Annotated in this window: 82 protein-coding genes and 1 pseudogene (1 of these 83 running past the window's edge); 45 read left to right on the top strand and 38 right to left on the bottom strand. The window is 72.1% G+C overall.

The window, feature by feature from the left end; all coding sequences use genetic code 11:
* Positions 1–31: 31 nt before the first annotated feature.
* From ACZ60B_RS02460 to ACZ60B_RS02450, 3 genes are all read left to right on the top strand, one after another.
* The gene (locus ACZ60B_RS02460) at positions 32–1,765 is read left to right on the top strand and encodes a chitinase (RefSeq protein ID WP_469383566.1); all 1,734 of its coding nucleotides are present in this window, start codon (positions 32–34) and stop codon (positions 1,763–1,765) included.
* A 218-nt stretch (positions 1,766–1,983) separates the two neighbouring features.
* A complete protein-coding gene (locus ACZ60B_RS02455) occupies positions 1,984–2,493 on the top strand; it encodes a SigE family RNA polymerase sigma factor (RefSeq protein ID WP_469383522.1) in 510 nt (169 codons plus the stop codon).
* Positions 2,494–2,595: 102 nt separating this feature from the next.
* Positions 2,596–3,879 (top strand): hypothetical protein, encoded by a 1,284-nt coding sequence (locus tag ACZ60B_RS02450; RefSeq protein WP_469383521.1) that lies wholly within the window; start codon positions 2,596–2,598, stop codon positions 3,877–3,879.
* A gap of 32 nt (positions 3,880–3,911) precedes the next feature.
* Here ACZ60B_RS02450 and ACZ60B_RS02445 read toward each other — a convergent pair whose 3' ends face one another.
* A complete protein-coding gene (locus ACZ60B_RS02445; RefSeq protein WP_469383519.1) occupies positions 3,912–4,820 on the bottom strand; it encodes an anti-sigma factor RsbA family regulatory protein in 909 nt (302 codons plus the stop codon).
* 308 nt (positions 4,821–5,128) lie between these two features.
* Between ACZ60B_RS02445 and ACZ60B_RS02440 the strand changes: the two genes are divergently transcribed.
* Positions 5,129–6,484 (top strand): M14 family metallopeptidase, encoded by a 1,356-nt coding sequence (locus tag ACZ60B_RS02440; protein ID WP_469383518.1) that lies wholly within the window; start codon positions 5,129–5,131, stop codon positions 6,482–6,484.
* Between the two features lie 77 nt (positions 6,485–6,561).
* Here the strand turns inward: ACZ60B_RS02440 and ACZ60B_RS02435 are convergent, their stop codons facing one another.
* The 5 genes from ACZ60B_RS02435 to ACZ60B_RS02415 all read right to left on the bottom strand — a co-directional run bounded on the left by ACZ60B_RS02435 (position 6,562) and on the right by ACZ60B_RS02415 (position 11,350).
* The gene (locus ACZ60B_RS02435; RefSeq protein ID WP_469383517.1) at positions 6,562–7,269 is read right to left on the bottom strand and encodes a hypothetical protein; all 708 of its coding nucleotides are present in this window, start codon (positions 7,267–7,269) and stop codon (positions 6,562–6,564) included.
* A 53-nt stretch (positions 7,270–7,322) separates the two neighbouring features.
* Complete coding sequence (locus tag ACZ60B_RS02430; protein ID WP_469383515.1) at positions 7,323–8,801, bottom strand: GntP family permease; 1,479 nt, start codon at positions 8,799–8,801, stop codon at positions 7,323–7,325.
* A gap of 123 nt (positions 8,802–8,924) precedes the next feature.
* A complete protein-coding gene (locus ACZ60B_RS02425; protein WP_469383513.1) occupies positions 8,925–9,335 on the bottom strand; it encodes a RidA family protein in 411 nt (136 codons plus the stop codon).
* Between the two features lie 42 nt (positions 9,336–9,377).
* Positions 9,378–10,142, bottom strand: a complete 765-nt coding sequence (locus tag ACZ60B_RS02420; RefSeq protein ID WP_469383512.1) for an IclR family transcriptional regulator — start codon at positions 10,140–10,142, stop codon at positions 9,378–9,380.
* On the bottom strand, positions 10,139–11,350 hold the full coding sequence (locus ACZ60B_RS02415; protein ID WP_469383510.1) for a sugar kinase: 1,212 nt from the start codon (positions 11,348–11,350) through the stop codon (positions 10,139–10,141). Before ACZ60B_RS02415 ends, ACZ60B_RS02420 begins: the two co-directional genes overlap by 4 nt.
* Positions 11,351–11,483: 133 nt before the next feature.
* On the opposite strand from ACZ60B_RS02415, the gene ACZ60B_RS02410 reads away from it, so the two are divergent.
* Together ACZ60B_RS02410 and ACZ60B_RS02405 are read left to right on the top strand one after the other, a co-directional pair.
* Positions 11,484–12,749, top strand: a complete 1,266-nt coding sequence (locus ACZ60B_RS02410) for an amino acid deaminase (RefSeq protein WP_469383508.1) — start codon at positions 11,484–11,486, stop codon at positions 12,747–12,749.
* A 37-nt stretch (positions 12,750–12,786) separates the two neighbouring features.
* Positions 12,787–14,397 carry an N-acyl-D-amino-acid deacylase family protein gene (locus ACZ60B_RS02405; RefSeq protein WP_469383506.1) on the top strand — a complete coding sequence of 537 codons (1,611 nt, stop codon included), beginning with the start codon at positions 12,787–12,789 and terminating at the stop codon, positions 14,395–14,397.
* Positions 14,398–14,413: 16 nt separating this feature from the next.
* Here the strand turns inward: ACZ60B_RS02405 and ACZ60B_RS02400 are convergent, their stop codons facing one another.
* On the bottom strand, positions 14,414–15,295 hold the full coding sequence (locus ACZ60B_RS02400; protein ID WP_469383504.1) for a S1 family peptidase: 882 nt from the start codon (positions 15,293–15,295) through the stop codon (positions 14,414–14,416).
* 266 nt (positions 15,296–15,561) lie between these two features.
* Positions 15,562–16,497, bottom strand: coding sequence for a hypothetical protein (locus ACZ60B_RS02395; RefSeq protein WP_469383502.1), 936 nt, complete (start codon positions 16,495–16,497; stop codon positions 15,562–15,564).
* A gap of 126 nt (positions 16,498–16,623) precedes the next feature.
* Between ACZ60B_RS02395 and ACZ60B_RS02390 the strand changes: the two genes are divergently transcribed.
* The 6 genes from ACZ60B_RS02390 to ACZ60B_RS02365 all read left to right on the top strand — a co-directional run bounded on the left by ACZ60B_RS02390 (position 16,624) and on the right by ACZ60B_RS02365 (position 22,937).
* Positions 16,624–17,835 (top strand): pyridoxal phosphate-dependent aminotransferase, encoded by a 1,212-nt coding sequence (locus ACZ60B_RS02390; RefSeq protein ID WP_469383500.1) that lies wholly within the window; start codon positions 16,624–16,626, stop codon positions 17,833–17,835.
* Positions 17,836–17,939: 104 nt separating this feature from the next.
* Positions 17,940–18,362, top strand: a complete 423-nt coding sequence (locus tag ACZ60B_RS02385; protein WP_469383498.1) for an SCO4983 family protein — start codon at positions 17,940–17,942, stop codon at positions 18,360–18,362.
* Between the two features lie 181 nt (positions 18,363–18,543).
* Positions 18,544–19,620 carry a substrate-binding domain-containing protein gene (locus ACZ60B_RS02380; RefSeq protein WP_469383497.1) on the top strand — a complete coding sequence of 359 codons (1,077 nt, stop codon included), beginning with the start codon at positions 18,544–18,546 and terminating at the stop codon, positions 19,618–19,620.
* A gap of 14 nt (positions 19,621–19,634) precedes the next feature.
* On the top strand, positions 19,635–20,810 hold the full coding sequence (locus ACZ60B_RS02375) for a toxic anion resistance protein (RefSeq protein ID WP_469383495.1): 1,176 nt from the start codon (positions 19,635–19,637) through the stop codon (positions 20,808–20,810).
* Positions 20,807–22,345 carry a vWA domain-containing protein gene (locus ACZ60B_RS02370; protein WP_469383494.1) on the top strand — a complete coding sequence of 513 codons (1,539 nt, stop codon included), beginning with the start codon at positions 20,807–20,809 and terminating at the stop codon, positions 22,343–22,345. Before ACZ60B_RS02375 ends, ACZ60B_RS02370 begins: the two co-directional genes overlap by 4 nt.
* Positions 22,332–22,937, top strand: coding sequence for a hypothetical protein (locus tag ACZ60B_RS02365; protein ID WP_469383492.1), 606 nt, complete (start codon positions 22,332–22,334; stop codon positions 22,935–22,937). Before ACZ60B_RS02370 ends, ACZ60B_RS02365 begins: the two co-directional genes overlap by 14 nt.
* A gap of 239 nt (positions 22,938–23,176) precedes the next feature.
* On the opposite strand, the gene ACZ60B_RS02360 is transcribed toward ACZ60B_RS02365, so the two are convergent.
* Positions 23,177–24,997: a phosphoenolpyruvate carboxykinase (GTP) gene (locus ACZ60B_RS02360; protein ID WP_469383490.1), complete on the bottom strand. Its 1,821-nt coding sequence runs from the start codon at positions 24,995–24,997 to the stop codon at positions 23,177–23,179.
* A gap of 311 nt (positions 24,998–25,308) precedes the next feature.
* Between ACZ60B_RS02360 and trhA the strand changes: the two genes are divergently transcribed.
* From trhA to ACZ60B_RS02340, 4 genes are all read left to right on the top strand, one after another.
* On the top strand, positions 25,309–26,022 hold the full coding sequence (gene trhA, locus ACZ60B_RS02355) for a PAQR family membrane homeostasis protein TrhA (protein WP_469383489.1): 714 nt from the start codon (positions 25,309–25,311) through the stop codon (positions 26,020–26,022).
* A 116-nt stretch (positions 26,023–26,138) separates the two neighbouring features.
* Positions 26,139–27,716: an MFS transporter gene (locus ACZ60B_RS02350; RefSeq protein ID WP_469383487.1), complete on the top strand. Its 1,578-nt coding sequence runs from the start codon at positions 26,139–26,141 to the stop codon at positions 27,714–27,716.
* A 5-nt stretch (positions 27,717–27,721) separates the two neighbouring features.
* Entirely contained in the window at positions 27,722–28,351 is a 630-nt protein-coding gene (locus tag ACZ60B_RS02345) for a TetR/AcrR family transcriptional regulator (RefSeq protein WP_469383486.1), read from the top strand.
* A 34-nt stretch (positions 28,352–28,385) separates the two neighbouring features.
* Entirely contained in the window at positions 28,386–29,117 is a 732-nt protein-coding gene (locus tag ACZ60B_RS02340) for a Mut7-C RNAse domain-containing protein (protein WP_469383485.1), read from the top strand.
* Positions 29,118–29,136: 19 nt separating this feature from the next.
* On the opposite strand, the gene ACZ60B_RS02335 is transcribed toward ACZ60B_RS02340, so the two are convergent.
* The 5 genes from ACZ60B_RS02335 to ACZ60B_RS02315 form a co-directional block, all read right to left on the bottom strand.
* Positions 29,137–31,581, bottom strand: a complete 2,445-nt coding sequence (locus tag ACZ60B_RS02335; RefSeq protein WP_469383483.1) for a galactose oxidase-like domain-containing protein — start codon at positions 31,579–31,581, stop codon at positions 29,137–29,139.
* Positions 31,578–32,783, bottom strand: a complete 1,206-nt coding sequence (locus tag ACZ60B_RS02330; protein WP_469383481.1) for a glycosyltransferase — start codon at positions 32,781–32,783, stop codon at positions 31,578–31,580. Before ACZ60B_RS02330 ends, ACZ60B_RS02335 begins: the two co-directional genes overlap by 4 nt.
* Complete coding sequence (locus ACZ60B_RS02325) at positions 32,780–34,429, bottom strand: ArnT family glycosyltransferase (RefSeq protein WP_469383479.1); 1,650 nt, start codon at positions 34,427–34,429, stop codon at positions 32,780–32,782. The genes ACZ60B_RS02330 and ACZ60B_RS02325 overlap by 4 nt, the downstream gene beginning before the upstream one ends.
* Complete coding sequence (locus ACZ60B_RS02320; RefSeq protein WP_469383477.1) at positions 34,426–35,694, bottom strand: glycosyltransferase; 1,269 nt, start codon at positions 35,692–35,694, stop codon at positions 34,426–34,428. The genes ACZ60B_RS02325 and ACZ60B_RS02320 overlap by 4 nt, the downstream gene beginning before the upstream one ends.
* Positions 35,695–35,896: 202 nt before the next feature.
* Positions 35,897–37,930 carry a thioredoxin domain-containing protein gene (locus ACZ60B_RS02315; RefSeq protein ID WP_469383475.1) on the bottom strand — a complete coding sequence of 678 codons (2,034 nt, stop codon included), beginning with the start codon at positions 37,928–37,930 and terminating at the stop codon, positions 35,897–35,899.
* A gap of 162 nt (positions 37,931–38,092) precedes the next feature.
* Here ACZ60B_RS02315 and ACZ60B_RS02310 point away from each other — a divergent pair, with 162 nt between their 5' ends.
* Positions 38,093–41,305 carry a tetratricopeptide repeat protein gene (locus tag ACZ60B_RS02310; RefSeq protein WP_469383474.1) on the top strand — a complete coding sequence of 1,071 codons (3,213 nt, stop codon included), beginning with the start codon at positions 38,093–38,095 and terminating at the stop codon, positions 41,303–41,305.
* 85 nt (positions 41,306–41,390) lie between these two features.
* On the opposite strand, the gene ACZ60B_RS02305 is transcribed toward ACZ60B_RS02310, so the two are convergent.
* Both ACZ60B_RS02305 and mca read right to left on the bottom strand, forming a co-directional pair.
* Positions 41,391–41,654: a hypothetical protein gene (locus ACZ60B_RS02305; RefSeq protein WP_469383472.1), complete on the bottom strand. Its 264-nt coding sequence runs from the start codon at positions 41,652–41,654 to the stop codon at positions 41,391–41,393.
* Positions 41,647–42,528: a mycothiol conjugate amidase Mca gene (gene mca, locus ACZ60B_RS02300; protein WP_469383471.1), complete on the bottom strand. Its 882-nt coding sequence runs from the start codon at positions 42,526–42,528 to the stop codon at positions 41,647–41,649. The genes ACZ60B_RS02305 and mca overlap by 8 nt, the downstream gene beginning before the upstream one ends.
* 214 nt (positions 42,529–42,742) lie before the next feature.
* Between mca and ACZ60B_RS02295 the strand changes: the two genes are divergently transcribed.
* The gene (locus tag ACZ60B_RS02295; RefSeq protein ID WP_469383469.1) at positions 42,743–43,141 is read left to right on the top strand and encodes a DUF4307 domain-containing protein; all 399 of its coding nucleotides are present in this window, start codon (positions 42,743–42,745) and stop codon (positions 43,139–43,141) included.
* Positions 43,142–43,389: 248 nt separating this feature from the next.
* A complete protein-coding gene (greA, locus tag ACZ60B_RS02290) occupies positions 43,390–43,890 on the top strand; it encodes a transcription elongation factor GreA (RefSeq protein WP_469383467.1) in 501 nt (166 codons plus the stop codon).
* Between the two features lie 148 nt (positions 43,891–44,038).
* On the opposite strand, the gene ilvA is transcribed toward greA, so the two are convergent.
* Complete coding sequence (ilvA, locus tag ACZ60B_RS02285; RefSeq protein ID WP_469383465.1) at positions 44,039–45,268, bottom strand: threonine ammonia-lyase; 1,230 nt, start codon at positions 45,266–45,268, stop codon at positions 44,039–44,041.
* Between the two features lie 163 nt (positions 45,269–45,431).
* Here ilvA and ACZ60B_RS02280 point away from each other — a divergent pair, with 163 nt between their 5' ends.
* The 3 genes from ACZ60B_RS02280 (at position 45,432) to ACZ60B_RS02270 (ending at position 46,916) form a co-directional block, all read left to right on the top strand.
* Positions 45,432–45,938, top strand: coding sequence for a MarR family winged helix-turn-helix transcriptional regulator (locus ACZ60B_RS02280; protein WP_469383564.1), 507 nt, complete (start codon positions 45,432–45,434; stop codon positions 45,936–45,938).
* Between the two features lie 176 nt (positions 45,939–46,114).
* Positions 46,115–46,627 carry a sigma factor-like helix-turn-helix DNA-binding protein gene (locus tag ACZ60B_RS02275; protein ID WP_469383463.1) on the top strand — a complete coding sequence of 171 codons (513 nt, stop codon included), beginning with the start codon at positions 46,115–46,117 and terminating at the stop codon, positions 46,625–46,627.
* A gap of 40 nt (positions 46,628–46,667) precedes the next feature.
* Positions 46,668–46,916, top strand: a complete 249-nt coding sequence (locus tag ACZ60B_RS02270; protein WP_469383462.1) for a hypothetical protein — start codon at positions 46,668–46,670, stop codon at positions 46,914–46,916.
* Positions 46,917–46,920: 4 nt separating this feature from the next.
* On the opposite strand, the gene ACZ60B_RS02265 is transcribed toward ACZ60B_RS02270, so the two are convergent.
* Positions 46,921–48,081 carry a cystathionine gamma-synthase gene (locus ACZ60B_RS02265; RefSeq protein ID WP_469383460.1) on the bottom strand — a complete coding sequence of 387 codons (1,161 nt, stop codon included), beginning with the start codon at positions 48,079–48,081 and terminating at the stop codon, positions 46,921–46,923.
* A gap of 124 nt (positions 48,082–48,205) precedes the next feature.
* On the opposite strand from ACZ60B_RS02265, the gene ACZ60B_RS02260 reads away from it, so the two are divergent.
* Positions 48,206–49,324 carry a hypothetical protein gene (locus tag ACZ60B_RS02260; protein ID WP_469383458.1) on the top strand — a complete coding sequence of 373 codons (1,119 nt, stop codon included), beginning with the start codon at positions 48,206–48,208 and terminating at the stop codon, positions 49,322–49,324.
* A gap of 167 nt (positions 49,325–49,491) precedes the next feature.
* Positions 49,492–50,964, top strand: coding sequence for an FAD-binding protein (locus tag ACZ60B_RS02255; protein ID WP_469383456.1), 1,473 nt, complete (start codon positions 49,492–49,494; stop codon positions 50,962–50,964).
* A gap of 98 nt (positions 50,965–51,062) precedes the next feature.
* Here the strand turns inward: ACZ60B_RS02255 and ACZ60B_RS02250 are convergent, their stop codons facing one another.
* On the bottom strand, positions 51,063–52,103 hold the full coding sequence (locus ACZ60B_RS02250) for an NAD(P)-dependent alcohol dehydrogenase (RefSeq protein ID WP_469383455.1): 1,041 nt from the start codon (positions 52,101–52,103) through the stop codon (positions 51,063–51,065).
* A gap of 178 nt (positions 52,104–52,281) precedes the next feature.
* Here ACZ60B_RS02250 and ACZ60B_RS02245 point away from each other — a divergent pair, with 178 nt between their 5' ends.
* Positions 52,282–53,193: a helix-turn-helix domain-containing protein gene (locus tag ACZ60B_RS02245; protein WP_469383454.1), complete on the top strand. Its 912-nt coding sequence runs from the start codon at positions 52,282–52,284 to the stop codon at positions 53,191–53,193.
* Positions 53,194–53,394: 201 nt separating this feature from the next.
* Here the strand turns inward: ACZ60B_RS02245 and ACZ60B_RS02240 are convergent, their stop codons facing one another.
* The 4 genes from ACZ60B_RS02240 to ACZ60B_RS02225 form a co-directional block, all read right to left on the bottom strand.
* On the bottom strand, positions 53,395–54,078 hold the full coding sequence (locus ACZ60B_RS02240) for an ABC transporter ATP-binding protein (RefSeq protein ID WP_469383453.1): 684 nt from the start codon (positions 54,076–54,078) through the stop codon (positions 53,395–53,397).
* Positions 54,079–54,167: 89 nt separating this feature from the next.
* Positions 54,168–55,637, bottom strand: coding sequence for an ABC transporter permease (locus tag ACZ60B_RS02235; RefSeq protein ID WP_469383451.1), 1,470 nt, complete (start codon positions 55,635–55,637; stop codon positions 54,168–54,170).
* Between the two features lie 194 nt (positions 55,638–55,831).
* Positions 55,832–57,094 (bottom strand): L,D-transpeptidase, encoded by a 1,263-nt coding sequence (locus ACZ60B_RS02230; protein ID WP_469383449.1) that lies wholly within the window; start codon positions 57,092–57,094, stop codon positions 55,832–55,834.
* A 221-nt stretch (positions 57,095–57,315) separates the two neighbouring features.
* Entirely contained in the window at positions 57,316–57,669 is a 354-nt protein-coding gene (locus tag ACZ60B_RS02225; protein WP_469383447.1) for a hypothetical protein, read from the bottom strand.
* A 109-nt stretch (positions 57,670–57,778) separates the two neighbouring features.
* On the opposite strand from ACZ60B_RS02225, the gene ACZ60B_RS02220 reads away from it, so the two are divergent.
* Positions 57,779–58,141 carry a hypothetical protein gene (locus ACZ60B_RS02220; protein WP_469383446.1) on the top strand — a complete coding sequence of 121 codons (363 nt, stop codon included), beginning with the start codon at positions 57,779–57,781 and terminating at the stop codon, positions 58,139–58,141.
* Positions 58,142–58,182: 41 nt separating this feature from the next.
* Complete coding sequence (locus ACZ60B_RS02215) at positions 58,183–58,977, top strand: hypothetical protein (RefSeq protein ID WP_469383445.1); 795 nt, start codon at positions 58,183–58,185, stop codon at positions 58,975–58,977.
* A 78-nt stretch (positions 58,978–59,055) separates the two neighbouring features.
* On the opposite strand, the gene hutH is transcribed toward ACZ60B_RS02215, so the two are convergent.
* The 3 genes from hutH to ACZ60B_RS02200 form a co-directional block, all read right to left on the bottom strand.
* Complete coding sequence (hutH, locus tag ACZ60B_RS02210; protein WP_469383563.1) at positions 59,056–60,594, bottom strand: histidine ammonia-lyase; 1,539 nt, start codon at positions 60,592–60,594, stop codon at positions 59,056–59,058.
* Positions 60,595–60,688: 94 nt separating this feature from the next.
* Positions 60,689–61,831, bottom strand: coding sequence for a GGDEF domain-containing protein (locus ACZ60B_RS02205; RefSeq protein WP_469383443.1), 1,143 nt, complete (start codon positions 61,829–61,831; stop codon positions 60,689–60,691).
* Between the two features lie 137 nt (positions 61,832–61,968).
* Positions 61,969–62,769, bottom strand: a complete 801-nt coding sequence (locus ACZ60B_RS02200) for an enoyl-CoA hydratase/isomerase family protein (RefSeq protein WP_469383441.1) — start codon at positions 62,767–62,769, stop codon at positions 61,969–61,971.
* A 945-nt stretch (positions 62,770–63,714) separates the two neighbouring features.
* Between ACZ60B_RS02200 and ACZ60B_RS02195 the strand changes: the two genes are divergently transcribed.
* Positions 63,715–64,440, top strand: a complete 726-nt coding sequence (locus ACZ60B_RS02195) for a hypothetical protein (RefSeq protein WP_469383439.1) — start codon at positions 63,715–63,717, stop codon at positions 64,438–64,440.
* 78 nt (positions 64,441–64,518) lie between these two features.
* Here ACZ60B_RS02195 and ACZ60B_RS02190 read toward each other — a convergent pair whose 3' ends face one another.
* Together ACZ60B_RS02190 and ACZ60B_RS02185 are read right to left on the bottom strand one after the other, a co-directional pair.
* Entirely contained in the window at positions 64,519–65,682 is a 1,164-nt protein-coding gene (locus tag ACZ60B_RS02190) for an adenylate/guanylate cyclase domain-containing protein (protein WP_469383438.1), read from the bottom strand.
* 274 nt (positions 65,683–65,956) lie between these two features.
* On the bottom strand, positions 65,957–66,823 hold the full coding sequence (locus ACZ60B_RS02185) for a biotin--[acetyl-CoA-carboxylase] ligase (RefSeq protein ID WP_469383437.1): 867 nt from the start codon (positions 66,821–66,823) through the stop codon (positions 65,957–65,959).
* Between the two features lie 110 nt (positions 66,824–66,933).
* Between ACZ60B_RS02185 and ACZ60B_RS02180 the strand changes: the two genes are divergently transcribed.
* From ACZ60B_RS02180 to ACZ60B_RS02165, 4 genes are all read left to right on the top strand, one after another.
* Positions 66,934–68,526 carry an acyl-CoA carboxylase subunit beta gene (locus ACZ60B_RS02180; RefSeq protein ID WP_469383435.1) on the top strand — a complete coding sequence of 531 codons (1,593 nt, stop codon included), beginning with the start codon at positions 66,934–66,936 and terminating at the stop codon, positions 68,524–68,526.
* 15 nt (positions 68,527–68,541) lie between these two features.
* A complete protein-coding gene (locus ACZ60B_RS02175) occupies positions 68,542–68,751 on the top strand; it encodes an acyl-CoA carboxylase epsilon subunit (protein ID WP_162468084.1) in 210 nt (69 codons plus the stop codon).
* A 213-nt stretch (positions 68,752–68,964) separates the two neighbouring features.
* Positions 68,965–69,093: a morphogenic membrane protein MmpB gene (mmpB, locus tag ACZ60B_RS02170; protein ID WP_469383433.1), complete on the top strand. Its 129-nt coding sequence runs from the start codon at positions 68,965–68,967 to the stop codon at positions 69,091–69,093.
* 31 nt (positions 69,094–69,124) lie between these two features.
* Entirely contained in the window at positions 69,125–69,745 is a 621-nt protein-coding gene (locus tag ACZ60B_RS02165; protein ID WP_469383430.1) for a Maf family protein, read from the top strand.
* Here the strand turns inward: ACZ60B_RS02165 and ACZ60B_RS02160 are convergent, their stop codons facing one another.
* On the bottom strand, positions 69,746–70,447 hold the full coding sequence (locus tag ACZ60B_RS02160; protein WP_469383429.1) for a hypothetical protein: 702 nt from the start codon (positions 70,445–70,447) through the stop codon (positions 69,746–69,748). It abuts the gene before it with no gap.
* A gap of 375 nt (positions 70,448–70,822) precedes the next feature.
* Between ACZ60B_RS02160 and ACZ60B_RS02155 the strand changes: the two genes are divergently transcribed.
* Positions 70,823–72,595: an acetyl/propionyl/methylcrotonyl-CoA carboxylase subunit alpha gene (locus tag ACZ60B_RS02155; protein WP_469383427.1), complete on the top strand. Its 1,773-nt coding sequence runs from the start codon at positions 70,823–70,825 to the stop codon at positions 72,593–72,595.
* Positions 72,596–72,743: 148 nt separating this feature from the next.
* On the opposite strand, the gene ACZ60B_RS02150 is transcribed toward ACZ60B_RS02155, so the two are convergent.
* Both ACZ60B_RS02150 and ACZ60B_RS02145 read right to left on the bottom strand, forming a co-directional pair.
* The gene (locus ACZ60B_RS02150; protein ID WP_469383425.1) at positions 72,744–73,706 is read right to left on the bottom strand and encodes a DeoR/GlpR family DNA-binding transcription regulator; all 963 of its coding nucleotides are present in this window, start codon (positions 73,704–73,706) and stop codon (positions 72,744–72,746) included.
* Positions 73,707–73,872: 166 nt separating this feature from the next.
* Positions 73,873–75,321, bottom strand: coding sequence for an NAD(P)H-quinone dehydrogenase (locus ACZ60B_RS02145; RefSeq protein ID WP_469383423.1), 1,449 nt, complete (start codon positions 75,319–75,321; stop codon positions 73,873–73,875).
* A 106-nt stretch (positions 75,322–75,427) separates the two neighbouring features.
* Between ACZ60B_RS02145 and ACZ60B_RS02140 the strand changes: the two genes are divergently transcribed.
* The 3 genes from ACZ60B_RS02140 to ACZ60B_RS02130 all read left to right on the top strand — a co-directional run bounded on the left by ACZ60B_RS02140 (position 75,428) and on the right by ACZ60B_RS02130 (position 78,679).
* Complete coding sequence (locus ACZ60B_RS02140) at positions 75,428–75,865, top strand: gamma-glutamylcyclotransferase family protein (protein WP_469383421.1); 438 nt, start codon at positions 75,428–75,430, stop codon at positions 75,863–75,865.
* A gap of 129 nt (positions 75,866–75,994) precedes the next feature.
* Entirely contained in the window at positions 75,995–76,819 is an 825-nt protein-coding gene (locus tag ACZ60B_RS02135; RefSeq protein WP_450666229.1) for a purine-nucleoside phosphorylase, read from the top strand.
* 228 nt (positions 76,820–77,047) lie between these two features.
* Positions 77,048–78,679: a phospho-sugar mutase gene (locus ACZ60B_RS02130; RefSeq protein WP_469383414.1), complete on the top strand. Its 1,632-nt coding sequence runs from the start codon at positions 77,048–77,050 to the stop codon at positions 78,677–78,679.
* A gap of 137 nt (positions 78,680–78,816) precedes the next feature.
* Here the strand turns inward: ACZ60B_RS02130 and ACZ60B_RS02125 are convergent.
* From ACZ60B_RS02125 to ACZ60B_RS02115, 3 genes and pseudogenes are all read right to left on the bottom strand, one after another.
* Positions 78,817–79,563, bottom strand: a pseudogene (locus ACZ60B_RS02125) (IS200/IS605 family accessory protein TnpB-related protein); the annotation flags it as partial.
* 728 nt (positions 79,564–80,291) lie between these two features.
* Complete coding sequence (locus ACZ60B_RS02120) at positions 80,292–81,974, bottom strand: hypothetical protein (RefSeq protein ID WP_469383393.1); 1,683 nt, start codon at positions 81,972–81,974, stop codon at positions 80,292–80,294.
* A 179-nt stretch (positions 81,975–82,153) separates the two neighbouring features.
* Complete coding sequence (locus ACZ60B_RS02115; protein WP_469383392.1) at positions 82,154–82,858, bottom strand: PH domain-containing protein; 705 nt, start codon at positions 82,856–82,858, stop codon at positions 82,154–82,156.
* Between the two features lie 164 nt (positions 82,859–83,022).
* Here ACZ60B_RS02115 and deoC point away from each other — a divergent pair, with 164 nt between their 5' ends.
* Genes deoC through ACZ60B_RS02100 form a run of 3 tightly spaced genes read left to right on the top strand, consistent with a single transcriptional unit; the run spans position 83,023 to position 86,354 of the window.
* Entirely contained in the window at positions 83,023–83,976 is a 954-nt protein-coding gene (deoC, locus tag ACZ60B_RS02110; protein WP_469383561.1) for a deoxyribose-phosphate aldolase, read from the top strand.
* A gap of 5 nt (positions 83,977–83,981) precedes the next feature.
* Positions 83,982–85,439 (top strand): aldehyde dehydrogenase family protein, encoded by a 1,458-nt coding sequence (locus tag ACZ60B_RS02105; RefSeq protein WP_469383390.1) that lies wholly within the window; start codon positions 83,982–83,984, stop codon positions 85,437–85,439.
* Positions 85,440–86,354, top strand: a complete 915-nt coding sequence (locus ACZ60B_RS02100; protein ID WP_469383389.1) for an aldehyde dehydrogenase family protein — start codon at positions 85,440–85,442, stop codon at positions 86,352–86,354. It begins immediately after the preceding gene.
* Between the two features lie 93 nt (positions 86,355–86,447).
* Here ACZ60B_RS02100 and ACZ60B_RS02095 read toward each other — a convergent pair whose 3' ends face one another.
* On the bottom strand, positions 86,448–86,852 hold the full coding sequence (locus ACZ60B_RS02095) for a hypothetical protein (RefSeq protein WP_469383387.1): 405 nt from the start codon (positions 86,850–86,852) through the stop codon (positions 86,448–86,450).
* 128 nt (positions 86,853–86,980) lie between these two features.
* Here ACZ60B_RS02095 and ACZ60B_RS02090 point away from each other — a divergent pair, with 128 nt between their 5' ends.
* Positions 86,981–87,616 carry a uridine kinase family protein gene (locus ACZ60B_RS02090; protein WP_469383386.1) on the top strand — a complete coding sequence of 212 codons (636 nt, stop codon included), beginning with the start codon at positions 86,981–86,983 and terminating at the stop codon, positions 87,614–87,616.
* A gap of 221 nt (positions 87,617–87,837) precedes the next feature.
* On the opposite strand, the gene ACZ60B_RS02085 is transcribed toward ACZ60B_RS02090, so the two are convergent.
* Complete coding sequence (locus ACZ60B_RS02085; RefSeq protein ID WP_469383384.1) at positions 87,838–88,593, bottom strand: SigE family RNA polymerase sigma factor; 756 nt, start codon at positions 88,591–88,593, stop codon at positions 87,838–87,840.
* 271 nt (positions 88,594–88,864) lie between these two features.
* Here ACZ60B_RS02085 and afsQ1 point away from each other — a divergent pair, with 271 nt between their 5' ends.
* The 5 genes from afsQ1 (at position 88,865) to ACZ60B_RS02060 (ending at position 92,769) form a co-directional block, all read left to right on the top strand.
* The gene (gene afsQ1, locus ACZ60B_RS02080) at positions 88,865–89,542 is read left to right on the top strand and encodes a two-component system response regulator AfsQ1 (protein ID WP_450666237.1); all 678 of its coding nucleotides are present in this window, start codon (positions 88,865–88,867) and stop codon (positions 89,540–89,542) included.
* A complete protein-coding gene (locus ACZ60B_RS02075; protein ID WP_469383383.1) occupies positions 89,542–91,194 on the top strand; it encodes an ATP-binding protein in 1,653 nt (550 codons plus the stop codon). Before afsQ1 ends, ACZ60B_RS02075 begins: the two co-directional genes overlap by 1 nt.
* Positions 91,191–91,820, top strand: coding sequence for a hypothetical protein (locus ACZ60B_RS02070; protein ID WP_469383381.1), 630 nt, complete (start codon positions 91,191–91,193; stop codon positions 91,818–91,820). Before ACZ60B_RS02075 ends, ACZ60B_RS02070 begins: the two co-directional genes overlap by 4 nt.
* Positions 91,821–91,924: 104 nt before the next feature.
* Complete coding sequence (locus ACZ60B_RS02065) at positions 91,925–92,506, top strand: VanZ family protein (protein WP_469383379.1); 582 nt, start codon at positions 91,925–91,927, stop codon at positions 92,504–92,506.
* A 62-nt stretch (positions 92,507–92,568) separates the two neighbouring features.
* A complete protein-coding gene (locus ACZ60B_RS02060; RefSeq protein ID WP_152895507.1) occupies positions 92,569–92,769 on the top strand; it encodes a PspC domain-containing protein in 201 nt (66 codons plus the stop codon).
* Between the two features lie 105 nt (positions 92,770–92,874).
* On the opposite strand, the gene ACZ60B_RS02055 is transcribed toward ACZ60B_RS02060, so the two are convergent.
* Entirely contained in the window at positions 92,875–93,228 is a 354-nt protein-coding gene (locus ACZ60B_RS02055) for an ATP-binding protein (protein ID WP_469383378.1), read from the bottom strand.
* 142 nt (positions 93,229–93,370) lie between these two features.
* Positions 93,371–93,626, bottom strand: the 3' end of a protein-coding gene (locus tag ACZ60B_RS02050) for an adenosine deaminase (RefSeq protein ID WP_469383377.1). 908 nt of this gene lie beyond the right edge of the window; the window shows 256 of its 1,164 coding nt (coding positions 909–1,164); its start codon lies off the right edge, out of view — the gene reads right to left on this strand; it ends in the stop codon at positions 93,371–93,373.

The following is a 93,626-nucleotide window of genomic DNA, read 5'->3' as shown; positions in this document are numbered from 1 at the left end:
CCCCCCATCTCTTCCCCCACCGGAGGCCCCCGTGGACCGCGCACCAGCCCTCCCCAGACCCGCCCGCCCCGGACGCACCCGCGCCGCACGCGCCCGCTCCGGCTTCTGGGCGGCCACCGCCGCGACCGCCCTGTCCCTGACCTTCGCCGGCGCCGGCCTGGCGTCCGCCGCGGACGTCAACAACGTCAAGAACGCCGGCTTCGAGTCGGGCCTGACCAACTGGACCTGTTCCGCGGGCAGCGGTACGACCGTCTCCTCGCCGGTGCACGGCGGTGCGGCCGCGCTGAAGGCGACACCGGCCGGGCAGGACTACGCCCAGTGCTCCCAGTCCGTCGCCGTGAAGCCCAACTCGACGTACACGCTGAGCGCATGGGTGCAGGGGTCCTACACCTACCTCGGGGTGACCGGTACGGGGACGACGGACGTCTCGACCTGGACGCCCAACACCACCTGGACACAGCTGTCGACCACCTTCACCACCGGTGCCTCGACGACGTCGGTGTCGGTCTGGTCGCACGGCTGGTACGGACAGCCCGCCTACCTCGCCGACGACTTCTCGGTGTTCGGCCCCGACGGCGGCGGAGGCGGCGACCCGGCCCCCACGGTCCCCGCCGCACCGGGCGGCCTCGCGGTGTCCGGTACGACCTCGTCGTCCGTCTCGCTGGCCTGGAACACGGTCTCCGGCGCGACCGGCTACAACGTGTACCGGGGCGGCTCCAAGGTCCAGTCGGTGAGCGGGACCTCCGCGACCGTCTCGGGGCTCAGCGCCTCCACGGCGTACTCGTTCCAGGTCAGCGCGACCAACTCGGCCGGTGAGTCGGCGAAGTCGTCGGCCGTGACCGGGACGACGACCGCGTCCGGCGGGGGCGGCGGGGGCACCGTGCCCGCGCACGCCGTGACGGGCTACTGGCAGAACTTCAACAACGGCGCGACCGTGCAGAAACTCTCCGCCGTGCAGTCGCAGTACGACATCATCGCCGTCGCCTTCGCCGACGCCACGAGCACGCCGGGCGCGGTGAGCTTCACGCTCGACTCGGCCGGGCTCGGCGGCTACACCGTCGACCAGTTCAAGGCGGACATCAAGGCCAAGCAGGCGGCCGGCAAGAAGGTCATCGTCTCGATCGGCGGCCAGAACGGCACGATCTCGGTGAGCGACCCGGCCTCCGCGACGAACTTCGCCAACTCGGTGTACTCGCTGATGCAGACGTACGGCTTCGACGGCGTCGACATCGACCTGGAGAACGGCCTCAACGCGACCTACATGACCCAGGCGCTGCGGTCGCTGTCGGCGAAGGCGGGCTCGTCGCTGGTCATCACGATGGCCCCGCAGACCATCGACATGCAGTCGACGTCGAACTCGTACTTCCAGACCGCCCTGAACATCAAGGACATCCTGACCGTCGTCAACATGCAGTACTACAACAGCGGTTCGATGCTGGGCTGCGACGGCAAGGTCTACTCGCAGGGCTCGGTCGACTTCCTGACGGCGCTCGCCTGCATCCAGCTCCAGGGCGGCCTCGACGCGTCCCAGGTCGGCCTCGGCCTCCCCGCCTCCACCAGCGGCGCGGGCAGCGGCTACGTCTCCCCGACGATCGTGAACAACGCCCTCGACTGCCTGACCAGGCTCACCAACTGCGGTTCGTTCAAGCCCTCCAAGGCCTACCCCGCCCTGCGCGGCGCGATGACCTGGTCGACGAACTGGGACGCTTCGGCGGGCAACGCCTGGTCGAACGCGGTGGGCCCGCACGTGCACGCCCTGCCGTGACCGACGTGCACCCGTAACACCCGACCCGAGCCGGAGCGGGCCGCGCGCACCACGCGCACGGCCCGCCCCGGCTCTTTCACGTCCACGACCCCGCCCGGCTCGCTGTGAGCCAGATCTCAGTTGTCGATGCGCCGGTCCTGAAACATTTCCCGTACCCCGCCGCATCAATGGAGTGAGGGCAGCACGGCGCAGTCGGGAACCACGACCGGGGGGCACACATGAGGCAGGTCCGCGCGCAGGAGTACGCGGAGTTCGCGGCGGCACGCGCGGGGCACCTGTACCGGTCCGCCTGCCTGCTCACCGCCGGTGACACCCATCTCGCCGAGGACCTGGTGCAGGAGACCCTCGGCCGCCTCTACACCCGCTGGGGCCGGGTCTCCCGGGCCGACAACCCCGCCGCCTACGCGCAGACCGTCCTCACCCGTACGTTCCTCGCCCACCAGCGGCGCCGCAGCAGCAGCGAGCGGGCCACGGACCTCCTGCCCGACAGAGCGGACGGCACCCTCACCGACCCGTCGCTGCGGCTCACCCTGATGTCGGCGCTCGGCACCCTGCCCGCCAAGGACCGGGCCGTGATCGTCTTGCGCTACTGGGAGGACCGCTCCATCCAGGAGACCGCCGACGCGATGAACGCCAGCTCGGCGGCCGTGCGCACCCGCTGTGTGCGGGCCCTGGGCCGGCTGCGGGAACTGCTCGGCGAGGACGTCGGCGCCTACGCCCGCCCCTGATCCCTCCCGCCCCTGACCCCTCCCTCTCTCCCCCACCTTCCCCGACTGCTCCGACCGTCACCTCTCACCTCACCCCAGACCTCGCGGAAACGGTGGTTCGTCATGCCCATGGACTCCTACGACGACCTGTCCGGCACGCCTGCCGGCGACCCCTTCGAGGACCGGCTCTCCGCCGCCCTCCAGGAGACCGGCAGCACCTTCGACACCGACCGGGCCGCGCTCGCGGCCGGTGGCGCGGCCCGCGGACGGCGGCGGCAACTGCTGCGCAGGACCGCCGTCGTGGGCAGCGTGGCCGGGATCGCGCTGGTGGGCGTGGGCGGCGCGCTGCTCGTGCCGTGGGGCGATGCGACCGCCGCCCAGCCGTCGTCGGTGGCCGCCAAGCCGCGTCCGGCCGACTCCGAGACCAAGTCCGCGTCCACGTCCACGTCCACGGCCCTCTCCCGCGACGATATGATCCGTACGCTCGAGAAGCTGCTCCCCAAGGGCAAGTTCAGCGGGCAGGACGGGCGCGGCACGGACACCGAGTTGCCGCCGTACGCGCAGCTCGTCTTCGACGACGGCAAGGGCGCCACGGCCGTCTCCGTCGGGGTGGACCGGGTGCGTCCGGGCGGCAAGCAGGCGCGGGACACGACCCAGTGCCCGGACAAGGTCTTCACCCCGTTCGACGCCTGCACGACGACGCACCTCGCGGACGACTCCGTCCTCATGGTCCTCCAGGGGTACGAGTACCCCGACAAGCGCGAGGACACGAAGATGTGGACCGCGGAACTGATCACCCCGTCGGGGCAGCACGTCTCCGTGCGGGAGTGGAACGCGGCGGCCGAGAAGGGCTCCCCCGTCACCCGCCCGGAACCCGCGCTCTCCGTGGCCCGGCTGACGGAGCTGGCCGCCGCGAAGGAGTGGCGCGAGATCGCCGACACCCAGCCCGTTCCGGAGGAGCCGGCCGGTCCCGCCACTCCCGCGGGTGACGGCAAGGCGATCGTCCGGACCCTCACCGGTCTGCTGCCCAAGGGGATGAAGGTGGTGACGAAGAGCGGGGAGGACACCGAGTTCGCCTACCTCGTCCTCGACGACGGCAAGGGCCGCAGCTACGTCCAGATCAATGTGCAGCCCGGCGCGTCGGACCTCGCCGGCGAGCTGTTCGGGGGCGCGGAGACCCGCTCCGACGGCACGCTCGTCACCTCCCACCAGGGGCCCGGCGAGAAGGGCGGCTCGGGGGTCGTGATGTGGACCGTGGACACCCTGCGGACCGACGGCCTGCGCGTGGTGATCAGCGGCTTCAACTCCGCCAGCCAGCGGACCGCCGCCACCCGGGCCACCCCCGCCCTGACGATGAAGCAGCTCCGGGACATCGCCCTCAGCCCGAAGTGGCGCAAGCTGGGCTGACCCGGACGGTCCCGCGACGGCTCCGGCGACCCTCAGGCGTACTGGAGCCGTACGGTCGCGCCCGTGCCGTCGTCGCGGACGTCGACGTAGGCGCACACCTGCCGGGCGAACCACAGCCCCTGGCCGGGTTCGAGTCCGGTGGCGGGCGGCGGTACGAAGCCGGCCAGCGGGTCGTCGACCCGGCGGGCCAGGCTCAGTTCGGCGACGCAGACCGGCGCCTCGCCCCACAGCAGGGCGCCGGTGACCGGACCCAGGGCGGCGGCCTCGGTGACGGCCTCGGCGAACAGTTCCGCGTCCACCAGCGGCAGTCCGCGGCCGCTGGCCCAGGCGCGTACGGCGTTCTTGGCCACGCCTCCGTGCAGCCGCCGCGCGTCCGGCGAGGGCGGCGGCAGCGGTACGGCGTCCAGTTCGGCGGCCAGCCGTACGGGGTCCACGTAGACCTCGGTGTCGGGGTGGGCGCGCCGGGCCGCGGCGACGACGGCGGATCCGGCGGTGCGGGTGTCGTAGGCGCACAGGACGGTCGTGGCCATCGGCGCGAAGACGAGGTTGGTCAGCGCCTCGTAGCGGATCCACTCGGCGCTCTCGCGGACCGAGCGCCCGGCCCGGCCGCCCCACACCGGCTCCATCAGCAGGTGGACGCGACCGCCGGGCCCGGCGTGGGAGGCGAGGTAACCGGCGCTCTGCGCGACGGCGTTGGCGGCGGAGCCGGTGTACCAGTCGGTGTGCTCGATGAAGCCGACCTCGCGCGCGTCGCCGCCGAGACAGTCGCGCAGCACCTCCAGGTTGTCCGGGGCGGCGATCACCACGGGCGGCGGTTCGTCCGGGGCGCCGAGGCCCTCGGCGAGGAAGGGACGGGCGGCGGCGACGAAGCCGTCGTCCGAGCCGAAGACCGCCATACGGTGGTCGAACGGCCCCGGGGCGGCGGGTCGGGTACGGCTCATGGGTCCCCCGTGCTGGACTCCCCTTGCGCGGACGCCCCACTCTCGCCGCGCACCACACATCTATGCACGTGCCGATCACACCCTCGGGTGCACTTTGCCGGGGACCGCGTCACAGGACCCGGTCCCGCGTACACTGCGCGGCTTCTTCCCGGCTGGTTCACGCCCTCGATCCCCGGCCTGCTCTTGACCCGGCCATGACATGAGCCGACGATGGCGGCACACCCGCACCAGCACGTCGCACTGACCACCCCCTGGCTCCACCCCCACTTCCGGCGACCCCGGAATCCCTGGAGAAACAAGGAGATCTCATGCGACTTCGCCCACGCGGCCCAGGCGCCCGGAGCGGCAGGCACGGCGCCGCGCTCGCCGCGCTGATGGCCCTCGCGCTCGCCGCGCCGGTGGCGGCCACGACCACCTCCGCCACCGCCGACAGCGCCCGCGCCGCGGCCCCCTCGTCCGACGACGTCCACCAGTACGAGGTGCACGTCGGGCACAGCACCCCGGCCATGCGCACCGCCATCGCCGCGGCCGGCGTGAGCATCGACGAGGCCGACGCGGAGAGCGTCGTCGTCTCCGGCCGCGCGGACCAGATCGGCAAACTGAGGCGGCAGGGTTACGACGTCTCCCCGCTGGGCTCGGCCCCCGACCGTTCCTCGGCCGGCGGCCTGCGGCTCTACGACTTCCCCTCCGCCGACTCGAAGTACCACAACTACGCCGAGATGACGGCGGAGATCGACCAGCGGCTGGCCGCCTACCCGTCCATCATGAGCAAGCGCGTGATCGGGAAGTCGTACGGAGGCCGCGACATCGTCGCCATCAAGGTCAGCGACAACGTGGCCACCGACGAGTCCGAGCCGGAGGTGCTCCTCACCTTCCACCAGCACGCCCGCGAACACCTCACGGTGGAGATGGCGCTGTACCTGCTGCGCGAACTCGGCGCGGGCTACGGCTCCGACTCCCGCGTCACCGACATGGTGAACAACCGCGAGATCTGGATCGTGCCGGACCTCAACCCGGACGGCGGCGAGTACGACATCGCGTCCGGCTCCTACCGCTCCTGGCGCAAGAACCGTCAGCCCAACTCCGGCTCCTCGTCCGTCGGTACGGACCTCAACCGCAACTGGAACTACAAGTGGGGCTGCTGCGGCGGCTCTTCGGGGTCGGCCTCCTCGGAGACCTACCGCGGCGCGTCGGCCGAGTCCGCGCCCGAGGTGAAGGTCGTCGCCGACTTCGTACGCGGCCGGATCGTCGGCGGGAAGCAGCAGATCACCGCCGGGATCGACTTCCACACGTACAGCGAGCTGGTGCTGTGGCCGTTCGGGTACACGTACAACGACACGGCCACCGGGATGACCGCGGACGACGCCGCCGCGTTCAAGGCCGTCGGACAGAAGATGGCGGCCAGCAACGGCTACACGGCCGAGCAGTCCAGCGATCTGTACATCACCGACGGCACGATCGACGACTATCTCTGGGGCACCCAGAAGATCTTCGACTTCACCTTCGAGATGTACCCGACGTCGAGCTCCGCGGGCGGCTTCTACCCGCCCGACGAGGTGATCGAGCGGGAGACGTCGCGCAACCGGGACGCGGTGCTCCAACTGCTGGAGAACGCGGACTGTATGTACCGGTCGATCGGGAAGCAGGCGCAGTACTGCGCCTGAGCGCTCCGCGGGAGGTCCGGTACGTCACCGGACCGGACCTCACCGGGATCCGCTCAGGACTTCAGGCCTTCAGGACTTCATGACTTCGACGCGGCGGACTCGTCCTTCTCGACGTCGTCGTCGGCCTTGCCCTCGACGGACTTGGACTCGGGCTCGGACGGCTCGTCGGCGTCGGCGGCCGCCTCGACCGCCTCGACCGCGTCGGGTTCGCCGTCCTCGAAGTAGGCGTCGAGGACCGCGTCCAACTGCGCCTCCCACTCCTTGAAACGCGCCCTGGCCGTCGCCTCGATCTCGATCGGGAACCAGCGGCGGTCGGGCGTGTGGACCGTGACGGTGAACCGCTTGCCGAAGCGCGCGGTCTCGGTCTCCACCGCCCCGATCTCGTCCCAACGGAACTCGCACGCCTGGTCGTCGAGGCTCAGACGGATGCCCTGGGCGTCGGCGACGATCCGCGCGCGCCGGTCGGCCGCCTCGAAGACGGGCCCGTCGACGGCCTGTTCCTCCTCGGCGGTCCCGGTCGCGTCCGAAGAGGCCTCCGCCTCGGCGTCCGTGACGTCCGCGGCCTCCTCCGGCGCGCTCTCCTCCGGCGCGCTCTCCTCGGGCGCGGTGTCCTCCGGCTCGTCCACCGGCTCGGCGTCCCGCGGACCGGTGTCCTTCGACCCGGCGACGCCCGGCTGGGTGGACAGGGGTGACGTGAGCCCGGGGATGAAGGCCGGGTCGAAACCGGCGCCCTTCAACGGCTCGCCCTCCAGGGGCTGGCTGCTCGAACCTATGCGCTGCTCCACGCGGGCAGTATGGTCGACGATCCTGTGCCGGACACAGTCAGCCCCCAACTTCGTTATACGAAGATGCTCAAGACCGCTGCCACGGCGAACCCCGCCACCGACAGGACCGTCTCCAGCACGGTCCAGGTCCGCAGGGTGTCCCGCTCGCTGATGCCGAAGTACTTGGCCACCATCCAGAAGCCGCCGTCGTTGACGTGCGAGGCGAAGATGGAGCCCGCCGAGACGGCCATGATGACCAGGGCGACGAAGGCCTGGGAGTGGTGTCCCTCGGCGAGCAGCGGGGCCACGATGCCCGCGGTGGTGACGATCGCGACCGTCGCCGATCCCTGCGCCACCCGCAGCACCACCGAGATCAGGTACGACAGGAAGATCACCGGCAGTCCGACGTCGTTGAAGGTGTCGGACAGCGCCTGGGCCACCCCGCTCGCCTTCAGCACGGCGCCGAACACCCCTCCCGCGCCGACGACCAGCAGGATGTTGCCGACCGGCTTGAGGGACGCGGTGGAGACGGTCTCCAGGGACTTGCGGGACCAGCCGCGCCGGATGCCGAGCAGGTAGTAGGCGAGGAGCAGGGCGATGGTGAGGGCCACGAACGGGTGGCCGAAGAACGTGATGACCGAACGGACGGTGGAAGGGTCGAGGGCGATCGAGGAGAAGGTGGCAGCGAGGATCAGGATCAGCGGCGTACCGATGATGCCGAGGACCGTGCCCAGCGGCACCGGTTCCTCCCGCGGCTCCACGCCCGAGGCACGCTGTTCCGCCGCGACCGCGCGCTTCGCCTCCGCCGCCGCCTCGGCCATGTCCTGCGGTACGGCGACGAAGATCCGCCTGCCGATCCAGGCCGAGTAGGCCCAGGCGGCGAGCACTGCGGGGATGCCGCAGACGATGCCCATGAGGATGACCCAGCCGAGCTGGACGTGCAGCAGACCGGCGGCGGCCACCGGGCCGGGGTGCGGCGGAAGGAACGCGTGGGTCATCGACAGGCCGGCCAGCAGCGGCAGGCAGTAGAGCAGGATCGACTTGCCGGACCTCTTGGCGGCCGCGTACACCAGCGGCGCGAGGACGAAGATGCCGACGTCGAAGAAGACCGGGATGCCGAAGATCAGGCCGGTGAGCCCCATGGCGAGCGGTGCCCGCCGTTCGCCGAACACCCCGAGCAGCCGGGACGCCAGCACCTCGGCCCCGCCGCTGACCTCGAGGATCGCGCCGAGCATGGTACCGAGGCCGATGATGATGGCGACATGGCCGAGGATGCCGCCCATGCCGGTCTCGATGGTGGAGACGGCGTCCGAGCGCTGGACGGTGCCGAACAGCTCGGTGACGGACAGTCCGGACAGCAGGCCGACGGTTATGGAGACGGCGAGGAGGGCGACGAAGGGCTGCAGCCGTACCTTGATGATCAGGAAGAGCAGCAGCGCGATACCGATGGCGGCGACGGTCAGCAGTCCGGCGGTGCCGTCCAAGAGCAGGAGCAGACCGCCGGTGTGCGGCGGGGTCGCGGCAGGGGCGGGCGCGGCGAGCGAAGGTGACATCCGGGGGGTCCTCTGGGTGGGTGCATACGGTTTTCGGGCAGGGCGGAGCGCGGCGCGGCGCCCGGAAGGATGTGCGCGGGCGCCGCGCCGTGTGGTGCGTGTACGGGTGGAATCGGGTGACCGTCAGTCCAGGACGGCGAGGGCGTCGATCTCGACGAGCAGTCCGGCCGGCAGACCGACGTAGACCGTCGTACGGGCCGCGGGCGGCTGGGTGAGGCCCTGCTCCTCGAAGTAGGCGTTGTAGATCCGGTTCATCTCGGCGAAGTGGTCGACGTCCGTCAGATAGACCCGGATCATCATCGCGTCCTCCCAGCTCGCGCCGCCCTCCTCGAGGACCGCCTGGACGTTGGCGAGGGTCTGGAGGGTCTGTTCGCGCAGGGTGGGACCGGCCGGGGTGGGCGGCTTGCCCTCCTCGGCGGGGAGGAAGCCGACCTGGCCGGCGACCTGGAGGATGTTGCCCTTCCTGACGCCGTGCGAGAACCGCGCGGGCGGGGTGCTGTGGGTCTTCGGGGTGAGGGCGGTCTTGTCCGTCATCGGCGGTCCTTCGTCACGGGGCGGGCGGTCGTACGGGTGGGCTCATACGGGTGGGCGCGTCACGGGTGTTCGGCCGGAGTACTCGCCGCTGATCTCGTCGGCCGTGCGGCGTACCAGCGGGAGCAGGGTGAGCAGTTCGTCGGCGGTGACGACGACGTTGGGCGCGGAGACCGACATCGCGGCGACCACGCGGCCGTCGGCGCCGCGGACGGGGGCCGCGACGCAGTTGATGGACTCCTCGTGACCGCCGAGGTCGGTGGCCCAGCCCCGTTCGCGCGCCTGCTCCAGCTCCCGCAGGAACGTGGTGGCGTTGGGTGTCGAACGGGCCGTGTACAGGGGGTAGTCGAGCTTCTCCGCGAGGGCGCGGCGCTCGGCCTCGGGCAGGTCGGCCAGCAGCAGTTTCGCCACCGCGGCGACGGTCAGCGCCACCGGCTTGCCGATCCGGGAGTACATGCGCACGGGATAGCGGCTCTCCACCTTGTCGATGTAGAGGACCTCGTCGTCCTCGTACACGGCGAGGTGGACGGTGTGCCCGCAGTTCTCGTTCAGCCGGACCAGGTGGGGGTGGGCGATCTCGCGGATGTCGAGGTTCTCCATCGCCTCCTGGGCGAGCGCGAAGAGGCGGGCGCCGAGGCGGTAGCGCTGGTCGGACTGGCGGTAGACCAGTCCGTGCTCGTGGAGGGTGCGCAGCAGGCGCAGGGCGGTGGACTTGTGGACGCCGAGCCGGTCGGCGACCTGTCCGAGGTCGGCGGGGCCCTCCGCGAGCAGCGGCAGGATGCTCAGCGCGCGGTCGACGGTCTGGCTCATGGGGTGTGTGCCTCCTCCGGCGCCCGGGGTGCGTCCTGGGTGGTCCAGCCGGGGCCGAGTCGAAGTCTCCCCCACGCGGTGTCGTCGAGGGCTGCGAGGCGGTCGGCGTGGCCGCGGGTCGGGGGGACGGCGAGGTCGCCGGGGGCGGTGAGGGCGGCGGCGGCCATGAGGTGGCCGTGGCGGAGCCGGTCGCGGACGGGGAGTCCGCGCAGGGTGGCGGAGAGGAAGCCGGCCGCGAAGGCGTCACCGGCGCCGGCCGCGGCCACGACGTCGACCCGCAGGGCGGGGACGAACAGACCGGCCCGCCGGTCGGCCTTTCGGCCGGCGCCCCGCCCGGCCCCCTCGCCGCCCCTCCCGGCGCCCCTCCCGGCGCCCGTCCCGGGGTCCGTCCCGGCGTCCGACCGACCGCACCCCTCGCCGCCGTTCTCCGGGCCCGTCCCGCCCGCCCCCTCGGCGAAGGCGGTGGCAAAGGCGGTGGCCCCCTTGTCGCCCTGTTTGACGACGAGGACGGCGGGGCCGGGGAAGGCGGCACGGACGGCCTCGGGGTCCTCCAGACCCCACAGCTCCCGCGCCTCGTCCTCCCCGACGAACACGATGTCGGCGTCCCGGGCCAGTTCCCGCAGCACCCGCGGCCCGTCGGCGTCCCGCCACAGCGCGGGCCGGTGGTTGACGTCGAAGGAGACCGGCGGGCGCGGGCCCGCCGACGGCCGGCGGGCGGTCAGCTCGCGCAGCAGAGCGCGGCAGTCGGCGGAGAGGGCCGCGGTGATCCCGGTCAGGTGCAGCACCCGTCCGGCGCGTACCGCGCGCAGGTCGACGTTGTGCGCGGACATCGCCGAGGCGGCGGAACCGGTCCGGTAGTACGCCACTTCGTGCGCGTCGCTCGCCCGGTCCTGGGCCGTACGGAAGTAGACGCCGGTCGGCCGCGCCGGGTCGCGCCCGACGGACGTGACGTCGACGCCGTGGGAGCCGATCGTCTCGACCAGATGGTCGCCGAAGCCGTCGGCGCCGACCCGGCCGACCCAGCGCGCGGAGTGGCCCGCGGCCGCCAGCGCGCAGACCACGTTGGACTCGGCGCCGCCGATGGCGCGGGCGAAGGAGGGCACGTCGGCGAGGCGGCCGGGCCTGGAGGGCAGGAAAGTGACCATGGACTCGCCGAGCGCCACGACGTCCACCACGTCGGGGGCGTTGCGGGGTCCGGCGGCGGCCACGATCGTCGTAACTCCTCGGTCCTCGGGGTACGACGGCTTCGTTGACCCCGTGTCGGCCGAGATGTTAGACAGCAGTGAGCGGCACACGCAACGAGCGTTGCGATATATGCAACGCACCAGATCAGGAGGTCCCATGGGCATCGAGGCGCTCGCCCGCCTGGCCGAGGAACGCGTCGACCACCGTTTCAAGGGCTTCCCGCCGGACGCCGACGGACTGACCGTCGGCGAGCTGGCCGCCCAGCGCCGCAACCTGTTCACCGGCGGATTCGCCACCCCGGTCCTGGCCCTGTCGGCCGAGCGGCTGGAGCACAACCTGAAGCTGATGGAGACGTACGCGGCCCGGCACGGGCTGGCCTTCGCCCCGCACGGCAAGACCACCATGGCGCCCCGGCTCTTCCAGCGGCAGATCGAGCACGGCGCCTGGGGCATCACCCTGGCCGTGCCGCACCAGGTGCGGGTGGCGCGGGCGTTCGGCGTCGAACGGGTCTTCCTCGCCAACGAAGTGGTGGACGCGGCCTCGCTGCGCTGGATCGCGGGCGAGCTGGCCGCCGACCCCGCCTTCCGGCTCGTCTGTTACGTCGACTCCGTGCGCGGGGTGGAGCTGATGGGCGCGGCGCTGGCGGGGGCGGCGCGGCCGGTGGACGTGGTGGTGGAGCTGGCGGCCGGCGAGGGCGCGCGCACCGGCGTCCGTACGGAGGCGGAGTGCGCGGCGGTCGCCGACGCGGTGGCGGCCGTGCCGGAGCTGCGCCTGGTCGGGGTGGCGGGTTACGAGGGCGAGGTGCCGCAGGCGACCCCGGAGCGGGTGCACGCCTGGCTGCGCCGGCTGGTGGCGCTGGCCGTCGACCTCGACAAGGCGGGGCACTTCGTCGGCGTGGACGAGATCGTCGTCAGCGCGGGCGGCAGCGCCTGGTTCGACGCGGTCGCCGATGTGTTCGCCGAGATCCCCGAGCTCTCCTCGCCCGTGCTGAAGCTGCTGCGCTCGGGCGCCTACATCTCGCACGACGACGGCCACTACCGCAGGCTGACCCCCTTCAACCGGGTCCCCGAGGAGGGCGCCCTGGAGCCCGCGTTCCGGCTGTGGACCCAGGTGGTCTCGCGTCCGTCCGCCGAGCAGGCCTTCGTCAACGCGGGCAAGCGCGACGCGGCCTACGACCTCGGCCTGCCGGTCGCCCAGGTGGTGCGCAGGGACGGCGTCGAGCGGCCCGCCACCGGCATCGAGGTCACCGCGCTGTCCGACCAGCACGCCTGGCTGCGCACGGCCCCCGAGGCGGAGCTGGAGGTGGGCGACTGGGTGGGCCTCGGCCTGTCCCACCCGTGCACGTCCTTCGACAAGTGGCCGCTGATCCCGGTCGCCGAGGCGGACGGCACGGTCGTCGACTGCGTCCGCACGTTCTTCTGAGCACGTTTCCGATCACCTGCCTCCGAGGAGGGCCGGCGTGGAGAACCTCGTCATCCGGGACGCGGACGTCGTGGACGGCACCGGCGCGGACGCGTACCGCGCCGACGTGGTCGTGGACGACGGCCGGATCGTCTCGATCGTCAAGGAGGCCGCCGCGGCGGGCTGCCAGCGCCCCCGGGCGCGCCGGGAGCTGGACGCCGAGGGGCTGGTGCTGTCGCCCGGCTTCATCGACATGCACGCCCACAGCGACCTGGCGCTGCTGCGCGACCCCGACCACTCGGCGAAGGCCGCGCAGGGCGTCACGCTGGAGGTGATCGGCCAGGACGGTCTGTCGTACGCCCCCGTCGACGACCGCACGCTCGACGAGGTGCGCCGGGCGATCACCGGCTGGAACGGGTACGGCGACGACCTCGACCTCGACTGGCGGTCGGTGGGCGGGTACCTCGACCGGCTGGACCGGGGCATCGCCGTGAACGCGGCCTATCTCGTCCCCCAGGGCACGGTCCGCGCGCTCGTCGTCGGCTGGGAGGACCGCCCGGCCACGTCCGGGGAGCTGGAGCGGATGCGGCGGCTGGTCGCCGAGGGCCTGGAACAGGGCGCGGTCGGTCTCTCCTCCGGACTCACCTACACCCCCGGCATGTACGCCGGGAACGCCGAACTGACGGAACTGTGCCGGGTGGTGGCGCACTACGGCGGCTACTACGCCCCGCACCACCGCTCGTACGGGGCCGGTGCGCTGGAGGCGTACGCGGAGATGGTGGACCTGGCCCGGGAGGCCGGCTGCGCGCTCCATCTCACCCACGCCACCATGAACTTCGGCGTGAACGAGGGGCGGGCGCCCGAACTGCTGGCGCTGCTGGACGAGGCGCTGGCCGACGGCGCCGACCTCACCCTCGACAGCTACCCCTACACCCCCGGCTGCACGACCCTGGTGGCCCTGCTGCCGAGCTGGGCGGGCGAGGGCGGCCCCGAGGAGCTGCTGCGGCGGCTGGCGGACGACGCGACCGCCGAGCGGATCCGGCACGACCTGGAGGTCACCGGCGCGGACGGCTGCCACGGGGTGCCCGTCGACTGGGACACGGTCGAGATCTCGGGGGTCGCCGACCCGGCGCTCGGCGACCTCGTCGGCCGTACGGTCCTCGCGTCGGCGCGGCTGCGCGGCGAGGCCCCCTGGGCGACCGCCCGCCGGCTGCTGCTCGCGGACCGGCTGGGGCCGACGATCCTGCAACACGTGGGGCACGAGGAGAACGTCCGGGCGATCATGCGGCACCGGGTCCACACCGGCGGCTCGGACGGCATCCTGACGGGCGCCAGGCCGCATCCGCGGGCGTACGGCACCTTCCCGCGCTATCTCGGGCACTACGCGCGGGAGCTGGGGGTGCTGTCGCTGGAGGAGTGCGTCGCCCACCTCACCGGACGCCCGGCGGCCCGGCTGAGGCTGCCGGACCGCGGGCTGGTCCGCGAGGGGTACCGGGCCGACCTGGTGCTGTTCGACCCGGCGACGGTCGCGGCGGGCTCGACGTACGACGCCCCGCGCACGCCGCCGACGGGCATCCCGTACGTCCTGGTCGACGGCCGGTTCGTGATCGAGGACGGCCGACGGACGGACGTACTGGCGGGGCGGGCGGTCCGCAGGACTCCCCGGTGACCGCCCGCCGCTCACCCTAGGGCTTGGGCAGGGTGCACGCGCTCGCGCTCAGGTTGAGCTGGTTGCCGGTCTTGAAGCAGGCCGGGATCTGGTAGGTCTCCTGCGCGTAGTTGATGCCCTTGCGGACGGTCACGTTGCCGCTCGCGTCGACCTCGCAGGGGTTGTTCTCCGTGCAGGTCGCGCCGTCCTCGTTGCCCGTGTTGTTGACCGCGACGACCTTGTTGGTGGCCTGGTCGATGACCGGGGAGCCGGAGGTGCCGCCGATCGTCTGGCAGGCGGAGGTGTAGCGGACCGAGTCCTTCCAGGTCCAGTCGCCCTCCTTCAGGCGGTACACGAACCCGTCGACGTTGCAGCTGTAGTACCGCTTCCAGTACCCGGAGGCGACGGTGATGGCGGTACCGGCGACCGGGTGGGTGTCGGCGAGGGTCAGCGGGCTGATGCCGTAGGAGCTCAGGATCGTCGCGTAGGTGCTGGTGAGCTGGTAGATCGTGATGTCGGTGTCCGTCATCGTCGAGTACGCGACCTTGCTCGCCCGCAGGGTCGCCACCCTGGTGCCCGCGGAGTTGAGCAGTCCGAAGGTGCGGCTGGACGACTGGCCGACGATCACCTCGCCGGGCTCCGGGAAGCCGGTCTCCAGGCAGTGGCCGTTGGTGAGGACCAGCGCCGGGTCGGTGGACGCGGAGTTCGGGAAGCGGATCACCGAGCCGGAGCAGTTGCTGAGCGATACGGTGCCCGCGAAGGTGACGGCCTGGAGCGTGGGGGCTGCGGCGGTCCGCGTCGGGGCGGCGGCACTGCTGACGGACGCGGGCGCCTCGGGTGCGGGGGCGGCGACCGCGGGTGCCGCGCCCGCCCCGGCGATCACCAGGGCGAAGAGCGCGGCGACGAGAGGCTTTCTCATGTGGGGGTCCCCTCTTACGACGGAGGCGACCGGAGATCTTCCGGCCACCACTGTTTTGTCATGCACATTGTGATGACAGGGGGACGTGCGGGCAACGAGCGCTTTCCGGCCGGAGGTGGCCGAATCCCGGCCGGACGCCCCTGGGGGCGGGAGCGGGCCGGGGCGGCCCGGAGACGACCGGTCGGGCCGTGAGGCCGGGGCGGGCCGGACGGCCCGGGTGACCGGACGCACCGCGAGGCCGCGCGTGCCTCGTCGCGGGCCGGGCGTCAGCCCTGGTCGCCGCCGCCGTGGCCCCAGCCGTGGCCGTGGCCGCGGCCGGACGGGGTGGCGGCCGGGGCGCTCGCCGTGGGGGTGGTGGCGGGGGTCTTCGGGCCGACGGAGGCCGTGGCCGAGGGGTTCTCGCTCCTGCCCGGGGACGCCGACGCGCTCGCGGAGGGCGCGGCGGAGGCCGACCGCGTGGCGGCCGGGGCGCCGGCCGAAGCCGTCGAGGTCTCGGGGGCGGCGGAGGGCGTCACCCCTTCGGGGTCCTGCAGTGTGACCGCGGCCGTGCCCGTCTCCGTGTCGTCCGGCGCCGCGGACCCCCCGGCCGTACCGTCCCGCTCGCCGCCCGCGCCGCCGGAGCCGGTGAAGGAGAGTCCGGCCAGCACCGCCGCCACGGACACGACCCCCGCCGCGCCGGCGACGATCGCCGTCCGGCGCCTGCGCACGGCACCCGGTTTGCGCCGGGACCGGCGGCCGGGACCCGCGGGCGGCACGGAGTACCCGACCCGCCCGACCCCGACCCCGGCCTCGTTCGGATGTCCGTAGCCCCCCGCGTACCCGTCCGCGTCCTGGGACCCGTCGTCGCCGGGACGGTCGCTCTCCCCCGGATACCCGGGGTACTCCGAATGGCCGGAATGCTCCGGATTCCCCGGATGGCCGGGATACCCGGGGTGCACGGGATGCCCGGGATATCCCGGCGGTATCTCGCCATCCACCAGCGCCGGCAGTTCGCGGGTCTCGTCGTACGAGTTCGTCCAGCCGTGCGCGGCCGCGGGATCGGTGTACTCCTCGTACGCCGGAGCCGGAGCGGCGGCCTGCGGCCGGTACACGTTCGGGTGCGCCGGGGACTCCGCCCCGAGGTGGGCGCCGGAAGCGCCGGCCGGGTCGTCTGCGGCAAAGGGGCCGTACGTCCCGTCCTGGCGCTGAGATGGGATGGACATGATCGCGGATTCTAGGTACAGGTGGGGCTCCTGTGACAGCTCTCGGCGATACCCGTACAAACCGCCGTGTCTCACGTGGCGGAAAACACGACCCAAGAGACGTTATCGAGCCGTAAGCTCACGGACATGCAGGTGATCCAGTCGACCAAGCTCGCCAACGTCTGTTACGAGATCCGGGGCCCGGTGCTCGAGGAGGCGATGCGACTGGAGGCGGCGGGGCACCGGATCCTCAAGCTGAACACCGGCAACCCGGCCGCCTTCGGCTTCGAGTGTCCGCCGGAGATCCTGGAGGACATCCTCCGCAACGTCTCCACGGCGCACGGCTACGGCGACGCGAAGGGCCTGCTGGCCGCCCGCCGGGCCGTGGTCATGCACAACCAGACCCTCGGCATCGAGACGGACGTCGAGCACGTCTTCATCGGCAACGGTGTCTCCGAGCTGATCGTGATGGCGATGCAGGCCCTGCTGGACGACGGCGACGAGGTCCTCGTACCGGCCCCCGACTACCCCCTGTGGACAGCGGCCGTCTCCCTGTCCGGCGGCACGGCCGTGCACTACCGGTGCGACGAGCAGTCCGACTGGATGCCCGACCTCGCGGACGTGGAACGGAAGATCACCGACCGCACCAAGGCGATCGTCGTCATCAACCCGAACAACCCGACGGGCGCGGTCTACGACGACGCGATGCTCAGGGGCCTGACCGACATCGCCCGCCGCCACAACCTGCTGGTCTGCTCGGACGAGATCTACGACAAGATCCTCTACGACGGCGCCACCCACACCCCGACCGCCGCGATCGCGCCCGACCTGCTCACCCTCACCTTCAACGGCATGTCGAAGGCCTACCGGGTGGCCGGCTACCGCGTCGGCTGGATGTCGGTCTCCGGCCCCCGCGCGCACGCCCAGTCGTACATAGAGGGTCTGACGATCCTGGCGAACATGCGCCTGTGCGCGAACATGCCGGGCCAGCACGGCGTGGTCGCCGCGCTCAGCGGCCGCCAGACGATCAACGAGCTGGTGCTGCCGGGCGGGCGGCTGAAGGAGCAGGTGGACACCGCCTACGAGCTGCTGACCCGGATCCCGGGCGTGACCTGCGTACGGCCGAAGGGGGCGCTGTATCTGTTCCCGCGCCTGGACCCCAAGGTCTTCAAGATCAAGGACGACCGGCAGATGGTCCTCGACCTGCTGCGCAGCGAGAAGATCATGGTCGTCCAGGGCACCGGCTTCAACTGGCCCGAGCCCGATCACTTCCGGGTGGTGACCCTGCCGTCGGTCGGGGACCTCCAGGACGCGATCGGCCGGATCGGCACCTTCCTGGACGGCTACAGCCAGACCTGACCGCACCCCGGGGGGACCGGTGACGGCCGCCTTCCTCGAACGATGCAACTTTAGACGAAATCCAAGCTAGGATGGTTTCCTGTCACAGCACAGGAGACCATCCCATGTACGAGCCGATCCGCACCAAGTCGGTCCACAGCACGATGGCCGGCGACACCTCCGACTTCCCCCACCGCTCCCGCGAGGAGGAGCTGGACATCCAGCTCGCAGGACATCTCGCGGCGCTGCTCGCCGTCACGGACGAACTGCGCGGCACGGACCCGTCGGCCGATCTCGACACCGCGGCCGAACGTCTCGCCCAGCAGGTGACCCGGCTGCGCGCGGGTCGCGCGCCGGTCCGCGCCGCGGTGGCCACCGCCGGCGACGAGCAGCTCCGCGCGGCACTGCACGAGCGGGCGCACACGCTCGCGGGCCGCGCCCTCGTCGTCGCCGCGTCCCGCGCCGACACCGCGGCGGCCATCCTGGCGGCGGAGCGCATGGACGCGCACGCCGCGGCGCAACGGCCGGAGTTGAGCGCCGCCGGCTGACACCCCCTCACCGGGGCCCCGAACGGCCCCGGTCCGCGTGCACCCGCAGCGACGCGCGGACCGGGCGCCCTGTATCTCCCTTCGGACTGCTGTCCTCCCGTTGCATACCGGGATCACCACTTCACCTCCCGTTCACCCGTCCCGCCCAGGAACGTATGGTTCCGCGAGCACAGTCCCCGGCGTGAGACGCATCGCAGGAATGGTCCTCGCGGTACTGCTGATCGGCGGAGTGGTGGCTGCCGTCGTCGCGGGCCGGGAACACGGGGACAAGGGCACGGCAACGAAGACCGTGCGTATGGTGATCGGATCGGAGAAGGCGGAGTTCTTCGCCGATCCAGACGTGGTGAAGGCCCTCGCCGCCAAGGGCTACACCGTGCAGGCGGAGACCTCCGGGTCATGGGCCATGGAAGGCCTCGACCTCAAGGGGTACGACGTCGCCTTCCCGTCCAGCCAGGCCCCGGCCGCCGAACTCGCCGCGAAGTACAAGGTGCACGGGACGCTGCCGCGCCCGTTCTACTCGCCCCTCGTCGTCGTGGCCCGCCGCGGCGCCGCCGAGGTGCTCGCCGGCAACGGGCTCGCCACCCTCGACGCCGAGAACCGCGGCACCCTGCGCATGTCCGCGTACCTGGACGCGGCCCGGCACGACCGGACCTGGCAGCAGCTCAAGGGCGCCGCCAAGTACGGGGAGCTGACCGGCACCCTCTACATCTCCAGCACCGACCCGGAGACCTCCAACTCGGGCGCCCTCTACCTCGCCGCGACCTCCTACGTCGCCGACGGCGGCCGGGTGGTGGCGAGCGACGCCGACATCGCGCGCACCGCGCCCCTGCTGCACAAGCTGGTCAGCGTCCAGGGCGCCCAGCAGTCCAGCACCGACGCGAACTTCCGGGACTTCGTCAGCGGCGCCGGCAACCCGCTCGTCCTGGTCTACGAGTCCCAGGTCGCCTCCCTGCTCCGACAACAGCACGACCCCGGCGACCTGGTCGTCCTCTACCCGGACACCACCGTCAACAGCGACCACACCGTCGTACCGCTCACCGACGACGGCCGCCGTCTGGCCGAACTCCTCGGCAGCGACCCGGTGCTGCGCAAGCTGGCGGTGCGCCACGGGTTCCGGCCGCAGGGCGACACCGCCGAGTTCACGGCGGCGGCCGCCGACCGGACCGCCTATCTCAAGCAACAGTTGACCGGTGTCCGGCAGGCGCCCGTGCCCACCTCGAAGGTGCTGCACGAACTGGCGCGCCGGGCCCGCGGATGAACGGGGGGAACCACATGACCACTGCGGACAACGACTTCACGCTCAGCCCGCCCGAGGCCGTCGCGCCGGTGCCGCGGGAGAAGGCCGGCGGGCTCGTCCCCGTCGACGACCGGGTCCGTACGGAGATGGCCACCAGGGCCACCGCCTACATCGAGGGCCTGACCGCGCTGGACGCCCGCTCGCCCGAGTTCGCGGGCAAGGTCGGGGAGATCACCGCGCTCGGCGCCGGGGAGATGCGCACCGCCGCCGCGCAGTCCAACCGGATGCTGGAGCGTGCCGTGCGCAGCCTGCCCGACAGGGGCGGGGACGCCCAGTCGAAGGTCGCGGGCTCGCTCGTCGAACTGCGGCGCGTGGTCGAGGACCTGGACCCGCGCGACCTGTCGGCGAACAAGGGGCGCAAGTTCCTCTCCCGGCTGCCCGGCGGCAACAAGCTGCGCGACCACGTCGCCAAGTACGCCTCCGCACAGGGCACGCTGAACAAGATCGTGGGCTCGCTGCGCGGCGGACAGGACGAACTGCGGCGCGACAACGCCGCGTTGCAGACCGAGCGGGTCCGGCTGTGGGAGACCATGGGCAAGCTCCAGGAGTACGTGGTGCTGACCCAGGCCCTGGACACCGCCGTGGAGCAGCACATCACCGGGGTGGAGGCGACAGAGCCCGAACAGGGCGACACCCTGCGCGCGGACGTGCTCTTCCCGGTCCGGCAGAAGCAGCAGGACCTGCTGACCCAGCTCGCGGTGTGCGCGCAGGGCTACCTCGCCATGGACGTCGTACGCCGCAACAACGAGGAGCTGATCAAGGGCGTCGACCGGGCGGCCACGACCACGGTGTCGGCGCTGCGCATCTCCGTGATGCTGGCCTCCGCCCTCGACCACCAGAAGAAGGTCGTCGACCAGGTCAACGCCCTGCGCGGGACGACCGAGGACCTCATCCGGGGCAACGCGGAGATGCTCGCCGGCCAGAGCGGGGAGATCCAGCGGATCGCGGCCGACCCGGCGGTGGGCGCGGAGACCCTGCGCGCCGCCTTCCAGCAGATCTACCGCACCCTCGACGCCATCGACACGTACAAGGTCCAGGCGACCGAGGTGATGGCGTCGACCGTGGAGTCCCTGACCTCGGAGCTGCAGAACGCGAGCTCGTACCTGGAGCGCAGCCGGTCGCAGGGCGCGCTCGAGGGAGGCCTCGGATGAGACGTGCTCCGGCCGCGGCCCTGGCCGCGCTCTCCGCGCTGTCCCTCCTGACGGCGTGTTCGGCGGAGCCGAAGAAGGATCCCGACGCGCCCGAACCCGGCACCGTCCGCGTCCTCGCCTCCAGCGAACTCGGCGACATGACGCCGGTCCTGGAGCAGGTCCGCAAGGACACCGGCCTCACCGTCCGCCCCACCTACATGGGCACCCTGGACGCCGTGGACCTGCTCGCCAAGGGCAAGGCGGACAGCCGGTTCGACGCGGTGTGGCTGTCCTCGAACGCCTATCTGCGGCTGCGCCCCGACGCGGCGAGGAAGGTCGTGTCCGAGACCCCCGTCATGTCGAGCCCGGTGGCGATCGGGGTGAGGACGCGGACGATGAACTCCCTGGGCTGGCAGCCCGACCACGTCACCTGGTCGCAGGTCGAGAAGGCCGTCGCGGACGGCAGGCTCACCTACGGCATGACCGACCCGGCCCGCTCCAACTCCGGTTTCTCCACCCTGATCTCGGTCGCCTCCGCGCTGTCCGGCGCCCAGTCGGCGCTCACCGACGCCGACGTCGCCGAGGCCACCCCGCGGCTGAAGGAGTTCTTCCGGGGGCAGAAGCTGACCTCGGGGTCCTCGGGCTGGCTGGCGAGCGCTTACACCCGGCGCGGGAACGTCGACGCGCTGCTCAACTACGAGTCCGTCCTCAAGGGCATCCCGGGCCTGACGGTGATCCGCCCCACGGACGGGGTGGTCACCGCCGACTACCCGCTCTCCTCGCTGGCGTCCTCGAACGCGGCGGCCCGTACGGACGTCCGCCGCCTCGCCGACGACCTGCGCACCGACGCCGTGCAGCGGCTCATCACCGAGCGCACCCACCGCCGGCCGGTCGTGGCCTCGGTGCGGCCGGCCGCCGGTCTCGACACCTCCAGGCGGCGCGAACTGCCCTTCCCCGGCAGCCGTTCCGTCGCCGACGGGCTGCTCCACTCCTACGAGAACGAACTGCGCCGCCCCTCCCGGACGGTGTACGTGCTGGACACCTCCGGCTCGATGGAGGGCGACCGGCTGTCCCGGCTGAAGCAGGCGCTCACCGATCTGACCGGTGACTTCCGCGAGCGCGAGGAGGTCACGCTGATGCCGTTCGGGTCGGAGGTGAAGAGCGCCCGGACCCATGTCGTCAGCCCGTCCGACCCGCAGAGCGGGCTCGCGGCGATCCGCCGGGACACCGAGGCGCTCGACGCCGACGGCGAGACCGCGATCTACACCTCGCTGGAGAAGGCCTACGACCATCTCGCCGGCGACAGCGACACGTTCACGTCGATCGTGCTGATGACGGACGGCGAGAACACCACCGGCGACGACGCCGGCGACTTCGACGCCTTCTACCGGAGGCTCGGCGCCGCCCGGCGGGAGATCCCCGTCTTCCCCATCCTCTTCGGCGACTCCGACCGCGCGGAGCTCGCGCACATCGCCGACCTGACCGGCGGCCGCCTCTTCGACGCCCAGCAGGGCTCGCTGGACGGCGCCTTCGAGGAGATCCGTGGCTACCAGTAAGTTCCTCGGGTACCTGGAGAGCCGCAAGAACATCACCGGCGCCGCCTGCGGGATCGCCGGTCTGGCGCTGACCTTCATGGGGGTGGCGGGCCCGTACTGGCCGGTCGTGGTCGCGGGTCTGTACGGCGCGGGCGCGCTGATCGCCCCGCCGGAGCGTCCGCCGCTGCCCGACTTCCCGGACCCGTCCGCGCAGCTCGACGAGGTGCGCGCCGACTTCGGGAAGCTGCGCGACTACCTCGCGGAGGTCGAGCTGCCGCCCGCCGCCGCGGGCCGGCTGACCGAACTGACCGAGCTGCTCACCGCGTTGCTCGACCCCGGCTGGGTCACCGAGCTGCTCGCCCAGGACCCGGAGGGCGTCCACGCGCTCTCCCGGTCCGTACGGCAGGACCTGCCGGAGGCCGTCGACACCTTCGTACGGACCCGGTGGTGGACGCGGCTGGCTCCCGGCCAGGAGCCGCCGGAACGGCATCTGGAGCGGCAGCTGACGCTGCTGCACGAGGAGGCGGACCGGCTGGCGGCGGGCCTGCGGGAGGCGGAGGCGCGGCGGCAGGAGTCGCACACGCGCTACCTGGAGGACCGCTCGCAGCAGTAGGGACGGGGCCCGCGGGGAAAGGGCCGGCACCCGGGAAGAGGACCGGCGTCCGCGGAAAAAGGGCGAAGGCCTGCCGCCGGTTCCCCGTCAGGGCGGACGGGGACGCGGCGACAGGCCTCGGGCCGCGCACGCCGTTGTACGCAACCTCGCCGGTCTGTGGTGGTTCACCGCGGCCGGCCGTGACGATACTGCTGGTCAGGGCACGATCGGAGCCGGCCGCGGCGTATTGAGGGGGCCGGTCAGCCCAGGCGCTCCACCAGGGCGCGGTACTCGTCCCACAGTTCCTTGGGCGTGTGGTCGCCGAAGGTGTTGAGGTGCTCGGGGACCAGGGCGGCCTCCTCGCGCCAGACCTCCTTGTCGACCGTGAGCAGGAAGTCCAGGTCGGACTCGGACAGGTTCAGGCCGTCGGTGTCCAGGGACCCCTTGGCCGGCAGGATGCCGATGGGGGTCTCGACGCCCTCCGCGCGGCCGTCGAGGCGGTCGACGATCCACTTCAGGACGCGGCTGTTCTCGCCGAAGCCGGGCCAGACGAACTTGCCCTCGTCGTTCTTGCGGAACCAGTTGACGTAGTAGATCTTCGGGAGCTTCGCCTGGTCCTTGTCCTTGGCGACGTCGACCCAGTGGCCCATGTAGTCGCCCATGTTGTAGCCGCAGAACGGCAGCATGGCGAAGGGGTCGCGGCGCAGCTCGCCGACCTTGCCCTCGGCGGCGGCGGTCTTCTCGGAGGCGACGTTCGCGCCGAGGAACACGCCGTGGTTCCAGTCGAAGGACTCCGTCACCAGGGGCACCGCGGTGGCGCGGCGGCCGCCGAAGAGGATCGCCGAGATCGGCACGCCCTTCGGGTCCTCCCACTCGGGCGCGATGATCGGGCACTGGGCGGCGGGGACGGTGAAGCGGGCGTTGGGATGGGCGGCGGGCGCGCCGGACTCGGGCGTCCAGTCGTTGCCCTTCCAGTCGGTGAGGTGGGCAGGGGTCTCCTCCGTCATGCCCTCCCACCAGATGTCGTCGTCGTCGGTGAGGGCGACGTTGGTGAAGACGGAGTTGCCCCACAGCGTCTTCATCGCGTTGGCGTTGGTGTGCTCACCGGTGCCGGGCGCGACGCCGAAGAAGCCGGCCTCGGGGTTGATCGCGTACAGGCGGCCGTCCTCGCCGAAGCGCATCCAGGCGATGTCGTCGCCGATCGTCTCGACGGTCCAGCCGGAGACGGTGGGCTCCAGCATGGCGAGGTTGGTCTTGCCGCAGGCGCTCGGGAAGGCGGCGGCGACGTACTTGGACTCGCCCTGCGGCGGGGTCAGCTTGAGGATCAGCATGTGCTCGGCGAGCCAGCCCTCGTCACGGGCCATGACGGAGGCGATGCGCAGGGCGTAGCACTTCTTGCCGAGCAGCGCGTTGCCGCCGTAGCCGGAGCCGTAGGACCAGATCTCGCGGCTCTCGGGGAAGTGGGAGATGTACTTGGTGCTGTTGCACGGCCACGGGACGTCCGCCTCGCCCTCGGCGAGGGGGGCGCCGAGGGTGTGCACGGCCTTCACGAAGAAGCCGTCGGACCCCAGCTCGTCCAGGACCGGCTGTCCCATCCGGGTCATCGTGCGCATGGACACCGCGACGTAGGCGGAGTCGGTGATCTCGACGCCGATCGCGGAGAGGTCCGAGCCCAGCGGGCCCATGCAGAACGGGACGACGTACATCGTCCGGCCCTTCATCGAGCCGCGGAAGACGCCCTTCTCACCCTGGAAGATCTCCCGCATCTCCGCGGGGTCCTTCCAGTGGTTGGTCGGGCCGGCGTCCTGCTCGCGCTCGGAGCATATGAAGGTCCGGTCCTCGACCCGGGCGACGTCGGTCGGGTCGGAAGCCGCGTAGTAGGAGTTGGGGCGCTTGATCGGGTCGAGCTTGCGGAAGGTGCCCTTGGCCACCAGTTCCGCCGACAGCCTGTCGTACTCGGCCTCGGATCCGTCACACCAGACCACGTTGTCCGGCTGCGTCAGTTCGGCGATCTCGTTGACCCACGAGATCAGTTCCTGATGGTTGGTGGGAATGACGGGAGCCGCGATGTCGCGCGCCACGATTGCTCCTAAAAAGAGGGGATTTTTTATTGGAGGCCCCGTGGGGGCTGCGACCCGGATGCTGCTCAGCGGAGACAGGTCCGCTCATCCGGTGCCGACCGCACTCATTTGATCCTCCGATGAGTCCGCCCATATGTCCAGAGGGCGTCACAGGTGAGCGGAGTGACCATCGCCACGTGTAGCCGCGCTTCTTTGCGTCTGCATGGCGTTCGACTGAAGGACTTTTTGCGTTGCCCGAATCACGTGAGATCATGGACACTCGGAGGCTGTACTGACACGTAACTTACGGTTCCGTAGGTACCATGCGGTCCATGACTGCGCCCGTCCCCGAGGCGTCGACGGACCCGTCGGCCGCCACCCCCGGCCCCGCCGCGCCCGCCCCGTCGCACCCGATCAAGCCGAAGCTGCGCGGCTGGCTGCATCTGGGCATGTTCCCGGCCGCACTGATCTCGGGACTGGTGCTCACCGCCCTCGCCGACTCCCCGCGCGGCCGCATCGCCTGCGGGATCTACGCGCTGACGGCGTGCCTGCTGTTCGGCGTGAGCGCGCTGTACCACCGGGGCGACTGGAGCCCGAGAATGGACGGCATCCTGCGCCGTCTCGACCACGCGAACATCTTCCTGATCATCGCGGGCACCTACACGCCGCTCACCATGCTGCTGCTGCCGCAGGCCAAGGGGCAGTGGCTGCTGTGGGGCGTCTGGGGCGCGGCGGCCGCGGGTATCGCCTTCCGCGTCTTCTGGGTCGGCGCCCCGCGCTGGCTCTACACGCCCTGCTACATAGCGATGGGCTGGGCGGCCGTCTTCTTCCTGCCGGACTTCATGCGCACGGGCGGCATCGCGGTCCTCGTCCTGGTGATCGTCGGCGGCCTGCTCTACAGCGCGGGCGGCGTGATCTACGGGATCAAGCGGCCCAACCCGTCACCGCGCTGGTTCGGCTTCCACGAGGTGTTCCACTCCCTCACCCTGGCCGCCTTCATCGTCCACTACGTCGGGATCTCCCTGGTGGCGTACCAGCACGCGTAACCCCCTCCCGCTTCATGGCCACGGCTCACGAGCCGTGGCCATTTTTCGTTGCCCGAACTCTGCCGACAGCAGGCCTCACTTGACAGTACTCATCTTTTGACAGTTACTCTCATTTCATGGTTACTGTCACGCAAGGCGATGACGTGCGGCGCGACGCCCGCCGCTGGTGGGCTCTGGGCGCCCTGGTCGCGAGCATGCTGGTGCTCGGCTTCGACATGACGATCCTCAATGTGGCGCTGCCGACGATGGCGGACCAGCTCGGCGCCACCACCGGTCAGCTCCAGTGGATGGCGGACGCGTACATCGTCGTCTTCGCCGCGCTGATGCTCCCCGCCGGCCTGCTCGGCGACCGGTTCGGACGGCGCCGGATGCTGATCACCGGGCTGGTGGTCTTCCTGGCCGGTTCCCTGGTGGGCACCCTGGCCGACCAGGTGGACTGGGTGATCGCCGCCCGCGCCCTGATGGGCGTCGGCGCGGCCCTGGTGATGCCGCTCGCCCTGTCCGTGCTGCCCTCGCTCTTCGGCCCCGACGAGCGCACCCGGGCCGTCGGGATCATCTCGGCCGCCTCGGCGCTCGGCCTGCCCCTCGGCCCGATCATCGGCGGCTTCCTGCTCAACCACTTCTGGTGGGGCTCGGTCTTCCTGGTCAACGTCCCGATGGTCGCCATCGGCGTCGCGGCCTGCCTGTTCCTGCTGCCCGAGACCCGCGACCCGGCCTCGCCGAAGGTCGACGCCGTCTCCACCGCCCTCACCGCCTCCGGCCTCGCCGCCCTCATCTACGCGATCATCGAGGCGCCCGGCCGCGGCTGGGGCGACGCGCTGGTCCTGTCCTGCTTCGCGGCGGCCGCGGTCCTGCTCGCCGGCCTGGTCCTGCGCGAGCGGCGGACCGAGCGCCCCATGCTCGACATGAGCCTGCTCGCCCACCGCGGCTTCCTGCTCAACACGGCCGCGGCGACCCTGGTGATGTTCGCCCTGTCCGGCCTGATGTTCGTCCTGCCGCCCTACCTCCAGACCGTGCTCGGCAACGACGCGCTGGGCACCGGGGTGCGGCTGCTGCCGATGATGGGCGGCCTGATGATCGCCGCGCGGACCGCCCAGCCGGTGGTGGCGCGGTTCGGGGCCCGTGCCGTGGTCAGCGTGGGCCTGGTCGTCCTCGCCTTCGCCGCGCTGCTCGGCAGCCGCACCACGACCGACTCCGGCTACGGCTTCACCGCGCTGTGGCTGTCGGTCGCGGGCCTCGGCTTCGGCTTCTCGGTCGTCCCGGCGATGGACGGAGCCCTGGCCGCGCTGCCCCGTGACCGGGCCGGCAGCGGATCCGGGCTGCTGATGACGCTGCGCCAGGTCGGCGGCGCGATCGGTATCGCCCTGCTCGGCAGCCTGCTGGCCGGCGCCTTCCGCGACCGGCTCGACCTCGGCGGGCTCCCCGCGAAGGCCGCCGACGCCGCCGGGGACTCGGTGGTGGCCGCGCACCTCGTCGCCGAGAAGGCGGGCTCGGCCCACCTGGCGGCCTCCGCGGACAGCGCCTACGTCCACGGCATGGGCCTGGTGCTGCTGGTGTGCGCGATCGCCTCGCTGGCCGCCGCCCTGCTGGCCGCCGCCTTCCTGCCGAGCGCGCGGCCCGCCCGGGACCCCGAGGGCGACGAGGGCGACGAGAGCCCGGCCGTGGTCACGCTCACGGGTGATGCCCGACAATGAACCCCATGACGGCCGCACATCGCACCACCCCCGACGACCGCCCCCGGCTGGGACTGAGGGAGCGGAAGAAGATCAAGACCCGGGAGGCGATCCGTACCGCCACCTACGGACTGATCAAGGAGCAGGGGTACGACGCCACGACGATCGACCAGATCGCCGAGCGCGCCGAGGTGTCGCCGTCGACCGTCTTCCGGTACTTCCCCACCAAGGAGGACATCGTCCTCACGGACGAGCACGACGCGTTCCTCATGGACGAGCTGAGCGCCCGGCCCGCCGACGAGCCGTGGCCGGAGTCCATCCGCTACGTGATGCACCGGGCCCTCAGCCTCGGCGCCAAGGACGACATCGAGGTGTCCCGGCTGCGCAGCAGGCTGACGGTCGAGGTCCCCGCGGTGCGCTCGCGCATGATGGAGAGCATGTCGGTCACCGGCCGCATGCTCTGCCGGGCCATCGGCGAGCGCACCGGCCTCGACCCGGAGAGCGTCGAGGTACGGGTCTACGCCATGTCCCTGGTCGGCGGGCTGATGGAGGCGTCCCTCTACTGGGCCGAGCGGGGGCACACGGACGACTTCCCCGATCTCGTCGACCGCACCCTGGACGTCCTGCAGCACGGCCTCCCGCAGCGGAACTCCTGAGACCGCACCCCGCCCCCCGTGTCATCCTGACCAGGTGAACCGACCCGAGATCCACGTCGAAGTCGCCCCCGAACTCACCCTGTTCGTCCCGCACGCCCGACGCCACGGCGCCACCGCCCTGGCCACCGACGGCGTCTCGACCCTCGGCCATGTCGTCGAGTCCCTCGGTGTCCCGCTCACCGAGGTCGGCTCGCTCGTCGTGGACGGCCGCCAGGTACCGGTCTCGCACGTCCCGGCCGCGGGCGAGTCGGTGACCGTCCGCGCGGTCGAACGCCCCCAGCGGGTCCCCGGCGCCCCGCTGCGCTTCCTCCTCGACGTCCACCTCGGCACCCTCGCCCGCCGGCTGCGCCTGCTCGGCGTGGACACGGCGTACGAGTCGACCGACATCGGCGACCCGGCGCTCGCCGCCCGCTCGGCCGCCGAACAGCGGGTGATGCTCAGCCGCGACCGCGGTCTGCTGCGCCGCCGGGAACTGTGGGCTGGCGCGTTCGTCTACAGCACCAGCCCCGACGACCAGCTCCGGGACGTCCTCGACCGGTTCGCCCCCGAGCTGCGCCCGTGGACCCGCTGCACCGCCTGCAACGGCCTGCTGAAGGAGGCCACCAAGGACGAGGTCGCCGACCAGCTCAAGCACGGCACGCAGGCGTCGTACGACGTGTTCGCGCAGTGCCGGGAGTGCGGGCGCGCCTACTGGAAGGGCGCGCACCACGAACAGCTCGAGGCCATCGTGGAGCGCGCCCTTGAGGAGTTCGCGGGCGAGCGTTAGCTCCTCACCCGCCGTTTCTTCACCCGCTGGTGCGGCCCTGGTTCCTCACGTCGCCCTTCCCGCAGGCGACCCCGTCCCGGTCGCGGTCCAGGGCCAGCGGGTCGTCCTTGCCGTTGACCTTCAGCCGGCCGTAGTGGTTCGTCTTCAGCCAGGCGCAGCGCGCGGCGGCCGTCTTCTTCACCTGTGCCGGGAAGACGGTCGGCACACACACGTTGATCGAGCCGTAGTGCCGGTCGCAGCCGGAGACGGTCGGGCTGACCTGCTGCGAGGCGCGCTTCTTGCCGGGCTCGGTGACCGTGCCGGTCAGCGAGTCGGCGAAGGCGTGCACATGCGGGGAGGCTTCGGTGGCGTTCAGCGCCGCCGGGCCCTGGAGGTGGACCCACTTCGCCACCGACGGCACGCCGTTGGCGTCGACCGCGAAGAGCATGTACCAGCCGGGCGGCGCCAGGTTGGGGTTGCTCGTCACGTTCAGGTCGACGTTGTTGCCGCTGACGGACAACGGCAGGTCCACGAACCGCTGGTTGGGGTCGGAGGAGTGGGTGACGGCGGCCGGGCGGATCAGTTCGGCCTTGGCGACAGGCCGGTCGACCGTGATCCGCTGGGTGTCGCCGTAGGTCCACTCGGTGTCGATGACCGAAGTGATCGTCGGTCGGGCGCCCTTGAGCAGATAGGGCGGGGTGTAGATCGACACGTTGTGGTTCCAGGTGCCGTTGCCCGGGTTGTCGCCGGTCGACATCACCCGCCCGTCGGGCAGCAGGAACGACGAGGAGTGGTAGCCGCGCGCCTGGGGGTCGGCGGCCACCGGGTCGAAGGTGTTGGTCGCCGGGTCGTACAGCGACGACTCGAAGACCGGGTCGGCGCGGTTGTGCAGCGCCCCGCCCGTCTCCAGCACCTTGCCGTCCGGCAGCAGCACGGCGGAGACGTACATCTTGCCCTGGTTGCCGGTCTCGGCGACCGGGCCGTTGCCGAGGTCCACCGTGCCCTGCGGCAGCGGCGGACCGGCCACGTAGGCGGGGTTGGCCGCCTTGAGGTCGATGACGTCGGTCAGCCGGTTGCCGTCCGGGTTGGAGTCGATGTTGCCGCCGCCGAGGGTGAGGACCTTCTGGTCCTGGGCCGGGGGCAGCAGCACGCTCGCCGACTGGTCGCGCTGGTCCTTGTTCTGGAGGCCGGGGATCTGGGTGATCGTGTTGGCGTCGTAGTCGTAGATCGCCGAGCCGGTGCCGGGGATGTTGTTGCCGAAGACATGGCTGCCCGAGTAGAAGAGACGGCCGTCCTGCATCAGGATCATCGACGGGTACAGGCCCCAGTACGACCAGGTCTGGTTGACCTGGGACAGCGGCAGCCACTTCTGCTGCGCGTTCGACCACAGCTCGGCGGTCACCGAGCCGGTGGAGTCCTCGCGCAGACCGCCGAAGGAGATGACGTCACCGTTGCCGAGCTCCGTCGCCGACGGGTACCAGTGACCGTCGTTGAGGTCGTTGGTCTTGCTGTAGGTCTCGGTGACGGGGTCGAAGACGTAGGAGTCCTTGAAGCCCTCGTAGCCGTGGCCGCCCGCCACCGGGAAGGCCTTGTTGCCGCTCATCACCAGCACCCGGCCGTCCTGGAGCTGGATGTGCCCGGCGCAGAACATGTCCTTCGGGGTGGGGATGACCTTGTAGCTGCCGTCGGCCGGGTTGTAGACCGCCGAGGTGAAGGTGCCCGCGTTGAACTGCTCCTCGCTGTTGCCGGAGCCCGCGATCAGCAGCACCTTGCCGTTGTTGAGGACGACGGAGTGCATGGAGCGGACCGGGTTCTGCGTGGGCAGCACCGTCCACCGGCCGTTGGCACACTCGTCGGCGGTGCCGGTGCAGGCGGCCGGCGGTGTGACGTCGGGGACCTGCTCCATCGTGTAGTCGTCGGTGGTCGCCGAGCCGGTGCCGTAGACGGAGACACCCCAGGTGATGCGGTCGGTGCCGGCCGGCACCTCGGGGGTGCGGACCGACGCCTTGGTCCAGTTGCCCTGCATGTCCAGCGTCTTGAGGTCGGTCCAGTACTGCCAGCCGGCGGTGGTGTCGTGCCGGAAGAGGGTGACGGCCGCGTCCGGCGTGGTCGTCTTGTACCAGAGCGAGAGGTCGTACTGCTTGCCCGGCGAGACCGCCGGGGCGCAGGCGGTGGACTCCGTGACCAGCGCCTTGCGGTCGCCGTCGACCCGGCGGGTCAGGGTGACCTTCATGGCCTTGGCGCCGGAGTGGGCGTCGGTGGTGGTGTCGAAGGTGAAGTCGTTGTCGCCCCAGCCCGACTTCTCCCAGCAGTACGGCATCCCGTCGGTGCCGGCCGTCTCGAAGCCGGGGTTCAGGACCAGGTTGGCGGCGGAGGCGGGCTGGGGCGAGGCGAGCAGGAGCCCGGCCGTCAGGGTGCCCACCCCGACGAGCGCGGTCCTTCTTCGGTTCCTGCCCGGGCGGTTCACACGGCTGACTCGGTTCACACGGCTCTCCTTGCTGTGCGGCTCGCGGCCGGGGTGTCGGTGCGTCCCCGGCGCGGCAGGTAGACCAGCGCTTCGGTACCGGCGAAGCGCAGGACGAACGTCGTCACCAGTGCCAGGGCGGTGGCGGACAGCGCCCCCATCCCGAACCGGTCGACGAACAGGGCGATCAGCGGAATGCGCAGTACGAGGTCGGCGTTGGCGAGCAGCGCGAACCGGCCGACGCGGTCCCACCAGCGCCGGTGCAGGCGCCGGTCGCGGAACAGCAGATGCTCGATGAGCAGGAAGTTCCAGGCGACGCCGAACTGGTTGGCGAGGATCTCCGCGGGGACGTAGTGCATCCCCGCGGCGGTCAGCGCCCCCAGGGCGAGCAGATTGGGCACGAAGCCGGTGGCGCCGATCAGCCCGAAACCGATCATGCGGGCCACCGGCGAGGCGGTGCGCAGGCCGACCAGATGGCGCAGGAAGCGCAGGCCTTCCTGCGCGCTCGACTTGGACTCGCCCGCGAACCGGTCCTGGAAGACGAAGGGCACCTCGGTGACCTGGCGGGGGCGGCTGCGCACGGCGAGTTCGAGGAGGATCTTGTAGCCGAGCGGCTTGAGGACGTCGGCGGTGACCGCGCTGCGGCGGATGGCGAAGAAGCCGCTCATGGGGTCGCTGATGCCGTGCAGCCGACGCGGGAACAGCGACTTGGTCAGCCAGGTCGCCCCGCGCGAGACGGCCACCCGGTAGCTGCCCGCGAGCCCGGCCCGGCTGCCGCCCTTGATGTAGCGGGAGGCGACGACGAGACCGGCGTGCGCCCGCTCGCCGGTGGCGACCAGCTCCGGCACCAGGGAGGGCGGATGCTGGCAGTCGCCGTCCATGACGACGATCCAGTCCGACCCGGCCGCCCTGAGCCCCTCGACGACCGCCCCGCCGAGCCCGCCGACCGGCTCGTCCCGGTGCAGCACGGTCACCGGGAACGGGCAGTCCTCGGCCGCCGCGCGGATGACCTCGGGGGTGTCGTCGGTGGAGTCGTCCACGAAGACGACCTCGCAGGGCAGCCGGGCCGGCACCGACTCGGTGATCAGGTGCAGCAGCCGGCGGACGTTGGCGGACTCGTTGAACGTCGGTACGACGATGGTGACGGCGCCGGGCTCCGGCACCTCGGCGGCCTGTACGGCCGGATCGCCCAGTTCGCCGGGGACGGTGTGTTCGTGGCTCATCGCAGGCCTCCGGCGACGGTCTGGATCCGGCGGATCTCGATGCGGTCCTCGCCGGTGCCGAAGGTGGCGACCGGCGTCGAGTGCCGCAGGGCGTCCTGGACGGCGGGCAGGTCGGCGGCGTCGCGCCGTACGGTCGGCGAGGCGACCACGTAGTCGAGGTCCCGCCAGCCGTGCGGCATCGTCCTGGTCACCGCGGGGTCGAGGTCGGCCTTGTAGAACCAGATCGCGCCCAGCCCGGGCCGGTACCCGGCGTGCACCAGGTCCAGCCAGAGCGCGTCGTCGACCAGGACGCGGGTGTCGGCCGGGTCGGCCACCTCGGTGCTCAGCCACCGGGACGCGGCCCGGTAGGGGGCGTTGGCGTCCGCGGTGACGGCGGTGCGGTCGCCGTCGTACCACCGCGGGACCACATAGGCCCCGGCGGCGAGGGCCAGGACCACGGCGAGGGCGTAGCGGCCGCCGGTGACGTACCGGTTCTCGCCCTCGCCGCGCCGGCGGCGCAGCACGGCGTGGGCGACCGACGCGGTGGCGCCGACCAGCACCAGGGCGAGGAACGGCAGGGCCCCGATGACGTACATCGCGGGCAGGTAGCCGCTGGGGCGCATCGCGACCAGGGTGAGGACGGCGACCGCGAGGGCCGGTCCGGCCAGGGCGCGGGCGGTGACCGACCAGCGCCAGGTGGCCAGCAGCAGGACCGCGCCGGCCAGACCGCCCAGGGGCAGCACCCGGTCGTAGTACAGCCAGGAGTGCAGCACCCCGTACGAGCCGCTGCCCTGGTCCAGGATGAAGCCCGAACCGGGCCTGGACATCTGGTACTTGATGCCGTCCCAGAGCGAGACGTGCCCACCGCCGGGGAACAACTCGCCCTTGAGCAGGGCGAAGAGGGGGTAGGAGAAGCCGATCAGGGCGCAGGCGGTGACGGCGCCGGTGAGGGCGAACTTGCGGGTGTCGCGGTGTCCGTGGCGCCACATGGTGACGACCACGGCGGGCAGGAGGACGAGCATCGTCTCCTTGGTGAGCACCGCTGCCGCGGCCGCGATCCCCGCGCCGAAGTGGTGCCACAGATGCCGGCTCGGGGAGGCGGCGAGGCAGAACGCCAGCAGCGTCCACATCACGGCGAGGTTGTCCAGGAAGATCTCGCGCTGGAGGACGACGGACAGCGGGGAGAGCCCGAACAGGACCATGCCGAGCCCGGCGGCCCAGCGCGGCAGGGAGAGCCGTCGGGCGAGGACGAAGACCAGTACGGCGCTGACCGCGCTGACGGCCAGCATCACCAGCCGCATCGAGCCGACGGTCATCGAGCCGGGGCTGACCAGGGACGGGATCCAGGTGAGCAGGGCGATCTGGATCCAGCCCAGGGGCGGATGGTCGTACCAGTAGGTGTAGTGGGCCAGGCCCCGGCCCTCCTGGACGGCCCAGGCCTGGGCGAGGTAGGTGCCCTCGTCGTCGCTGAGGGTCGGGTAGTCGGCGATGTTCCAGCCCTGCACGACGAGGATCGCCACGAGGAGCACACCGCACAGCAGGAGGTCGGGACGGGACGCCCGCAGCCGCCTCGGCGGTTCCGTGCGGCCGTTCGGACGGGTCGTGGGCGCAGGCCGGCGCTGCGCGGGGACCTTGACTGCGGTCACCGCGGGAAGGGTGGAGGTCACGCGTGGACGTCCTCTCGGATCACTTCGGATGCGGTGAGATGCGCGCCGACGTGCGTGGTCAGCTCCCAGTCGTTGCGGCCGCGGTGCTCGCGCCACACGGCGCGCATGGCGGCCCCGGCGAGGAGGACCTGGTAGAAGGGCCCGCCCACGATGAGCTTCAGGTAGTGGACGAGGCGGACGCGCAGGCCGTACTGCCTGCCGAAGTCGTGCAGTCCGACGACCTCGAAGACGAAGGTGACCAGGGCCGTGACGGCCGGGAGGAAGGTGACGAAGGCGATCCCGACGGGCACGTCGAGGAAGAGCGCGATCGCCACGTTGAGCGGGATGATGACCCCGGAGAAGGCCTGGAGGAACGGCGTCATGAGGGTGTAGCGGGCCAGCAGCCGCTGCCCGAAGCCCGGGAGCTGCTTCCAGTCCTTCTTCCGGTAGACCTGGAGGAAGCCCTGGTTCCAGCGGGTGCGCTGCTTCAGCAGCGACATCAGCGAGCCCGGGGTCTCCTCCCGGGTCACCATCGCGGAGTCGTAGGCGACGACGACCTTCTTGCCGACGCTGGACAGCCGCACCCCGAGGTCGCAGTCCTCGGCGAGGCACTCGGGGTCCCAGCCGTCGGCCTCGCGCAGCACGTCGGTGCGCACGAAGACGGTGTTGCCGCCGAGCGGGATGAACCCCTTCTGCGCGTGCAGGTGCAGCCGGGAGCGGAACCAGAAGAAGTACTCCAGGCAGTTGCGCAGGCTGTACCAGCTGGAGTGGAAGTTGATCAGCTGCACCCCGCCCTGGACGACGTCCGCGCCGGTGCTGCGGAAGGCGTGGTCGACATGGGCGAGCAGTTCCGGGTGGACCTGGTCCTCGGCGTCGAAGACCCCCACGACATCGCCGCGGCAGTGCGGCAGCGCCGTGTTCATGGCCTTGGGCTTGTTCTTCTTCTCATGGGTGTCGACGACCACTCGGACCCGCGGATCGCGCCGCGCCGCCTGCTCGGCAACCGCCGAGGTCTCCGGGTCGTCGTGCCCGACGATGACGATGATCTCGAAGTCGGTGTGGGTCGATTCCAGCAGCCGCTGGATGGTGTGGTCCAGCACGGCCTGTTCGTGCCGGGCCGGCAGCAGCAGCGAGAAGGAGAGGTTCTCGCCCCCGTCCGGTCTGCTGAAGCGGGTGGAGGCGAGCACCTCGGGCGTACGCCACGCGTGCATCTGCCACCACAAGGTGAAGGCGGCCATCCAGAACAGTGCCAGTGAAACGGCAGCGATGAAGACAGACGTCAGCAACAGATCCCCCCGGATCCCCTAGCCCCCTGTCGCGACGGGGAGCCACAACCGTCGCGTTACTGTGCAGAGACTAGGGGGGATCTGTGAATTTCGTGTGCTCTTCCGATAAATAGCCTGTTTCGGAGTGACGGCACCACTAGCCGGACGTGTCCGAACAGATACCCAATTAGGCCCTGTCGGAACCAACGTCCCACGGCATGTTTCAGCCGCTCAGCGCCTCGCGCAGCCGCTCCTTTTCGGTCGTCGGGGCGTCGCACGCGAAGTTACGGCAGACGTACGCCGTCGCCTCGCCGCCGACCGGCGGCCGGCCGGCCAGCAGCGGGAACTCGTCGCTCTCCGCGGTCCCGACGGCGACCACGGCGCCGGGGGCGGTGCCCAGCAGCGCCGTGCGGTGCAGGGCCCGGGTCGCCGGATCGTCGAGCGACGGGCCGACGATCGCGACCTCGCGCGGCCCGTCCAGCAGCGCCTCGGCGACCGCGAGCCCCCAGCCGATGAACCGCGGCACCCGCGGACCGAGCGCCTTCACCACGCCCAACGCCCGTTCCGCCGCGGCCCGGTGGGGCTCGGAGCCGGTCTGTGCCGCGTAGCCCAGCAGGGCGCCCGCCGCGGCCGTCCAGCCGGACGGGGTGGCGTTGTCGGTCGGGTCCTGCGGGCGTCGGATCAGCTTCTCGGCGTCGACCGCGGTGTCGAACAGGGCGCCCGAACCGGGGTCGACGAATCCGGCCAGTACGTGGTCGAGGAGCAGCCCGGCGAATTCGAGCCACACCCCCTCGCCGGTCACCGACGCCAGCGCGAGGAAGCCCTCGGCGACATCGGCGTAGTCCTCCAGCACTCCCGCGTTCGCCCCGGCGTGACCGTCCTTGCTGGTCCGGGAGAGCCGCGCGTGCTCGTCCAGGTGCAGCCGCACCAGGAGATCGGCGGCGGAGACGGCGGCCTCGACCAGGTCGGGGCGGTCGAAGTAGGCGCCGGTCTCGGCGAGGGCGGCGATCGCGAGCCCGTTCCAGGCGGCCACCACCTTGTCGTCCCGGCCCGGCGCGGGGCGCAGGTCCCGGGCGGCGAGCAGCCGCGCCCGGACCGAGGCGACCTTCTCCGCGTCGAACACGCCCTCCTGCTGGGGAAGTTGCAGCACGGAGGAGCCCTCCTCGAAGGTACCCTCCGCGGTCACCCCGAAGTGCGCGGCGGCCAGTTCGGCGTCCTGCTCCCCGAGCACCTCGGCGAGCTGCGCGGGCGTCCACACGTAGTACGCGCCCTCGACGTGCCGGCCGCCGCCGTCGTCGCTGTCGGCGTCGAGCGCGGAGGCGAACCCGCCCTCGTTCGTGCGCAGTTCGCGCACCATGAAGTCGGCCGTCTCCAGCGCCACCCGCCGGGCCGACTCCGAGCCGGTGGTCCGCCACAGATGTGCGTAGACGCGGCACAGAAGGGCGTTGTCGTAGAGCATCTTCTCGAAGTGGGGCACGATCCAGTCCCGGTCCACGGAGTACCGGGAGAAGCCGCCGCCCAACTGGTCGTAGATACCGCCACGGGCCATCCGCTCACAGGTGTCCTGCGCCATCTGGAGCGCGCCCTCGGAGCCGGTACGGGCGTGGTGGCGCAGCAAGAACTCGACCACCATGGCCGGGGGGAACTTGGGCGCCCCGCCGAAACCGCCGCGCCGGTCGTCGTACTCCCGGGTGAGCGCGAGCAGCGCCTGCGCGAGCTCCTCGTCGCCCGGGGTGCGCGCGTCGCCGTAGGAGATCTCCCGCGCCGCCAGGTCCCGCACGATCTTCCCGGCGACCTCGGCGACCTCGTCCCGCCGGTCGGTCCAGGCGCCGTGCACCCCCTCCAGCACCTGCCGGAAGGACGGCATGCCCTGCCGGGGCACGGGCGGGAAATAGGTCCCGAAGTAGAAGGGCTCGCCGTCCGGGGTCAGGAAGACCGTCATGGGCCAGCCGCCCTGCCCGGTCGCCGCCTGCACGGCCTCCATGTAGACGGCGTCGACGTCGGGCCGCTCCTCGCGGTCGACCTTGACGTTGACGAAGTGCGCGTTCATGTAGGCGGCGGTCCGCTCGTCCTCGAAGCTTTCCGTGGCGAGAACATGGCACCAGTGGCAGCTGCTGTAGCCGACGCTCAGCAGGACCGGCCTGCCGCTCGTACGGGCCTCCTCGAAGGCCTCGGCCGACCACGGCCACCAGTCCACGGGGTTGTCGGCGTGCTGGAGCAGATATGGGGACGTCTCATGAGCCAGGCGGTTCGGCATGGGATCCATCCTGCCCCAGTACCCGCTGATCCACGGACAGCGCCGGTACGGCGCGGCTCCCGCCCCGCACCGGCGGCGGGCCGTCGGCCCTCTCCCCTCCACGCCTCGTCCGCCGCACACTTGACCACGAGGCACACCGTCGCCGCCGGAGGGGGACCTGGCATGAGGGACAGTCACAGGGTGGAGGCCGAGCAGCTGATCGTGCGGGCCGTCGAGGAGGAGGTACGGCGCTCCGGCGGCCGTGCCGACGGACAGGTCCTGATCACGCGGGCGCGCGCCGCGCTCGACGCCATGGCGCGGACGGCCGCCGAGGAGTACGCGGCCTACACCCGCGCCCTCGACGAGGCGCACGCCGGACAGCTCAGCTTCGGCCAGCGCTACGCCCGTGAGGGTGGCGCGACCCCCCTGCTGGTGGCGGCCGTCGCCGCGGTCGCGGCCGCCGTCAGCGACCTGGCCCTGGGCACCGGCACGGGCACGGCGCTGGCCGCGGGCGCCACCGTCGGCGTGGTCGGCGCGGCGGCGACCGTCGTGAAGGTGGCCGGTTCCCATCTGCCGGCGGCACACCACCGGGCGGGAGCCGTGGGCCAGCCGGGCGGCCCCGAACAGCTGAGGTTGCAGTGGCTGACGGCGCTGGAGGTACGCGGGATCCGTCCGTTCCTGGACCAGCAGCGGGTGCTGAGCGCCTCCACCGGCCCGAAGAAGACGGGCCCGCAGCTGCGTGGGACGGACAAGAGCGCGGCCGCGCGCGGCCGTAGCGTGCTGGGCCAGTCCTTCGGGCAACTGCCCGAGCCCGGCGGGCCGTTCGCCGGCCGACGGACGGAGCTGGCGCAGCTCCGGCAGTGGGTGCAGGCGGCCCGTGCGAGCTCCGAGACCCGGCCCACGGTCGTCGTGCTGCACGGGGCGCCCGGCAGCGGTCGTACCACCCTCGCGGTCCGTGCCGCCCACGACCTGAAGGACCAGTTCCGGGGCGCGTGCGTGGTCGATCTGCGCGGCGACAGCGCGCAGGAACAGCCGCTGCCCACCCGGGACGCGCTGCTGCATCTGCTCAACCGGCTCGGCGCGCCCCGCGAGCAGTTGCTGTTCCGGGAGCGCGTCTCCCCCGAACAGCAGGTCAAACGGCTGACCGAGCTCTACCACCAGCATCTGACCGGGCTGCCCGTCACCGTGATCCTGGACGACGCCCGCGACCCCGAGCAGATCCGCACGCTGGTCCCCGAGCGCTCCGACAGCCTGGTGCTGGTCACCGCCCGCGAGCCGCTGGAGCTGCCCGCCGAGCTGACCGCCTGGGTGCACCGGCTGCCGGTACGGGCCCTGGACGCGGCGGGCGCGGAGGCGCTGCTCGGGGCGGCCGCGCAGGACAGCTCAGGGCCCTACGACGCCGAGTCGGCCGACCTGATAAGCCGGTTGTGCGGCGCGCTGCCGCTGGCCCTGCGGATCGCGGGCTCCGCGCTCGGCCCGCGCTCGCCCCGGCGGCTCGCCACCGACCTGAGCGCGTACGGCCCGGTCGAACCGGTCGAACGGGCCCTGTGGCTGCGCTACACCGACCAGCCGGACCCGGCCCGCAGGCTGCTCAGACGGCTGGCCCTGGCCGGCCGGGCCTCGCTCGGCGCGGCGGCCGCCGCCGCGCTGCTGGCCACCGACCGGCAGGAGGCCTCCCGGCTGCTCGAGGCGCTCGCCCGGGCGGGCCTGATCGACCATGTGCGCGGCGACCGCTACCGGCTGCACGACCTGGTCCGCGCCTTCGCCCAGGCCCGCCTCCTCGACGAGGAGGAACCGGCCGAGCGCACGGCCGCGCAGGAACGGCTGATCGTCAGCTACGCCGAGCTGGCCGACTCGGTGCTGCGGCTCGTCGACGGCAACATGTCCACCCGCTCGGACCGGTTCAGCCCGCACGGCTTCACCTCCCTCGACGAGGCACTGCGCTGGCTGGACGACGAGTCGAGCTTCATCACCGCGACCCTGCGGCACGCGGAGGGCGTGGACCAGGCCGCGGTGCAGAACCTGCTCGGCGCGCTGTGCGACTACTGCCTGCTGCGCGGCGACCTCTACCGGCTGGGCGAGATCAGCGAACTGGCCCAGTCCGTCGACCAGGGGCTGCTGGTCCGCTCGGTGCAGTGGCGCACCGGCATCGCGGCCCGCCAGCTCGGCGAACTCGACAAGGCCCGTACGACCCTCGCGTCCGTCGTCGACCTCTACCGGGAGGCCCACCACGACGCCGGCGCCGCCCGTGCCCTGTGCTCGCTGGGCATCACGCTGCACCACCAGGGCCTGCTGACCGAGGCGGCGGCGCGACTGCGGGAGGCCCTGGCCCTCCAGACGGACCCGGCACTCGCCACCGACCGCGCCTGGACCATGCACGCGCTGGCCGCCGTGGAACGCGACCGCGCCCGCCTCGCCGAGGCCCTCGACCTGCTGACCCGCTCCCTGGTGCTGCACCGCGAGGGCGGTTCCGTGCACGGCGAGGCGTGGGCCCACTTCCAGCTCGGCCAGCTCGGGCTGCGCATGGGCGACGTACCGCGCGCGGAGGCGGAGCTCGGCAAGGCCCTCGACCTGTACGGCCGCACCCGCGACGCCCGCGGCGAGGCCTGGGCGCTGACCCAGCTGGCGCGGGCCCGGCTGGTGGCCGGTGATCCCTCGCCCGCGGTGGACGGCCTGCGCCGGGCGGCCGACCGGCACCGCGACAACGAGGACGCCCGCGGCGAGGCCTGGACCCTCTACTACCTCGGCCAGTCGCTGGAGGAGACCGGCGACCTGGACCGCGCGCTGCGCGCGCTGGAACGTTCCCGCACGATGTTCTCCCGGATGCGCGACGTCTACGGCCTGGCCTGCGCCCGCCACCACTCGGCCCGGGTGACCCGGGACCAGCGCGCCGCGCAGACCGGCTCGCTGCGCAACTCCGGCTTCGCCCGTCAGCTCCTCGTCGACGCCCGCGCCGACTTCCAGCGCATCGGCGTCGCCCACGGGGAGGCCTGGACCTGCCTGGAACTGGCGGTCGTCGACGCGGGCAACGCCCGTGACCGGCAGGCCCTGGCGCTGTGCGAGGAGGCCACCGCCCTGTTCACCTCGTACGGCGATCTGCGCGGTGCCGACTGGGCCGCCTTCCTGCGCTGCACCCTGCTGCCGCACACCGACCCCGCCGGGGCCGAGGCCGGCACCGCGGCGGCCCTGCGGGAGGTGACCCGGCTCACCGGCTCGGACCACCCGCTGCGCGACGCGAAACTGACCGGCTGCCTGGAGGCGTACCGGCTGCTGCTGGAGCGGGGCGTGAGCCCGGAGGCGGACTGGCAGGCATGGCGCCTGGGCATGGTCCCCGACCGGCACGCCCGCGAGGTGATGGGCGTACCGGTACCGGCGGGGACACGAGCCGCGCAGTGACTCCCGCGGACGCGGGACGGTGGGACGGCCGGGCGCGGGGCGGTGGGATCGCCGCCCCCGCCCGGTCCGGCCCGACCGGGGCCGGTCAGCCCTGCCGGGGCTCGGCCTGAGCGGCCGCCGTCGCCCGGGAGCCGGCCTCGGCCGCGGAGTCCGCGTCCGGGGACTCCTTGAAGTCGACCTTGCCCATGTGCTTGTTCATGGACTTCATCAGGGCCCACACCGCCAGGGCCATCACCGCGAAGACGATGAAACCGAGGACGCCGGGGGTGACCTTGTTCTCGTCGACCTCCTTGGCGAGGGGGACGAGGTGCGTCACTGCCAGACTCACGCTTGCGCTCATGTCAGGCATTGTCGCGGATGCCCGCAAAGAGGTCGTCCTCGGGGAGGGAGGTGTCCACGAGGGACTTCGCCAGCTCGTACTCCTCCGTCGGCCAGACCTCCTTCTGGAGGTCCAGCGGCACCCGGAACCAGCCGCCGTCGGGGTCGATCTGCGTGGCGTGCGCGATCAGCGCCTTGTCGCGGATCTCGAAGAAGTCGGCGCACGGAACGTGCGTGGTGAGCGTGCGCTCGGTGCGTTCGAACTCGCTCCAGCGCTTGAGCCAGTCCCCGTACGGCGACTCCATGCCCCGGTCCAGCAGCGCCCGGTGCAGCGCCTCGGTGCGCGGACGGTTGAAGCCCTGGTTGTAGTACAGCTTGAGCGGGCGGTGGACCGGGCCGTACTCGCTCTCGGGGTACTTCTCGGCGTCCGCCGCGCCCTCGAACGCCACCATCGAGATCTTGTGGGTCATGATGTGGTCGGGGTGCGGGTAGCCGCCGTTCTCGTCGTAGGTGGTGATCACCTGGGGACGGAACGAGCGGATCTGCTTGACCAGCTCGCCGGCCGCCTTGTCGACGTCCTCCAGGGCGAAACAGCCCTCGGGCAGCGGGGGCAGCGGGTCGCCCTCGGGCAGGCCGGAGTCGACGAAGCCGAGCCACTCCTGCTTGACGCCGAGGATCTCCCGGGCCTCGTCCATCTCCTTGCGGCGCACCTCGTGGATGTTCTCCTCGATGTACTTGTCGCCCTGGAGCTTCGGGTTGAGGATGGAGCCGCGTTCCCCGCCCGTGCAGGTCACGACCAGCACGTCCACCCCCTCGGACACGTACTTCGCCATGGTGGCCGCGCCCTTGCTCGACTCGTCGTCGGGGTGCGCGTGCACGGCCATCAGTCGCAGCTGGTCAGTCAAGACTCATTCCTCGGTGGTCGGCCCCCGCTGGGCACGGGTGCAGGTCGGTGGGTGCCGGCCCGCAGGGGAGGTCGTTGTGGGGTGGCGGTCGGGCCGCGGGCGGGCGGCTTCTATAGTGACCGAATCGGGGGACGAATAATTCCGGGGCCCCGCTCCGGAGGGCACTTTCGGAGCTTCATCCGACACCGCCGAGGGCGTTGCCGAGAGGACGATCATGAGCACGGCGAGCACGGGACTGCCCGAGGGCCGTTACGGCCGTTCCTCGGACGAGCGGGCCGACCGCACGCTCAAGCTCGTCGGGGCCGTGCTCGGCGCCGCGCTGCTGGCCCTGATCGGTTTCCTCGGCTACCACTACGTGGTCCAGAACGAGATCAGCGCCCAGGTGATCACCTTCGACGCCTCGGCGCACGCGGTGAAGGTCCATCTCGAGGTGCACAAGGACGCGGGCGCCGACGGCTACTGCACGCTGCGCTCCCAGGCCGCCGACGGCTCCGAGGTCGGCCGGGCGGACTTCCGCTTCTCCGGCTCGGCCACGCGGATCGACAAGGTCGTCACCCTGCGTACGACGGCCCCCGGCACCACGGCCCAGCTCCTCGGGTGTCACACCGGCTGACACCGGCCGCCCACCGCCGGAACCGGCCTCTACCGGCCGGTACCGGCCGACATCGGCCGCTACCGGCTGACGAGGTGCGCATCCTCCGGAATGCGTAGCCGCTGACCTGCGCCGACAGAATTCTGGTGGCTTATGTCCTCCCCCTACGGGCCATGAATTGTTAGGCTCGTGGTTTCGCCCATCCGTGAGGGACCATTCTTGTGGGGAGGGCGATGCTTTGTATTCCCTGTACCGACGAGGAGCACCCTGTGACCCAGACCAGCGAGAACGTCACCTGGCTGACCCAGGAGGCGTACAACAAGCTCAAGGACGAGCTTGCGTACCTTACTGGTCCCGCGCGCACGGAGATCGCCGCCAAGATCGCGGCCGCGCGCGAGGAGGGCGACCTGCGCGAGAACGGCGGGTACCACGCCGCCAAGGAGGAGCAGGGCAAGCAGGAGCTCCGCGTGCGCCAGCTGACCCAGCTCATGGAGAACGCCCAGGTGGGCGAGGCCCCGACCTCGGCGGACGGCACGGTCGCGCCCGGCATGGTCGTGACGATCGCCTTCGACGGCGACGAGGACGACACGATGCAGTTCCTGCTCGCCTCGCGCGAGTACGCGAGCGCCGACATCGAGACCTACTCGCCGCAGTCCCCGCTGGGTTCCGGCGTGATCGGCCACAAGGTCGGCGAGGACGCGGAGTACGAGCTGCCCAACGGCAAGAAGGCGTCGGTGCGCATCCTGAAGGCCGAGCCCTACAGCGGCTGAGCCCTTTCACCTCGTACGAAGCCCCCGGCGCCCCCGAGACGCCGGGGGCTTCGTCGTACGGCGGCCGGACGGTACTCGTCCACCGCTCGCCGTACGCCCGTACGCCCGGCTGCCCGGCTGCCCGGCTGCCCGCGAAGCGCACCCGGTCTCAGCCGATGACCGTGTACCCCGCCTCGCGAAGGGCCCGGCCGACCTCGGCGCAGTGCTCCGCGCCCTTCGTCTCCAGGTGCAGCTCCACCTCCGCCTCCGCGAGGCCGAGCCGCGGGTCGGTCCGTACGTGGCTCACGTCCAGGACGTTGGCGTCGGCCACCGACAGCACGCCCAGGAGCCCCGCGAGGGCACCCGGCCGGTCCGTCAGGCGTACGGTGACCGCGAGGTAGCGGCCCTGCGCGGCCATGCCGTGCCGCAGGATCCGCTGGAGCAGCAGCGGGTCGACGTTGCCGCCCGACAGCAGCGCCACCACCGGCCCCTCGAAGGCCTCGGGCTCGCTCAGCAGTGCCGCGACCGGACTCGCCCCGGCGGGTTCGACGACCAGTTTGGCCCGCTCCAGGCAGTGCAGCAGCGCGGTCGACAGGGCGTCCTCGCCGACCGTGCGGACCTCGTCCACCAGCGTGTCGACGATCCCGAAGGGCACGTCACCGGGCCGGCCCACCTTGATGCCGTCGGCCATGGTGGCCGGGTTCTCGATCGACACCGGGCGTCCGGCGGCCAGCGAGGGCGGATAGGCCGCCGCGCCCTCCGCCTGCACACCGACGATCCGCACGTCCGGCCGCAGCGCCTTCACCGCGACCGCGACCCCGGCCGCCAGACCGCCGCCGCCGATCCCGACCACGATCGTGCGCACCTCGGGGCACTGGTCCAGGATCTCCAGGCCCACCGTGCCCTGGCCCGCGATGATGTCGGGGTGGTCGAAGGGGTGGATGAACACCGCGCCCGTCCTGTCCGCGTGCTCCTGGGCGGCGGCCAGCGTCTCGTCGACCACCTGTCCGTGCAGCCGCACCTCGGCGCCGTAGTGCTGGGTCGCGCTGATCTTCGGCAGTGGGGCGCCCTTGGGCATGAACACGGTGGAACGCACCCCGAGCAGCGACGACGCCAGCGCGACGCCCTGCGCGTGGTTGCCCGCGCTGGCGGCGACGACACCGGCGGCCCGCTCCTCGGGCAGCAGCCCGGCGATCCGCACGTAGGCGCCGCGCAGCTTGAACGACCCGGTCCGCTGGAGGTTCTCGCACTTCAGGTGCACCGGCGCGCCCACCAGCCGCGACAGGTACCTGCTGCCTTCCATCGCGGTCGTGCGGGCCACGCCCGCGAGCATCTTCTGCGCTCCGCGCACGTCGTCCAGGGTGACCGGCGGCAAGGGGTCGGCCTTGCGGTAGTTCATGTCTCAAGTCTCGCAGTTCACACACGGAGCGTTCCTTTGTGACCAACCACCGAGACTGGTTTCCTCAGCGCCGGTACGGCTCGCCCTTCGGCCGCGTACCCTGTCCCCCACATCCCAGCACCCTTCATGAAGTGAGTCCGCGGCCATGCCCACAACACCCGAAATGTCGATGGACATGACGACCCTCGGTGACCCCGGCCTTCTGGAGACCCTCCAGCACGAGGTGGCGGTGTTCGCCCGCCGTGCCGAACAGACCCGGCTCGGTGGCGTGGGGCAGGTGCGCAACTCCATGGACCGCGCCGCGTACCTCCTGCTCAACCGGCTGGACAACGAAGGCCCGATGGGCGTCAAGGCGCTCGCCGCGAGCATGGGCATCGACTCCTCGACCGTCACCCGGCAGGTGGCCCCGCTGGTGGACACCGGCCTGGTCAAGCGCACCTCGCACCCGGAGGACGGGCGCGCGGTGGTGCTCCAGCTGTCCCCGCGGGGGCTGGCGCGACTGGAGGAAGTGCGCTCGTCGAGGCGTCAGTTGATGGCCGAGCTGACGCACGACTGGGCGCCCGAGGAGCGTGAGGCGTTCTGCTCGCTGCTGACCCGTTTCAACAGCGCGCTCTCCGCCCGGATGGCGCCCCAGGCGATCGCGGGCTCCAACCCGCAGCCCGCTTCCTGAACCGCAGCCGGCACGCCGGGCCGCGGCGGTCTCCCGTACCGGGACGCGCGGCCCGCGGTTTCCGGCCGTGCGCGCCCCTTGACCGAAAGGCCGCCCCGGGCCTCATATGAGACCGGGTCTCCCTCACCAACGGCGGGGAACCGTTTCCTCAGGGCGGCTGTCAGGCGGGAGGCACGGTGCGAGAACGGCATGCCCCGCAAGCTGCCCGCCAGGACCGGGAGTTCGAGTCGTTCGTGGCCGGCGCGGGCGGACGGCTGCTGCACACCGCCACGCTGCTCACGGCGGAGGCGCCGGACGACAACCCGCGCGCGCGACGCCTGCTGACGCTGGCCCTGGCCCACACCTACGCGTACTGGGACCGGCTGCGCGGCGAGGATCCGTACGACCGCACCCGCCGATGTCTGGCCACCCGGTTCGCCCACGGTGCGTGGCACCGGTACGGCGTTCTCGGTATCGGCCGTCGCGCCCGCGAGCACCCCGCGAGCGCGCTGGCCGTCCTCACGGCGCAGGAGCGTCTGATCCTGGTCCTGCGACTGTACGAGGGGGTCGCCGAGGAACAGGCGGCGTCGCTGCTCGGGCTGCCCGTCGAACGCGTCCACGCGATCTGCGACCGGGCGACGGCCACCCTGCTGCACCCGCCCAGGAGCGCGGCGCCGACGGTGGCCGGGGCGAAGGTGGCCCCGTCGTGACGGCCCCCGGGGCGGGGCGGCCGCGCGCGGGGAGGCGCCGGTGAACCGGCCCGAGCGGGAGGCGGCGGCGCGGCGGATCATGGAACGGACCCCGCCCCGGCTGCCGCCCGGCCTGCACGCGGACGCCGTACGCCGGGGCAGTCGCATCCTGCGGCGCAGGACGCGCGTGCGCCGCCTGCTGTGGCTGCTGCTGCTCGCCGGGGTGCTGGCGTTCACGGTCTGGGCGCTGACCGCCCGGCCCTGGGTGGAGCCGCCCTCGGACACGACTCCACCACTGACCGGCTGGTGAACCGCTAGGAGCGGTCCAGGGCCTGCTGGAGGTCCTCCAGCAGGTCCTCGACGTTCTCGATGCCCACGGAGAGGCGTACGAGATCGGCGGGCACCTCCAGGGCCGAGCCCGCCGCGGAGGCGTGCGTCATGCGCCCGGGGTGCTCGATCAGCGACTCGACGCCGCCGAGGGACTCGCCGAGCGTGAACACCTTGGCCCGGTTGCAGACCTCGACCGCCGCCTCCTCGCCGCCCTCGACCTGGAAGGACACCATGCCGCCGAACGCCCTCATCTGCTTGGCGGCGACCTCGTGCCCGGCGTGCTCGGGCAGGCCCGGGTAGAGCACACGCGTCACGCGCGGGTGCCGGGTGAGCATGTCGGTGATCTTCGTGGCGTTCTCGCTGTGCCGGTCCATGCGCACCGACAGCGTCTTGGTGCCGCGCAGCACCAGCCAGGAGTCGAAGGGCCCGGCGACCGCGCCCATCGCGTTCTGGTGGTAGGCGAGCTCCTCGCCCAGCCCGGCGTCGTTGACGATCAGCGCGCCGCCGACGACGTCCGAGTGGCCGCCCATGTACTTGGTCAGGGAGTGCACCACGACGTCCGCGCCGAGCGCCAGCGGCTGCTGGAGGTACGGCGTGGCGAAGGTGTTGTCGACGACCAGCCGGGCGCCCGCGTCACGGGCGATCTGGGCGACGGCGGCGATGTCGGTGATGCCGAGCAGCGGGTTGGAGGGGGTCTCCACCCACACGGCCTTGGTCCGCGGCGTGATGGCCGCCCGTACGGCGGCGGGATCGCTGGTGTCGGCCACCGACCACTCCACGCCCCACCGGGCGACGACCTTCGCGAACAGCCGGAACGTGCCGCCGTACGCGTCGTTCGGGATGACCACGTGGTCGCCGGGGCTCAGCAGCGTACGCAACAGGCAGTCCTCGGCCGCCAGTCCGGACGCGAACGCGAGGCCGCGACGGCCGCCCTCGAGGGCGGCGAGGTTCTCTTCGAGGGCGGTGCGGGTCGGATTGGCGCTGCGGCTGTACTCGTAGCCGCCGCGCAGACCGCCGACGCCGTCCTGTTTGTAGGTCGAGACCTGGTAGATGGGCGGGACCACGGCGCCGGTGAGGGGGTCGGCGGTGTTGCCCGCGTGGATCGCGAGGGTCTCGAAGTGCTGACTGATGTGCCTGTCGCTCATGGGCCCCGAGCGTAGTGCGCCCGGAGGGCCGGTGTCGGGCGGCGGGACGGCGGGGCCCCGTGGCGGCGACGTCGTTCGTCGAACGGGTTGGCCAATTGTCGGCGCCGTCTGGTTCGCTTGAGCCATGGAGATTCTCTGGGTCCTGATGGCGCTGGTCATGCTGGGCTTCGCGCTGAGCCCCTTCCTGCTGCGCAGGCGCGCCCGGATCGAGCAGGTGGCCCCCGGACATCCGGACGCCGCCGATCCGGCGAGGTACGGGTTCGTGCGCGAGGAGGCGCTGGACATCCGTCTGCCCGGCCGCGACAAGGACCTCGTCGACGTCCTGGACCTGGTGCAGCGCACCCAGGACTACCGGGCGGCGCAGCAACTGCTGGCCGGCACCGAGACGGAGGGTGAGCTGCGCTGGCAGCGCGTGCAGTCCCTCGCGGGGGCGGCCTCGCTGGAGCTGCTGCAGCGTCCCGGCGGGGTGAGCGAGACGCCGGGCGGACAGTGGCTGCGGGTGTGGCGGGCCGAGGCGCCCAAGGACGCGGGCGGTGCGGCGGTGCACGCCGAGTTCCTGGTGCAGCAGGCGTGGCGGACGTCGACGCCGGGGACGGAGGAGTTCCGGATCATCATGGAGGAGGCCAGGGACGCCTGCGGGCAGGCGGCGCTGCTCGCCCCCGGCGACCCGGTCCCGTACATCGTCGAGCTGTCGGTGGCCCGCGGGCTGGCGTACACCCAGCCCGAGTTCGAGCAGCTGTGGCTGAAGATCCTGGACCGCGCCCCGGCGCACATGGGCGCGCACCTGGCGGCGCTGCACCACTGGTGCGAGAAGTGGCACGGTTCGCGCGAGCTGGCGTACTCCTTCGCCGAGTCCGCGGCGGCCCGCGCCCCCGAGGGCTCGCTGCTGGCCGCCATGCCGCTCTTCGCGGTCTTCGAGCACCTGCCCGAGCTGAACCTGGTCAACAGCTTCTACCAGAGCGAGGTCGTGACCAGGGCGATCCACGGCGCGCTGTTCTCGGTGCACGCGGCCCGTCCCGACGACCCGATGCTGGCGCACGTCCGTCACCTCCTCGTCTACTTCCTGGTCCGCGCCGAACGCTGGTCCGAGGCGATGACCCAGCTGATATACGTCGACGGCCATGTGGGTGCCCTCCCGTGGTCCCTGTCCGCCGACCCGGCCGCCGATTTCGCGACGTACCGGGCACTGGCGGTGGGGGGCTTCGAGGCGAACGGCGGCACCCCGGCGACGCTCCCGCACTGAACGCCGGGCGCCGGACCCCCGGCCCTCACGCGGTGCGCGGAAACGGTCGCGGCAGCCCCTGACACCGGCTCGCCCGGGGTGGTCGAAACCTGCGCCCGGCGTGGTCAACTGACCTACGCTGACCGGGATTTGACCATTTCGGATCGGCTGGAAGGTGGTAGGGGCGGATGGCTCACACCCCGTCAAGACGTGCCGTGCTGCGCGGACTCGCCGTCACCGGGACGGCGGTGATCGGCTTCGATCCCGGTACCCGCGCCTGGGCCGCGGCCGGATCGGTCCCCGGTCCCGGCACGGCCGGGATCCCCCGGCTGGACGGAACACTCGTCACGGACGAGCCGTCGCTCGCCGCCACCGCCGACGACTACGGGCACGTGGTGCACCACCGTCCCGTCGCCGTCCTGCGCCCGGGTTCGGTCCGCGACGTCGTCGCCATGGTCCGGTTCTGCGACGAGCGGCGCCTGCCGGTCGCGCCGCGCGGGCAGGGACACGCCACCTTCGGTCAGGCGCAGGTGACGGGCGGTCTGGTCATCGAGACCGCGACCCTCGCGGACATCGGTCACGTGGGGCCGGACAGCACCACCGTCACCGTCGGGACGGGCGCCCGGTGGAGCGACGTCGCCCGGGCGACGACCGCCCACGGGCTCACCCCGCCCGTCTTCACCGACTATCTCGAACTCTCCGTCGGCGGCACCCTGTCCGTGGGCGGGCTGGGCGGCCAGACCCACCGGCACGGCGCCCAGGTCGACAACGTCACCGAACTCCTGGTCGTCACCGGAGCGGGCGAGGCCGTCCGCTGCTCCCCCACCCGGCGCCCCGACCTCTTCCACGCCGTCCTGGCCGGGCTCGGCCAGTGCGGTGTCGTCGTCGAGGCGACGCTGCGGCTGGTGCGCGCGCCGGAGACCGTACGCCACTACCTGCTGTCGTACGACGACCTGGAGACCTTCCTCGACGACCAGCGCGTCCTCGTCGAGGAGGACCGCTTCGACTACGTCGAGGGCCAGGTCGTCGCGGACGCCGACGGCGCCTTCCGCTCGTACCTCCTGGAGGCGGTGGCCTACGGCCCGCCGGCCGGACCCGCGCCCGACGACACCGCCCTGCTGCGCGGCCTGCGCCACGACCCGGCCCGGGTCGAGCGCGCCGACCTGGCCTACTACGACTTCCTCGACCGGCTGGCCCCGGCCGTGGCCGCGCTGAAGGCGGCGGGCCTGTGGTCGTACGCCCACCCGTGGCTCAACCTGCTGCTGCCCGGGACGTCCGCCGCCGCGCTCGCCGGCCGGGTGCTGGACGCCCTCACCCCGGCCGACCTGGGTCCCGGCGTCGTCCTGCTCTACCCGCTGCGCCGGGACCGGCTGACCACCCCGCTGCTGCGCACCTCCGACGACCGTCTGCCGTACCTCCTCGGGGTGCTGCGCGCCGCGCCGCCGGACGACACCGCCGCCGTCGACCGCCTGCTGGCGGCCAACCGCTCCGCCTACGAGGCGACCGCCGCGGCCGGCGGCACCCAGTACCCGGTCGGCAGCATCCCCTTCACCCGCGCGGACTGGCGGGCCCACTTCGGCCCGGCCTGGCCGCGGCTGAAGGCGGCGAAGCGTACGTACGACCCGCGCGGGATCCTGGTCCCGGGCCAGGGCGTCTTCTGAGCGCCGCCGGCCCGGCCGCCCGCCTCCCCGGGTGAGGGGCGGGCGGGCGGCCGGGCCGGGGGCGACGCGCGACAGGCGGCAGGCGGCAGACGGCGCGGTCAGATCGTCGCGACGTCGATCACGAACCGGTAGCGCACATCGCTGGCGAGCACCCGCTCGTACGCCTCGTTGATCTCGTCGGCGCGGACCAGTTCGATCTCGGCGCCGAAGCCGTGCTCCGCACAGAAGTCCAGCATCTCCTGGGTCTCGCGGATGCCGCCGATGCTGGATCCGGCCAGCGTCTTGCGGCCGCCGATCAGCGAGAAGAGGTTGAGGGAGATCGGCTCCTCGGGGGCGCCCACGTTCACCAGCGCGCCGTCGGACTTCAGCAGGGACAGGTACGTGCCGAAGTCGAGCGGCGCCGACACCGTGGAGACGATCAGGTCGAAGCTGCCGCGCAGCTCCTCGAAGGTCTTCGGGTCGCTGGTGGCGTAGTAGTGGTCGGCGCCCAGCTTCAGGCCGTCCTCCTGCTTGCGCAGGGACTGCGACAGCACGGTCACCTCGGCGCCGAGCGCGTGCGCGATCTTGACGCCCATGTGGCCGAGGCCGCCCATGCCGAGGATGGCGACCTTCTTGCCGGGGCCGGCGTTCCAGTGCCGCAGCGGCGAGTACAGGGTGACGCCGGCGCACAGCAGCGGCGCGGCCTCGTCCAGCTTGAGGCCGTCGGGGATGCGGACGACGTAGTTCTCGTCGACGACGACCTTCTCGGAGTAGCCGCCGTAGGTCGGCTGCCCGTCCCGGCCGACGCCGTTGTACGTCATGGTGGCGCCGTCGGTGCAGTACTGCTCCAGGCCCGCCTTGCAGTTGTCGCACTCCCGGCAGGAGTCGACCATGCAGCCGACGCCCACCCGGTCGCCGACGGCGAACCGGGTCACGCCGGGGCCGACCTCGGAGACGACACCCGCGATCTCGTGACCGGGGACCATGGGGAAGATGGCCTGGCCCCAGCCCTCGCGGGCCTGGTGGATGTCCGAGTGGCAGATGCCGGCGAACTTGATGTCGATCAGCACGTCGAACTCGCGGACCGCGCGGCGCTCGATCGTGGTGCGCTCCAGCGGCGCCTTGGCTGCGGGGGCGGCGTAAGCGGCGACAGTGGTCATGCCGATTCTCCTAGCTGGTGATTCCGTGCCCGGCCGTCCTCGGCCGGGCACGGTGACCAGCCTGCCCGACATCCGGGCATCCACCCAGGCCACGCTTGTGCCTACGACCGCTGTTCCTACCACTGGCGGGGTCAGGCTCGCAGCGTAGGACCAGCCGCGGGCCGTGAATACTGGTCGTATGGACGAACTGCCCGAGCCCGTAGCGGGGCCCCTGGAGCCGGGCCGGGCGGCGCTGGACCGCCGGGCCGAGCTCAGCGAGTTCCTGCGGTCCCGGCGGGCCCGGCTGAAGCCGGAGGACGTGGGGCTGCCGGACTTCGGACGGCACCGCCGGGTGCCCGGACTGCGGCGCGAGGAGCTGGCCCAGCTGGCCGGGGTGTCCGTGGCGTACTACACGCGGCTGGAGCAGGGCAACGGGCGGAACGTGTCGGCGGAGGTGCTGGACTCGATCGCGCGGGCGCTGCGGCTGAACGGCGCCGAGCACGCGCACCTCACGCATCTGGCCAAGCCCAAGCAGCACAAGCGCAGGCCGGCGGCACGGCAGCAGCAGGTGCGGACCGGGCTGCGGCAGCTGCTGGACAGCATGGAGGGCATCCCGGCCTACGTCTCGGGCCGGCGCTCGGACATCCTCGCGTGGAACCGGATGGCGGCGGCCCTGTTCGGCGACTGGTCGGAGCTGCCCGCGCAGGAACGGAACTGGGCCCGGCTGGTGTTCCTCAGGCCCGACTACCGCGACCTGTTCGTGGACTGGGACCAGAAGGCGACCGACATCGTCAGCTACCTGCGGATGGACGCCGGCTGCCATCCGGACGATCCGCGGCTGTCGGCGCTGGTCGGCGAGCTCTCCGTGAAGAGCGAGGCGTTCCGCAGGCTGTGGGCCACGCACGACGTCAAGGAGAAGAGCCACGGCACCAAGCGGATGCGCCATCCGCTCGTCGGCGAGCTCGCCCTCTCCTTCGAGACGTTCGGCCTGGTCGACGACAGCGAACAGCACCTGATCACCTATCACGCGGAGCCGGGCTCCGCGTCGGCCGAGGCGCTGCGCCTGCTGGCCAGCTGGGGCACGGACGCGACCCGCGTACCGCTGACCTGAGCGGGCGCGCCCGGGGCGGCGGGCCGGGGCGCGGAAGGGCCCGGGGCGGCCCGCGGGGGTGCGGAAGGGCCCGGGGCGGCCCGCGGGGGTGCGGAAGGGCCCGGGGCGGCCCGCGGGGGTGCGGGAGGGTCCGGGTGCGGAACCGTCCGCGTACCACCACCGGTGCGGTCGTGCGCGGACGGCGTCGTCGGCGTGCTCGGGCTACGAGTTCGCGTTCTCCTTGACGGTGATCTTTCCCTTGCGGATGGTCGCCAGGCGCGGCGCCTTCTTCGCGATCGCGGAGTCGTGGGTGACCATGATGAAGGTGAGCCCGTGCTCCTTCCACATCCGGTCGAGCACCTCCATGATCTCGTCGCGCATGCCCTCGTCGAGGTTGCCGGTGGGCTCGTCGGCGAGGAGCACCTTCGGCTGCTTCACCAGGGCGCGGGCGATGGCGACGCGCTGCTGCTGACCGCCGGACATCTCGCCGGGCAGGTGTCCCAGCCGCTCGCCGAGTCCGACCGACTTCAGCGCCTCGGCGGCCCGCTCGCGCCGGTCCTTCACCTTCACGCCGAGCGGTACGAGCGCGGTCTCGACGTTCTCCTGCGCGGTCAGCGTCGGGATCAGGTTGAACGACTGGAAGACGAAGCCGATGTTCTCGCTGCGCACCTTGGTGAGCCGGCCCTCGGACAGCTTGGCCAGGTCGGTGCCGTCGAGGACGACCTCGCCGGAGGTGGGCCGGTCGAGTCCGCCGAGCATCTGGAGCAGGGTGGACTTGCCGCCGCCGGTGGGGCCCTGGATGACGAGCCGGTCGCCGTCCGCGATGGTCAGGTCGATGCCGTCGAGCGCGTGGACGGTGTCCTTGCCCCGCGTGTAGCGCTTGGTGACGCTTCTGAGTTCGTACATGGTGGGTGCAACTCCTGGGTGAGGTGTGGAGACGGGGGCCCGCCCCGCGAGGGCGGGCCCCGGGGCCGCGGGAACCGGGCGGGGGCCGGTTACTCGACGCGGCGCAGGGCGTCCGCCGGGCGCAGCCGGGAGGCGCGCCAGCCGCCGAAGGCACCGGCGATCAGGCCGCCGGCGACGGCCAGGCCGACCGCGAGCGCGACGGTGGTGAGGCTGACGGGCGCGGTCAGCGCGACGTCGAGGGTCTTGGCCGCGGTCTGCCTGCCGGGGCCGCCGCCGCCGAAGGGTCCGCCCATGCCCCCGCCGCCGTTGCCGCCGCCTCCGCCGCCCGTCTGGGCCTGGAGCGTGGGGCTGATCGCGGTGACGGTGTACGCGCCCGCCAGGCCGAGCGCGATGCCGAGGGCGCCGCCGAGCAGGCCGTTGACCATGGCCTCGCCGACGACCTGCCGGGTGACCCGGCCGGACTTCCAGCCCAGCGCCTTGAGCGTGCCGAACTCGCGCACCCGGCGGGAGACGGCCGAGGAGGTCAGCAGGCCGGCGACCAGGAACGCGGCCACGAGCACCGCGATGGACAGCCACTTGCCGACGTTGGTGGCGAGGCTGGAGGCGGTGGACAGGGAGCCGGAGACGGTGTCCGCCAGGTCCGCGGAGGTGGTGACGGTCGTACCGGAGACGTTCTTCTGGATCGTGGACTTGACGCTGTCGATCTGCTGCGAGTCGGTCGCCTTGACGTAGATCGTGGTGACCTTGTTCTTCGAGTCGCTGAGGGTCTGGGCCTGCGTCAGCGGGATGTAGAGGTTGGCCGCGGAGTCGCCGCTGTCGGCCGTCGCGACGCCGACCACCTTGAACTTGACGCTCTTGATGGTGACGGTGGAGCCGACCTTGAGCTTCTTCTCCTTGGCGTACGCCGAGTCGACGACGGCGACCTTGGCGTCCGTCTCCGAGGTCGTGAACGTACGACCGCTGCTGATCTTGGAGGAGGTCAGCGGGCCGAGCGTCGGCTTGGTGACGTCGGTGCCGTAGACCGAGTAGTTGTTGACGTCGAAGTCGGCGCCGCCGCCCTTGACCTCGCCCTGCGGCATGCCGCCCTGGCCGCCGCCGGGGCCGCCCTGGCCGCCGCCGTTCCCGTTGCCGTTCTGCTGGAACTGGCCGCGGGTGAACTGACCGCTGACCTTGATGACCTGGAGGCTCAGTCCGCCGACCGCGTCCGAGACGCCGGACTGCTTGCCGACCTTGGTGACGGTCGCGGTGGACAGGGTCTGGAAGCCCTGGACCATGACCCGGTCGGTGCTCTGCTCCGTGTCGGAGTCGTTGTCCTTCGCGTCGAACTGGAAGCGCGGACGCTGTGAGGTGCCGGTGGTCGGCGAGGCGGCCTTGGTGACCGTCATGTCGGTGCCCAGTCCGTACAGCGACTGGAGGACCTTGTCCTGGGCCTTCCCCATCCCGGAGGACACGGAGTTGACCACGATGACCAGCGCGATGCCCAGCGCGAGGCCGGAGGCGACGACGAGGGCCGCCTTTCTGCGGCGGCGCAGTTCGCGCCTCAGGTAGGTGAAGAACATGGCCGCAAGCTAGGTACGGCGTGTGATGACTCGATAAGGCCGAAATAAGAGAACGATGAGAAGGCTGTGCGAGGCCCAGGAAAGTCCCCTCGAAGGCCCTTGAGGGCCCCGAGAAGCCTCCGGGAAGGGTCGGCCCTCCCTGGAACGGCCGATGCCGCCCCTGGGGGCGGCATCGGTCGGTGCTGGGGGCGGCGTCAGACGGCCGAACCCGCCTTCCACTGCGCCCAGTCCATGTTCCAGCCGTTGAGGCCGTTGTCCGGGGCGACGGTCTTGTCGCCGGTGTTCGAGACGACCACCACGTCACCGACGATCGAGTTGTCGAAGAACCAGGCCGCCGGGGTGCTGGCGTCGTTGGCGCCCTTGGTGTCCGACAGGCCCACACAGCCGTGGCTGGTGTTCACGTTGCCGAAGACGGACTTCGCGCCCCAGTAGTTGCCGTGCACGAAGGTGCCGGAGTTGGTCAGCCGCATGGCGTGCGGCACGTCCTTGATGTCGTACTCGCCCTTGCCGTCGTCGTCGGTGAAGCCGACGGTCGCGCCGTTCATCCGGGTCTCCTTGAACTTCTCGGAGATCACCATCTGGCCCTGGTACGTCTTGTTCTCGGGCGAGCCGGCCGAGATCGGGATGGTCTTGACCGTCTTGCCGTCCTGCGTGACCTTCATCTGCTTGGTCTGCGCGTCGACGTAGGTGACCTGGTTGCGGCCGATGTGGAAGGTCACGGTCTTCTGCTGCACACCGTAGACGCCGGAGGCGCCCTCGACACCGTCGAGCGCCAGCTTCAGCGTGACGGTGGAGTCCTCCTTCCAGTAGTCCTCGGGGCGGAAGTCGAGCCGGTTGGCGTTGAACCAGTGGCCGACGACCTCCTGGCCGGCGCTGGAGGTGACCGTGATGCCCTTCTGGACGGCGGCCTTGTCGGTGATCGCCTTGTTGAAGTTGATCGACACCGGCATCCCGACGCCGACGGTGGAACCGTCGTCCGGGGTGAAGTTCCCTATGAAGCTGTTGGCCGGGGAGACCGTGGTGAACGAGGCGTTCTCGTGCGCCTCGCGCCCCTCGGAGTCCTTGGCGGCGGCCGCGACCTTGTAAGTGGTGGAGCGCTCGAGCTGACCGCTGGGCTTCCAGCTCGTCTTGTCGGCGGAGAGCTGCCCCTCGACGGCCTTGCCGTCCGAGGTCGTCATCGTCACCTCGGTGAGCGTTCCCTTGCTCACGGTGACGGCGGCGGAATTGTTGATGGATGCGTTGGACGAACCGTCGGCGGGCGTGATCTTGATCTGCGCCACCGACGTCTTCTTGGCCGCCGCCTCGTCGACCTTGGCCTGGGAGGTTCCGTCGCCACTGCCGGACGCGTCCGCGTCGCCGCCGGAACACGCCGTCAGCACGAGCACACCACCGAGCAGGGCGGACGCGGCCATGAGACGCTTGCGCCGCTTACTGTCCGTCATCACACGCTTCTCCATCGTTGCCGAATTCCCCAAAAACCCCGAGAGTCACCGTTTAGAACTACCTACGCTACGACCGGTTCGTCCCTTTTCACATGCTCCACATATGTGGGTCGCACCACGTCCGCCGGGCGGTCACCCGCCGGGGCCGGTGGTGCGGGTGTCGGTCAGTGCGCCCCTTGAGACGAAGAAACCCCGGGCGATGGTTGCCGCCCGGGGTCCCGAATTCCCCGAGCCGCTCAACCGATGCCGGATTCGCGGTCGCCTTCGTCATCCTCGGCGCCATCATCCCCGTCCACGTCCCAGTCAGGCGAATCAGGGTCGTACTCGACCAGCTCGGTCGACCAGGAGGCCTGCTGCAACTCCACTCCGGGCACCTCGCTGACCAGGTCGAACGGATCCACCAGATAGGCGAGCGCCTCGGCGGTGTCTTCCGTCACAGCGCTCTCGGCATGTGCCTGTTCGTCACCCGGAAGCTCCTCGTCCTCGGCGATCCGCGCCAACGCGGCGGCCGTCAGAGCCTCCGCGTCGTCCACTTCCACAACGAGTTCCACGCGAAGCCGTACAAAACGTGTTGTCTCTTCAGCAGTCATGAACGGAGCGTACGACTCCGGCCTCCCCTAACTTTCCCACGACCCGCGACTTTCATTAGCATCGCCCTACCCGGCCAATTCACCAGCGCCACAAGGGGATCGATATTCCGTGTCATCCGCTCGCCGTCCGTTGCTGACCGCCACCGCCGCGGGAACCCTTCTGGGCGCCCTGTGGTTCGTGCCGTCCGCGAACGCGTCCCAGAACAGCCCGGTGGCGTCGCAGCCTTCGACGACCGCGTCGGCCGGGGCCACCACCCAGGCGCGGACCGCGTCCGCCACGACGACCGCCGACGGCACGACCGCCGACGATGCGGCCGTCGGCACGGACACGGCCGACGGGACGGAGGAGACCCGGCTCGCCGACACCGGAAGCTTCGACACCACCCCGTACACGGTGGGCGGAAGCCTGTGCCTCGCCCTGGGCGTGGGCTTCGTGGCTTACGCGGTCCGTCGCGAACGCCTTGGCTTTTAAAGAACTTGACGGTTCTTTGACTCAACCTTCATAGTCCGCTCATGAAGAGATCATCGGGGGCGCGTCTCGGCGCCACGGCTGCCGTGAGCGTGCTGTCGCTCGCCCTCATCACGGGCTGTTCCGGCGACGGTTCCAAGGACACCGGGGACGCCAAGGCGTCCGGTTCCGCAGCGTCGAAGACCACCGCTCCGGCCGCGAAGGCACTCGGCGCCGCCGAGCTGGAGAAGCTGCTGCTCGCCCAGGGCGAGGTCAAGGGTTACAAGGTCGGCTCCGGGGACGACACGCTCCCGAAGTCCAAGTCCGAGGTACAGACGGACAAGGCGGAGTGCGCCCCGCTCGCCTGGGCGACCGCCGGTCTGGCCCCGGGCGACACGCCCGCCGGCGCCAGCAACTCCGTCCAGCAGGCCAAGGCGTCGGACAAGTCCGTCTCCGCGGAGGACGCCAGCGCGGAGGACATCGCGAACGCCTTCGACGTCACCATGACGTTCGTGGGTCTCTCCTCGTACGACGGCGACGGCGCGGAGAAGGCCCTGAAGGCCGTCAGTGACGGGGTGAAGGCCTGTTCCGGCGGATACGGCCTCAAGGCCGACGGCGAGGACACGAAGGTCACCAAGGTCACCGCGGCGAAGGGCGTCGGTGGCGGCGACGAGTCCGTGGCGTTCGCCGAGCTGGTCGACATGGACGGCGAGGGCACGGCCACCTTCAACACCGAGGTGATCCGCAAGGGCAACACGGTCGCCACGTTCTACACGGTGAACTTCGCCGCGTTCGCGACCGGCGAGGCCATGGAGAACCCGGCCGCGGTGGTCCAGGCGCAGGTCGCCAAGCTCAAGTAGGCGTGAGGCGTTCTCGCGAGCGGTCGCGAGGCGCACCCGGGCCCCGCCGTCCTGTCGGACGGCGGGGCCCGAACCGTTCTAGCGCAGCGGCCCGGTGACCGGCTCGACGGCCGCCACCAGCAGGCCCGCGCGCACGAACGCGTCCGCAGCGGCGAGGTCCGGCGCGAGGAAGCGGTCCGGTCCGGGACCCTGCACCCCGGCCGCCCGTACGGCGTCGATGGCCGCCTGCGAGGCCGGGGCCGGGGTGAGGCCCTCGCGCAGCTCGATGGCGCGGGTCGCCGCGTACAGCTCCACGGCCAGCACGCGCGCGAGGTTGTCCACGGCCGTACGCAGCTTGCGGGCGGCCGACCAGCCCATGGAGACGTGGTCCTCCTGCATGGCGGAGGACGGGATCGAGTCCGCCGAGGCGGGCACCGCGAGCCGCTTCAGCTCGCTCACCAGCGCCGCCTGCGTGTACTGAGCGATCATCAGCCCGGAGTCGACGCCCGCGTCGTCCGCCAGGAACGGCGGCAGACCGTGGCTGCGGTTCTTGTCCAGCAGCCGGTCGGTGCGGCGCTCGGCGATGGACGCCAGGTCGGCGACGGCGATGGCGAGGAAGTCGAGGACGTAGGCCACGGGCGCGCCGTGGAAGTTGCCGTTGGACTCGACGCGTCCGTCGGGCAGGACCACCGGATTGTCGACGGCCGAGGCCAGTTCGCGCTCGGCGACCAGCCGGGCGTGCGCCAGGGTGTCCCGGCCGGCGCCCGCGACCTGCGGGGCGCAGCGCACCGAGTAGGCGTCCTGGACCCGCGGGGCGTCGTCCTGGTGATGCCCGGTCAGACCCGAACCCTTCAGCACGGCCAGCATGTTGGCCGCGGCGGCGCCCTGACCCGGGTGCGGGCGGATGGCGTGCAGCTCGGGGGCGAGGACCTTGTCGGTGCCGAGCAGGGCCTCCAGCGACAGCGCGGCGGTGACGTCGGCGGACTTGTAGAGGGTGTCGAGGTCGGCGAGGGCCATCACCAGCATGCCGAGCATGCCGTCGGTGCCGTTGAGGAGGGCCAGGCCCTCCTTCTCGCGCAGCTCGACGGGGGTGATGCCGTGCTCGGCGAGGAGTTCGCCCGCGGGGCGGACGACCCCGTCGGGACCTTCCGCGTCGCCTTCGCCCATGAGGGTGAGGGCGCAGTGGGACAGCGGCGCCAGGTCGCCGGAGCAGCCGAGGGAGCCGTACTCGTGCACGACCGGGGTGATGCCGGCGTTCAGCACGTCGGCCATGGTCTGCGCGACCTCGGGCCGCACACCCGTGTGTCCGGAGCACACGGTCTTCAGCCGCAGGAACATCAGGGCCCGTACGACCTCCCGCTCCACGCGCGGGCCCAGGCCGGCGGCGTGCGAGCGGACGATGTTGCGCTGGAGCTGCGCGCGCAGCTCGGGGCTGATGTGCCGGCTCGCCAGGGCGCCGAAGCCGGTGGAGACGCCGTAGACGGGCTCGGGCTTGGCCGCCAGCGCGTCCACGATCCCGCGGGCCGCGGCGAGGGCCGCCACCGCCTCGTCGGAGAGCTCGATCCGGGCGCCGTCGCGCGCCACGGCGAGAACGTCGGACGCGGTGACCCCGGACGTCCCCACCACCACAGTGTGCATATCCATATTCAGGAGCGTACGCACTGAATTCCGAGATGTCACCAGTGGGTGGCCGGTGCACCCCTTACCGATTCCGTCACACGCCGGACCGGTGTCAGCGGCGCCCGCGGAAGCGGCGGCGCTCCGGGGTCACCTCCCGCGAGGGCGCGTCCGCCAGCCGTACGACGGGATCGTCGGGCCCCTCCCGGCCCGCGACGACCGGTCGGTCCGCCCGCAGCGCCTTGGCCCGGTACTGGGCCGCGTCGGCCAGCCGGAACAGCCTGCGGGCCGAGCGGACGGGTCCGATGGCGTCCTCGGTGCACGCCACCCCGCAGGCGACGCCGTCGCCGAGTTCCAGCTCGGCCGCGCGGCGGCACAGCTCGCCCGCGGCCCGCACCACGTCGTCGGCGGGCGGCCCCACGGCGAGCAGACAGAACTCGTCGCCGCCGAGCCGGGCGGCCAGCGCCCCGGGCAGCATCGCCCCGCACAGCGACAGGACGGACCCGAACCGTTCGAGGAGCCGGTCGCCGACGGCGTGCCCGCAGGTGTCGTTGACCCGCTTGAGGCCGTTGAGGTCGCAGACCACGAGGCCCACCGCGGCGCCCTCGCGCCGGTGCCGGTCGATCGCCTCGTCGAGGCGCATGTCCACGGCGCGGCGGTTGGCGAGCCCGGTGAGCGCGTCGGTGAAGGCGAGCCTGCGCGCCTCCTCCAGCCGCTCGGTCTGGGCGATCCCGGCGGCGACGACGGAGGCGAGGACGGTGGCGAAGTCGGCGTCCTCGCGGTCGAAGACGGGCGCGTCGGCCGCGCGGGCGACGTAGAGCTCGCCCCAGGCCCGTCCGTGCATCACCAGCGGCGCGACGACACAGCACCCCCGCCCGCGCCGCCGCAGCGAGGCGACCCTCTGATGGCAGTAACCGGAACCGCCGGAGGCCGCGCCGAAGGCCGTCTCGACCCAGGCGTCGGGCTCCCCGCCCGCGGCCCAGCGCTCGTGCAGGAACTCGGTGATCTCCGGGAACTGGTGCACGGGATAGGCCTCCGCCTCGGGGAACTCCTCCTCGTCCGGGGCGCGGTCCCCCACGTTCACCAGGACCCGCAGCCGGCCCAGCTCCCGCTCCCAGACCGACAGCGCGGCGAAGCTCCCCGCCAGCGCACGGCACGCCCCGAGGGCCGCCGCCCGCCATGACTCACGGGGGGTGTGGGCCGCCGCCATCCCCTGCGCCAACGCCACCACGCCCGCGAGCCGACTGTCCTCACCCATCACTCCAGGTTAGGGACGTTCCATGACAACCGGGACATTGATACGGCGAACAGGTGGACGGCCGACGGGCGCCGGTCCGGCGGCGGGGACGGGCGGACGCAGCCCCCGGGCAGGCAGGCCGTCGGGCGGGCGTCGGCTCACTCGCCCGGCCACTGGGGCTTGCGCTTCTCGTTGAACGCGGCCACGCCCTCCGCCCGGTCCCCCGAGAACGCCACCGACCGCCACGCCGCGTCCTCGACCTCCAGGCCGGCCCGCAGGTCGAGGCCGTGCCCGAGCCGCAGCGCCCGCTTCGCGGCCCGCAGCCCCACGGGCGAGTTGGCCGCGATCCGCGACGCCAGCGCCAGCGCCTCCTCCCGGTCGCGCCCCTCCTCCACCAGGACGTCCACCAGACCCAGCTCCCGCGCCTCGGCCGCCTCGACCCGGCGCGCGGTGAAGATCAGCTCGGCGGCCCGCGCGGCCCCGATCCGGCGCGGCAGCAGCTGCGTGCCGCCACCGCCCGGGAGCACGCCCACCGAGACCTCCGGCAGCCCGACCACGGCCGTGGCGTCGGCCACGATCAGGTCGCAGGACAGCGCGAGCTCGAAGCCCCCGCCGAGCGCGAACCCGTGCACCGAGGCGACCGTCGGCACCGGCAGCTCCAGCACCCCGGTGTACGCGCCCCGCGCCACCGGGCGCTGCCGCATCAGGTCGGCGTCGGTGAAGGAGTTGCGCTCCTTCAGGTCGGCGCCCACGCAGAACGCCCGCTCATGGGTCGAGGTCAGCACGACGACCCGTACGTCCCGGTCGGCGCCCAGCGCCGTGCAGGCCGCGGCGATCGACCGGGCCATCTCGGTCGAGACCGCGTTCATGGCCTTGGGCCGGTCGAGGGCCAGCTCGGCGACATGCCCGTCACCGTGCCGCCTCACCAGCACGAACTCCCCGAACCGCTCCTCGCTCATGACACCCTCCGGTTAACGCGGGTTAACATCCGACTCCGCCCGATCATCGCAGCCCGACCCCGCGGGGGAAAGAGCGGGCCCCGGCGCGGGCGGTTCCCGCGAGCGCGCCCGATTCCCCGTTCGAGTGACATCTCGCCCAACCCCCGGCGGATCACCCATGACAGCGCATAACGTGCGCTCCGCCATGGCGCAACGGGGGCGCGGGCGCATCGGGGAGGGATCACGATGACAAACACGGCGGTCGAGAAGACCGCACCGATCAACAAAACCAAGAAGGCCACCACGGAAACCGCCGGGGTGACCGCCGAAGGCGGGACGGGCGGGGCCGGCACGCCGGACTCGACAGGCGCGCCGCGGTCGCCGAGCGCGACAGGCACGCCGGGCGCGGCGAGGTCGACGGGCGCGGCCGGGTCGGCGGGCGCGCCGGACGCGGCAGGCGGGGCCGGCACGCCCACCACAGCGGCCACGCCGGGCCGGGCGGGCCCGGCTGGGTCGGCGGGCACGGCAGGCACGGCTGGGTCGGCGGGCACGGCAGCCGGGGCTGGGTCGGCGGGCACGGCAGCCGGGGCTCACACGCGAGCCACGGCGGCCACACCGAACGCGGCGCACCCGCCGAACGTGCGGGACGCAGTGGGCGGGGCGGCCACACCGGCGACCACAGGTGTGGCGGGCAGGCCGGGCGCGGCAGAGTCGGCGGGCACGCCGGGCCGGGCAGGCACGCCGGGCCGGGCAGGCACGCCCGCCGCGGCAGCCACGCCCGCCGCGGCAGCCACGCCGAACGCGACTGGCACGCCGGGCCGGGCTGGGTCGGCGGGCCGGGCAGGCACGCCGAACACGGCGGGTACGGCAGGCGCGGGCCGGGCGGGCACGCCGAACACGGCAGGCGCGGGCCGGGCGGGCACGCCGGGCCGGACGGGCGCGTCGGGCCGGGCGGGCGTGCCGTACGTGGCGGATGTGGCGGACACGGTGGAGCTGCCGGGTGCGGACCGTGCCGTGTCGGGCCGGGGGCGTGGGGTGGGCGCTGGTGGGGTGCGGCGGCCGTTGCGGGTCACGGGTCCGGTCGCCGTTCGGCCCTGGGCGCCCCGGGGCCGGCACCGCAGGCCGCGCCCGCGCAAGGTGCTGCTCGCGGCGGGCGGGCTCGCGCTGGCCGCCGGTGTGCTGAGCCTCGTACGGATGGCGCCGGATTCCGGTGTCGGCGGGCTCGGCGCGGCGGAGTCCGGGCCCGGTCCGGACGTCGGCGGGGACTGGTCGCCCACCGCGGCCGCCACCGTCGCGGCCGGGCCCCGGGTGAGCCCTTCGTCGACCTCTGTGACGGGCGGGTCGGGCCCGGTCGCGACGACCACCCGCGTCACCCCCGTCCCGGCGGACCCGGCCCGGGCGTCGTCGTCCGCGCTCCCCCCTGCGGCGGCCTCGGCCGCCGACCGCACCGGTGCCTCCGCGTCCGCCGCGGCACCCCGTACGCCCGTCACCGGCGCCGCCACCCCGCGCCCGACGGCCCCCAGGCCCGTACCGCCACCGGCCACCGCCGCCCCGGCGGACCAGCAGACGGACCAGCGGGACCGACGGGACGAGCAGGACCAGCGCGATCAACAGGACGAGCAGGCGACCCCCGGGCTGTGCGTGCCGGTCATCGGTCTGTGCGTGGACGTGCTGGACCTGGGTGTCCGCTGACCCGGCTCCGGCAGAACCGGGAAAGGGAAACCGGGCCGCCGCTGCCGGTCGCCCGCGGCCCCGGGCCGCAGCCCCCGGCTACCGCTGGTCGCCGTCGCGGCGGGTGAGCAGCCAGGGCTCGACCACGCCGAGTCCGCGCACCGGCCGCTGCCACATCGGCCGCAGCGCGAAGCGGTACGTCGGCGGCTCCTCGCCCTCCTTCTCGGCGGCGGCCGCGGCCTCCGCCGCCTCCGCCTCGGACACCGGTGCCTCACCGGTGCGGATGAGTTCCTGCGCGAACGCCCCGTCGACGAGGACGGCGTCGCGCGGGGCTATCGACGTCAGCCGTGAGGCCAGGTTGACCGTCGTGCCGAAGACGTCGCCCATCCGGGTCGTCACCGTGCCGAAGGCCATGCCGACGCGCAGTTCGGGCATCGTCTCGTCGTTGGCCATGGTCTCGATGAGCCGCAGCGCGATCTCCGCGGCGACCCCCGCGTCGTCCGCGGCGAACAGCACCTCGTCGCCGAGCGTCTTGATGAGCCGGCCGCCACGGGCGGCCACCAGGTCGGCGGAGGTCGTCTCGAAGGCCTCGACGAGTTCGCCGAGCTCCTCCTCCTCCATCCGCCGGGTCAGCCGGGTGAAGCCGACCAGGTCCGCGAAGCCGACGGCCAGGCGCCGGTCGACCATCTCCTCGTCGTCGGCGGCCTGCACGACCCGGCCGGCCGAGGCGGCGAGCTGCCGGCGCCAGACGTAGACGAGGAACTCCTCCAGTTCGGGCAGCAGCAGCTCGACGATCGGGTACGTCACCTCGGTGCGGGTCATCCCCGGCTCCGGCGGCTCGGTCAGCCCCTCCAGGAAGGAGTCCATCTGCCACTCGGCCAGCCGGGCGGTGGTCTGCCCGGTGGACCTGGCCACCTGCACGGCCATGGCCTCGCTGAGCAGGCCCGCCTCCACGAGACCGGCCAGCCGGCGCAGCGCCAGCACGTCCGCCTCCGTGAGCGCCTTGGCCTGGCCGATGTCGGCGAAGCCCATGGCCCGCCAGAACCGGGACGCCAGCTCCATGGAGACACCGGCGCTGCGGGCCGCCTGGAAGGGGGTGTAGCGCCGCTCGGCGCCGAGGATGAGCTGTTCGAGACGCAGGGCGAGCGGGTTCCCGTCGGATTCGGCGCCTTGTGGCTCATTCCGCTCGGGTGAGGACGAAAACGGGGGTGGATCGACCCGGCCGTCCGCGTCCGCGCCGGAGCCCGTGTCGTCGACGGTCACGCCTGTTGCCCTTCCGATCTGCCACGGTCAGGTATCGACCGGCCTTCACTCTACGGCAGGTGTGCGCCAGCTCACTCCGTCAGGTGGGGCGGACCTTCCCTTCCCGTGCGCGTGCGTCACCCGGCGTCGTCGCAGGCCGGTGAGGGCCCCGCCGGGCACTCGGCAGTCCCCGGTCCTCCGCTGTCGGTCCGACGGCCTCGCCCCCGGCCGCCGGGCGGGCCGGATGACACGGACCGGCCCTTCCATGACACCCGCCCGACGGTCCGCCCGCACCTCAGGCAGGTCGCAGATGCACGATGTCGCCCGCTCCGACCGGCTCCTGCACACCTTCGTCGGTGGCCAGCACCAGCCGTCCGTCCCCGTCGACCGCCACCGCCTCGCCGACGATCGAGCGGTCGCCCGGCAGTTCGGCCCGCACGCTCCGGCCGAGCGTCGCGCAGCCCGCCGCGTACGTCTCCTGGAGCCCGCTGGACACCGGATCGCCCCCGGCGTCCCGCCAGCGTACGTACCAGTCCTCCAGAGCCCGCAGCACGGCCCGCAGCAGCGGATCCCGGTCGGTGGTCCGCGCCCCGGCCAGGACCAGCGAGCCCGCCTGCGGCACCGGCAGCTCGGGCTCGCGGAGCGTGACGTTGACGCCGACGCCGATCACGACGCCGTCCTCCCCGGCACGCTCGGCGAGGATCCCGCCCGCCTTGCGCTCCTCGCCCCCGACCGTGACCAGCAGGTCGTTGGGCCACTTCAGGGCCGTGTCCACGGCCGCCGCGCGGGCCAGTCCCGTCGCCACGGCGACCCCGGTGAGCAGCGGCAGCCAGCCCCAGCGGGCCACCGGCACATCACTGGGCCGCAGCAGGACGGAGAAGAACAGGCCGGAGCGGGGCGGCGCCGACCAGCGGCGGTCCAGGCGGCCCCGCCCGGCGCTCTGCTCCTCGGCGAGCAGGACCGCGCCCTCGGCCAGCTTGCCGCTCACCGCCCGCGCCACCAGATCGGAGTTGGTGGAACCCGTCGAGGGCACCACCTCCACCTCCGTCCACAGGCTTCCCGGACGCACCAGCGCGCGGCGCAACGCGGCCGCGTTGAGGGGCGGACGATCCAGATCGGACCAGGGACTGTCGTTTCCGTGGGAGTCATCTCGCGGCGTCATGCAAGCCACCCTAGGTGTGTGAAACGCCGCACTGCCGAACGGTAGGGCCGCCACTACTCTACGGATGAGTAACCGTCCCCCCTTTTGAGCAGGCAGGGAGCCGTATCCCGATGTCCGAGCCGGAAGAGATCGACATCCACACCACCGCGGGCAAGCTCGCGGATCTCCAGCGCCGTATCCAGGAAGCGACGCACGCCGGTTCGGAACGCGCCGTCGAGAAGCAGCACGCCAAGGGCAAACTGACGGCGCGTGAGCGCATCGAACTGCTGCTCGACGAGGACTCGTTCGTCGAGCTCGACGAGTTCGCGCGGCACCGCTCCACCAACTTCGGCCTCGACAAGAACCGCCCGTACGGCGACGGCGTCGTGACCGGTTACGGAACCGTGGACGGGCGGCCGGTGGCCGTGTTCTCCCAGGACTTCACCGTCTTCGGCGGCGCGCTGGGCGAGGTCTACGGGCAGAAGATCGTCAAGGTCATGGACTTCGCGCTGAAGACCGGCTGCCCGGTCATCGGCATCAACGACTCCGGTGGCGCCCGGATCCAGGAGGGCGTCGCGTCGCTGGGCGCGTACGGCGAGATCTTCCGCCGCAACACCCACGCCTCCGGTGTCATCCCGCAGATCAGCCTGGTGGTCGGGCCCTGCGCGGGCGGCGCGGTGTACTCCCCCGCCATCACCGACTTCACGGTCATGGTCGACCAGACCTCGCACATGTTCATCACCGGCCCCGACGTCATCAAGACCGTCACCGGCGAGGACGTCGGCTTCGAGGAGCTGGGCGGCGCCCGCACCCACAACTCCGTGTCGGGCGTGGCGCACCACATGGCCGGGGACGAGAAGGACGCGGTCGAGTACGTCAAGCAGCTGCTGTCGTACCTGCCGTCCAACAACCTCAGCGAACCCCCGGTCTTCGCGGAGGAGGCGGACCTGACCGTCACCGACGAGGACCTCGAACTGGACACGCTCGTCCCGGACAGCGCGAACCAGCCGTACGACATGCACACGGTGCTCGAACACGTCCTGGACGACGGCGAGTTCTTCGAGACGCAGCCGCTGTTCGCGCCGAACATCATCACCGGCTACGGCCGGGTCGAGGGCCACCCGGTGGGCATCGTCGCCAACCAGCCGATGCAGTTCGCCGGCTGTCTGGACATCAAGGCCAGCGAGAAGGCCGCCCGCTTCGTGCGGACCTGCGACGCCTTCAACATCCCGGTGCTCACCTTCGTGGACGTGCCCGGCTTCCTGCCCGGCGTCGACCAGGAGCACGACGGCATCATCCGCCGCGGCGCCAAGCTGATCTACGCCTACGCCGAGGCCACCGTCCCGCTGATCACCATCATCACCCGCAAGGCCTTCGGCGGCGCGTACGACGTCATGGGCTCCAAGCACCTGGGCGCGGACCTCAACCTGGCCTGGCCGACCGCGCAGATCGCCGTCATGGGCGCGCAGGGCGCGGTCAACATCCTGCACCGCCGCACGATCGCGGAGGCGGAGGCCGCCGGCGACCTGGAGGCGACCCGGGCGCGACTGATCCAGGAGTACGAGGACGCGCTCCTCAACCCCTACGTCGCGGCCGAGCGCGGCTACGTCGACTCCGTGATCATGCCGTCGGACACCCGGCGCCACATCGTGCGCGGTCTGCGTCAGCTGCGCACCAAGCGGGAATCCCTGCCTCCGAAGAAGCACGGCAACATCCCCCTCTAGACCCTGGGAGCGATTGTGACGATCAAGGTCGTACGGGGCAATCCGACCCCGGAGGAGCTGGCCGCCGCACTGGCGGTGGTCCGAGCGCGCGCCGCGGCGGCACAGGCCGAGCCGTCCGGCGCGCCCACGCCGCGGGACTCCTGGTCCGATCCGGCCAGGGTGGCCACCCGTCCGGTGCCCCGGCCGGGCCCCACCGCGTGGGCCCGGACCTACTGGCCCGGCTAGAGCCTGTCGTACGACCCGGCCCGGCGTCACGGTGCGCACCGCGACGCCGGGCCGGGTCGGTCCGCCGTGCGCGGTTCCGACGCTCTCGGCCACCACCGGCCCCCGGTGGTGGCCGTCGCCTTTGCAGCGGATCGTCGTCTTCGCAGCAGGTCACGGACAAGTTGAGTACGCGTACTCAGGCGCCGCGCGCCGGACCGCCGCACGCTCGTACCCATGCTGTGGTCCGACCCCGAGAACGAGCCGCCGGAAGAACTGCGCGAGATGCAGCTCATGTTGCGGCGGCTGGGCGTTCTCATGGCGCTGGCCATGGTCCTCGCGATGATCCTGATCGGTCTGAGGTGAGTCCGGGCGGGGCCGCCGATACGCTGGCCACATGACTGATCAGCCGCGCCGTCGACTCGTCCTCGCCTCCCAGTCCCCCGCCCGGCTCGGGCTGCTGCGGCAGGCCGGACTCGCCCCCGAGGTACTGGTGAGCGGTGTCGACGAGGACGCCGTCACCGCGCCCACCCCCGCCGAGCTGGCCCTCGCCCTCGCCGAGGCCAAGGCCTCCGTCGTGGCGGCCCGCCCGGAGGTCCAGGGCGCGCTGGTGATCGGCTGCGACTCGGTGCTCGACCTGGACGGGCAGGCGCTCGGCAAGCCCGCCGACGCCGAGGAGGCCACCGCCCGCTGGAAGACCATGCGCGGCCGGGCCGGCACCCTGCAGACCGGCCACTGCGTCTGGGACACGACGGCCAAGCGGTACGTGTCGGGCGTCGCCTCCACCGTGGTCCGCTTCGGCGAGCCCACCGACGCCGAGATCGCCGCGTACGTCGCCTCGGGCGAACCCCTGCACGTCGCGGGGGCGTTCACCCTCGACGGCCGCTCGGCCCCGTTCATCGAGGGCATCGACGGCGACCACGGCAATGTGATCGGCATCAGCCTGCCCCTGGTACGGCGGCTGCTGGCCGAGCTGGGCGTCGGCATCACGGAGTTGTGGACGCCCCGGGAGGGCTGATCAGGACGCGCCGGACACGGTCGGCGAGGCCGTGACGGGGGAACCGTCCTCGGACTCCCGGGGTTCCCGGGACTCCTGCGATTCCTGGGGCTCTTGAGACTCCGGGACCTCGTGGGTCTCCTGGGGCTCCTGGGCCTCGGGAGTCTCCTGAGGCTTGTGCAGGTCGGGCTTGCGGAAGTCGGGCCTGCGGGAGTCCTGCGGCTGCTCGCCGTCTCCCGGGCCCTGCGGCTCCGCGGGGTTCTCCGGGGCGTCGGAGCCTTCGGGGGCGCCGGGGTCGCCGGCAGTGCCGGACGCGGCCGCCACGGGCCCTTCCTGACGGTCGTACGTCATCAGCAGCAGCACGATCAACGCGAGCACGACGACCATGAACGCGAAGGCGTTCCGGCCGAGCAGCCCCCAGGCGACGGCACCCAGCAGGCCGTGCACCACCGCCGCGCTGATCAGCAGGATCCGTCCGAGGCCGACGGGCGGCCGGTTGCGCACGCCGACGAGCAGCGCGGCCACGCCGCAGGACGCGAAGTACAGCCCGAAGACGATCCCGCCGATCTTCGTCGCCGTCGACATCGCCCCCAGGTCCAGTCCCGCCACCATCATGTTCTGACGGTCCGCGGCTACCCCCAGGAACCAGTTGAAGGCCGCGATCCCGACCGCCTCCACGAAGAGCACGACCGCCAACAACCATGCCACCGGTCTTCGCAGCACCGGCCCCCACCCACTTTCGACTGCCGTTCGAGCAGATCTGCCGTTACCCCAAGTACGTTTGGGACATCGCGAACGCTACTAACGGGTAAACCCAGGGACAAGGGTTCGGGGGAGGGCAAAGAATCGTTGGGCCATTCGTAGGGACTCCACAAAGAAACCGAGTGGGCCGCAGCACGCTCTCACAGAGACCTTGCCCACACCGGAGGGCTAGGGTTTCTGCAAGGAGTCCTGCGTACCGAGGTGCGACAAGGGATTTCGCGGGTTGGGCGCGCCTCGCATCACGCTCCGTGTGGGCAAGCTCACCATTGGGGATGGGTCGAAGTGGCGTGTCGGCAGTCCCTAAACTCGGCTTGTTTCAAGGAGGGAGCCTCAATCGTGCGCAAAGTGCTCATCGCCAACCGTGGCGAAATCGCTGTTCGCGTTGCCCGGGCCTGCCGGGACGCCGGGATCGGGAGCGTGGCCGTCTACGCCGACCCGGACCGGGACGCTCTGCATGTCCGTGCCGCGGATGAGGCGTTCGCCCTGGGCGGTGACACCCCGGCGACCAGCTACCTGGACATCGAAAAGGTGCTGAACGCCGCCCGTGAGTCCGGCGCGGACGCCATCCACCCCGGCTACGGCTTCCTCTCGGAGAACGCCGAGTTCGCCCAGGCGGTCCTGGACGCGGGCCTGATCTGGATCGGTCCGCCCCCGCAGGCGATCCGCGACCTGGGTGACAAGGTCGCCGCCCGGCACATCGCCCAGCGCGCCGGTGCCCCGCTGGTGGCCGGCACGCCCGACCCGGTCTCCGGTGCCGACGAGGTCGTCGCGTTCGCCGAGCAGCACGGACTGCCGATCGCGATCAAGGCCGCCTTCGGTGGCGGCGGTCGTGGTCTGAAGGTCGCCCGGACCCTGGAAGAGGTCCCGGAGCTGTACGACTCCGCCGTGCGCGAGGCCGTCGCGGCCTTCGGCCGCGGCGAGTGCTTCGTCGAGCGCTACCTCGACAAGCCCCGTCACGTGGAGACCCAGTGCCTGGCCGACACCCACGGCAACGTGGTCGTCGTCTCCACCCGTGACTGCTCGCTCCAGCGCCGCCACCAGAAGCTGGTCGAGGAGGCGCCTGCGCCGTTCCTGTCCGAGGCGCAGGTCGCCGAGCTGTACAGCTCCTCGAAGGCGATCCTGAAGGAAGCCGGCTACGTCGGCGCGGGCACCGTGGAGTTCCTGGTCGGCGCCGACGGCACGATCTCCTTCCTGGAGGTCAACACCCGTCTCCAGGTCGAGCACCCGGTGACCGAGGAGGTCGCCGGCATCGACCTGGTGCGCGAGATGTTCCGCATCGCGGACGGCGAGGCCCTCGGCTACGACGACCCCGCCCTGCGCGGACACTCCTTCGAGTTCCGGATCAACGGCGAGGACCCGGGCCGCGGCTTCCTGCCCGCCCCGGGCACGGTCACCGCCTTCGACGCGCCGAGCGGACCGGGCGTGCGCCTGGACGCGGGCGTGGAGTCCGGCAGCGTCATCGGCCCGGCCTGGGACTCGCTGCTGGCCAAGCTGATCGTCACCGGCGCCACCCGCGAGCAGGCCCTTCAGCGGGCCGCCCGTGCGCTGGCGGAGTTCAAGGTCGAGGGCATGGCCACCGCCATCCCCTTCCACCGCGCGGTCGTGCAGGACCCCGCGTTCGCTCCCGAGCTGACCGGCTCCGACGCGCCGTTCACGGTCCACACCCGCTGGATCGAGACCGAGTTCGTCAACGAGATCAAGCCGTTCGCGGCTCCGGCCGACGCCGACGCCGAGGACGACAGCGCCCGTGAGACGGTCGTCGTCGAGGTGGGCGGCAAGCGCCTGGAGGTGTCCCTTCCGGCCTCCCTCGGCATGACGCTGGCCCGCACCGGTCTCGCCGCCGGCGCCAAGCCCAAGCGCCGCGCCGCGAAGAAGTCCGGCCCGGTCGCCTCCGGCGACACCCTCGCCTCCCCGATGCAGGGCACCATCGTCAAGGTGGCCGTCGAGGAGGGCCAGGAGGTCAAGGAGGGCGACCTGATCGTCGTCCTGGAGGCGATGAAGATGGAGCAGCCTCTCAACGCCCACCGTTCGGGCACCGTCAAGGGCCTGAACTTCGAGGTCGGCGCCTCCGTCACCTCGGGTGCGGCGATCTGCGAGATCAAGGACTGACACCGGCACCTGTACCGGCGTACCCCGGAACGCCCCGCGGACCGCAGCAGCCGGTCCGCGGGGCGTTCCGTTTCCCCGCGTACCGTGCAGAGGTGTCGAAGGGCGCGCGTCCACGCGCGTCCACCCGCCGTCGAGCGGGCGTCGGCGGTCAGCGGCGGCGCAGGTCCGCCACGCGCGCCCGTTCCGCGCCCGGCGACTGGTCGTTCAGGACCGCGGCGCTCCGCAGGCCGGGGCCCACGCCCGGGACCTGGCCGCGACGAGGGGCGGGCAGGGGTACGTCCCGACGCTGCTGGCGCGTCGCCGGGACGGCGTCACCCCCCGGGCTTCCCGTCGCCCCGGCCACGGCGATCTGCACCCCCTGGTCGGCGAGGGCCTGGAGTTCGGTGGCGGCACGGTCGTCGTGAGCCGGCGGCTCGTCGGTGATCAGACGGGTGATCAGATCGGTGGGCACGGTCTGGAACATGGTGTCCGTACCGAGCTTGGTGTGGTCGGCGAGGACGACGACCTCCGCGGCGGCCTGGACCAGCGCCCGGTCGACGGAGGCCGACAGCATGTTGGACGTGGACAGCCCCCTCTCGGCGGTCAGCCCGCTGCCGGAGAGGAAGGCCCGCGAGACCCGCAGCCCCTGGAGGGACTGCTCGGCACCGCTGCCGACCAGGGCGTAGTTGGAACCGCGCAGGGTACCGCCGGTCATCACGACCTCCACCCGGTTGGCATGGGCCAGCGCCTGGGCGACCAGGAGGGAGTTGGTGACGACGGTCAGCCCGGGTACGCGGGCGAGCCGGCGGGCCAGCTCCTGGGTGGTGGTTCCCGCCCCGACCACGATGGCCTCGCCCTCTTCGACGAAGTTGGCGGCGAGGTCGGCGATGGCCGTCTTCTCGGCGGTCGCGAGATGAGACTTCTGCGGAAAGCCGGACTCCCGCGTGAACCCGCCCGGCAGTACCGCACCGCCGTGCCGGCGGTCGAGGAGTCCTTCTGCCTCCAGTGCGCGCACGTCCCGCCGTACGGTCACTTCGGAGGTCTGGACGACGCGGGCGAGCTCACGGAGCGACACGGCCCCGTTCGCTCGCACCATTTCGAGGATCAATTGGCGACGTTCTGCAGCGAACACGAAACTGACAGTAACCCCAACGACCGTCTGGTTTCAGCTGTTTGCGCCGAATAACAGAAGTTGTTCGCACGGTGATGGGCGAAGTGGTATAAGGCCTAGTCGCCCCGACTATGCCGCACGAATGGTCGACAACTCCCCGTGACCAGCGGGGAGTCACTTTCGGCCGTCAGCTCTCGCCCGTCGCCTTCCGGGTGTGCAGCTGCCGGGCCACTTCCGCGATCGACCCCGAAAGAGAGGGGTACACGGTGAACGCGTTCGCGATCTGTTCGACCGTCAGATTGTTGTCGACGGCGATCGAGATGGGGTGGATCAGTTCCGAGGCCCGCGGCGCCACGACCACACCGCCCACGACGATGCCCGTACCCGGACGGCAGAAGATCTTCACGAAGCCGTCCCGGATGCCCTGCATCTTGGCGCGCGGGTTGCGCAGCAGCGGCAGCTTCACCACCCGGGCGTCGATCTTGCCCGCGTCGACGTCCGCCTGGGAGTAGCCGACGGTGGCGATCTCGGGATCGGTGAAGACGTTCGAGGAGACCGTCTTGAGGTTGAGCGGGGCCACCGCGTCGCCGAGGAAGTGGTACATGGCGATACGGCCCTGCATGGCGGCGACGGAGGCGAGGGCGAAGACGCCGGTCACGTCACCGGCCGCGTACACGCCGGGGGCCGTGGTGCGGGAGACCTTGTCGGTCCAGATGTGACCGGAGTCGCGCAGCCTGACGCCCGCCTCCTCCAGACCGAGCCCGGCGCTGTTGGGGATGGCGCCGACGGCCATCAGACAGTGCGAGCCGGTGATGACGCGGCCGTCGGAGAGGGTGACCTCGACCCGGTCGCCGACCCGCTTGGCGGACTCGGCGCGGGAGCGGGCCATCACGTTCATGCCGCGGCGGCGGAAGACGTCCTCCAGCACGGCGGCGGCGTCCGGGTCCTCGCCGGGCAGCACGCGGTCGCGGGACGACACCAGGGTCACCTTGGAGCCGAGCGCCTGGTAGGCACCGGCGAACTCGGCGCCGGTGACACCGGAGCCGACCACGATGAGCTCCTCGGGGAGCTCGTCGAGGTCGTACACCTGGGTCCAGTTGAGGATGCGCTCGCCGTCGGGCAGGGCGTCCGGCACCTCGCGCGGGTGACCGCCGGTGGCGATGAGGACGGCGTCGGCGACGAGGGTCTCCTCGGTGCCGTCGGCGGCCGCCACGACGACCTTGCGCGAGCCGTCGAGGGCCTGCATCCCCTCCAGCCGGCCGCGCCCGCGCATGACGCGCGCGCCGGCCCGGGTCACGGAGGCGGTGATGTCGTGCGACTGGGCGAGCGCGAGCCGCTTCACCCGTCGGTTGACCTTGCCGAGGTCCACGCCGACGACCCGGGCGGCCTGCTCGATGTGCGGGGTGTCGTCGGCGACGATGATGCCCAGCTCTTCGTACGACGAGTCGAAGGTGGTCATCACCTCGGCCGTGGCGATAAGGGTCTTCGACGGCACGCAGTCGGTCAGCACCGACGCTCCGCCCAGACCGTCGCAGTCGACGACGGTCACCTCCGCGCCGAGCTGCGCCGCCACCAGCGCAGCTTCGTAGCCGCCGGGTCCACCACCGATGATCACGATCCGAGTCACGTACTCCATTGTCCCGCACGCGTCGAGGTGCTATCGCCCCGGGGCCGGACCGGGCTCCGGGAGAGTCGACCGGGACGGCGGTGACACGCGCGACGGCTGCCGTACTCTCGGACCCATGTCGCTCTACACCGCGTACGCCGGCAACCTCGACGCGCGGCTGATGTCCCGCCGCGCCCCGCACTCGCCGCTGCGCGCGACGGGCTGGCTGAACGGCTGGCGGCTGACGTTCGGCGGTGAGCAGCTGGGCTGGGACGGCGCGCTGGCCACGGTCGTGGAGGACCCCGACGCGCAGGTCTTCGTCGCGCTGTACGACATCGCCCCCATGGACGAGGAGTCGCTGGACCGCTGGGAGGGCGTCGGCCTCGGCATCTACCGCCGTCTGCGGGTCCGGGTGCACACCCTGGACGGTCAGGAGCCGACGTGGACGTACGTGCTCAACGGCTACGAGGGCGGACTGCCCTCCGCCCGTTATCTGGGCGAGGTCGCCGACGCCGCGGAGTCGGCGGGCGCGCCCCACGACTACGTGATGGAACTGCGCAAGCGGCCCTGCTGACACCGGCCGCGGGCCGCCCTCGTGGGATCGGCCCGGAAGGCGCTTCGTTGGAAACGACAAGACAACGATCGCCATCGCGTGAGCACTGTCATCTACGCGCGTAGGCCCAGACCGGCTACCCTCGTCCGCGTGAACGCATCTCTTCTTCCGGACGACATCCAGGGCGACCCCTACGCGGCCGCCGACGCCGCCGCCGCGCGCCTGCGCGAGCTGACGGGCGCCGAGACCCACGACGTCGCCCTCGTGATGGGCTCCGGCTGGGCACCGGCCGTGGACGCCCTCGGCACTCCCGAGGCCGAGCTCCCGGTCACGGAGCTGCCCGGGTTCCCGCCGCCGGCGGTCGCCGGCCACGGCGGCACGATCCGCTCGTACCGCATCGGCGAGAAGCGCGCGCTCGTCTTCCTGGGCCGCACCCACTACTACGAGGGCCGCGGCGTCGCCTCCGTCGCGCACGGCGTGCGCACCGCGGTCGCCGCGGGCTGCAAGACCGTGGTGCTGACCAACGGCTGCGGCGGTCTGCGCGAGGGCATGCGCCCCGGGCAGCCGGTCCTGATCAGCGACCACCTCAACCTGACGGCGACCTCGCCGATCGTGGGCGCGAACTTCGTGGACCTCACCGACCTGTACTCGCCGCGCCTGCGCGCCCTGTGCAAGGAGATCGACGCCAGCCTGGAGGAGGGCGTCTACGCGCAGTTCCCCGGCCCGCACTACGAGACCCCGGCCGAGATCCGCATGGCCCGCGTCATCGGCGCGGACCTGGTCGGCATGTCGACGGTCCTGGAGGCCATCGCGGCGCGCGAGGCGGGTGCCGAGGTGCTGGGCATCTCGCTGGTCACCAACCTCGCGGCGGGCATGACGGGCGAGCCCCTCAACCACGAGGAGGTCCTCCAGGCCGGCCGCGACAGCGCGACCCGGATGGGCTCCCTGCTGGCGCAGGTGCTGGACCGCCTGTAGGGCCCGGACCCGCCTCAAGGGCCCGGCGCCGGCACCTCCGGGGTTCGAGGAAGGGACCCCGGGGGCAGAGCCTGCGGGGAGAGACGCACGGGGACGGCGGGACACACGGGGACGGCGGGACCCAGGGGGACCACCCGCAGGCACCGCGCACGCGAGTCCGTCGCACGTCACCACACGCACGCGCACGCGACGCGGCGCACGCACAACGAACGAGAGGTTGGACCGAACGTGCAAGACGATCTCATCGCACGGGCCACGTCATGGCTGGCCGAGGACCCCGACGCGGACACCCGCGCGGAACTCGCCAAGCTCATCGACGCGGGAGACCACGCCGAGCTCGCCGCACGCTTCGGCGGCACCCTCCAGTTCGGCACCGCGGGCCTGCGCGGCGAACTCGGCGCCGGCCCGATGCGCATGAACCGCTCGGTCGTCATCCGCGCCGCCGCCGGTCTCGCCGCGTACCTGAAGAAGAACGGCGGCTCCGGCGGCCTCGTCGTGATCGGCTACGACGCCCGCCACAAGTCCGCCGACTTCGCCCGCGACACCGCGGCCGTGATGACCGGCGCGGGCCTGCGCGCCGCCGTGCTGCCGCGCCCGCTGCCCACGCCCGTCCTCGCCTTCGCCATAAGGCACCTCGGCGCGGTGGCCGGCGTCGAGGTGACGGCCAGCCACAACCCGCCCCGCGACAACGGCTACAAGGTCTACCTCGGCGACGGCTCCCAGATCGTCCCGCCGGCCGACGCGGAGATCGCCGCCGAGATCGACGCGATCGCGGCGCTCGCCGACGTCCCCCGGCCGGACCAGGGCTGGGAGACCCTCGACGAGGGCGTCCTGGACGCCTATCTGGCCCGTACGGACGCCGTCCTGTCCCCCGGCTCCCCGCGTACCGCCCGCACCGTCTACACGGCGATGCACGGCGTCGGCAAGGACGTCCTGCTCGCGGCCTTCGCCCGCGCGGGCTTCCCGGCCCCGGTCCTGGTCGCCGAGCAGGCCGAGCCCGACCCGGACTTCCCGACCGTCGCCTTCCCCAACCCGGAAGAGCCCGGCGCGATGGACCTGGCCTTCGCGCAGGCCCGCGCGACCGCCCCCGACCTGATCGTCGCCAACGACCCCGACGCCGACCGCTGCGCCGTCGCCGTCGAGGAGGACGGCGCCTGGCGCATGCTCCGTGGTGACGAGGTCGGCTCGCTGCTCGCCGCCCACCTCGTGCGGCGCGGGGTCACCGGCACCTTCGCCGAGTCCATCGTCTCCTCCTCGCTCCTCGGCCGGATCGCCGAAAAGGCGGGTCTGCCGTACGAGGAGACCCTCACCGGCTTCAAGTGGATCGCCCGCGTGGACGGCCTGCGCTACGGCTACGAGGAGGCCCTCGGCTACTGCGTCGACCCCGACGGCGTACGCGACAAGGACGGCATCACCGCCGCGCTCCTCGTCACGGAACTGGCCTCCGAGCTCAAGGAGCAGGGGCGCACCCTGCTCGACCTGCTCGACGACCTCGCCGTGGAGCACGGGCTGCACGCCACCGACCAGCTCTCGGTGCGGGTGCAGGACCTGTCGGTCATCGCCGACGCGATGCGCCGGCTGCGCGAGCGGCCGCCGACCGGGCTCGCCGGGCTGCCGGTGACCGCGGCGGAGGACCTCACCCGGGGCACCGACCGGCTCCCGCCCACGGACGGCCTGCGCTACACCCTCGACGGCGCGCGCGTCATCGTCCGTCCCAGCGGCACCGAGCCCAAACTGAAGTGCTACCTGGAGGTCGTCGTCCCCGTGGGCGACCGCGCCGGCCTCCCGGCGGCCCGCGCCCGGGCCGCCGAACTGCTGGCGGCGATCAAGCGCGACCTGTCGGCGGCCGCCGGGATCTGACCCGGTCCGCCAGGGGCTGTACGGCCGGGAGCGCCGTGGTTCATGCGGAACTGGGCCGTCGCATGCTTCCCGGCCGCCTCCTGCGGGCGCATCCGTTCCATCCTGGGAGCGCGACACGGATGCACTCCGCACCGTTCCTAAAGGCTGAGCGGGAGTGGGTCCTGTCTCCAGGACTGTGGTTGCTCAGCCGTGTGCCCCGAACGGTGTTGGGCACGCTGGTCGTCCGCTTTCGCTCCGCGGCCGGGCGGCACGGATCTTGTCCGTGGTCCGGGAAGGCGGGGGCGGGGTCCCTCACGCCCTCGGGTTTCCGGTCCGGCCTGGGCGGTCCGATGCCCCTGCTCATCGCTCCGGTCGTGCGGGGGCGGTGCCGTCCGACGCCGGATGGGATGTCCGAGGGCGCGTCGCCCGATCGCGATGCTCGCGGCATCGTGCCGGGAAACCTTACGGGTACTGCCGGTCAGGGGCTTCTGCCAGTGCTGGGCACCCCACCGGGAGGTGTAGGCCGGATCGACCGCGACCACCGCGACGTCCTGCTCGGCGGCCATCGACACCAGCCGGGCTCTGAGTCTCGCGGTGGGGAAGCGGGAGATGAGGCGGCGGAAGCGTTTGTTGCGGCCGTGCTTCTCCCGGCTGGCGCCGTCGGTGAAGTCCAGGTCCTCGATCGCGATGGCCGCCGCCCCGGTGTGGCGGGTGTGGTGCAGCAGGCGGGTCAGCGCGTGCCGGATCTGCGCGTCGCGGTGCGCGACCGTACCGGACAGGTCGTAGAAGAAGCGCCGGGGCTCACCAACCGGGTTGCCGTGCACGTCCAGACGCCAAGCCGCCAGATGGTCGTCGTTCATGTCGACGCCGACCACACCCCGCGCCAGCGCCGCAGGGCCGGGCACCACGAACGACGCCCCCACCTCCCGCACCCCACCCACCCCCGCCCGTCCCACGCCGCACCAGCCCGGTCACCTCGCTCGACGAACCCCGCCCGAAAAGGTCACGCATTCGACTAACAAACTCCCGTTCCCACACCCATATCCACTCAATCATGGTCAAGCGGCAGCAGTTCCGGGCCCTTGGCTATCGCGCGCCCCAGGAGTCACATCCGGCGGGACACCGCGCATGGGCCGGGCACGGGGGTCCGGATCCGCAACAACGAGCCCAGCCTCGTGCCCGCTCCGCCGTCCTGGGGTCACGCCGACCGGTCCGGAGCAGCGCGGCGGGCGGGCTCAGCCGAAGCGGCCGTTGACGTAGTCCGTGGTGTGCGGGTCCTGCGGGCCGTCGAACATCGCGCCCGGGGGGCGTGTTCGACGATCGCGCCGGGGTGCCCTGTTCGGCGAGGAAGAACGCGCACCGGTCAAAGACGCGGGCCGCCTGCTGCATGTGGTGGGTGACGATCACGACGGCACGGTGTCCACCACCGTCCGGGCCTCCTCGACGGCTCCTACCGCTGGTCGTACGCGGGTACGGACGACACCGCGGCCGCGGTCTCCGCGGACGACCACGTCGACGTGCGCTGACGTCCGGCCGGGCCCGTCCGGCACGTTCCCGCGCCCGCCCGTGGAGGGCGGCCGCTCGGGCGCGCCGGGCGGTGTCCGGTGTCCGGCCGGGGCTCACCAGCCGCTCGTCACCAGCCCTGCAACCACGCCAGACCGACCAGCGCCCCCGTCACCCACACCACGACGAACGGCACGGCCGGCGGCCACAGGGGCCACCCCCGCTCCCGCTCCGTGCTGTCGCCGGTGGGACGCAGGGCGGGGTCGGCGTGCATGGCGGAGAGCTCGGCGGCCAGGGCGTCGTACGGATGGGTCAGACCGCGCCGGCGCTGGTACCAGGCCCAGCGGGGCGCGGAGACCGCCCAGGACTCGCCGCCGCGCCGGCGCAGCTTCAGTTCGAAACCCTGCCGGCGGACCGAACGGACGTCGTCCCACGGGATGTGGGTGGTCCCGCGCAGACCGTTCAGCCACACCCCGGTGCGGTCGGCGGTGATCCGCCAGCACAGCTTCACGGGGATGCGGAACGCGCCGTACAGGCCGCCGAGGAAGCAGAGCGACTGCTGCCAGAGATCGCCGTCGCGGTCGGTGAACACCGTCGAGCACAGGAAAACGCCCGCCAGCACCATCAGGAACACGGACAGCCGGTCCAGCGCGCCCGCGCGCCAGCGCCGGACCGGCACCGTCTCCGTCGTCACGCGCGCGGCCGCCACCAGACCGCGGTGCCGTTCGTCGTCCGCCGCGGTCCAGGCCGCGTGCCGCTTCGCCACCCGGAGCCGCCACCGCACGGCGACCGCCGGCAGCGGTCGTACGGGCCCGGTCGACCGTTCCGCCACCGGCGGGTCGCCCGGCTTCCGCGCGGCGCTGACGAGCACGACCTCGGCGCCGTCGTACGGCGCCCCGTACAGGACGGCCTCGCGCAGCGGCTCGGGCCGCTTGTCGTCGTCGTCGAGCTGTTCGAAGAAGTCGTCCAGCTCGGCCGCGCCGCCGTCCGGGTCGCCGTCCTCGTCGGGGTCCACCCGGACCGTGGCGACGGTGAACAGCGGTCGCAGGCCCGCCACGTCGTCCGCCGCGTAGACCTCCGCGTCGGCGCGTCGGTCCTCGCGCACCAGCACGCGCAGGACGGGCGCGGGCGCGGCACGCAGCGCGAGGGCCCGCCGCCTGCCCAGCACCCCGGAGAGCAGCGCGGTGACGCCCAACCCTGCCGTGAAGGGTGCGGCGAGAGCCATGGACTCGCGCCCCTCCGACGTGTCCCACATGCCGACGGCCGCGCCCAGCGGGACGCCCGCCGCGGCCAGGACGACCAGCACGACCCCGAGCCCGGAGAGGAAGCGGCCGCGCCCGAGCGGCCGGTCCGCGTCCGGCAGCACGGCCGTCACGCCCGAGGCGGCGGTCAGCGCCTCCTCCCGCTGCCGCCGCCGGGCCCGCAGCCTCAGCACGGAGACGGTCAGGGACACCACGGTCAGCAGGAACGCGCCGGCCAGCACGGGGAGCACCGGCTCGGGGCGCACGGCGACGGTCACGAGGGCCAGGACCGGCGCGGACACCCGTACGATCTCGGGCCGCAGCGGCAGCCAGACGAGGTGGAGCGCGGCGGGCGCCGCGAGGTAGGGCGGCACACCGGCCCAGTTCAGGCCCAGCGCGGCCAGCGCACCCGTCAGCCACACCAGCTGGTAGATCGACAGCCCGACCCAGCGCACCGGTATCCAGGCCGGTGGCAGTTCCCGCGTCCAGCGGCGGGTCTGTTCCGTGCTCCAGGGCGGGCAGCCGTCGGGTATCGCGGTGGCGGGCAGCGTCCGCCGGACGTCGGTGTTCATCGTTTCCCGGAGACTCGGACCACCGGGGTGGCCGTACGACAGACCTCGGCGTCGTCTCCGGGTGGGGGATCGGCGGTCGCGACCGAGGCAGGGTGGGGTGAATACGCGGGTGCGCAGGTGCACGGGTGGGGCGGGTGCGGGGGAAGAGCGAGGTGGGGCGGGCGCGGGGCGCCCACGGCTCACGTGACCGCGAGCAGCACCGCCAGCAGGACCGCGCCGGCCAGCAGCGGCACGATGATCTCGTACGCCCAGCGCGCGGTCACCTCGCCCTGCGAGCCCGCGGCCTTCTCCCGCGCCTTCAGCAGTTCGCGCAGATCGTCCATGATCTTGTCGGACTCGGCGCGGGCCGGGCCCAGGTCGGCCGCCGGGCCGTGCGCCGCGCCGCCGGTGGCGTCCATGCCGCCCAGACCGCCCGCCACGGTGCCGCCGAACAGTCCGCCCCGGCGTCCGCCGGACTCCACCCGCGCCTGCGTGCGCAGCGCCCGCTTGCGCGCGCGCAGCGACACGGGCACCGCCCAGAGCTGGTACTTGGCCCCGGCCTCGGTGATCACCTCGTTGGAGTAGCCGGAGCGCAGCGAGGCGACCTGGCCCCAGGGCACCACGACGGCGCGGAAGGGATTGCGCACGCGCAGCCGGTCGTCATTGGCGAAGACGGCGGGCCGCAGGGTGAAGGCGACCACCAGCGGCACGAAGAGGATCAGCGCGGCGAGCGCCAGCCACGGCGTGCTGCCGTGCCCGGTGAAGAGCGCGTCGAGGCCGAGCCAGCCGCCGAGCGCGAGCAGCAGCACCCCGCCGGCCAGGCCCGAGGCCGACCGGTAGATGCGGTCCCTGGACTCGGGTGCCGGGGGCTGCGGCGCTGGTGACTGGTGCTCCGGGGTCGTCATGGCCCCGATTCTGCACGACGCCCGCGAAGACTTCCGTCCGCGGTGCCCGCGGGATGCGTCACACCTCACCCGTCCCGCCCGCCCCACGGCGGGCCGGGCGCACCCGGGAGGACCTTCCGGGGGTGTACAGCCGCTACGCGCGTAGATATGCTCGTCTGGTGACCATGCCCACCTCTGCACCCGCTGCCCTCGCTGACGTCACCACGTCCGACAGCACGCTGCGCCGCTTCCTCCACGGACTGCCCGGCGTCGACGCGGTCGGCCTGGAGGCGCGCGCCGCCTCGCTCGGCACCCGTTCCATCAAGACCACCGCGAAGGCGTACGCCATCGACCTCGCCATCTCGATGGTCGACCTGACGACGCTGGAAGGCGCGGACACCCCCGGCAAGGTCCGGGCGCTCGGCGCCAAGGCGGTCCATCCCGACCCGACCGACGCCTCGACGCCCTCGACCGCGGCCGTCTGCGTCTATCCCGACATGGTGGCCGCCGCGAAGGCGGCCGTGGCCGGCTCGGGCGTGAAGGTCGCCTCGGTCGCCACCGCCTTCCCGGCGGGCCGTGCCGCCCTCGGCGTGAAACTGGCCGACGTGGCCGACGCCGTCGCCGCGGGCGCCGACGAGATCGACATGGTCATCGACCGCGGGGCGTTCCTCGCGGGCGACTACATGAAGGTGTACGACGAGATCACGGCCGTGAAGGAGGCCTGCGGGACGAGCGCCCGCCTCAAGGTCATCTTCGAGACCGGCGAGCTGTCGACGTACGACAACATCCGCCGCGCCAGCTGGCTCGGCATGCTGGCCGGGGCCGACTTCATCAAGACCTCGACCGGCAAGGTCGCCGTCAACGCGACCCCCGCGAACACCCTGCTGATGCTGGAGGCGGTGCGCGACTTCCGCGCCCAGACCGGCGTCCAGGTCGGCGTGAAGCCGGCCGGCGGCATCCGCACCAGCAAGGACGCGATCAAGTTCCTGGTCCTGGTCAACGAGACCGTCGGCGCGGACTGGCTGGACAACCACTGGTTCCGCTTCGGCGCCTCCTCGCTGCTGAACGACCTGCTGATGCAGCGTCAGAAGCTGGCCACCGGCCGCTACTCCGGCCCCGACTACGTGACGGTGGACTGATCACCATGGCATCCGCATTCGAGTACGCACCGGCCCCCGAGTCCCGCTCGGTCGTCGACATCGCCCCCTCGTACGGCCTGTTCATCGACGGCGAGTTCACCGAGGCGGCCGACGGCAAGGTCTTCAAGACGGTCAGCCCGTCCACCGAGGAGGTCCTCTCCGAGGTGGCGCAGGCCGGCGCCGAGGACGTCGACCGCGCGGTGCGAGCCGCCCGCAAGGCCTTCGGGAAGTGGTCGGCGCTGCCCGGCGCCGAGCGCGCCAAGTACCTGTTCCGGATCGCCCGCATCATCCAGGAGCGCAGCCGCGAGCTGGCGGTCCTGGAGACGCTGGACAACGGAAAGCCCATCAAGGAGACCCGCGACGCCGACCTCCCGCTGGTCGCCGCGCACTTCTTCTACTACGCCGGCTGGGCCGACAAGCTCGACCACGCCGGGTTCGGCGCGAGCCCGCGTCCGCTGGGCGTCGCGGGCCAGGTCATCCCGTGGAACTTCCCGCTGCTGATGCTGGCGTGGAAGATCGCCCCGGCGCTGGCGACCGGCAACACGGTCGTCCTCAAGCCCGCCGAGACCACTCCGCTGTCCGCCCTGTTCTTCGCGGACATCTGCCGCCAGGCCGGTCTGCCCAAGGGTGTCGTCAACATCCTTCCGGGGTACGGCGACGCGGGCGCCGCGCTGGTCGCGCACCCGGACGTGAACAAGGTCGCCTTCACCGGTTCGACCGCCGTCGGCAAGGAGATCGCCCGCACGGTCGCCGGCAGCCGCAAGAAGCTCACCCTCGAACTGGGCGGCAAGGGCGCCAACATCGTCTTCGACGACGCCCCGATCGACCAGGCCGTCGAGGGCATCGTCAACGGCATCTTCTTCAACCAGGGCCAGGTCTGCTGCGCGGGCAGCCGCCTGCTGGTCCAGGAGTCGATCCAGGACGAGCTGCTGGACTCCCTCAAGCGCCGGCTGTCGACGCTGCGCCTGGGCGACCCGCTGGACAAGAACACGGACATCGGCGCGATCAACTCCGCCGAACAGCTCGCCCGTATCACCTCGCTCGTCGAGCAGGGCGAGGCGCAGGGCGCCGAGCGCTGGTCGCCCGCCTGCGAACTGCCCGCCGCCGGCTACTGGTTCGCGCCGACGCTCTTCACGAACGTCACCCAGGCGCACACCATCGCCCGCGACGAGATCTTCGGCCCGGTACTGTCGGTCCTCACCTTCCGCACCCCCGACGAGGCCGTGGCCAAGGCCAACAACACGCCGTACGGCCTCTCCGCCGGCATCTGGACGGAGAAGGGCTCGCGGATCCTCGCGGTCGCGAACAAGCTGCGCGCCGGTGTCGTCTGGTCCAACACGTTCAACAAGTTCGACCCGACCTCGCCCTTCGGCGGCTACAAGGAGTCGGGCTTCGGCCGCGAGGGCGGTCGTCACGGCCTGGAGGCGTACCTCGCCCCGTCGAGCCCGGAGGGCGAGCGCTAAATGAGCACAGTCGAGAAGACCGGGAAGACCGAGCAGCAGCGGCTGAGCGTCTTCAAGACCTACAAGCTGTACGTCGGCGGGAAGTTCCCGCGTTCCGAGAGCGGCCGGGTGTACGAGGTGAGCGACTCCAAGGGCAACTGGCTGGCCAACGCCCCGCAGTCGTCCCGCAAGGACGCCCGTGACGCGGTGGTCGCCGCCCGCAAGGCGTTCGGCGGCTGGGCGGGCGCGACCGCGTACAACCGCGGCCAGATCCTCTACCGCATCGCGGAGATGCTGGAGGGCCGTCGCGAGCAGTTCGTGCGCGAGGTCGCCGACGCGGAGGGCCTGTCGAAGGCGAAGGCGGCCGCGGTCGTCGACGCCGCGATCGACCGCTGGGTCTGGTACGCGGGCTGGACCGACAAGATCGCCCAGGTGGTCGGCGGCGGCAACCCGGTGGCGGGGCCGTTCTTCAACCTCTCCTCGCCCGAGCCGACGGGCGTGGTGACCGTGCTCGCGCCCCAGGACTCGTCCTTCCTGGGCCTGGTCTCGGTGGTCGCCCCGGTGATCGCGACCGGCAACACGGCGGTGGTGATCGCCTCCGAGAAGTCCCCGCTCCCGGCACTGTCGCTGGGCGAGGTGCTGGCCACCTCCGACCTTCCCGGCGGCGTGGTCAACATCCTCTCGGGCCGTGCGGCGGAGATCGCGCCGTCCCTCGCGGCGCACCAGGACGTCAACGCCATCGACCTCGCGGGCGCCGACGACGTGCTGGCGAAGGAGCTGGAGATCGCGGCGGCGGACAACCTCAAGCGCGTCCTTCGTCCACAGCCTGTGGATTATTCCGCGACTCCCGGCATCGAGCGCATGACGGCCTTCCTGGAGACCAAGACGGTCTGGCACCCGACGGGCTCGCTGGGCGCGTCCGGGTCCGCCTACTGACCCGGGCGCACACAGCACGGCACGGCCGCGCCCGCCCTCCGTCCGGGGGCGGGCGCGGCCGTGTGCGCGCCGGGGTCGGCAGTTGTGCCGGGGTCAGCGGCCGAGCAGCCCGGTCACCTGCCCGACGACCGGCATGCCGCCGATCGACCGCGCCTGCGCGACCGGCCCGGTGAGCGCTTTCGAGGACAGCGGCTCGAAGTCCGCGAGCCGGGTGGCCACGCCGTTGTCGAGCGGGTCCGCACCGGTGCCGGCGAGCGGGTTGGGCTTGAGGTCGGACAGCGGGCCGGTGACGTACCGCACCGAGCCGAGGAGCCCGTTCAGGCCCGCCTGCGGGTCGACCGGGCCGACCGCCCCGGGGTGCGTGCGCGGCGCGTCGAGCACCGGTCCGGCGGCCGCGGCCGCCGCCCCCGCGCCCGCGCCGAGGGCCACCCCCGCGGTCGCGAGCGCGACCAGGACGCGCCGGCCGGTCGGGGTCTGGGGGGAGTCGTGTCGGGCCATCGCTGCTGCCACCTTCTCGCTGCGTACGGTAATCAAAACGATACTTAGGGTAGTTGAAGTGTGATGCGTGCTTCAAAGCCGACCCGCGGGGTCGGCAGCGGCGTCACCATGCCGCAAACTGGTGTTCCGTGAGCATCCATCACCCGTCATCCGCCCGTGTCGTGCTGCTGTGCGGTCCTTCGGGCTCGGGCAAGTCCCTTGTAGCGGCCCGCTCCGGACTGCCCGTGCTGCGCCTCGACGACTTCTACAAGGAAGCCAACGACCCGACGCTGCCTCTGGTAGCGGGCAGTTCCGACATCGACTGGGACCACCCCGAGTCGTGGGACGCGGAGGTCGCGGTCGAGGCCATCGCGCGGCTGTGCGCCACCGGGTCGACGGGCGTACCGGTGTACGACATCTCGCTGAGCGCCCGCACCGGCGAGGAGACGCTGCACATCGGCCGGACCCCGCTGTTCATCGCGGAGGGCATCTTCGCGGCCGAGATCGTCGAGCGCTGCCGGGAGCTGGGCCTCCTGGCGGACGCCCTGTGTCTGACCCGCGGTCCGCTCACCACGTTCCGCCGCCGCTTCCTGCGCGACCTCAAGGAGGGCCGCAAGTCGGTGCCGTTCCTGGTGCGTCGCGGCTGGCGGCTGATGCGCTCGGAGCGGTCGATCATCGCCCGGCAGACCTCCCTCGGCGCGTACGCCTGCGACCGGGACGAGGCGCTGACCAGGCTGGCGACCGCGGCGGTGGGCCGGCAGACGCAGACCCCCACGGCGGCCTGAGCCGGCCGGCGGACCGCCGCCCGGCATCACGAGAACGCGAAAGCGGGACTGGACGGACCCCCCGGCCCTCCAGTCCCGCTCCCTTTCGCGCTCTCCCGCGTCCCCCGTGCCCCCGTGCGGCAGAGCTCCCCCGTGCTTCCCCCGTGTTTCTGTCCCCCGTGCCCCCCTACCGTTTCCCGCACCCCCCGATGCGGGCTCCCGGCACCTCTCCCCCGTGACCCTCAGGCGACAAGCTCCCCGAAGGCGTTCTCCTCGTCACGGCCGAAGCTGAGGACCTCGTCCTCGCGCAGCCGGCGGAGCGACCGCCAGATGCTGGACTTCACCGTGCCGACACTGATGTCGAGGATGTCCGCGATCTCCGGGTCGGTGCGGCCCTCGTAGTAGCGCAGGACCAGCATCGTCCGCTGGAGTTCGGGCAGCCGGGCGAGCGCCTGCCACAGGACGGCGCGCAGTTCGGTGCCGCGCATCGCGTCCGTGTCGCCGGGCGTCTCCGGCAGCTCCTCGGTCGGGTACTCGTTCAGCTTGCGGCGGCGCCACGCGCTGATGTGCAGATTGGTCATGGTGCGGCGCAGATACCCGCCGACCGCGGCCTTGTCGCTGATCCGCTCCCACGCCCGGTAGGTCGAGAACAGCGCGCTCTGGAGCAGGTCCTCCGCCTCGAACCGGTCGCCGGTGAGGTGGTAGGCGGTGGCGTACAGGGAGGCGCGGCGCTCCTGGACGTAGGCGGTGAACTCCGCCTCCGACAGCGAGCGACGCTCCCCCGTGCCCTCCCCGTACGTGGCTCCCCCGACCGCGGCGGCGGCCGCCGCGGATTCCCCCGTGCTCGCGTCAACCACCGACATGAATGTGGTGTGCTGACGCCCGGTACCGCGAGCGCACCCCCGCCCGCCCGCAGCACCGGACTTCCCGGAACCCCGGGTCACGTCGTGCAGACGCGTGATCACTGCGCTGGTGCTGACGCTGTGCAGCGTGTTCATCTCGCGCCCCCCGTCGTGGACTTCCGGTGTTCGGCTCGGTTCGACGTGCTTCCTTGCCGTTGCCGAAAAGCTTGCCGGGGCCACTTCATGGACGTGTCCGCCGACTGTCACAGACCTGTCACAGGGGTCGTCCGCAGGGCCCGCACAGCGCCGTCACAGAGAATCGCGGTACCGCTACTCAGACGTACATACCACATTGATCATTCGCCGGAGACGCATGGGAGCGCTCCAAGTGTCGAAACCCCACCCCGCCATGGGCCAGAATGAGCCCGTGGCTTCCCTGTTGCTGATCGAGGACGACGACGCCATCCGAACGGCCCTGGAGCTCTCGCTGACGCGCCAGGGACACCGGGTGGCGACCGCTGCCAGCGGTGAGGACGGTCTGAAGCTGCTGCGCGAGCAGCGGCCGGACCTGATCGTGCTGGACGTGATGCTGCCCGGCATCGACGGGTTCGAGGTGTGCCGTCGCATCCGGCGCACCGACCAGTTGCCGATCATCCTGCTGACCGCGCGCAGCGACGACATCGACGTGGTGGTCGGCCTGGAGTCCGGCGCCGACGACTACGTCGTCAAGCCGGTCCAGGGCCGGGTGCTCGACGCCCGGATCCGGGCCGTGCTGCGGCGCGGCGAGCGCGAGGCGAACGACGCGGCGACCTACGGCTCGCTCGTCATCGACCGGGCCGCGATGACCGTCACGAAGAACGGCGAGGACCTCCAGCTCACGCCGACCGAGCTGCGGTTGCTGCTCGAACTGAGCCGCCGCCCGGGCCAGGCGCTGTCCCGGCAGCAACTGCTGCGGCTGGTCTGGGAACACGACTACCTCGGCGACTCGCGGCTCGTGGACGCCTGTGTGCAGCGGCTGCGCGCGAAGGTCGAGGACGTGCCGTCGTCCCCGACCCTGATCCGTACCGTCCGTGGTGTCGGATACCGCCTGGACGCGCCCCAGTAATGACCGACGCGCAAAGGGGTTTCCGCGGCTGGGTCGCGGCACGCAAGGGGACCTGGTCCCGGCTGCGCTTCACCAGTCTGCGACTGCGGCTCGTCGTGGTGTTCGGGCTGGTGGCGCTGACCGCCGCCGTGTCCGCGTCCGGGATCGCCTACTGGCTGAACCGGGAGGCGGTGCTGACCCGTACCCAGGACGCGGTGCTGCGCGACTTCCAGCAGGAGATGCAGAACCGCGCGGGGTCGCTGCCGGAGTACCCGACCCAGGACGAACTCCAGTACACCGCAAGGCAGATGGCCAACAGCAGCCAGCGCTTCAGTGTGCTGCTGGTCGGCGAGGACGCGAACGGCAAGGCCGTCTACGGCAATTCCGGCGGTCTGAGCGGTCTCTCGCTGCGCGAGGTGCCGCTCTCGCTGCGCACCGCCGTGAACCGGGAGCAGGACATCACGGCCGCCAACTCCTCGCCGTACCACCTGTACTGGCAGCGGGTCGTCGACGACGGCACGCCGTATCTCGTCGCCGGGACGCGGGTGATCGGCGGCGGCCCGACCGGCTACATGCTGAAGTCGCTGGAGCCGGAGGCCAAGGACCTCAACTCGCTCGCCTGGTCGCTGGGCATCGCGACCGGTCTCGCGCTGATCGGCGCCGCGCTGCTCGCCCAGGCCGCCGCCACGACCGTGCTGAAGCCGGTGCACCGGCTCGGGGTCGCCGCGCGCCGGCTCGGCGAGGGCCGCCTGGACACCCGGCTGCGGGTGTCGGGCACCGACGAACTCGCCGACCTGTCACGGACGTTCAACAGCACCGCGGAGGCGCTGGAGAAACGGGTCGCCGACATGGCCGCCCGCGACGAGGCGTCCCGCCGGTTCGTCGCCGACATGTCCCACGAGCTGCGGACCCCGCTGACCGCCATCACCACCATCACCGAGGTGCTGGAGGAGGAGCTCGACGCGGAGACCGGCAGCGTCGACCCGATGATCGAGCCGGCCGTGCGGCTCGTCGTGAGCGAGACGCGGCGCCTGAACGATCTCGTCGAGAACCTGATGGAGGTCACCCGCTTCGACGCGGGCACCGCCCGGCTGGTCCTCGACGACGTCGACATCGCCGACCAGATCACCTCCTGCATCGACGCCCGCGCCTGGCTGGACGCGGTGGACCTGGACGCCGAACGCGGCATCCACGCCCGCATCGACCCGCGCCGGCTGGACGTGATCCTGGCCAACCTCATCGGCAACGCGCTCAAGCACGGCGGTTCACCGGTGCGGGTGTCGGTGCGGGCGACCGGCGGGAGCGGGAGCGCGGAGGGGACCGGCGAGGCGGGCGAGGGCGGCGCGGGCGTGACCGCGGGCGGCGACGGCGCCACGACCGGCGGCGAGCTCGTGATCAGCGTGCGCGACCACGGACCCGGCATCCCCGAGGACGTCCTGCCGCATGTCTTCGACCGGTTCTACAAGGCCAGCGCCTCCCGGCCGCGTTCCGAGGGCAGCGGCCTCGGGCTGTCCATCGCCCTGGAGAACGCGCACATCCACGGCGGCGGGATCACCGCCGCCAACTCCCCCGAGGGCGGAGCGGTGTTCACGCTGCGGCTGCCGCGGGACACGTACGAGCCGGCGCCGGAGGCCGCGAAGGACGGCGCGGGCCCGAAGGGGGACGCCTCATGACCGTACGCACGACCGTGCGGGCCGTGGGCCGGCTGCTGGGGCCGGCCGCGCTGGCCGTGCTGCTCGCCGGGTGCGGGATCCGCTCCACCGAGGTGCCGACCGACTTCGGCCCCGCGCCCTCCCGGGTGCGCTGCGCGCTGTCCGAGCCGGACGTCGCGCCGCAGTCCTCGCCCGGCGTCCCGGTCCAGGTGTTCCTGCTGTGCGGGTCGTCGCTGGTGGCCGTCGACCGTTCGGTACGGGTCCCGGAGGGCACGGCGGACTCCGAGCGCCGGGTGCTGATCGCGCAGGGACTGCTGGACCAGCTCGCCCAGACGCCGTCGTCCGCCGAGAAGGCGGCCGGGTACACCACGGACGTGCGCGGCGGGATGTCGGTGCACGGCCCCACCCCGAAGGACCCGGACGACGCCCTGCGGCTGAGCACCCCGCCCGGGAACCTCACCTCCTACGCCCTCGCCCAGCTGGTCTGCACGTTCTCCGACTCGGCGGCGGCCGAGGGCGACGGGTCGGTGATCCTCGGCGGGCCGAACCGCGACGGTGAACCGCTGCGCCGCTACGCCTGCACGGACGAGGTCCGCGCCCGGCCGGGCCTGAAGGAACCGCCGTCGACCGAGGTCACCGGCAGCTAGGGCGTGCTTCGAGACACGTCCGGGTACCGGTGCGGCGGAGCCCTCACCCGGGTGGCGGACGGTGTCCCGGAACCGATCGTGCCGGGGGACGCGTCTTGAGGGGCGTGCAGCGTCAAGGCTCGGTCGGCGGCAACGCCGCGTTCCGCATACGTGTGGCAGGGGGCGTCCTCCTTGCCGCACACCTCGCGTTCGTCGCCTGGTTCGCGCTGCGCCCACTCGACGTCCCCTGGGTGATGCCCGCCAATCTGCGGCCGTTCGCCGGTATCCGCACCGACCTGTCGCTGGGCCCGCGGGTGGCGGCCCGGCGGATCGGCGAGGGACTGGCGCTGCTCGCCCCGCTCGGCGTCCTGCTGCCGCTCGCGCACGGCCGGCTCGCCGTGTCCCCGCTGGCGTCCCTGCTGCGCACGGTCGCCGCCGCTGCCCTGCTGTCACTGGGCATCGAGCTGTTGCAGACCGGCGTGCCCGGCCGGGTCGTGGACGTCGACTCGCTGATCCTGAACACCGTGGGCGTGGCCCTCGCGCACGCGGCGGTCGTACCCGCGGCACGCTCCTGGCTCCGCCGCAGGACGGAGCGCCGGCACCGGGCGGACGTCCGCAGGCAGGACACGGCTCAGGGTCGGACCCCGACGATTCCCAGGGTCGGGATCGCACCCTGGAGCGACGTTCGGTCCAGTTCGTCCTCGTAGCGTTGAAGGCAGTTGAGGCAGCCGTCCGGCGGCCTCGGACCGACGCTCACGAAGGAGCCGACATGACCGCCCTTGCCCGCCCCACCCACGGCCGCGTGCTCGGCGGAGTGTGCGCAGCGCTGGCACGGCGCTTCGGCACCTCCGCCACGACGATGCGGGTGATCTTCCTGGTCTCGTGTCTGCTGCCGGGACCGCAGTTCCTGCTCTACCTCGCGCTGTGGATCCTGCTGCCGGCCGAGGACAAGGCGCGCACCGCCTGGTGACCCGGAGCGCCCGGCCGGGCGCCGCGCGGGAAGGAACTCGTCCACGGACGCCGTCGGGCGCACCCGGATCCACCGGGTGCGCCCCGTTCAGTGTGCGCGCCTGTCTCAGCCGAGCGGAATGCCGTTCACCGGCACGCCGTGCACGGGCAGGCCCTGGAGCGGCAGTCCGCCGAGCAGTCCGGCGACCGGCGCGGTCGGACCCTGGGCGAGCACCCGCGTGACGGCCGGCTGGGCCGCGGACAGGCCCGCCTGGAGGGCCGGCTTCGCCTGGGTCAGCGCCTCACCGGCCCCCGGCAGCGTCTTGGCGACGTTCTCCGTCGGCAGCGTCCTCGTCACGGTGTCCAGGGCCTGGGAGGCGTCCGGAAGGGCCGGAGCGGCGTTCGCGGCGCCCGCCCCGACTGCGGCGAAGGCGGCACCGAGGGCGGCGACGCCGAGGGTCTTGGCAGCAGACTGCTTCATGGTGAGTGCGTCCTCGAAATGGGGAGAGCAACGATGTGAGCGGTCCACGACCGTAATCACGCGCCGCCACTCGCCGCAAACACCGGAATGCGGACGGCCGATGGACGACCGTCCGCATTCCGCACTCCCCAACGCCCTTGCCTCAGGCCTCCGTAGCCGGAGAGTCGCTGGTGGAGGCCGTCTGCTGGAACAGCCATTCGGACTTCAGTTCCGCGTATCCGGGCTTGATGACGTCATTGATCATCGCCAGTCGTTCATCGAAAGGGATGAACGCTGATTTCATCGCATTGACGGAGAACCACTGGAGGTCGTCGAGCGTGTAGCCGAACGCCTCGACCAGGTGCTCGAACTCCCGGCTCATGCTCGTGTGGGACATCAGCCGGTTGTCCGTGTTGACC

This window comes from Streptomyces sp. NPDC104096, from assembly GCF_055584385.1.
The sequence above is the reverse complement of the archived record's forward strand: the minus strand, read 5'-3'. Positions and strand labels throughout refer to the sequence as shown.

Excerpts from the sequence above, each read along its gene's own strand:
- ACZ60B_RS02455 (WP_469383522.1), top strand. The coding sequence starts at position 1,984 with ATGAGGCAGGTCCGCGCGCAGGAGTACGCGGAGTTCGCGGCGGCACGC.
- ACZ60B_RS02450 (WP_469383521.1), top strand. The coding sequence starts at position 2,596 with ATGCCCATGGACTCCTACGACGACCTGTCCGGCACGCCTGCCGGCGAC.
- ACZ60B_RS02445 (WP_469383519.1), bottom strand. The coding sequence starts at position 4,820 with ATGAGCCGTACCCGACCCGCCGCCCCGGGGCCGTTCGACCACCGTATG.
- ACZ60B_RS02440 (WP_469383518.1), top strand. The coding sequence starts at position 5,129 with ATGCGACTTCGCCCACGCGGCCCAGGCGCCCGGAGCGGCAGGCACGGC.
- ACZ60B_RS02430 (WP_469383515.1), bottom strand. The coding sequence starts at position 8,801 with ATGTCACCTTCGCTCGCCGCGCCCGCCCCTGCCGCGACCCCGCCGCAC.
- ACZ60B_RS02425 (WP_469383513.1), bottom strand. The coding sequence starts at position 9,335 with ATGACGGACAAGACCGCCCTCACCCCGAAGACCCACAGCACCCCGCCC.
- ACZ60B_RS02420 (WP_469383512.1), bottom strand. The coding sequence starts at position 10,142 with ATGAGCCAGACCGTCGACCGCGCGCTGAGCATCCTGCCGCTGCTCGCG.
- ACZ60B_RS02410 (WP_469383508.1), top strand. The coding sequence starts at position 11,484 with ATGGGCATCGAGGCGCTCGCCCGCCTGGCCGAGGAACGCGTCGACCAC.
- ACZ60B_RS02400 (WP_469383504.1), bottom strand. The coding sequence starts at position 15,295 with ATGAGAAAGCCTCTCGTCGCCGCGCTCTTCGCCCTGGTGATCGCCGGG.
- ACZ60B_RS02395 (WP_469383502.1), bottom strand. The coding sequence starts at position 16,497 with ATGTCCATCCCATCTCAGCGCCAGGACGGGACGTACGGCCCCTTTGCC.
- ACZ60B_RS02390 (WP_469383500.1), top strand. The coding sequence starts at position 16,624 with ATGCAGGTGATCCAGTCGACCAAGCTCGCCAACGTCTGTTACGAGATC.
- ACZ60B_RS02385 (WP_469383498.1), top strand. The coding sequence starts at position 17,940 with ATGTACGAGCCGATCCGCACCAAGTCGGTCCACAGCACGATGGCCGGC.
- ACZ60B_RS02375 (WP_469383495.1), top strand. The coding sequence starts at position 19,635 with ATGACCACTGCGGACAACGACTTCACGCTCAGCCCGCCCGAGGCCGTC.
- ACZ60B_RS02370 (WP_469383494.1), top strand. The coding sequence starts at position 20,807 with ATGAGACGTGCTCCGGCCGCGGCCCTGGCCGCGCTCTCCGCGCTGTCC.
- trhA (WP_469383489.1), top strand. The coding sequence starts at position 25,309 with ATGACTGCGCCCGTCCCCGAGGCGTCGACGGACCCGTCGGCCGCCACC.
- ACZ60B_RS02350 (WP_469383487.1), top strand. The coding sequence starts at position 26,139 with ATGGTTACTGTCACGCAAGGCGATGACGTGCGGCGCGACGCCCGCCGC.
- ACZ60B_RS02345 (WP_469383486.1), top strand. The coding sequence starts at position 27,722 with ATGACGGCCGCACATCGCACCACCCCCGACGACCGCCCCCGGCTGGGA.
- ACZ60B_RS02330 (WP_469383481.1), bottom strand. The coding sequence starts at position 32,783 with ATGAGCCACGAACACACCGTCCCCGGCGAACTGGGCGATCCGGCCGTA.
- ACZ60B_RS02315 (WP_469383475.1), bottom strand. The coding sequence starts at position 37,930 with ATGCCGAACCGCCTGGCTCATGAGACGTCCCCATATCTGCTCCAGCAC.
- ACZ60B_RS02310 (WP_469383474.1), top strand. The coding sequence starts at position 38,093 with ATGAGGGACAGTCACAGGGTGGAGGCCGAGCAGCTGATCGTGCGGGCC.
- ACZ60B_RS02305 (WP_469383472.1), bottom strand. The coding sequence starts at position 41,654 with ATGCCTGACATGAGCGCAAGCGTGAGTCTGGCAGTGACGCACCTCGTC.
- ACZ60B_RS02295 (WP_469383469.1), top strand. The coding sequence starts at position 42,743 with ATGAGCACGGCGAGCACGGGACTGCCCGAGGGCCGTTACGGCCGTTCC.
- ilvA (WP_469383465.1), bottom strand. The coding sequence starts at position 45,268 with ATGAACTACCGCAAGGCCGACCCCTTGCCGCCGGTCACCCTGGACGAC.
- ACZ60B_RS02280 (WP_469383564.1), top strand. The coding sequence starts at position 45,432 with ATGTCGATGGACATGACGACCCTCGGTGACCCCGGCCTTCTGGAGACC.
- ACZ60B_RS02265 (WP_469383460.1), bottom strand. The coding sequence starts at position 48,081 with ATGAGCGACAGGCACATCAGTCAGCACTTCGAGACCCTCGCGATCCAC.
- ACZ60B_RS02260 (WP_469383458.1), top strand. The coding sequence starts at position 48,206 with ATGGAGATTCTCTGGGTCCTGATGGCGCTGGTCATGCTGGGCTTCGCG.
- ACZ60B_RS02255 (WP_469383456.1), top strand. The coding sequence starts at position 49,492 with ATGGCTCACACCCCGTCAAGACGTGCCGTGCTGCGCGGACTCGCCGTC.
- ACZ60B_RS02250 (WP_469383455.1), bottom strand. The coding sequence starts at position 52,103 with ATGACCACTGTCGCCGCTTACGCCGCCCCCGCAGCCAAGGCGCCGCTG.
- ACZ60B_RS02245 (WP_469383454.1), top strand. The coding sequence starts at position 52,282 with ATGGACGAACTGCCCGAGCCCGTAGCGGGGCCCCTGGAGCCGGGCCGG.
- ACZ60B_RS02240 (WP_469383453.1), bottom strand. The coding sequence starts at position 54,078 with ATGTACGAACTCAGAAGCGTCACCAAGCGCTACACGCGGGGCAAGGAC.
- ACZ60B_RS02235 (WP_469383451.1), bottom strand. The coding sequence starts at position 55,637 with ATGTTCTTCACCTACCTGAGGCGCGAACTGCGCCGCCGCAGAAAGGCG.
- ACZ60B_RS02230 (WP_469383449.1), bottom strand. The coding sequence starts at position 57,094 with ATGGAGAAGCGTGTGATGACGGACAGTAAGCGGCGCAAGCGTCTCATG.
- ACZ60B_RS02225 (WP_469383447.1), bottom strand. The coding sequence starts at position 57,669 with ATGACTGCTGAAGAGACAACACGTTTTGTACGGCTTCGCGTGGAACTC.
- ACZ60B_RS02215 (WP_469383445.1), top strand. The coding sequence starts at position 58,183 with ATGAAGAGATCATCGGGGGCGCGTCTCGGCGCCACGGCTGCCGTGAGC.
- hutH (WP_469383563.1), bottom strand. The coding sequence starts at position 60,594 with ATGCACACTGTGGTGGTGGGGACGTCCGGGGTCACCGCGTCCGACGTT.
- ACZ60B_RS02205 (WP_469383443.1), bottom strand. The coding sequence starts at position 61,831 with ATGGGTGAGGACAGTCGGCTCGCGGGCGTGGTGGCGTTGGCGCAGGGG.
- ACZ60B_RS02200 (WP_469383441.1), bottom strand. The coding sequence starts at position 62,769 with ATGAGCGAGGAGCGGTTCGGGGAGTTCGTGCTGGTGAGGCGGCACGGT.
- ACZ60B_RS02185 (WP_469383437.1), bottom strand. The coding sequence starts at position 66,823 with ATGACGCCGCGAGATGACTCCCACGGAAACGACAGTCCCTGGTCCGAT.
- ACZ60B_RS02180 (WP_469383435.1), top strand. The coding sequence starts at position 66,934 with ATGTCCGAGCCGGAAGAGATCGACATCCACACCACCGCGGGCAAGCTC.
- mmpB (WP_469383433.1), top strand. The coding sequence starts at position 68,965 with ATGCTGTGGTCCGACCCCGAGAACGAGCCGCCGGAAGAACTGCGCGAG.
- ACZ60B_RS02165 (WP_469383430.1), top strand. The coding sequence starts at position 69,125 with ATGACTGATCAGCCGCGCCGTCGACTCGTCCTCGCCTCCCAGTCCCCC.
- ACZ60B_RS02145 (WP_469383423.1), bottom strand. The coding sequence starts at position 75,321 with ATGGAGTACGTGACTCGGATCGTGATCATCGGTGGTGGACCCGGCGGC.
- ACZ60B_RS02140 (WP_469383421.1), top strand. The coding sequence starts at position 75,428 with ATGTCGCTCTACACCGCGTACGCCGGCAACCTCGACGCGCGGCTGATG.
- ACZ60B_RS02120 (WP_469383393.1), bottom strand. The coding sequence starts at position 81,974 with ATGAACACCGACGTCCGGCGGACGCTGCCCGCCACCGCGATACCCGAC.
- ACZ60B_RS02115 (WP_469383392.1), bottom strand. The coding sequence starts at position 82,858 with ATGACGACCCCGGAGCACCAGTCACCAGCGCCGCAGCCCCCGGCACCC.
- deoC (WP_469383561.1), top strand. The coding sequence starts at position 83,023 with ATGCCCACCTCTGCACCCGCTGCCCTCGCTGACGTCACCACGTCCGAC.
- ACZ60B_RS02105 (WP_469383390.1), top strand. The coding sequence starts at position 83,982 with ATGGCATCCGCATTCGAGTACGCACCGGCCCCCGAGTCCCGCTCGGTC.
- ACZ60B_RS02100 (WP_469383389.1), top strand. The coding sequence starts at position 85,440 with ATGAGCACAGTCGAGAAGACCGGGAAGACCGAGCAGCAGCGGCTGAGC.
- ACZ60B_RS02095 (WP_469383387.1), bottom strand. The coding sequence starts at position 86,852 with ATGGCCCGACACGACTCCCCCCAGACCCCGACCGGCCGGCGCGTCCTG.
- ACZ60B_RS02085 (WP_469383384.1), bottom strand. The coding sequence starts at position 88,593 with ATGAACACGCTGCACAGCGTCAGCACCAGCGCAGTGATCACGCGTCTG.
- ACZ60B_RS02075 (WP_469383383.1), top strand. The coding sequence starts at position 89,542 with ATGACCGACGCGCAAAGGGGTTTCCGCGGCTGGGTCGCGGCACGCAAG.
- ACZ60B_RS02070 (WP_469383381.1), top strand. The coding sequence starts at position 91,191 with ATGACCGTACGCACGACCGTGCGGGCCGTGGGCCGGCTGCTGGGGCCG.
- ACZ60B_RS02060 (WP_152895507.1), top strand. The coding sequence starts at position 92,569 with ATGACCGCCCTTGCCCGCCCCACCCACGGCCGCGTGCTCGGCGGAGTG.
- ACZ60B_RS02055 (WP_469383378.1), bottom strand. The coding sequence starts at position 93,228 with ATGAAGCAGTCTGCTGCCAAGACCCTCGGCGTCGCCGCCCTCGGTGCC.